This is a genomic window from Marinifilum sp. JC120, from assembly GCA_004923195.1.
Lineage (GTDB): Bacteria > Desulfobacterota > Desulfovibrionia > Desulfovibrionales > Desulfovibrionaceae > Maridesulfovibrio.
The window spans coordinates 1-115,343 of record RDSB01000012.1 but is presented as its reverse complement, the minus strand read 5'-3'; the positions used below and the strand labels follow the sequence as shown (position 1 = coordinate 115,343).

General features: G+C 47.5%; 108 protein-coding genes and 2 tRNA genes (1 of these 110 running past the window's edge). 39 read left to right on the top strand and 71 right to left on the bottom strand.

The window, feature by feature from the left end; all coding sequences use genetic code 11:
• Window positions 1–196, top strand: the 3' portion of a protein-coding gene (locus D0S45_13070) for a DUF2959 domain-containing protein (GenBank protein TIH14762.1). 455 nt of this gene lie to the left of the window's left edge; only the last 196 of its 651 coding nucleotides appear in the window; the start codon falls outside the window, past its left edge; its stop codon occupies window positions 194–196.
• Between the two features lie 75 nt (window positions 197–271).
• Here D0S45_13070 and D0S45_13065 read toward each other — a convergent pair whose 3' ends face one another.
• The 13 genes from D0S45_13065 to D0S45_13005 all read right to left on the bottom strand — a co-directional run bounded on the left by D0S45_13065 (window position 272) and on the right by D0S45_13005 (window position 12,352).
• The gene (locus tag D0S45_13065) at window positions 272–655 is read right to left on the bottom strand and encodes a hypothetical protein (protein ID TIH14736.1); all 384 of its coding nucleotides are present in this window, start codon (window positions 653–655) and stop codon (window positions 272–274) included.
• 22 nt (window positions 656–677) lie between these two features.
• Window positions 678–914, bottom strand: a complete 237-nt coding sequence (locus D0S45_13060; protein TIH14735.1) for a DNA-binding protein — start codon at window positions 912–914, stop codon at window positions 678–680.
• A gap of 285 nt (window positions 915–1,199) precedes the next feature.
• On the bottom strand, window positions 1,200–2,792 hold the full coding sequence (locus D0S45_13055; GenBank protein ID TIH14734.1) for a phospholipid carrier-dependent glycosyltransferase: 1,593 nt from the start codon (window positions 2,790–2,792) through the stop codon (window positions 1,200–1,202).
• 152 nt (window positions 2,793–2,944) lie between these two features.
• Window positions 2,945–3,214, bottom strand: coding sequence for a flagellar motor switch protein FliN (gene fliN / locus D0S45_13050; GenBank protein ID TIH14733.1), 270 nt, complete (start codon window positions 3,212–3,214; stop codon window positions 2,945–2,947).
• Between the two features lie 98 nt (window positions 3,215–3,312).
• Window positions 3,313–3,954, bottom strand: coding sequence for a hypothetical protein (locus D0S45_13045; protein ID TIH14732.1), 642 nt, complete (start codon window positions 3,952–3,954; stop codon window positions 3,313–3,315).
• 2 nt (window positions 3,955–3,956) lie between these two features.
• Window positions 3,957–4,277 (bottom strand): hypothetical protein, encoded by a 321-nt coding sequence (locus tag D0S45_13040; protein TIH14731.1) that lies wholly within the window; start codon window positions 4,275–4,277, stop codon window positions 3,957–3,959.
• Entirely contained in the window at window positions 4,264–5,217 is a 954-nt protein-coding gene (locus D0S45_13035) for a metallophosphoesterase (protein ID TIH14730.1), read from the bottom strand. The genes D0S45_13040 and D0S45_13035 overlap by 14 nt, the downstream gene beginning before the upstream one ends.
• Window positions 5,207–6,550 (bottom strand): DNA repair ATPase, encoded by a 1,344-nt coding sequence (locus D0S45_13030; protein ID TIH14729.1) that lies wholly within the window; start codon window positions 6,548–6,550, stop codon window positions 5,207–5,209. Before D0S45_13030 ends, D0S45_13035 begins: the two co-directional genes overlap by 11 nt.
• 152 nt (window positions 6,551–6,702) lie before the next feature.
• Window positions 6,703–7,428: a methyltransferase domain-containing protein gene (locus D0S45_13025; GenBank protein ID TIH14728.1), complete on the bottom strand. Its 726-nt coding sequence runs from the start codon at window positions 7,426–7,428 to the stop codon at window positions 6,703–6,705.
• A 100-nt stretch (window positions 7,429–7,528) separates the two neighbouring features.
• Window positions 7,529–9,049 carry a murein biosynthesis integral membrane protein MurJ gene (murJ, locus tag D0S45_13020; GenBank protein TIH14727.1) on the bottom strand — a complete coding sequence of 507 codons (1,521 nt, stop codon included), beginning with the start codon at window positions 9,047–9,049 and terminating at the stop codon, window positions 7,529–7,531.
• Window positions 9,050–9,055: 6 nt separating this feature from the next.
• Complete coding sequence (locus D0S45_13015) at window positions 9,056–9,880, bottom strand: bifunctional DNA-formamidopyrimidine glycosylase/DNA-(apurinic or apyrimidinic site) lyase (protein ID TIH14726.1); 825 nt, start codon at window positions 9,878–9,880, stop codon at window positions 9,056–9,058.
• A 20-nt stretch (window positions 9,881–9,900) separates the two neighbouring features.
• Window positions 9,901–11,079, bottom strand: a complete 1,179-nt coding sequence (locus tag D0S45_13010) for a PDZ domain-containing protein (GenBank protein ID TIH14725.1) — start codon at window positions 11,077–11,079, stop codon at window positions 9,901–9,903.
• Between the two features lie 7 nt (window positions 11,080–11,086).
• Window positions 11,087–12,352 (bottom strand): phenylacetate--CoA ligase family protein, encoded by a 1,266-nt coding sequence (locus D0S45_13005; protein TIH14724.1) that lies wholly within the window; start codon window positions 12,350–12,352, stop codon window positions 11,087–11,089.
• 261 nt (window positions 12,353–12,613) lie between these two features.
• On the opposite strand from D0S45_13005, the gene D0S45_13000 reads away from it, so the two are divergent.
• Both D0S45_13000 and D0S45_12995 read left to right on the top strand, forming a co-directional pair.
• Window positions 12,614–12,689 (top strand) — tRNA-Lys (locus D0S45_13000).
• 136 nt (window positions 12,690–12,825) lie between these two features.
• Window positions 12,826–12,901: transfer RNA gene (locus D0S45_12995), tRNA-Lys, on the top strand.
• 115 nt (window positions 12,902–13,016) lie between these two features.
• Here D0S45_12995 and D0S45_12990 read toward each other — a convergent pair.
• The gene (locus D0S45_12990) at window positions 13,017–14,960 is read right to left on the bottom strand and encodes a HAMP domain-containing protein (GenBank protein TIH14723.1); all 1,944 of its coding nucleotides are present in this window, start codon (window positions 14,958–14,960) and stop codon (window positions 13,017–13,019) included.
• Window positions 14,961–15,222: 262 nt separating this feature from the next.
• Here D0S45_12990 and D0S45_12985 point away from each other — a divergent pair, with 262 nt between their 5' ends.
• From D0S45_12985 to D0S45_12975, 3 genes are all read left to right on the top strand, one after another.
• Window positions 15,223–15,936: a FadR family transcriptional regulator gene (locus D0S45_12985; protein ID TIH14722.1), complete on the top strand. Its 714-nt coding sequence runs from the start codon at window positions 15,223–15,225 to the stop codon at window positions 15,934–15,936.
• A 120-nt stretch (window positions 15,937–16,056) separates the two neighbouring features.
• Complete coding sequence (locus D0S45_12980) at window positions 16,057–17,430, top strand: DUF4147 domain-containing protein (protein TIH14721.1); 1,374 nt, start codon at window positions 16,057–16,059, stop codon at window positions 17,428–17,430.
• Between the two features lie 310 nt (window positions 17,431–17,740).
• Window positions 17,741–19,843 (top strand): methyl-accepting chemotaxis protein, encoded by a 2,103-nt coding sequence (locus D0S45_12975; protein ID TIH14720.1) that lies wholly within the window; start codon window positions 17,741–17,743, stop codon window positions 19,841–19,843.
• A gap of 81 nt (window positions 19,844–19,924) precedes the next feature.
• Here the strand turns inward: D0S45_12975 and D0S45_12970 are convergent, their stop codons facing one another.
• The 3 genes from D0S45_12970 to D0S45_12960 form a co-directional block, all read right to left on the bottom strand.
• On the bottom strand, window positions 19,925–20,356 hold the full coding sequence (locus tag D0S45_12970) for a glycine zipper 2TM domain-containing protein (protein ID TIH14719.1): 432 nt from the start codon (window positions 20,354–20,356) through the stop codon (window positions 19,925–19,927).
• 20 nt (window positions 20,357–20,376) lie between these two features.
• Window positions 20,377–21,165 (bottom strand): class I SAM-dependent methyltransferase, encoded by a 789-nt coding sequence (locus tag D0S45_12965; GenBank protein TIH14718.1) that lies wholly within the window; start codon window positions 21,163–21,165, stop codon window positions 20,377–20,379.
• A 307-nt stretch (window positions 21,166–21,472) separates the two neighbouring features.
• Complete coding sequence (locus tag D0S45_12960; GenBank protein TIH14717.1) at window positions 21,473–22,105, bottom strand: peroxiredoxin; 633 nt, start codon at window positions 22,103–22,105, stop codon at window positions 21,473–21,475.
• Between the two features lie 241 nt (window positions 22,106–22,346).
• Between D0S45_12960 and D0S45_12955 the strand changes: the two genes are divergently transcribed.
• A complete protein-coding gene (locus D0S45_12955; GenBank protein ID TIH14716.1) occupies window positions 22,347–25,232 on the top strand; it encodes a peptidase M16 in 2,886 nt (961 codons plus the stop codon).
• 86 nt (window positions 25,233–25,318) lie between these two features.
• On the opposite strand, the gene D0S45_12950 is transcribed toward D0S45_12955, so the two are convergent.
• Window positions 25,319–25,987 (bottom strand): lysine transporter LysE, encoded by a 669-nt coding sequence (locus D0S45_12950; GenBank protein TIH14715.1) that lies wholly within the window; start codon window positions 25,985–25,987, stop codon window positions 25,319–25,321.
• Between the two features lie 245 nt (window positions 25,988–26,232).
• Here D0S45_12950 and D0S45_12945 point away from each other — a divergent pair, with 245 nt between their 5' ends.
• From D0S45_12945 to D0S45_12935, 3 genes are all read left to right on the top strand, one after another.
• The gene (locus D0S45_12945; GenBank protein ID TIH14714.1) at window positions 26,233–26,451 is read left to right on the top strand and encodes a flagellar biosynthesis anti-sigma factor FlgM; all 219 of its coding nucleotides are present in this window, start codon (window positions 26,233–26,235) and stop codon (window positions 26,449–26,451) included.
• A gap of 79 nt (window positions 26,452–26,530) precedes the next feature.
• Window positions 26,531–27,409 carry a ChbG/HpnK family deacetylase gene (locus D0S45_12940; protein ID TIH14713.1) on the top strand — a complete coding sequence of 293 codons (879 nt, stop codon included), beginning with the start codon at window positions 26,531–26,533 and terminating at the stop codon, window positions 27,407–27,409.
• Complete coding sequence (locus tag D0S45_12935) at window positions 27,409–28,380, top strand: glycosyltransferase (protein TIH14712.1); 972 nt, start codon at window positions 27,409–27,411, stop codon at window positions 28,378–28,380. Before D0S45_12940 ends, D0S45_12935 begins: the two co-directional genes overlap by 1 nt.
• Window positions 28,381–28,557: 177 nt before the next feature.
• On the opposite strand, the gene D0S45_12930 is transcribed toward D0S45_12935, so the two are convergent.
• From D0S45_12930 to D0S45_12920, 3 genes are read right to left on the bottom strand one after another with little or no spacing between them, the layout of a single operon-like run.
• Complete coding sequence (locus tag D0S45_12930) at window positions 28,558–29,283, bottom strand: flagellar motor protein MotB (GenBank protein TIH14711.1); 726 nt, start codon at window positions 29,281–29,283, stop codon at window positions 28,558–28,560.
• A 12-nt stretch (window positions 29,284–29,295) separates the two neighbouring features.
• On the bottom strand, window positions 29,296–30,072 hold the full coding sequence (locus D0S45_12925) for a chemotaxis protein MotA (protein ID TIH14710.1): 777 nt from the start codon (window positions 30,070–30,072) through the stop codon (window positions 29,296–29,298).
• The gene (locus D0S45_12920) at window positions 30,069–31,235 is read right to left on the bottom strand and encodes a Crp/Fnr family transcriptional regulator (protein TIH14709.1); all 1,167 of its coding nucleotides are present in this window, start codon (window positions 31,233–31,235) and stop codon (window positions 30,069–30,071) included. The genes D0S45_12925 and D0S45_12920 overlap by 4 nt, the downstream gene beginning before the upstream one ends.
• 355 nt (window positions 31,236–31,590) lie before the next feature.
• Between D0S45_12920 and D0S45_12915 the strand changes: the two genes are divergently transcribed.
• The 4 genes from D0S45_12915 (at window position 31,591) to D0S45_12900 (ending at window position 35,868) form a co-directional block, all read left to right on the top strand.
• Window positions 31,591–32,976: a cardiolipin synthase gene (locus D0S45_12915; protein TIH14708.1), complete on the top strand. Its 1,386-nt coding sequence runs from the start codon at window positions 31,591–31,593 to the stop codon at window positions 32,974–32,976.
• A 45-nt stretch (window positions 32,977–33,021) separates the two neighbouring features.
• Entirely contained in the window at window positions 33,022–33,948 is a 927-nt protein-coding gene (locus D0S45_12910; protein TIH14707.1) for a hypothetical protein, read from the top strand.
• Between the two features lie 671 nt (window positions 33,949–34,619).
• Window positions 34,620–34,871 (top strand): hypothetical protein, encoded by a 252-nt coding sequence (locus D0S45_12905; GenBank protein TIH14706.1) that lies wholly within the window; start codon window positions 34,620–34,622, stop codon window positions 34,869–34,871.
• A 361-nt stretch (window positions 34,872–35,232) separates the two neighbouring features.
• Window positions 35,233–35,868, top strand: coding sequence for a LysE family translocator (locus D0S45_12900; GenBank protein TIH14705.1), 636 nt, complete (start codon window positions 35,233–35,235; stop codon window positions 35,866–35,868).
• Window positions 35,869–35,892: 24 nt separating this feature from the next.
• On the opposite strand, the gene D0S45_12895 is transcribed toward D0S45_12900, so the two are convergent.
• Entirely contained in the window at window positions 35,893–36,186 is a 294-nt protein-coding gene (locus D0S45_12895; GenBank protein TIH14704.1) for a type II toxin-antitoxin system RelE/ParE family toxin, read from the bottom strand.
• A complete protein-coding gene (locus D0S45_12890) occupies window positions 36,173–36,415 on the bottom strand; it encodes a ribbon-helix-helix protein, CopG family (GenBank protein TIH14703.1) in 243 nt (80 codons plus the stop codon). The genes D0S45_12895 and D0S45_12890 overlap by 14 nt, the downstream gene beginning before the upstream one ends.
• A gap of 149 nt (window positions 36,416–36,564) precedes the next feature.
• Here D0S45_12890 and sppA point away from each other — a divergent pair, with 149 nt between their 5' ends.
• The 6 genes from sppA to D0S45_12860 all read left to right on the top strand — a co-directional run bounded on the left by sppA (window position 36,565) and on the right by D0S45_12860 (window position 42,994).
• Entirely contained in the window at window positions 36,565–37,533 is a 969-nt protein-coding gene (sppA, locus tag D0S45_12885) for a signal peptide peptidase SppA (GenBank protein ID TIH14702.1), read from the top strand.
• A gap of 87 nt (window positions 37,534–37,620) precedes the next feature.
• On the top strand, window positions 37,621–37,980 hold the full coding sequence (locus D0S45_12880) for a hypothetical protein (protein ID TIH14701.1): 360 nt from the start codon (window positions 37,621–37,623) through the stop codon (window positions 37,978–37,980).
• Window positions 37,981–38,021: 41 nt separating this feature from the next.
• A complete protein-coding gene (locus D0S45_12875) occupies window positions 38,022–39,176 on the top strand; it encodes an amidohydrolase (GenBank protein TIH14700.1) in 1,155 nt (384 codons plus the stop codon).
• 34 nt (window positions 39,177–39,210) lie between these two features.
• Window positions 39,211–40,134 carry an aspartate carbamoyltransferase catalytic subunit gene (locus tag D0S45_12870; GenBank protein TIH14699.1) on the top strand — a complete coding sequence of 308 codons (924 nt, stop codon included), beginning with the start codon at window positions 39,211–39,213 and terminating at the stop codon, window positions 40,132–40,134.
• Window positions 40,135–40,277: 143 nt separating this feature from the next.
• Window positions 40,278–41,549: a dihydroorotase gene (locus D0S45_12865; GenBank protein ID TIH14698.1), complete on the top strand. Its 1,272-nt coding sequence runs from the start codon at window positions 40,278–40,280 to the stop codon at window positions 41,547–41,549.
• Window positions 41,550–41,668: 119 nt separating this feature from the next.
• Window positions 41,669–42,994: an HD domain-containing protein gene (locus D0S45_12860; protein TIH14697.1), complete on the top strand. Its 1,326-nt coding sequence runs from the start codon at window positions 41,669–41,671 to the stop codon at window positions 42,992–42,994.
• A gap of 120 nt (window positions 42,995–43,114) precedes the next feature.
• Here D0S45_12860 and D0S45_12855 read toward each other — a convergent pair whose 3' ends face one another.
• Window positions 43,115–43,744, bottom strand: coding sequence for a LysE family translocator (locus D0S45_12855; GenBank protein ID TIH14696.1), 630 nt, complete (start codon window positions 43,742–43,744; stop codon window positions 43,115–43,117).
• Between the two features lie 107 nt (window positions 43,745–43,851).
• Here D0S45_12855 and D0S45_12850 point away from each other — a divergent pair, with 107 nt between their 5' ends.
• Window positions 43,852–44,730 (top strand): LysR family transcriptional regulator, encoded by an 879-nt coding sequence (locus D0S45_12850; protein ID TIH14695.1) that lies wholly within the window; start codon window positions 43,852–43,854, stop codon window positions 44,728–44,730.
• Between the two features lie 115 nt (window positions 44,731–44,845).
• Here D0S45_12850 and D0S45_12845 read toward each other — a convergent pair whose 3' ends face one another.
• The 11 genes from D0S45_12845 to D0S45_12795 all read right to left on the bottom strand — a co-directional run bounded on the left by D0S45_12845 (window position 44,846) and on the right by D0S45_12795 (window position 54,840).
• Window positions 44,846–46,183, bottom strand: coding sequence for an ATP-dependent 6-phosphofructokinase (locus D0S45_12845; GenBank protein ID TIH14694.1), 1,338 nt, complete (start codon window positions 46,181–46,183; stop codon window positions 44,846–44,848).
• Window positions 46,184–46,230: 47 nt separating this feature from the next.
• Window positions 46,231–47,604, bottom strand: a complete 1,374-nt coding sequence (locus tag D0S45_12840; protein ID TIH14693.1) for a WD40 repeat domain-containing protein — start codon at window positions 47,602–47,604, stop codon at window positions 46,231–46,233.
• The gene (locus tag D0S45_12835) at window positions 47,601–47,999 is read right to left on the bottom strand and encodes a DUF1992 domain-containing protein (protein ID TIH14692.1); all 399 of its coding nucleotides are present in this window, start codon (window positions 47,997–47,999) and stop codon (window positions 47,601–47,603) included. Before D0S45_12835 ends, D0S45_12840 begins: the two co-directional genes overlap by 4 nt.
• Entirely contained in the window at window positions 47,999–48,625 is a 627-nt protein-coding gene (locus D0S45_12830) for a hypothetical protein (protein TIH14691.1), read from the bottom strand. The genes D0S45_12835 and D0S45_12830 overlap by 1 nt, the downstream gene beginning before the upstream one ends.
• On the bottom strand, window positions 48,615–49,580 hold the full coding sequence (locus tag D0S45_12825; protein ID TIH14690.1) for an MCE family protein: 966 nt from the start codon (window positions 49,578–49,580) through the stop codon (window positions 48,615–48,617). Before D0S45_12825 ends, D0S45_12830 begins: the two co-directional genes overlap by 11 nt.
• A 16-nt stretch (window positions 49,581–49,596) precedes the next feature.
• A complete protein-coding gene (locus D0S45_12820; protein ID TIH14689.1) occupies window positions 49,597–50,400 on the bottom strand; it encodes an ATP-binding cassette domain-containing protein in 804 nt (267 codons plus the stop codon).
• A gap of 6 nt (window positions 50,401–50,406) precedes the next feature.
• Window positions 50,407–51,156: an ABC transporter permease gene (locus D0S45_12815; protein ID TIH14688.1), complete on the bottom strand. Its 750-nt coding sequence runs from the start codon at window positions 51,154–51,156 to the stop codon at window positions 50,407–50,409.
• Between the two features lie 40 nt (window positions 51,157–51,196).
• Window positions 51,197–51,505, bottom strand: a complete 309-nt coding sequence (locus D0S45_12810) for an anti-sigma factor antagonist (GenBank protein ID TIH14687.1) — start codon at window positions 51,503–51,505, stop codon at window positions 51,197–51,199.
• 36 nt (window positions 51,506–51,541) lie between these two features.
• Window positions 51,542–52,801, bottom strand: a complete 1,260-nt coding sequence (locus tag D0S45_12805) for a GAF domain-containing protein (GenBank protein TIH14686.1) — start codon at window positions 52,799–52,801, stop codon at window positions 51,542–51,544.
• 87 nt (window positions 52,802–52,888) lie between these two features.
• Window positions 52,889–53,899: a D-glycero-beta-D-manno-heptose-7-phosphate kinase gene (gene rfaE1 / locus D0S45_12800; protein ID TIH14685.1), complete on the bottom strand. Its 1,011-nt coding sequence runs from the start codon at window positions 53,897–53,899 to the stop codon at window positions 52,889–52,891.
• A 14-nt stretch (window positions 53,900–53,913) separates the two neighbouring features.
• Complete coding sequence (locus tag D0S45_12795) at window positions 53,914–54,840, bottom strand: ParB/RepB/Spo0J family partition protein (protein ID TIH14684.1); 927 nt, start codon at window positions 54,838–54,840, stop codon at window positions 53,914–53,916.
• A gap of 118 nt (window positions 54,841–54,958) precedes the next feature.
• Here D0S45_12795 and D0S45_12790 point away from each other — a divergent pair, with 118 nt between their 5' ends.
• A complete protein-coding gene (locus D0S45_12790; protein ID TIH14683.1) occupies window positions 54,959–55,384 on the top strand; it encodes a hypothetical protein in 426 nt (141 codons plus the stop codon).
• A 54-nt stretch (window positions 55,385–55,438) separates the two neighbouring features.
• On the opposite strand, the gene D0S45_12785 is transcribed toward D0S45_12790, so the two are convergent.
• The 8 genes from D0S45_12785 to D0S45_12750 all read right to left on the bottom strand — a co-directional run bounded on the left by D0S45_12785 (window position 55,439) and on the right by D0S45_12750 (window position 63,096).
• Window positions 55,439–56,221, bottom strand: a complete 783-nt coding sequence (locus D0S45_12785; GenBank protein ID TIH14682.1) for a ParA family protein — start codon at window positions 56,219–56,221, stop codon at window positions 55,439–55,441.
• A gap of 286 nt (window positions 56,222–56,507) precedes the next feature.
• A complete protein-coding gene (locus D0S45_12780) occupies window positions 56,508–57,515 on the bottom strand; it encodes an NAD-dependent epimerase (protein TIH14681.1) in 1,008 nt (335 codons plus the stop codon).
• 2 nt (window positions 57,516–57,517) lie between these two features.
• A complete protein-coding gene (locus tag D0S45_12775; protein TIH14680.1) occupies window positions 57,518–58,300 on the bottom strand; it encodes a slipin family protein in 783 nt (260 codons plus the stop codon).
• Window positions 58,301–58,326: 26 nt separating this feature from the next.
• Window positions 58,327–59,637, bottom strand: a complete 1,311-nt coding sequence (locus D0S45_12770) for a nodulation protein NfeD (GenBank protein TIH14679.1) — start codon at window positions 59,635–59,637, stop codon at window positions 58,327–58,329.
• Between the two features lie 126 nt (window positions 59,638–59,763).
• Window positions 59,764–60,570, bottom strand: a complete 807-nt coding sequence (locus tag D0S45_12765) for a hypothetical protein (GenBank protein ID TIH14678.1) — start codon at window positions 60,568–60,570, stop codon at window positions 59,764–59,766.
• A complete protein-coding gene (gene coaBC / locus D0S45_12760; protein TIH14677.1) occupies window positions 60,546–61,757 on the bottom strand; it encodes a bifunctional phosphopantothenoylcysteine decarboxylase/phosphopantothenate--cysteine ligase CoaBC in 1,212 nt (403 codons plus the stop codon). Before coaBC ends, D0S45_12765 begins: the two co-directional genes overlap by 25 nt.
• Window positions 61,757–62,248: a hypothetical protein gene (locus D0S45_12755; protein TIH14676.1), complete on the bottom strand. Its 492-nt coding sequence runs from the start codon at window positions 62,246–62,248 to the stop codon at window positions 61,757–61,759. The genes coaBC and D0S45_12755 overlap by 1 nt, the downstream gene beginning before the upstream one ends.
• 170 nt (window positions 62,249–62,418) lie before the next feature.
• Window positions 62,419–63,096, bottom strand: coding sequence for a hypothetical protein (locus tag D0S45_12750; GenBank protein ID TIH14675.1), 678 nt, complete (start codon window positions 63,094–63,096; stop codon window positions 62,419–62,421).
• Window positions 63,097–63,229: 133 nt separating this feature from the next.
• Between D0S45_12750 and queA the strand changes: the two genes are divergently transcribed.
• The 6 genes from queA to aroE all read left to right on the top strand — a co-directional run bounded on the left by queA (window position 63,230) and on the right by aroE (window position 68,277).
• Window positions 63,230–64,330, top strand: a complete 1,101-nt coding sequence (gene queA / locus D0S45_12745; protein ID TIH14674.1) for a tRNA preQ1(34) S-adenosylmethionine ribosyltransferase-isomerase QueA — start codon at window positions 63,230–63,232, stop codon at window positions 64,328–64,330.
• Window positions 64,331–64,510: 180 nt separating this feature from the next.
• Complete coding sequence (locus D0S45_12740) at window positions 64,511–64,741, top strand: 4Fe-4S dicluster domain-containing protein (GenBank protein TIH14673.1); 231 nt, start codon at window positions 64,511–64,513, stop codon at window positions 64,739–64,741.
• 1 nt (window position 64,742) lies between these two features.
• The gene (gene vorB / locus D0S45_12735; protein TIH14672.1) at window positions 64,743–65,810 is read left to right on the top strand and encodes a 3-methyl-2-oxobutanoate dehydrogenase subunit VorB; all 1,068 of its coding nucleotides are present in this window, start codon (window positions 64,743–64,745) and stop codon (window positions 65,808–65,810) included.
• 2 nt (window positions 65,811–65,812) lie between these two features.
• The gene (locus D0S45_12730) at window positions 65,813–66,571 is read left to right on the top strand and encodes a 2-oxoglutarate oxidoreductase (protein ID TIH14671.1); all 759 of its coding nucleotides are present in this window, start codon (window positions 65,813–65,815) and stop codon (window positions 66,569–66,571) included.
• 1 nt (window position 66,572) lies between these two features.
• Window positions 66,573–67,115, top strand: coding sequence for a 2-oxoacid:ferredoxin oxidoreductase subunit gamma (locus D0S45_12725; protein TIH14670.1), 543 nt, complete (start codon window positions 66,573–66,575; stop codon window positions 67,113–67,115).
• Window positions 67,116–67,458: 343 nt separating this feature from the next.
• On the top strand, window positions 67,459–68,277 hold the full coding sequence (aroE, locus tag D0S45_12720; GenBank protein ID TIH14669.1) for a shikimate dehydrogenase: 819 nt from the start codon (window positions 67,459–67,461) through the stop codon (window positions 68,275–68,277).
• 136 nt (window positions 68,278–68,413) lie between these two features.
• On the opposite strand, the gene D0S45_12715 is transcribed toward aroE, so the two are convergent.
• Together D0S45_12715 and D0S45_12710 are read right to left on the bottom strand one after the other, a co-directional pair.
• Window positions 68,414–69,778 (bottom strand): NAD-dependent succinate-semialdehyde dehydrogenase, encoded by a 1,365-nt coding sequence (locus tag D0S45_12715; GenBank protein TIH14668.1) that lies wholly within the window; start codon window positions 69,776–69,778, stop codon window positions 68,414–68,416.
• Between the two features lie 149 nt (window positions 69,779–69,927).
• Entirely contained in the window at window positions 69,928–71,550 is a 1,623-nt protein-coding gene (locus D0S45_12710) for a LysM peptidoglycan-binding domain-containing protein (protein TIH14667.1), read from the bottom strand.
• 439 nt (window positions 71,551–71,989) lie between these two features.
• Between D0S45_12710 and rlmB the strand changes: the two genes are divergently transcribed.
• Complete coding sequence (gene rlmB, locus D0S45_12705; protein ID TIH14666.1) at window positions 71,990–72,745, top strand: 23S rRNA (guanosine(2251)-2'-O)-methyltransferase RlmB; 756 nt, start codon at window positions 71,990–71,992, stop codon at window positions 72,743–72,745.
• A gap of 99 nt (window positions 72,746–72,844) precedes the next feature.
• Here rlmB and fliQ read toward each other — a convergent pair whose 3' ends face one another.
• The 13 genes from fliQ to D0S45_12640 all read right to left on the bottom strand — a co-directional run bounded on the left by fliQ (window position 72,845) and on the right by D0S45_12640 (window position 84,352).
• Window positions 72,845–73,114 carry a flagellar biosynthetic protein FliQ gene (gene fliQ, locus D0S45_12700; GenBank protein TIH14665.1) on the bottom strand — a complete coding sequence of 90 codons (270 nt, stop codon included), beginning with the start codon at window positions 73,112–73,114 and terminating at the stop codon, window positions 72,845–72,847.
• Between the two features lie 42 nt (window positions 73,115–73,156).
• A complete protein-coding gene (fliP, locus tag D0S45_12695; GenBank protein TIH14664.1) occupies window positions 73,157–73,948 on the bottom strand; it encodes a flagellar biosynthetic protein FliP in 792 nt (263 codons plus the stop codon).
• Window positions 73,881–74,219 (bottom strand): flagellar biosynthetic protein FliO, encoded by a 339-nt coding sequence (gene fliO / locus D0S45_12690; protein ID TIH14761.1) that lies wholly within the window; start codon window positions 74,217–74,219, stop codon window positions 73,881–73,883. Before fliO ends, fliP begins: the two co-directional genes overlap by 68 nt.
• A 19-nt stretch (window positions 74,220–74,238) precedes the next feature.
• The gene (gene fliN, locus D0S45_12685) at window positions 74,239–74,928 is read right to left on the bottom strand and encodes a flagellar motor switch protein FliN (protein TIH14663.1); all 690 of its coding nucleotides are present in this window, start codon (window positions 74,926–74,928) and stop codon (window positions 74,239–74,241) included.
• Between the two features lie 94 nt (window positions 74,929–75,022).
• Window positions 75,023–75,523 (bottom strand): flagellar basal body protein FliL, encoded by a 501-nt coding sequence (locus D0S45_12680; protein ID TIH14662.1) that lies wholly within the window; start codon window positions 75,521–75,523, stop codon window positions 75,023–75,025.
• A gap of 79 nt (window positions 75,524–75,602) precedes the next feature.
• Window positions 75,603–76,331: a flagellar motor protein MotB gene (locus tag D0S45_12675; protein ID TIH14661.1), complete on the bottom strand. Its 729-nt coding sequence runs from the start codon at window positions 76,329–76,331 to the stop codon at window positions 75,603–75,605.
• Between the two features lie 9 nt (window positions 76,332–76,340).
• Window positions 76,341–77,171 carry a flagellar motor protein MotB gene (locus D0S45_12670; GenBank protein ID TIH14660.1) on the bottom strand — a complete coding sequence of 277 codons (831 nt, stop codon included), beginning with the start codon at window positions 77,169–77,171 and terminating at the stop codon, window positions 76,341–76,343.
• A 58-nt stretch (window positions 77,172–77,229) separates the two neighbouring features.
• Window positions 77,230–77,991 carry a motility protein A gene (locus D0S45_12665; GenBank protein ID TIH14659.1) on the bottom strand — a complete coding sequence of 254 codons (762 nt, stop codon included), beginning with the start codon at window positions 77,989–77,991 and terminating at the stop codon, window positions 77,230–77,232.
• Between the two features lie 28 nt (window positions 77,992–78,019).
• Window positions 78,020–78,724 (bottom strand): YggS family pyridoxal phosphate-dependent enzyme, encoded by a 705-nt coding sequence (locus tag D0S45_12660; protein ID TIH14658.1) that lies wholly within the window; start codon window positions 78,722–78,724, stop codon window positions 78,020–78,022.
• Between the two features lie 105 nt (window positions 78,725–78,829).
• Window positions 78,830–79,744: a GTPase Era gene (locus tag D0S45_12655; protein TIH14657.1), complete on the bottom strand. Its 915-nt coding sequence runs from the start codon at window positions 79,742–79,744 to the stop codon at window positions 78,830–78,832.
• A 176-nt stretch (window positions 79,745–79,920) separates the two neighbouring features.
• Complete coding sequence (gene topA / locus D0S45_12650) at window positions 79,921–82,323, bottom strand: type I DNA topoisomerase (GenBank protein TIH14656.1); 2,403 nt, start codon at window positions 82,321–82,323, stop codon at window positions 79,921–79,923.
• Between the two features lie 123 nt (window positions 82,324–82,446).
• A complete protein-coding gene (locus D0S45_12645) occupies window positions 82,447–82,740 on the bottom strand; it encodes a phosphotransferase (protein ID TIH14655.1) in 294 nt (97 codons plus the stop codon).
• A 286-nt stretch (window positions 82,741–83,026) separates the two neighbouring features.
• Window positions 83,027–84,352 (bottom strand): APC family permease, encoded by a 1,326-nt coding sequence (locus tag D0S45_12640; GenBank protein TIH14654.1) that lies wholly within the window; start codon window positions 84,350–84,352, stop codon window positions 83,027–83,029.
• Window positions 84,353–84,792: 440 nt separating this feature from the next.
• Here D0S45_12640 and D0S45_12635 point away from each other — a divergent pair, with 440 nt between their 5' ends.
• Entirely contained in the window at window positions 84,793–85,254 is a 462-nt protein-coding gene (locus D0S45_12635) for a GNAT family N-acetyltransferase (GenBank protein TIH14653.1), read from the top strand.
• 27 nt (window positions 85,255–85,281) lie between these two features.
• On the opposite strand, the gene D0S45_12630 is transcribed toward D0S45_12635, so the two are convergent.
• The 6 genes from D0S45_12630 to D0S45_12605 form a co-directional block, all read right to left on the bottom strand.
• Window positions 85,282–88,446: an efflux RND transporter permease subunit gene (locus D0S45_12630; protein ID TIH14652.1), complete on the bottom strand. Its 3,165-nt coding sequence runs from the start codon at window positions 88,444–88,446 to the stop codon at window positions 85,282–85,284.
• 114 nt (window positions 88,447–88,560) lie between these two features.
• On the bottom strand, window positions 88,561–89,571 hold the full coding sequence (locus tag D0S45_12625) for an efflux RND transporter periplasmic adaptor subunit (protein TIH14651.1): 1,011 nt from the start codon (window positions 89,569–89,571) through the stop codon (window positions 88,561–88,563).
• Between the two features lie 264 nt (window positions 89,572–89,835).
• Window positions 89,836–90,894 (bottom strand): response regulator, encoded by a 1,059-nt coding sequence (locus D0S45_12620; protein ID TIH14650.1) that lies wholly within the window; start codon window positions 90,892–90,894, stop codon window positions 89,836–89,838.
• 14 nt (window positions 90,895–90,908) lie between these two features.
• Window positions 90,909–93,578: a PAS domain S-box protein gene (locus tag D0S45_12615; GenBank protein ID TIH14649.1), complete on the bottom strand. Its 2,670-nt coding sequence runs from the start codon at window positions 93,576–93,578 to the stop codon at window positions 90,909–90,911.
• 15 nt (window positions 93,579–93,593) lie between these two features.
• Window positions 93,594–94,952 (bottom strand): Na+/H+ antiporter NhaA, encoded by a 1,359-nt coding sequence (gene nhaA / locus D0S45_12610; protein TIH14648.1) that lies wholly within the window; start codon window positions 94,950–94,952, stop codon window positions 93,594–93,596.
• A gap of 159 nt (window positions 94,953–95,111) precedes the next feature.
• Entirely contained in the window at window positions 95,112–95,501 is a 390-nt protein-coding gene (locus D0S45_12605; protein ID TIH14647.1) for a hypothetical protein, read from the bottom strand.
• Between the two features lie 224 nt (window positions 95,502–95,725).
• Here D0S45_12605 and D0S45_12600 point away from each other — a divergent pair, with 224 nt between their 5' ends.
• The 3 genes from D0S45_12600 (at window position 95,726) to D0S45_12590 (ending at window position 97,578) form a co-directional block, all read left to right on the top strand.
• Window positions 95,726–96,166 (top strand): transcriptional repressor, encoded by a 441-nt coding sequence (locus D0S45_12600; protein ID TIH14646.1) that lies wholly within the window; start codon window positions 95,726–95,728, stop codon window positions 96,164–96,166.
• A gap of 162 nt (window positions 96,167–96,328) precedes the next feature.
• A complete protein-coding gene (hisI, locus tag D0S45_12595) occupies window positions 96,329–96,703 on the top strand; it encodes a phosphoribosyl-AMP cyclohydrolase (GenBank protein TIH14645.1) in 375 nt (124 codons plus the stop codon).
• Window positions 96,703–97,578 (top strand): ATP phosphoribosyltransferase, encoded by an 876-nt coding sequence (locus D0S45_12590; protein ID TIH14644.1) that lies wholly within the window; start codon window positions 96,703–96,705, stop codon window positions 97,576–97,578. The genes hisI and D0S45_12590 overlap by 1 nt, the downstream gene beginning before the upstream one ends.
• 85 nt (window positions 97,579–97,663) lie before the next feature.
• Here the strand turns inward: D0S45_12590 and D0S45_12585 are convergent, their stop codons facing one another.
• Window positions 97,664–98,056: a hypothetical protein gene (locus D0S45_12585; GenBank protein ID TIH14643.1), complete on the bottom strand. Its 393-nt coding sequence runs from the start codon at window positions 98,054–98,056 to the stop codon at window positions 97,664–97,666.
• A gap of 664 nt (window positions 98,057–98,720) precedes the next feature.
• On the opposite strand from D0S45_12585, the gene D0S45_12580 reads away from it, so the two are divergent.
• The 3 genes from D0S45_12580 to D0S45_12570 all read left to right on the top strand — a co-directional run bounded on the left by D0S45_12580 (window position 98,721) and on the right by D0S45_12570 (window position 102,511).
• Window positions 98,721–99,680 (top strand): hypothetical protein, encoded by a 960-nt coding sequence (locus tag D0S45_12580; GenBank protein TIH14642.1) that lies wholly within the window; start codon window positions 98,721–98,723, stop codon window positions 99,678–99,680.
• Window positions 99,681–99,908: 228 nt separating this feature from the next.
• Window positions 99,909–101,252 carry a glutamine synthetase gene (locus D0S45_12575; GenBank protein TIH14641.1) on the top strand — a complete coding sequence of 448 codons (1,344 nt, stop codon included), beginning with the start codon at window positions 99,909–99,911 and terminating at the stop codon, window positions 101,250–101,252.
• 155 nt (window positions 101,253–101,407) lie between these two features.
• Window positions 101,408–102,511: a hypothetical protein gene (locus tag D0S45_12570; protein TIH14640.1), complete on the top strand. Its 1,104-nt coding sequence runs from the start codon at window positions 101,408–101,410 to the stop codon at window positions 102,509–102,511.
• A gap of 55 nt (window positions 102,512–102,566) precedes the next feature.
• On the opposite strand, the gene D0S45_12565 is transcribed toward D0S45_12570, so the two are convergent.
• The gene (locus tag D0S45_12565) at window positions 102,567–102,914 is read right to left on the bottom strand and encodes a carboxymuconolactone decarboxylase family protein (protein TIH14639.1); all 348 of its coding nucleotides are present in this window, start codon (window positions 102,912–102,914) and stop codon (window positions 102,567–102,569) included.
• Window positions 102,915–102,994: 80 nt separating this feature from the next.
• On the opposite strand from D0S45_12565, the gene D0S45_12560 reads away from it, so the two are divergent.
• Entirely contained in the window at window positions 102,995–103,861 is an 867-nt protein-coding gene (locus D0S45_12560; protein TIH14638.1) for a LysR family transcriptional regulator, read from the top strand.
• Window positions 103,862–103,918: 57 nt separating this feature from the next.
• Here the strand turns inward: D0S45_12560 and D0S45_12555 are convergent, their stop codons facing one another.
• The 5 genes from D0S45_12555 to D0S45_12535 all read right to left on the bottom strand — a co-directional run bounded on the left by D0S45_12555 (window position 103,919) and on the right by D0S45_12535 (window position 112,273).
• Complete coding sequence (locus tag D0S45_12555; GenBank protein TIH14637.1) at window positions 103,919–104,707, bottom strand: hypothetical protein; 789 nt, start codon at window positions 104,705–104,707, stop codon at window positions 103,919–103,921.
• On the bottom strand, window positions 104,704–107,169 hold the full coding sequence (gyrA, locus tag D0S45_12550) for a DNA gyrase subunit A (GenBank protein TIH14636.1): 2,466 nt from the start codon (window positions 107,167–107,169) through the stop codon (window positions 104,704–104,706). Before gyrA ends, D0S45_12555 begins: the two co-directional genes overlap by 4 nt.
• Window positions 107,170–107,274: 105 nt before the next feature.
• On the bottom strand, window positions 107,275–109,671 hold the full coding sequence (gene gyrB, locus D0S45_12545) for a DNA topoisomerase (ATP-hydrolyzing) subunit B (GenBank protein TIH14635.1): 2,397 nt from the start codon (window positions 109,669–109,671) through the stop codon (window positions 107,275–107,277).
• Entirely contained in the window at window positions 109,671–110,834 is a 1,164-nt protein-coding gene (locus D0S45_12540; protein TIH14634.1) for a DNA polymerase III subunit beta, read from the bottom strand. The genes gyrB and D0S45_12540 overlap by 1 nt, the downstream gene beginning before the upstream one ends.
• A gap of 134 nt (window positions 110,835–110,968) precedes the next feature.
• Window positions 110,969–112,273, bottom strand: coding sequence for a chromosomal replication initiator DnaA (locus D0S45_12535; GenBank protein TIH14633.1), 1,305 nt, complete (start codon window positions 112,271–112,273; stop codon window positions 110,969–110,971).
• A 346-nt stretch (window positions 112,274–112,619) separates the two neighbouring features.
• On the opposite strand from D0S45_12535, the gene D0S45_12530 reads away from it, so the two are divergent.
• Both D0S45_12530 and D0S45_12525 read left to right on the top strand, forming a co-directional pair.
• Window positions 112,620–113,795: a hypothetical protein gene (locus D0S45_12530; protein TIH14632.1), complete on the top strand. Its 1,176-nt coding sequence runs from the start codon at window positions 112,620–112,622 to the stop codon at window positions 113,793–113,795.
• Between the two features lie 280 nt (window positions 113,796–114,075).
• A complete protein-coding gene (locus tag D0S45_12525; GenBank protein ID TIH14631.1) occupies window positions 114,076–114,954 on the top strand; it encodes a DMT family transporter in 879 nt (292 codons plus the stop codon).
• Window positions 114,955–115,343: the final 389 nt, after the last annotated feature.

Genomic DNA, 115,343 nt, shown 5'->3' with positions numbered 1-115,343 from the left:
AAAGAAAATCGATCCGGTGCTCAATGTTTTCCGGGATCAGGTTCTCTACCTGAAACACAACCTGAACGCGCAGGCCATTGCCTCGCTCAAGTCCGAGTTGACCACCCTTGAAGCCGATATCGGCAGGTTGATCAAGGAAATGCAGCGTTCAATCGATGAAGCCGACGCCTTTATTAAAGAATTGAAAAAGAATTAAACGAAAAAATCCCCGGCACTTTATGTACCGGGGATTTCTTTTCGCGCTTGTTAATCTAATGCAGCGAAAAACGGTCTAACCGTTAACCACATGCAGCTGTTTTTTTACAAATTCCAATTCATCTTCAGATTGACTTTCGGCCTGCTCAGCCAGAGCCTGAGCACAAAAAGTAAGCATTACATCCGTATCCAGACCCAGCAGAATGGAGCCGTTGGAAACGATACAGGTCTCGCCCTGATCTTCCATCAGGTATGCCCTTTTCTCGCGTTCCTGACCGTTTCTGGTTGCAACGGAATAGCCTGTGCGTCCTTTCTCAGTGCTGAAAATCTTTTCCGAGACCAGCTCCCCGCTGTCCTCACTGTAATTGAGGGATTCATTTTCAAGCTTTCCGACAAAGGAAATCTGGCCGCCAAAATCATTTTCCAGAGTCACCCGTTTAAGGGCAGCTGACTTTTTCATGATCCTTGTCCACCGATGTTTCTCAAATGGGCAGTTTCAGTTGCTCAGAACCTTTCTTGTCATCCTTCCCTTTCTTAGGAGCCGCCTGCAAGCCGGATTCAATGTATTCCAGCAGGGAACTTTCCGGCACACGCCACTGGCTGCCAACCTTGATACCGCGAATCTTTCCCTCCTGAACCAGCCTGTAGGCAGTTCTCGGGTGGATTCTCAGCGTGTCGGCAATCTCACGTACCGTGTATAGCGTAGGCGAGGGTGTCAAAGATTTATCCTGATTTTTCAAAATTACACTACGATGTAGACGTTATGACACTATTTGTCAAAAAATGTCAAAGAAACTCATCAAAGTCTCTTCTTTTCTGCGACAATACTCCAACAAGCATCAAATCACCCGAAATTACAGAAAATATAACGTGCAGACCGTTCTCAATTGGAATTTATCCACAACCCACTGCCGAAAAATATTTCTCTTTTTTTATTAAAAACACGCAAAAAAGCCCTTCCGGCAGAACCGAAAGGGCTTTTTTGAGTCATCGTAAAGACAGATCTAGAATCTCAACCTAGGATCACGTGGCCATTTACCGTTGTAGCCGTAACAAAGATAAACGGTAAATTTACGGGCCGGTTTCCCACGGAAAGTAGTCTGGATGTGGATGGGCGAGCTGACCCGCTCGAACATCTCCTTCATCTCTTCATTTGTATTGCTATGAAACTTTTTGATGACGTAAACACAATCCCAGCCGACCTTATCTTCAGGACCGGGCCAGAGGTCATACTGGTTCATGCGGCGGTCGATCCACGCGCAATAGGTACGCGGCTGGCCCGGCACATAAAAGGCCAGAGCAGCAGTCATATCATACTCGTCACTCATGACAAAAACCTTGGACGGGTCCTTGAACTGGGTCTTTTCCAACTCCACCACCTGCTGGCCGAGGTCGGTCCAGCCCTTGAGGCGATGAGTAGGATTAAGATGATCCGGCAGGGGTACCAGATTCTGGAAATGAAGAACCATAAAAATAACAATACTCAAGGTCATCCACAGGGAGCGAAAACGCCCTCTGCGCCCCCAGAAGCTCTCAAATGCAAACCCGGCAATCATTACGCCACTGACATAAGAGATAACCGCCCAGTTACCGAGCACCTTGGCGTGAAAACTCCAGACAAAAAAGAAAATCCAAACCGGCAGAAAGAAAACAGAAAGCAAAGCACTTTGCCGATGGTTCAGGTTCATAAGGTTGCGCCCTTTGCCTTTAAGAACAAAAAACAAAGCGGCAAATCCACCGATGAACATAAAAACCAGCCACCACGGAGTAGCCATCCCTACCTGCTCACCAAAAAACGGCAGAAAACGGTCGAAACGCAGCAGGTGTGAAGCCTTATTCCCGGAAGCTCCGATCAGGTGCAGTACATGTTTATAGCCAACGAAACTGTTCTGCATGTTCCAGATCAGGGTCGGCAAAAAGCCGAGGAAAAGTCCCCCGCCAAGCGAAAGAAACAACTTGCTCCAAAAACCGCGTGGAAGCCTTTCCCGGCGCATGAGCAGCAGCCCGTACATAACCGAAAGCCCTGCAAAGCCGAGCATGGTGTACTTGGCCAGAATGCCGACTCCGAAAAAAAGACTTATCAGAACAAAAGGCTTGGTCTGTGATTCATTGGAATCCCGCTCCAATCCCGGAGGATGCGGAATAGAGGCCTTGTACAGAGCAAAAAGAGCGCAACTCCAGCAGAGGATAAAGGGATTATCCGTGGTCATCAGGATTCCAAGAGCCAGATAGACAGGCATGGAATTGTAGATGATCAGGGTCCAGATTGCCGCGATTGGTCTTTTCCACATGCGCGCAACACCCCAGAAAAGTACAATCTGGGTCAAAAATGAGCCGACCACCGAACCGAAGCGAACCCCGAATTCAGTATTACCGAAAACAGATGTCCACAGCCCGATAATCCAGGCAATGAGCGGACCTTTAGAGTAATATGTGAGCTGCATGTGCCGGGTCCAATCCCAATACTGGGACTCATCCTGCACAAGATTGAGCTGCCCGGATCCAAGGAACCAGAGACGGGCAAAAGTACTGATAAAAATTATGGCAACAGCCCAGATTACGGGCTTGCTTTTAAACGAATTATTTAACGATGACACTTAATGTGACCTCCTTGCGAGGAAACTTCTTATCCGAGGCTGCATGAGAAGACAACAGCCCGTTTTACGGCAGATACGCCAAAAAACAAAGCCCCCGTTAGCAGGGGGCGGAAAATTCGAAAAATCTTTTCGCGGATTCCGGCTGTTCCCAGTTACAGGCCCAGCTTTTTGATCCTGTCTTCAGGCTTAATAATCTCAGTAATCCTGAACCCGAAATTCTCATTGATTACAACAAGCTCACCGCGCGCAACCAACCTACCTTCCACATACATATCCAGTGGCTCCCCGGCCAGCTTATGCAGCTCGATAACGGTACCCTGACCAAACTGGATAATTTCATTGACCAGAAGTTTGGTTCGCCCCATCTCAACCTTGACTTCAAGGGGGATGTCCAGAATGCGTTTCAGACTTTGCTCAGCCATTTATATAAACTCCACTAAAAAACTTAATTAACTGGGGGCAGGATACAGCAAAAATCCGCAAACAACCAGTAAAAGCCAAGCTCTTTAATTTCAGGCTGTTACTTAACCAGCTCCACAATCGGGCCGCCATCCTTTTGCGGTTGCAAAGCAAGAATGCCGTCCGCGCTTTCGGAAAATAGGTCCAGCGGATGATGACTAATAACCAGCACCTGAAAACCCAACCGCTCGGCAATAGTCCTGATCAGCTCCATAAATCCGGGCACAAGATCAGGACGCAGCCAGCAATCCTGCTCATCCAGCACCAGAAAAGGTCGATGCGCTTCAGGATTAAGCCTCGACAAAGCAATGAGCCGTAGTCCCACTGATAGAATATTACAGACCGAACCGCCCTGCCCGACCATAATATCTTCTTCGCCGCCCTGATTCATAATCTGGAAATCGACCTGCAATTTTTTATCGCGGATAGATGCAACCGCCTTAACTTCGCGATCCTGTCCCAAAATCTCCCTGATGGCATGAGTCAGATTGGTCTCCAGTTCGCTCAGCAGTTCGCCAAACAAAGCCGTGGAAAGCTCTTCCAGCCGCTCAGCCGCACCCGGTGCCAGCTCCAGAAATTCATCGATTTTAAGCCCGTCTTCACGCAAGGATAGCCAATCGTCCAAACGTGACGAAGCCTTAGCGCTTAAGCGGTCAGCTCTACGTTCTAAAGATTCAAGTGTAGGCAGATCGGACGACTGCACAACTAATTACCGCCCTGCTCAAGATTATCCAAACCTTCTTTAATCGACATGATATGCGCACGGTATTCAGTTACCAAACGTGCGTTTTCGGACTTTTTCTCTTCCAAGAGCTTGGACAGTTCCTGCGGATCACTAGTGCCGTACTGGGCCTTGGCTTCTTCTTCAAGAGCTGCAAGCTGACTGGTAGTACTGGCTAATTCCTGCTCAGTACGAATTTTCTTATCGTGCAACCATTTGTGCTGATCCTTAAGCAGGTTAAGTTCTTGCTCAAGACCGTTAGCGGGCTGATTTGCACCGTTATTCATTCCATTACCCATTACCATCGGTAACCTCCGTATACAATTCCCAGATGAGCGGGCTTTCCGGCTCTTCCGGGTCAATATTGTCTGTTAAAAACTGCTTCAAGCCCTCGCCTTCATGGGTCCTTTTCCATGCCAGACGCTCAAGGCCCTGTAAAAATTTTGATTCCGCTGCTTCCGCATCTTCAACTTCAGGCAAAAATTCCTGATCCGGGAAAACCTCGTAAAAATCGCGGTGTGAAATTTCCCATTTTTCAAGGTCCTCGCACTCCGGGATCCAGATTGCAGCTTGCGGCTTGCGCTCAAGGGCCAGTCGGGAAAAAACCAGCCGGGTGATGTTACCGGGGTTGGCCCACGTAGTCATACCCTTGGTGATGGATTCACGCGGGCGATGGATATGCCCGTTGATGATCCAATCGATCCCCGGCTTTTCTTTGATGGCGTGTTGTTTTTTCTCGCACTCGGGAAAAGAAATATTGTGATGGGTCACCCAGACAACGTTGAGATATTTGCCATCTTCGCGATCAAATTCCTTGGGAATGGGTGTGGAGTCCGGGGATGCGCCGATTAGCACCAATCCTTGCGGTGTTTGAAGTTCAAAAGCAGGTCCCTGCTCACTAATCAATCGGATCACCCCCGCAGCATCGAGCACGGCCATGGACACATCCGGGGTAAAGCGTGCCTGATACTTATCGTGGTTACCCACCAACACGAATGGTTTATACTGCGCGAACAGCCCTATCATATCCACTAGCAGGGAATTGCCGTTATCGCGCGGCCAGTGAAACAAATCACCGAGGATGAGCGGAACCATATCCAGCGCCGCTGCCCGCTTAAAGCAGGCTTCCAATTTATCCAGCACATCTGCCGCAAAGTCGCCCAGCCGTTGCCCCGGAGGGGTGGATGCAATATGCGGGTCCCCGATCAGGAAAAGCCCCTTAGATTCTACTTTTTCAAGACTCATGGCTGTCCCCGATCAGTTTTTGCGCATCCAAATCTCCGCCGCAAAGCGGACAATTGCCTATCTCAGCCAGACGGGCCTCGATGTTTTGCTTAAGTTCCGCTTCGGATTGTTCCAGTTCGCGCAGATTCTTTTGCGCATCAGCCTGCGCTTTTCGCATAGAAGAAAGATTGTTCATAACCTGCATAAGCGGCGATAAATCATAAAGTTCCGGTGGATCATTCAAAGAGACCAAAACATCAACCCGACGCGAAATATTATCTCGGAAAACATGGTTGCGGGTCACATTGTGGAGAGTTGTGGAAAGAGCCGAAACATCTTCAAGATCCGGAGGAGAAATAAGCTGTTCCAAGACGTTAGATCGTGCGGATTGCTGTTTTTCTGCGAAGGTCAATTGATTTTGTCGCGCAAGGATATCATCCAGCAAATGCACCGGAAAAAGTTCAGGAGCTATTTGCAATTCAGCAAGATACTCCGATCTTGATTTCAGGATCTGCCCGTGATGACGCAGGCTTTCCATGCCCGTAACCGCCCGCTCCAACGGTGCGGAAGGAAAAATTTCCGGTGCTTCCTGCAATACTGCCAGTTCTTTTTCTCTCACGCTGAGGCTGGTTTTGAATCCCTCAAGCTCACCTTTACGCTGCAAAAGAGTTTCTACCGCTGGGATCTCTTTCTCAAGCGCATCCACGCGCTCTTTGAGTTCGCGGGCAGTCTCCAGTTCCAGATTCACATCCGGCAGGGTTTGCAATTCATCCAGCTCTACGCGGATTTCATCGAGCTTCTGCTGCTGAAATTTCTTTTCACGTTTGGCAGCCCGGACCCGATTTTTAAGTTCCGTCTGCATAGCCAGCAGATGCGAAGCCTCAGATGATGACGCAAAAAACTGGGCCGCAATTGCGGGAGAACGATCTATAAGAAAAATTGGATTACGCTGATTACCAATATGGACGTCAACATCCTTCTCATTTCCCTCAACTGGAACGCCATTCAGACGTAAAATTTTCTTTACGTCTTCAGGTGTCTTTCTCCCTACCAATTTGGCGTAGACTTCCCATTCCTCTTCGCCCGGGTGCAGCACTTCATACCATGCAGTTGCTTTCTTACGAATCCAAGCCACGCGCACGCCATCGTCCATTTCTAATTCTACACGTGCTTTCTTGGCTCCATGTCTAATAAAGTGCTTAGGTGGCGGATTAGTAGCGATGCAGCGCAAAGCCTCAACAACGGATGATTTACCGCTGTTATTGGGACCGGTCAGCACGGTCATGCCTGGGCCGAGTTCTATCTCAGTTTCAGCATGGGCTAAGAAATCTTTTAAGATAATTTTTTTGATCAATATGCCTCCGGCGGCTGGGGAAGGGAAACTTTTGCAAAAGTTTCCCTTCCCCAGACCCCATCCCTTCAAAACCTTTTAGTATGCTTCGCTCTATTTATTTTGGAGCATAAGTCATTCAAAATTTGTATAGAGATTCTTTACCTGTCGATGATCTACTTGGCAACAAACGGACAATAATCAATTGCAGAATCAGTCAGCAAGTTATCTTTCCCAAATAAAACTACAGGTGCTTCCAAAATCAATCCCGGCTTGCCGCCTTTCACAGCTTCGATCATGACCACTTTTGAAGGAGAATCGACCCGCCCATGAATAAATTTCATGCGCTTGGGTTCCAGCTTATGACGGGTAAATGAATTGACCAATTCGGTCAGACGCTCGGCGAGAAAGACAAAACAGACCCTGCCCCGGTTACGGACCATTCGCGAAGCCGTAGCGACGAATGCATCAAGATCGCAATCAACTTCGAAGCGGGCCTTGTTGCGGGAATCGTCAGGGCAAGCACGGCCCCTGCCCTCGCTGCGGTAAGGCGGGTTGGAAACCACCAGATCGTAACTCCCGGCGGGTGCGAAGTCCGGCTCGCAGACATTCCCTTCCACGATGCCTATTTCATCAGCAAAACCCAGCTTCTCAACATTTTCTTCCGCAGCAGCAACCATTTCCGGATTAATTTCCAGTCCGGTGATGGTCAGCCCCTTATTCGGGTGGAGCAACATAATGCCTAATGGAATCACCCCGCTGCCAGTACCTAGATCAAGAACTCGTGCCTTGCTCGGTACAGAAGCAAAACTGCTGATCAAAAGGGAATCAGTTGAAAATCGAAAACCACTGTCTGGCTGTGTCAGTCCACGAGGAAAGTAACTACGGGCTTCTTCAAACATAAGAACAAACCAAAACTAATAAAAGGTTTTGGGATTCTTAAACCCTTTTGCAAAAGGGTTTAAGCCCCCGGAGGGACTCCCGGTAGGGCCGCTGGAGGCATCAAATCTTTCTTCGTAATGCACCAATTAACATGCGGGCATCGTCTGACTTGAGCAATAGCGAACCGAATCCATACACCGCCATCCAGATCGGGATAAGTGCGAACCATAAAATATCATGCCGTGTGGAGTACCATGCGCCTGCCCCGATCAATGCACTGAGCAATACACTCTTTGCCACGCTGACAAACGGCAAAGGAAACAGGCCCGTTCTACTCCCCATAATTATTGCGAGAAACAGGCAATTAAGCATGGATGACAGAGATACCGCCAAAGCCAAACCTACATGAGCAATATGCTGCATGAGCATGTAACCCACGCCCACGTTCACCAGCAGACAGAAAATGGCAACCTTGACCGGGGTCCGGGTATCCTCCTGCGCATAAAATGCAGACACCAGAGGCCGGGACATGGCAATGAACGGTAAACCTATTCCGTAGGCCATAAGGGCCTGCGCTGTGGCAGAAACCGCCTTAGCATCAAAGGACCCGCGCTCAAAAAGAAGACCAATAAGCGGCTCGGCAAGGGAAACCAGTCCGGCCATGGCAGGCAGGGAAATAAACAGGATCAAGCCCACACTCTGCTTGAGAGTCTGGGCGAAATCGTCATGCTGCCCATCCACATAAAGCTTTGTCAGACTGGGCAGGGCTGCTGTACCCACGGCAATCCCGAACACACCAAGCGGAAACTGAACCAGACGATCAGCATAATAAAGATAAGAGACCGATCCCACGGGCAGAAAAGAGGCAAGCAGCGTTCCGATAACCACGTTGATCTGATAGACTGCCGCCCCCAGAACAGTAGGCAGCATAAGCTTGCCCATGCGCTTCACGCCGGGATTATCAAGCTCAGCTTTGCCGCGCCAATGCAACCCGATACGTTTGAGATAGGGCTGTTGCAGCATCCATTGCAGAACCCCGCCGATAAGCACGCCCCAAGCCATGAAAAGAGCCACGCTGTTCCCGGTGAAATATCCGATCAAAGCCGAACCGATCAGGGCCACATTGAGCATGCACGGAGCCAGTGCCGGAGCCAGAAAATGTCCCATGCTGTTCAGGATGCCCATGCAAAGCGCAACACCACAAATAAAAATAACATAAGGGAAACATACTCTTACCAGATCAACCGTAAGAGACATCAATTCCGGATTATCGCCAAAGCCCGGTGCAATGAGCAGGACCAAATATTTTGCGCCCACAATTGCCAGCACGGTCAGCACGCCGAGAATAAGCAGCAGCCAAAGCATGGCCGATCTAGCCATCTCAAAGGCCGCGCCTTCGCCTTTTTCTTTGCGCACTCGGCTGAAAACAGGGACAAAAGCCATGGTCAACGATCCTTCCCCGAACAAACGGCGCAGCAGGTTGGGAATCCTGAAGGCTACGAAAAAGGCATCCGCAGGCAAGCCTGCGCCAAGAGCAAACGCAACAATAAGGTCCCTGACAAAGCCAAGGACCCTTGAAAGCAAAGTTGCCCCTGCTACAACAGAAGCATTGCGTACTATTTTGCTGGATTCAGCTGTCATAAATTACTAATCACTCATCTTCTGACAATTAGTGCAAAAAGTAGAAGTTCGTCCGGCGACTGTTGCACCTTCGAAGATTTTGCCGCAATCGGGACAGGCTTCGCCTTTCTTACCATAAACTTTAAAACTGTTCTGAAATCCCCCGGCATCTCCGCCTGCGTCTACGTAATCGCGGATCGAACTGCCGTTCTCCTGAATGGCCTGCTTGAGCACCGCTTGCAGCTCAGTGAACAGCTTGACCAGAGATTCAGTGGAAAGATCGGAAGCTTTGGCTTTGGGATGAATGTGTGAACGGAACAAAGATTCATCAGCATAAATATTACCAACCCCGGCAACCACGGACTGATTGAGCAGCAAGCCCTTGATCTGGGCCTTGCGTCCGGTGATGCGTTCGGCAAGCTCCTCAGCTGTTACTTCCAGAGGTTCGGGACCAAGATTTTTGTAAAAGTCCCACTCTTGAAGCTCTTCGTTGTTCAGGGCGCGCACCTCACCAAACTTGCGGGTATCGTGAAATTCTATTGAACCACCGTCGGTAAGCCCAAAAACGATACGGGTGTGCGGTTCAGGAGTGGTCGGACCATCATGAGCCAAAACCCGTCCGGTCATCTTGAGATGAAAGGTCACGTGCAAATCTTCGCCAAAATCCATAATCAATAACTTTGCACGGCGATGGATGCGGGTAATCTTCTCCCCGGCAACGCGGGAAGAAAAAAGATACCACGGCATTTTCACAGAACTGTGGTTGAGAATTTTAACAGATTCAATTGTCTTGCCTTCAAGAGACTTGGCAAGACCACGGGATATTACTTCTACTTCCGGCAATTCTGGCATTTTACACTTCCTGAAATATCTTATTTATCTTTCTTCATGCGGGTCAGCCTGCCCATATCAAGATCAAAGAGTTCGCCGCGACGATCAATGGTGAAGACAAGCGGTTTGTCTTTCTTATGGGCCTTGGACCCGGCCATGTGCATAGCCATAAGACTGGTTACGGGAATTCCCTGCGCTTTGGCAATGATGTCCCCGGGACGCAGACCTTTCTTATAACCCTTGCGGTCCCGCTTCACAGCAGTGATTACCGCCCGGCCCTGACGCATTTCAATGGTCATACCCATGCGACTTTCATAGGACGGTGGGCAATAAAAATAGGAATCCGCAGCTGTAGGATAAAATTCATCACCCCGCCAAGGCATGATGGTCATAACCTTGGCCTGCGGGTCAAGGACTTTGAGCCTACGGGGAATGCCCCAGCCGTGCTCAACATGCCCGCCCCCGGCAAGGATAACCACCGGATGGCCGGAACTTTTCCGCAGCTGCACGGCCTTTTCAGCCATGCCCGTATCCCAGAGGGACTGTACGAGAAAAAAACGTTCTATCTGCTTAGGATCAGAGGCATCGCGGCCCTGATGCATTGCCAGCACCTCTTTTAATCCCTCCTCCTGTTCAGGCGCGGGAGAGATAACTTCGCTCGGCAGCATGGCCCGGTCCTCCGGAGAAAGCCCTTCAAGACCTTTTTCACGGACCTCTTTGACCAGACGGAAAGGAAAATTAAGTCCGCCCACGGTCAACCTGCGTTTTTCCGCCAAATCGAAAATGGGTTTGAACATGCCGAAATCGTAACGCCAGCCATTTTTCCAATCCAGTTCCTTGGAAAGTTCTGACACCGGAATCTGTCCGAGATTAAAACGGTTCAAAATATCCTGCTTCTGAGCGGTGACCATTTCAAGACCGACGGCAACCTTTGCATGCCCGCGGGTAAGCCCCTCAATTATCTCAAACTGGGCCTTATGGTCGCAGATACTGGTGTGTCCTTCGCCGATAAGCACATAATCAGCCTTTGACGCTTCGGCCATGAGCTTACCAAACGATAAAGGATCGCCCACCGGATCAAGAAAATCTCCAGAACAGGGCAAAAAGGATACTGCCATCTCAGGTGGAACGTTTTTCTTCACACAGCCGCCAAGCACAAAAAAAAGTGCGCAAAGGACCAGAACGGTCCTTGCGCACTTGTTAACGGTATTACGAATCATACCCGGGCTAATCCCAGTTACGCTTATCTTCAATAGGTCTGATCTGCGGAGGCAAAGAGCCGGGAGTCAGGACTTTGAGGATCGGGCGCAGCTTAATCTTCTCGCGGAACATGTGCAGCAGCTCATCTTCACGCTTGAAGTTTGAGACCTCAATATTAAGGACCATCTCATCGATTCCGCCGGGGTTGGTAACTTCGATCTGCCAGCGTTTGACTTCTTCGAAATGAGCCATGACCTGTTCAACCTGATGGGGGTAAACGAACATGCCCTTAATACGTGCGGTGGTATCCACACGACCGACAATATTGCCGAGACGCGGTGTGGAACGTCCGCAAGGACAGGGACTGCGGTCGATGTAACTCAGGTCACCGGTGGCGAGCCTGATCAGCGGGTAAGTTTTGTTGAAAGCGGTAATGACGATTTCGCCAACCTCGCCGTCCTTGAGCGGGATACCGGTATCAGGATGGCAAATTTCAACAAAAGCACGGTTGGTAATGTGCAACCCGTTCTTGTGGTAGCACTCATAACCGATACAACCTACATCTGCAGTTCCATAACCCTGACGCATGATCAGATCGAATTTCTTCTCCAGATCGGAACGCATTTTCTCGGAGAATTTTTCCCCGGTAACAAACGCCACTTCAAGATACAGATCCTTACGCAGATTCAAGCCGGCTTCTTCCGCCTTCTGAGCCAGATGCATAAGGTAACTGGGGGTACCGACATAACCGGTAACACGCAGCTTCTGCATGATTTCAAGCTGGCTATTGGTGGAACCGGGACCAGCAGGAATAACCGCGCAGTTAAGGTTGCGCAGGGGCTCTTCAAACATCAGCCCGGCAGGAGCAAGATGGTAGTTGAAGGTAATCTGAGCCACGTCCCCGGAACGGAAACCGGCAGCGTAGAAACCTTCAGTCCAACCCCAATAGTCCTCGGAGCGGTCTTCGGGATCGAAGATGGGACCGGGAGACAAAAAGATACGGCGCAATTCACCGAGATCTTTGGTCAAGAGTCCGCCGAGACGGGGTCCCATGGATTGCAGAAAGATCAGTTCTTTCTTTTTTAAGATAGGTATATGTTTAAGGTCCGCAAGTTCTTTAAACTTATCGACCTGAAACTGTGCTCTGTCGAAGCGTTTTTTGACATCTTCAGAATAACGGTAGGCATAGGTCAGAAGTTCCTTGAGCTGCAAAGCGCAATATTGGCGTCTCTCACCTTCATCAAGTACTTCACGACGGCTGTAGATGCCTTCGGTACGATCTTTACGTGTCATTTATAGAATTCCTCCATAATTTATTGCTGAGCACGGAGTCGGCACCCCGCTCAACTTAAACAATATATGAAAAATAAACCTTTTTGTCAACATTATTAGTTTTTATGTATTTATTTCAACAGCTTAACTCACACCAACATCCTTCCAAGGTATATTACGGGCTCAAAATTCTAACATCAAAACAAAAAAAACAAACTTTTTTCATTTTTCTTGTTGACAGAAAGATGCTGTCTGGATAAAAGCTTCTTCGTTCGCACGGATGGGTCGTTAACTCAGTTGGTAGAGTATCTGCCTTTTAAGCAGAGAGTCGCTGGTTCGAGCCCAGCACGACCCACCAACAAACATTCCGGCGAACACACCCCGCAAAAAGCGGGACTGATCTTTCAAAACGGCGATCCATCTTAAATCATTACAAACTGCTTGACAAACATCAGGCTAACAGCTAGTTTAGATAGACGCGCTTTAAAATATATGGGTCGTTAACTCAGTTGGTAGAGTATCTGCCTTTTAAGCAGAGAGTCGCTGGTTCGAGCCCAGCACGACCCACCATTTTGAAAGAAAAGGGCATTTCATCGTCAGATGAAATGCCCTTTTTCTGTTTACGATTAGACCCAAAAAAGGCGCACCCTTATGGATGCGCCTTTTCATTTAATTTCGCCCCCCCCTAAAACCGATCAAACCCATCATCTTCAGATGACCTTCCTGCTGGAAGCATGGGAGTCGGGTGACTGCTTAACTTAAAGAAAGACATGGCCTGCTGCAAAAGCTGCCCTTGACGGGAAAGCTCTTCAGAGGTGGAAGCCATTTCTTCAGAAGCCGAAGCATTCTGCTGGATGACCGTATCAAGCTGCTGGATAGCCTTGTTGATCTGGCCGACACCGGTATTCTGCTCATTACTGGCAGCAGCGATCTCCTGCACCAGTTCGGCAGTTCTGCTGATACTGGGAACCAACTCCTGAAGCATATTCCCGGCCTTTTCCGCTACCACAACAGAAGACGAGGAAAGGTCGCTTATTTCAGCAGCGGCAATCCCACTACGCTCAGCAAGCTTGCGGACCTCAGCAGCCACGACTGCAAAGCCCTTGCCGTGCTCCCCTGCCCTTGCTGCCTCGATGGCGGCATTTAGTGCCAGCAGATTGGTCTGGCGGGCAATCTCTTCAATAATCATGATCTTCTCGGCAATGCTCTTCATGGCCTGCACAGCCTCACCCACAGCGTCTGCACTCTGAGAAGCCTGAGACTGGGATTTTTCAGCAACGCCTTCGGTTTGGACGGCATTTTCAGCATTCTGCTTAATATTGGCTGCCATCTCTTCCATGGAAGATGAAACCTCTTCAATAGAGGCAGCCTGCTCGGTTGCACCCTGCGAGAGACTTTCTGCTGAAGCTGAAAGCTCTTCGCTGCCGCTGGCTACGCTGTCTGAAGCATTATTCACATCACCGACAACATTACGCAACCTGTTAACCATATTGCGCATGCCGTCTGCAAGTTTACCAAGCTCATCCTTACGCTGTAGATCCACATCTGCGGAGAGATCTCCTTCGCTGACCTCAGCCACAAATACCAGTCCCTTATTCAGGGGACCAAGAATTCCTTGGGCGATAATCCAGGCCATAAGAATGCCGATAATGAAAGCGATCGCGCTGACTATAATGATGATCTGCCTAGTAGCTGCTGCTGCATCAAGCATTTCCTGATCGGTCATAATGTTGTCGGCTACTACTCCGCGCACTTCAGTTAGAATACCCTGCACCGCAACAAGTGCGGGAGCTGTTACTGTGGCATAAATATTTGTTGCTTCAGCAAGAAGTTTAAGTTCGTTTTCATGCCACTCAATTAAAGAATCAATTCTACCCAAAGTTTCATTAGCGTATTTTTCCACATTTTCCGAAAAATATCTTTGAGCCCCTTCGCGGTCCCCGCGCGCAAGATACGAATTAAGAACCTTAACCGTATCGTGCAGCTTGGTGTGCGGCTCATAAACTTTATTTAATAGAGCCCCGAATTCAGGATGCTGCTTGCCCATATCCTTGATTTTTGCGGAGTAAAGCCATTTACCAAGACCACACTTATGAGGATTAGCCTGAACTGTTATTGCCTTGGATTGCGGATCCATGAGCTGCTTAAGTGCGCTGATCATCCAATTAAGGTGATCAGCCTTCTTTTCCCGTAAAAAACTACCCAACCCAGGATCAACATCTTCATACTTTTCCTCAATCTCAATGGCTGACTTGTGTAATTTGTTATGATGAACCTCTATTTTAGCCAACAGAGGTTTAATTTCAGGAACGAGTTTTTCGGCTTTTTTACGGTCCTCACTGTAGTACCATTTGCCGAAGCCGCATTTATGCGGATCAACCTGAATATCAATTTCATGAACATCTTTATCAGTCAGCAACCTGTTGACTTCACTGGCCCAGTTAAGATGATCCACTATCTTCTGTACAAAATCACCACGGAGTTTGTTACCTGCGATAACTTCTTCCGCATCCCCTACAATTGTGCCAATTCCGGATATGGACCACCCCCCAAGCAGAACCAGCAGCAACAAAACAGAACCGAAGCCTACTGCAAATTTATAGGCCAGCCTTAAATTCTTCCAGCTCATAATACACTCTCCTCAAAAAATACTATCAATCACACCCCGAAGTAAACGCTTACCCCCTCTATTCTTCTAAAGCTAACACAGTGAACTATCTAAAGGAATACAAAAAAATATTTTTTTACCTGTTTCCTGCTCTTGAACCTCGGCTTTACTTGACTATTTCCCTTCTCAGTTATACTGGTAGGACCAGTAGACAATAAGACGTCAGACCATCCAAAAAAAGGAATCCCGGCCTCAACAACTCATAAGCGGCCAGAATCATTCTATGTGCGCAAAAATGTTTAAACCCATTAAGAAAGTCAGAGTTTCGGAAACAGCAGCCAAACAATTGGAAGAGCTGATTCAGAACAAGACTTTTACTGAAGGCGAACCTCTTCCTTCCGAGCGACAGCTCATGAAAGAATTGCAGGTGGGCCGGGGATCTATCCGTGAAGCACTCAGAATTCTGGAAATTAAAGGATTCATTGAAACACAGCCCGGTATCGGAGCTTTTGTTAAGAGCTACGAAGGGGATATTTTCAGCCCCCTTTCTACATGGCTGACAGATAATTACGAAGCTCTACGCCATTTTTTCGAAGTCCGTTCCCTGCTGGAACCCAGCACGGCACGCATGGCTTCAGAACGGATTTCCGATGAAGACTTTGAAGAGCTTTTAAAGACTCATGAAGAGTTCAAAAAAACCGTTGAAGAAGAGGACCTGCCCCGGTCAATCATGGTAGATGCCGAGTTTCATAGACTGATCGGCAAGGCCACAGGCAACAAGGTTCTCTCATCCATTATGGATGCACTTTACAAGTCGATGATCGAAGGCTGGAAAGCTCCCCTGAAAATTCCGGGGCAGCCGAGTAAAAGCCTAAAAGAGCATGAAGAAATTCTAGCCGCGATCAAAAACAAAGATGGCGAACTGGCGGCCCGGCTCATGGCTTCTCACTTGAGTGAGGCGTTAAAAGCTCTGGGTGATGCCGGTTTGAATAAATAGGCAATGCGCGCTTAGCGGGCATTCTCTGCCGGAAGGTGTTGCAACCCTGCATGCGGCAAGGTTGTATAAGGCGGGGACACGCATTGCCTTTTCGCAAATAACGAAACTGAGGAACAAATTATGATGACCAACGAACAGGAACATCTCCGGCAGATTTTTGCCGAAGCACTGGACCGCGTTGATCCATATAAAATCATCACCAACAGGGTTTCCCTTAAGGGAGAAATCCTGACCGTTGCTATGGACGAAGGTGATGTAGCTGTTGATCTTCAGGAATTCGAACGCATCGTGGTTATCGGCGCAGGCAAAGCCACCGCTAAAATGGCCCTTGCCATTGAAGAAATTTTAGGATCGCGCATTGAGTCTGGACTGATATCCGTAAAATACGGACACACCGAAGAACTCAAATATATCAGAACAATTGAGGCTGCCCACCCGGTACCGGACGACAACAGCGTTCGTGCGGCCCGGGAAATTGAAGAACTAGCCTGCTCCACTACAGATAAAACGCTGGTTATCAACCTTGTTTCAGGTGGCGGTTCCGCCCTGCTCTCCAGCCCCATGCACGCCGAAGTAGACGGGGAAAAGATCGAAGTAACCCTTGAGGACAAACAGAACACCACTAAGGCCCTATTAGCCTGCGGTGCTGACATCAGCGAGATCAACTGTATCCGCAAACATCTTTCATCCCTCAAAGGCGGACGGCTTCTGCGCTGTCTGCGTCCGGCCCGCAGCCTGAACTTCATTCTCTCAGACGTTGTCGGCGACAACCTTGATACCATCGCCTCCGGCCTGACCAGCTATGATCGCAGTACTTATTGTGATGCCATGTCTATCATTGATAATTACGAACTGCGGAATAAAATCCCGGCCAATGTGGTTCATGCCCTTGAACTGGGCAATACTGGAAAGCTGCTGGAAACCTTAAAAAAGGACGAATTCAACGAGATTCAGGCTGAGAATATTCTCATCGGCACCAACCGCATAGCCCTACTCGGCGCAAACGATAAGGCCATCGAGCTGGGTTACAATGTACGCATGCTGACCTCCCGTCTTCAAGGAGAAGCAGCGGACGCAGCCGATATGCTCTGGGCAGTGGCTCAGGATGAGCGGGAATGGGAACTACTGGAAAAGAAACCGGCCTGTATTATCGTAGGCGGTGAAACAGTGGTGACTTTGAAAGGTGACGGCAAGGGCGGCCGTAATCAGGAAATGGCCCTGCAATTTCTTATGCGACTGGGACAGGATGAGTTGAACGGCGAATCCATACACTTCCTTGCCGCATCAACCGACGGTAATGACGGCCCCACTGACGCGGCCGGAGGATTTGCCGACGCTGCGGTTCTGGAAAAATCCCGCGAAATGGGACTTTCCATTGCCGACTATTTAAAAAACAACGACTCCTACCACTTCCTTCAAATGGTAGGAGCCTTGTATAAAACAGGCCCCACCAACACTAACGTCTGCGACGTCCAATTGCTGATCGTCAAGTAGTTGGCGGGATTCCGCTGAAAAGAAGGCCACTTCCATTCTTCCACTTCCCCAGGGAGTGGTCTTCTTTCCAACTGATAGGAGCAAGCACTTCCTTTAGCTTCCATTGAAGGTTAGTGCAACCTATTCTATTAATTATAATCAGCACTCACTCTCCCTCTTTGCACTCATCTACTCATCACCAGCGAAACGACAATTGCAACAATAGAACAACTTAACATGTTCATATTTGTTGTTTTAAGATAGTATTCAATATATTGACCCTTTTTTTGTTACTAAAAGGATAGAACAGAAACCAGACAGGGAGAATATTATGAATATCTTAGGCAACTTGAGAGTAAGTTTTCGCATCGGCTTACTAGCTGCAATTCTATTGTTAATGATGATTACTTCTGTGATCCTCGGACTAAAATTAACCCAGAATACTAATTCCGGCTTACAAACAGTTTACCTTGACCGAGTTATTCCGCTGAAACAGCTAAAAATTATTTCAGACGAATATGCGGTTAACATTGTGGACACATCGCATAAAGTCCGCAGTAAAGCTTTAAGCAGTAATCAGGGAATTGAAAATCTCGACACCGCTCAAAAAAACATAAAGAAAGAATTAGATGCCTATCTGGGAACAGAACTTGTTCCGGATGAAGAAAAACTAGTCAATGAACTAAAGCCCAAGATAGCCCATGCAGACCTGTCAATTGCCAAGCTTCGCTCAATTTTCCAATCAAAAGACGAACAGCAGTTGATTAACTACATCCAAAACAAACTCTACCCAGCCATCGACCCGGTTACTGAAGTTATTTCCAAACTGATTGATGTTCAACTTGTGGTCGCAGAAGCGGTATACCATCAAGTAGAATCAGATTTTATAGCCGGACAAAGAACAATGATTGCGATCATCTTTGTCGCAATCTTCATTTCAATCGCAATTACCATACTAATTGGCCGTTCCCTCATGGCTCAGTTAGGAGGGGAACCGAATACAATACAACAAATCGCTAGTCGTATTGCCGCCGGTGACCTCGATGCTGCCAACGAAATTGAACGTACTAAAGCCAAAGGTGTCAGTCTGGCCATGCTGGAAATCAATGACAGTCTGACATCAATTTCAGCAGAACTTGAAGAGACTGTAGAGAAAATCAGGCTTGGAGACCTGCGCTTCCGAGCAGATGCAAGCACCCTTTCCGGCTTCTACGCTGGCATCATGAACAACGCCAACACACTTGCGGATTCACTTGTGAATTACCTTGACGACATTGCCAACCCCATCTCCTGCATTAGTAGAAACCATAACTCTATCTTCAGCAACAAGGCCGCAGGATCTGCCGGACTCACACCATCTATTGAAACCAGACAAAAATGCATAGATCAACTAAGCAAAAAATCTCAAAGTAGCCATTATGAAAAGATATTAGCTGCGGACTCCCTTGATCTTAATGCAGAATCTAGTCCTGATACAACAGTTGCTTACACCGGTATCCCCATAACAGACAACAACGGCAGCTTGACCGGGGTATTTGAAATCATAGTAGACCAGACGGAAGTAATCGGCATGCAGCGAAAGGTTGCCGGACTGGCCGAACAGGCCTCAACAATATCCGAAAGACTTTCCAGCTCCGCCGAGTCATTGAATAGACAGGTAAATGAAGCCAGCCGCGGAGCTGCTACACAGAGTGAGCGCACCGCTGAAACTGCCACGGCTATGGAAGAAATGAATGCCACGGTAGTAGAAGTAGCCCGTAATGCCGGGGAAGCAGCAGATAACACCGGGCTTACCCGCGAAAAAGCCTCCAGTGGAGCTGATGTTGTCGGCAAGGTAGTTAAAGCCATTGAAGACATTCAGAGACAAGCCGAAACCCTGCGTACCGACACCATTGAGATGGGCCATCAGGCAGAAGGAATAAGCAGCATCATTGAAGTGATCAGTGACATTGCCGACCAGACCAATCTGCTGGCACTTAACGCTGCCATTGAAGCGGCCCGGGCTGGGGAAGCCGGACGCGGTTTCGCGGTTGTTGCCGACGAAGTACGCAAACTGGCTGAAAAAACCATGACCGCCACTACGGAAGTAAACGAAGCCATCACCGCCATCCAGAACTCCAGCCACAAGAACATAAATTCATCAGAAGCTGCGGTTTCCGCAGTAGCAACAAGCACTGAACTAGCCGACAAAGCCGGGGCCGTACTTGGGGAAATCGTCACCTATTCCGATGATTCCTCTGAACGGGTCCACTCAATAGCAACTGCATCTGAGGAACAGTCTGCAACTGCTGAGCAGATAACCAAGTCCAGTGAGGAAGTTGACAGAATCTCTCAGGAAACAAGCATCGCCATGCGCGAAGCCGCCAGCTCTGTTGATGAAATAGCGGAAATGACCAGGGAACTGGACAAGCTGATTCAGGCTATGGTTTCATAAATATGAAAATTAATACAAGAACCAAAAAAGAGCGCGAATCCCACTGGGTTCGCGCTCTTTTTTTTCGTCAAAATCCAAAAACTACTCTTGCAGTCTCCAAACCCCATCTTCACCGCGGCAGGCCTTGGCCAGAATCTTTTCTCCACCGTCTTCAGTGATGGTCACATCACGACACACTTTGCCCTGATTAACATAAGCCGGGGAAGGAGTGGCACTGTAGGATTTTCCGGTATCAGGATTGGTCCAGTTTGAAGTTTGTCCGGAATGGTTGGCTTCCAAAGTTTTTGAAACCTGTTTTTCATCAGATTTATCCCACTCGTTGCCGACCACATAACCCATAAGTGCGCCGATCCCGGCACCAATGGCCGCCCCGGAAGCCTTGTTTTTAAAGGTAAGGGCACCGATTGTCGCTCCGGCCAACGCTCCGATACCTGCTCCGGACTGGGCTTTATTAGCACAGCCGGAAGCTACGAAAAGAATACAGACAATAAGCAATGGAACCAATTTTTTCATCTGAAATCTCCTTGGCGAATTTACTTTAAACCCCTGAAGCACTCCGGTTTCAGGGTTTTTCTCTTAGTGGAAGTCGCTGCTGAGGGCATGTTCTTCCATGCATGCAACGGATTCATGGGCCTACGGTTGTGAAAATCAACGCGACATCCGGTGAAGGCCCCGAAATACGGAGGATAAACCATCCCGTTCAACTGCTTTAACGGAGTCCTGTTCATCCAGCTCCACATGGGACCGGGCAGCACGGACCGGGTCATTGCCGGACTGTACCCGCAGGCATCCTTAACACTCCTGCGCATTTCAGAAGGTGAATACCAATGCGCATTACGCAGGGTTGAAGAAGAAGCCCAAGGCCACATCCTGCCATGGGTGAAAAAATAAATTGAATGGCGATTGAGAAATCCGATCAACAATCCACCAGCGGAAACCCTTGCAGCCTCACGCAGCATTTCTTCTGGATTGGAACAAAACTCCAAAACAGTCCAGAGTACGGTGAAGTCGAATTCATTGTCGGTAAAAGGAAGATGTTCCCCATTGCAGAGATAGAGGGAAGCACGGTTGCCCAGCCGCTTGTGGGCTGCATCCAGCATCACCGGAGAACGGTCCACACCGCTGATATCAAAACCGCAACGATAAAGATGATCGAGAAAAAGCCCGGTGCCGCAACCTACTTCCAGCAGCTTCCTTTTGCGCCGCGGCCAGCCGGAAATAAGATGGTCCATAAGCCCGACTTCCTGCTCAAGTGCAAACTGCCCGGCAGGAGTTTTAAACCATGTTTCAAATTTTTCCGCGTCAAAGCCGTCCCAAATCATGCTTACCTCAACTTTAATCGAACAATTCTACCATGCCTTTCAGGATAAACTGCTAGGGAGGTCCGGTCAAACTTTTCCGAGCAGCAACGCACCCATCAAATTCATCACAACTAATTTGATACAAATAGTGTTTTCATGTTTTATCAGAGCACCAAAACAAGTACGCCCGGATCATGGGGGAATCCGGACGCACTGCTGTAGTTATAGGAAACTAGGTGTGGTGTTTTATATGAGGCTAACCTGAGGTAGACTGTAATTGGTTAACTTTGCTTATCCATAGAGAGCGGACAACTAGGAAAGTCCCTTTCTATTCACCATTTAATTCTTCGTAGACCTTACCGACCAGCTTCTCACTGGGAGTCAGGGTCTTTGCACCGGGAGTCCACTTTGCGGGGCAGGCTTCTTCCGGATGATCCTTGAGATATACGTTGGCTTCGATCTTACGCAGCAATTCTTCTGCGTTACGGCCCACATTATAGAAGTTGATTTCAGAGGAAACCAGCATGCCGTCTGGGTTGATGACAAAAGTTCCGCGCAGGGCCAGACCGGTATTATGGTCATACACTCCGAAGAAATCAGAGACTTCTCCGGTAGGATCTGCTGCCATCTTGAACTTCACATTCTGGAGCAACCTTTCATCATTTTTCCATGCCAGATGGGTAAACTTTGTATCGGTTGAAACGGAGACCACTTCGCAACCCAGCTTTTCCAGCTCAGCATGCTTATCCGCGAGGTCGGCAAGTTCTGTGGGGCAGACAAAAGTAAAGTCAGCCGGGTAAAAGAAAAGCACCAGCCACTTGCCAGCTTTGCGTACTTCTTCAAATTTCACCTCGGTAAAACCGCAATCCTCGGGATCATATGCTTCCATGGTAAAGTCAGGAACAGTTTCGCCGATGGATGCTGTGCTTATGACTTCTTCAAAAACTTCTGTGCAGCTCATTTTCTATCTCCTATGTAGGTTAAATTCAGAATCAGTATTTTGATAACATTTTTTTCTCATCTGTTGAAAGCAGAGTATGAAAATCTTTTTCTACTGTCAACAGTAATCGTAATCTTTATTGTTTAGTTTTCAACGGACTGATTTCATGTACTCATCGCTCTTTAAAAACAATGTTTAGTTCGTTGCCAAGGGAAAAGTTTTTAGGTAATTTCCGTTGATCATCAAACTTATGGAGATATAAATGACCAATTCACATGGCTTCAGAGAAATATCACGCGAATATCTTAATGAACTTAACGGCGAGGCCGTTATCTACGAACATGAAAAAACCGGCGGGCGGGTTCTGTCCGTAATAAATAATGATGAAAACAAGACCTTCGGTATCAGCTTCCGCACTCCCCCGGAGAATAGCACCGGGTTGCCGCACATTCTAGAACATTCCGTACTTTGCGGATCAAAAAAATATCCCGTTAAGGAACCTTTTGTTGAGCTTTTGAAATGCTCCTTGCAGACCTTCCTCAATGCCATGACCTATCCGGACAAGACAGTTTATCCGGTAGCCAGCCCCAATGAGCAGGATTTCCGCAACCTTGTGGGAGTTTATCTTGATGCGGTTTTCTTCCCTAACCTGACCCCCAACACTCTCATGCAGGAAGGCTGGCATTACGTGCCTGAAGAAGACGGCACCCTGAGCTACAAGGGAGTAGTATTTAATGAAATGAAAGGGGCCTATTCTTCCCCGGACAGCCTGCTTTACGAGGCCACTCAGCACTCCCTGTTCCCGGATATCACTTACGGTCTTGATTCCGGCGGTAACCCGGAAGTGATCCCCGATCTTACCTTTGACGAGTTCATGGATTTTCACGATAAGTACTACCATCCCTCTAACGCTTACGCTTTTTTCTACGGAGATGATGATCCGCAGCACCGTCTGGCCATGCTGGACGAATACTTTTGCCAGTTTAATAAGATTGATCCCAAATCTGAGGTCGGAGTGCAGACTCCTTTCGAAGTCCCGGTTGTAGTTGAAAAGCAATACGCTGCTTCCGATGACGGCAACCAGAAAGCCATGTTCACTCTCAACTTCGGTATCAGCCGGGGCCGTGATTCCATGGCCGACCTTGAATTGAGCGTACTGGAACAGATCCTTATCGGACTGCCCTCCTCTCCTCTACGCAAAGCCCTCAATGATTCCGGGCTTGGTGAAGATATGGCCGGGGTCGGGCTGGAAAACGAACTACGTCAGCTCTACTTCTCCACCGGACTCAAAGGCATTGAAGCTGAAGATGCACCCAAGGTTGAAGAACTGGTCTTCAGCACTCTGAAAGACCTCGCTGCAAAAGGCATTGCCCGTGAAGACATTGATGCAGCCCTGAACACCATTGAATTTCAGCTGCGTGAGAACAACACCGGTTCCTACCCGCGCGGCCTTTCAGTGATGATCACTTCCCTTACTTCGTGGCTTTATGATGAACACCCTCTTGAATATGTACGTTACGAACAGCCGCTGGCTGATCTCAAAGCCCGCATTGAAAAAGGGGAAAAGATTTTCGAACCGATCATGGAAGAGATTTTCCTGAACAATAATTACCGTTCATCCGTACTGCTCACCCCGGACAGCAAAGTAGGACCCGAACGCGAGGAAAGAGAAAAAGACAAGCTCGCCGCTGCCCGCGCAGATATGGACGAGACCGAATACAAAGCCGTGGTCGCCAAGGCCGAAGAACTCCAGAAGGAGCAGGAAGCCCATGACGCTCCTGAAGCACTGGACACCATCCCCCGGCTCAAGGTTTCCGATCTCGATAAAGAAGGTAAGGAAATCGTCAGCGAAGAAAAAGGCGAAATGCTTTTCCACGATCTGGACACCAACGGAATTGTCTACCTTGACCTCGCCTTTGATTTTGCAGGACTGGAAGACAGGCTGCTTCCTTACCTGCCGCTGTTCGGACGGGCATTGGTCCAGACCGGAACAAAATCCACCGACTTTGTGACCATGACCAGACGCATGGCTGCCAAGACCGGCGGAGTTTCCCCCTCCTCCATCGTCAACTCCAAGCATGGCATGGACGAAAGTTACACCCGCTTTGTACTGCGCGGTAAGGCCACAGCCGAGCGCAGTGCCGACCTGCTTTCCATCATGGGTGAACTGCTGCGCGAAGCATCCCTCGACAACAAGGAACGCATCCGCCAGTTGGTACTTGAATCCAAGGCCCGCAAGGAGCAGGCTCTTGTTCCATCCGGGCACATTATGGCTGCCACGCGCATGAAAGCCCGCTTCAACGAAGCCGGATACATCAACGAGCTTATGAACGGTATTTCCGGGCTTGAGTTCCTGCGTGAACTGGTCCAGCGTATGGATAATGATTTTGATTCCGTGGTTGCTGATCTTGAAGAAATCCGCGCCACCATCCTCAATCAGGCCAACCTGCTCACCAACGTGACTCTTGACGGCAAGACCTTCGGTTCCGTTGAAAATTCCATTGCGGATATGCTTGGAACCCTACCTGCTGGCAACAAAACCGTTGCCCAGCGCCAACGCAGTTCTTTTTCAAAAGCTGAAGGTTTGTGCATTCCCGCGCAGGTCAACTATGTTGCCAAGGGTGCTAATGTTTATGAGCATGGCTATGAATATTCCGGCGCGGCGCACGTAATCAGCCGTTATTTGCGTACCGGATATCTCTGGGATAAGGTCCGCGTACAGGGCGGGGCTTACGGCTCTTTCTCCATGTTTGACCGTTCTTCCGGCAGCCTGAGTTTTGTTTCCTACCGTGACCCCAATCTGACCCGTACTCTCGACACCTATGACGGGGTTGCCGAGTATCTGAACACTCTCGAAGTGAACAGTGATGAGCTGGAAAAAGCTGTACTCGGCGGGATCGGGGAAATCGACAACTACATGCTTCCCGATGCCAAGGGCTTCACCTCCATGGTGCGCCACCTCAGCGGTGAAGATGCTGCTTTCAGGCAGACTATTCGTGATCAGGTGCTCGGTTGCAGTGAACAGGATTTCCGCAATTTCGGAGCAGCAGCCAAGTCAGTAGCCGATAACGGCGATGTAGTGGTGATCGGCAGCAAAAAAGCCATGGAAGAATCCGGTCTTGATCTGGATCTGGTGGATGTATTGTAAGATGGCTATAACCTAATTTATAAGAAATGCGGCGGTACCGTATAATTACGGTACCGCCGCTTTATTTATTTCTAAGCAGCCGGGAATCAGGATGTAAAAAAATTATACCCGTCCCGAATCAGGAAGGCAGCAAAAACCAAAAGAGCCAATCCGAGGAAACGCATGACAATCAGGTAGCCTCGACTGGAAAGCAGGGATTTAAACTTCCCGGCAAGACAAGCAATCACAATTTTAGCCCCTATTATACATCCGTAAAAACCTCCCAAAAACAAAATCGGACCTGAAACTCCATACTTACCGGCTCCAAGGACCGTTGGAGCCCCCACAGTGGCCCAGAATATATATACGTGGGGATTCATGTAGTTGGTCAGTATGCCTTTCTTCAGCGAACCGGGATTGACCTCAATTCCCGGCAGGGTAATCGCCTTTGTCTTGAAACAATCGATTCCGAAAAGTGTAACGACAACCGCTCCGGCAAATGAAATTACCCCCATAAACATAGGATGGGTGTTTATCCATGACATTGCCAGCAAGCAGACACAAAGAATAGGCAGGTCTGTAAGCAAAGGGGCAAAAGCCACCTTGATCCCCTCTTTTGATCCGTGGGCCATGGTCTGACTCAAAACAAGGGTTAACAAAGGTCCGGGAGTCATTCCTGCACCGAGCCCCAAGGCAGCCCCGGCAGCAAAATATCCTAATATATCAGCATTCATTTTCTGGAAAGTGTTTAGAAGATTAGTACAGGCTGTGCCCATGAAGAGAGATAATTTTACGCAGTGGGACCAGACTAAATTAAATCAAAACTTACAGCAACTTTGCTAAAAAGCAGGTTTGGACACCAAAGAAAACACCTAACATTACAAGATGTTACATAAACACAGTTTAAAACACATATTTAACAGTTCAACACTAAATTTCTACCGCAAACGGACGATAGGATTATTAACCACACACAGAAACCATAGACAGTATAAGTTGGAAAACCACTCCGGGAGGGGAGATGACTTTCGACAAGACTGATATAGACAGCCTCATGCTGTCCTGCACGCTTACGCCTGAAGAGCAGGCTGCTTCTTTCAATGAAGAAGACTCTACTGAACGGCAGGAAAAGCTCACCAAACTCCGCGACCAGATCCGGGCCGGTACCTATCGCCCTACCATCGGTGAAATCGCCATTAATCTAATCCGCTCCGAAGCCAAAATCAGCGGTTTCGGCTGATCTCGCGCATTGCCGCACCATTTTACTTTACCTTCGTGCCACATGCATTTAAACTGCCGGGTCTGAAACCGGAGGTATGATGCTAGTTGTAATTAATGTGGATGATCTCGGGCTGCATCCGGCTGTGCGCCGGGCAGTGGACCAGCTTGCCCAATCTAAAGACGGACACGGGGTTGTGACCTCGTCCACCACCCTTGCCAACGGGCCGGATTTATCTGAGTCCGTGCTTTTGCAAGACAAGCACGAAGGACTGGGACTTGGTGCGCACCTGAATTTGCTGCGCGGCAAACCCATCTCCAACCCGGACCACATCCCCAGCCTTGTGGATGATGACGGGCTGCTTTTCGGCAACTACACATCCCTGCTGCTGCGTTACGTAACCGGACGCATCAAGCTTTCCGAGGTGGAAAAAGAATGGTCCGCACAGGTGGAATACCTGCTCGACCACAAAATCCGCTTGACCCATTTTGACAGCGAAAAGCATATCCACGCTTGGCCCGGACTATACAATCTGGCAGGCAGAATTGCGCGCAAGTACGGGATCAAATGGATACGCCGTCCATTCGAGCACACTCCCCCCAGCCGCTTTGATAAGGGCATGCTGCGTACCCGTTTTTTACAGCTCTGCCTTGGTGCAAGCTTTCCCGGCAAAGAGCCGCGTTCGGCTGATTGCGTCTGGGGAATTGGTGACCAGAAGGAAAATTTGGACCCGCATCTTTTTAAGAAATATGTCGAACTATATCGGCCTGAAATAGTAGAAATTGTCTGCCATCCCGGTCTTCCGCAGGAAGGAGACGGCCCCCTGCCGTCCGAATTCGGTCCTATGCGGGTTGAAACGCAGTGGAAGGAAGAATCTGAGTCCCTGTTGCACAAGGAATGGCTTAATATATTTAAAGAACTGGGGGCTACCCCCGTGAACTACGGGCAGATTGATCCCCGTAGCGGAGAGATTAAATAATGCTAGAAGCTGAAGAATGTAAAAGAGAGATAGAAGTCAGCATCGTCACTCCTATGCACAACGAAGAAGGCTGCGTGCGTGAATTCCATAAGCGTATTAGCGCAGCATTGCAGGGAATGAATACCACCTACGAAATCCTGCTGGTTAATGACGGCTCCACCGACAGCACAGAATCCATTATCCGTGAGCTTGCCGCAGATGACCCCAATCTTAAGGGCATCATGCTGGCCCGCAACCGTGGGCAATGTACCGCAATCTACGCTGGAGTACAGGAAAGCAAAGGATGCTACGTAGTTATCATGGATGGAGACCTTCAGCACAAGCCTGAAGAAGTTCCGTCTCTAATTGAAGAGATTCGCAAAGGTTACGACCTTGTCTCCGGTTGCCGCACCAATCGCGGCGAATCCATGATCAAACGCAAACTGCCCAGTAAAATTGCCAACTACCTCATGCGCGCAACCAGCGGCTGTCAGGTTAAGGATATGGGCGGTCTTTCCGTACTCAAAGGCAAGCTGGCCCGATCCATGACCCTGCGTGAAGGTCAGCACAGGCTCGTTCCAGCACTGGTTTACGGCATGGGCGGTTCAGTTTCTGAAGTACCTATTTCCGCGCCCCCGCGCTTTGCCGGGGAAAGCCACTACGGTCTGGCCCGGTCCATCGATGTGCTTTTCGACATCGTCATGCTCTGGTTTCAGTCCTCATTCAAGCAGCGCCCCATCTATCTTTTCGGACGCATCAGCCTGCTCATGTTCATGCTCGCCTCGCTGGTAATGGTCTGGCTGCTCTACGAAAAAGTTTTCTTCGGGGTCCACATGGGAACCCGCCCGCCATTCATGGGCTGCATCCTGCTCTACCTCAGTTCGCTAGGCTTCATGTCTACAGGGTTCATCCTTGAATCGCTTGCAAACACCTATGACGCCGTAATGGGGACCAAGACTTACCAGATACGGGAAGTTGTGGAGAAAGAGTAAAGAGACAAAATACCTTGGATATTAAAAAACGGGTCAGTTGATTTCAACTGACCCGTTTTTTTGTGTGAATTACAAAACATAAATTCTGAAATTGAACACGGCTCATTTCACCCAAATCAACTTAAATCAACGCCTCATCATGGGGGGGAGACTTAGGGGGTAACTTGAGGGGTGGCCCTACTTCTTCTTAGCAGGATAAACCAACAACACCACGCGGCGGTTACGCTTCTGGTTGGCAGGGATAGCTTTGCCGTTTTTATCTATGTTGGGATAAGCGGGTGCGGTATCAGCCATACCCAGCACTTTGATGCGGGACTTGCTGAACCCGTTGTTAAGCAGATAGCGGGCAACTGCACTGGCACGGGCGGAGGAAAGCTCCCAGTTGGAAGGGAACTGTCTTGATTTCATAGGGATATTGTCTGAATGCCCCTCAATAACCACATCATAGGGCGATTTGGCGAGGGAAGGTGCTATTTTGGAAAGAACCCTTTTGGCACCCTTGGTCAGATCAGCTTTGCCGCTGGGAAAAAAGAAACCGCCCTTGAGCACGATGGCTACGGAATCGGGCCGCATCTTGATTTTCAGGGCATCTGATTCACGGCCCACCAGTCGGGCCATTTCAAGCTGCATTTCAAAAATATTGCGTTGATGATCACTGATCACCCTACGGGCAACCGGGGCACCTTCAAAAGTATCCGCCTCTCCTTTCGGAGGCACAGGCACGCCCATGGCTGAAGCCAGCGAATCTGAAACATCTTTGTATTTGTTCTGATCAACATCGGCGATAGCCAGCAAAAGCACAAAGAAGCAGAGCAGCAGAGTCATCATATCTGCAAGAGTCAGGGCCCAACCACCCTCTTCTCCGCCCTGTGCAGGCTTTTTCAGGCTGAAATCATCCGACATAATTTAAACCGCCTACTTCTTAGCCTTAACTGTGGCCCACTTGCGCGGGGGCAGGTAGCCCTTAAGCTTATCCATGACGATAGCGGACGGGGTCTTGTCCTTGATGAACAGAATACCGTCACGGATAACCCGCATAAGCAGAGTAATCTCGTCAATTCTCTTTTCCACTTTAATGGCGATGGGCATAAAAAGCATATTGGCGAAAAGCGCGCCGTAAAGAGTGGTTGTCAGGGCTGTAGCCATGGCCGGACCAATGGCCGCAATATCTGCGCCCATACCCTGCATCATGGCGATGAGACCGATCAGGGTCCCGATAATACCGAAGGCCGGAGACAAGGTGGACATGGTCCGGTAAATTCCGGCGGCACTGTATTCCTGTTCGTGATACTGCTGAATGCGGTTATCGAGAATCTCTTTGATCTCCTCTTTGGAATAACCATCCACAAGCATCTGCAACCCTTCGCGCAAGAAATCGTTTTCAATATTCTTAAGGCTGCCTTCGAGGTGTTCCTCGCCTTTGGAGGATACATCCTTGGAAAGGTTGACGATAACATTGATGTAGTTTTCAAGAGGCAGTTCGTCAGCACCCATGGCCATCATGAAAACACCGAGCACGCGCATTACTTCGCGCAACGGGTAACAGATAAAGGTGGAGGCGATGGTGCCTCCGCCTACAATGGCAATACCGGGAATATTGATAAACACGCCCACGGAATCGGTGGAGGTGTAGGTAGCAACCATGAGGATGGCAATACCGAAGAATATACCGATTATGGTGGCTATATTCACTTCTTATCCCCTCCTTTGATATCACGCACCATTTCGAAAAGTTCGGTGAGCACGTCTTCAGCCTCAGTCTCATCCACATTATCGCGGATTTCGTCCTGCACGATCTTAGCGATCTTCTTGGCAAGGTTGGCCAGAATCTTCTTGCGGGCATCATCCTCGGCAATGCTCATCAAAACGCCCAGCTTATGATAGCCCAGACGGGTGAACACTTCCTTGAGTGTCGCATTGTCCACGTAGACGATGTCTTCAATGTCTTCCAGCTCTTCAATGGCCTTCTTCTTTTTCTTGACTTTGCTGAAGTAGTCCGGCTCTTTTTCTGAAGCCCAGTCACTGACCTTGTTACGGTCGAACATGAACATGGTTTCCGGAAAATCTTCCTGTGCGATTTTTTTGTAGATGATCTTGGGATCGCTCTCCAACATCTGGGAAATTTCGTAAATATCCACAATCTGTAATTCAGATGTGGGGGTATAGGCATTCTGCTGCAATTCCCTGAACAAATTATTGGCAACCTCTAAAAAGCTATCCGGGTCTGAAAGCTGAATAAAACGGTCGGGAAAAGCCTTGCCTGTACGCAAATCAATGGCGTCAATGATCTTCAGGCTCTTAAGCTTGTTGATAACCGCATCGATTTCACTCTGGGAAACAAGGATGATGCTGCGGATGGTCTTGCAGAGTTTGGTGTAATCAAGGCCCAGATCATGATTGCGTTCTTTTCTGGCCTGCTCCCGGTCCATACTGGCGTGGGTGCGGTAGGCAAGATCGAGGATATTGCAGATACTTGTAAAATTGCTGCGGTGTCCCTTGGAAGAAATCATCTCCCCGGTACGATGCAGCCGCTTGACCAGCAGACGGGTCATGTACTGGACAGTACGTGGACATTGATCCAAAAGCTTGAGAATAATCTGGTCAGTAAGAATGACGAGGTCACAGTACTCGGCGGCTTCGGCATTTGCGGAACGGGCACCTTTGGAAATGATACCCATTTCACCGAAAATTTCGCCCTCTCCCAGACGGGCAAGGATGATCTTTTCATTATTCTGGACTTTGTAGATGTTTACCGCACCCTTTTTGATCATATAGGCTACGGAACTCTCCTGCCCTTCCTTGAAAATTTCCTGCCCCTTGTAAAAGGACTTGATATTAGGACTGCTGGACCCCATTAAAAAAACTCCCTCGATATTACCCTTTTTCCGGGCGAGAAATATAAACTCACAAACAACAGCTCTGAAACTGACCTCAAAGCATCCGACAAATCAACTTCCTGCACAGTAACAAAAATCAGCGGCTACAGTAATTATCATATATTAGATCATTATAAAGAACAATACGCCAAGGATTTATCTTAAGAATACCAAAAAGAAAGCGTTAAGGGCATAAACTTTTGAACATACAGTAACGATTATTTTTCCAATGCCATTTAAATCCCTTACGTCACATCTCAAATACTGCTAAGCTGGCTTCGGGCTAGGACAAGGCCCGATAATCAATGATCAAACCAGCACTTCAGGAACAGACATGGAATGGAATCTCTTATTCGGGCACCTCGCGGTCGTAGGCGGCTTTTTACTGGCTGCAATTCTGGTAATGTCCATCCTGCGCAAACAGCGCACCTCATCAGCGGCCTTTGCCTGGTTGCTGGCAATTTTCTTTGTGCCCTATGTGGGGGTACCCTTTTACCTCATATTCGGGGGACGCAAACTAAAACGTGATGCCCATACCAAAGCGGACATCCATCTGGAAGTACAGGAAACCATCCCGCAGGAAGAAGCCGACCCCATTGATACCATGCTCCGCGAATACGGTATCCCCGGAGCAACTAGCGGCAACAAGGTCCGTCTCTGCCCCACAGGCATCGATATTTACAATGAACTGGTCAAGCTCATTGAAAATGCCGAACACCAGATCCTGATCACCACCTTCATCCTTTCACGGGATGAAGTAGGCAAGGATATTGTGGCAAGACTGGCCCGTAAGGCCGCTTCAGGAGTAACCGTACGCTTGCTGCTGGACGACATCGGCTCCTTGTTTACCTCCCGCCGCTTCCTGAAAAAACTGCTCGATAACGGCGGCAAGGTGGCCTACTTCATGCCTCTGCTCCGTGCCCCTTTTCATGGCAACAGCAACCTGCGCAACCACCGCAAAATAGCCATTGCCGACCAGACCTATGTGCTGGCAGGCGGAACTAATATTGCCAATGAATACATCGGCCCCGACCCTTGCCCGGAACGCTGGACCGACCTTTCCTTTGTGCTGCAAGGACCTGCGGTGCGCCACTATATTGAAGTTTTCCAATCGGACTGGCTCTTTGCCTCCGGCGAAAAGGTAAACATCATCCCGCCCTGCACCAAGGGTTCTGCCGTAAGCGGAGACGGAGTCATGCAGGTTGTTCCTTCAGGACCTGACGTGCCCCGCGACCCGGTCCATGACGCCCTGCTCACCGCTGCATTTACCGCGGAAAAAAGGCTCTGGATTGTCACTCCCTACTATGTACCGGATGAAGCTTTGGCACAGGCCCTGCGTCTGGCAGCCCTGCGCGGGGTGGACCTACGGGTTGTAGTCCCGGCAAAATCCAATCATAAACTGGCCGACCTTGCCCGCGGAACCCATCTGCGAGAACTGGAGCAATGCGGTGGGCGGGTGGTCAAATACCCGCACATGGTCCATGCCAAGGTCATTGTTGTTGATGACAGGCTGGCGGTTGTGGGTTCTGCAAACATGGATATGCGCAGCTTGTTCCTTAACTATGAAATCGTCATGTTCTCATACTCTGAAGCGGACATAAAACCCGTAAACGACTGGGTTCAAGGACTTATCGATATAAGCACCGAAGGGACAGTTCCAGTGGGAATGGTCCGCGATACTGTGGAAGGAGCCGCAAGACTGGTGGCTCCGCTACTTTAAACGGAATGCATTGACCTCACACAGAGCGGGGCTTATTTTATAGGTATGGTAAAAGTTATTAAAATTTTATTCTTCACCGTTCTTCTGGTACTCGGCTTTGCAGCAACCTGCTTTGCATGGGGTCCGGGAGTGCATATGGCCATCGGCAACGCGGTACTTTCCAATACCGGGATGCTTCCTGATATGATGGCTAAACTACTGCTCTCAAATTCAGCTATATACCTATACGGCTGTCTGAGTGCGGATATCTTCATCGGTAAGGGCAGTAAAGCCAAGCGGCTGCACAGCCACAACTGGCAGACCGGATTCAACCTGCTCGACGAATCTGACGACGAACACCTGAAAGCGTACTCGCTGGGTTACCTCTCCCATCTGGCAGCGGACATCATCGCCCACAACTACTACGTACCAAACCTTATGCAACAGGCTCGGTCCGGGGGCAGGCTCAGCCATGTATATATAGAAATGCTGGCTGACGATCAGGTAGCATGGTCCGCGCAGGAAGCCGCCCGTCTTTTCCGCACGGCCAATCTCGATGCTGACTTCAACCTGCGCAAACACATGGACGCAAAGAAATACAGCTTCCTGTTCAAGAAAAAGGTCTTCCACCAAACCATCGCCCTGCTGGAATACAAAGCTGTGAGCAAATCCCTGAATATTTCTAAAAAGGTAGTCCCGGCCTTCCGCCAAGCCTATCTGCGCTCCATCATCGACTATTCATACAGGGTCGTGATGGACATGCTTAGTTCCCCGCAAAATGCTGTCGCTCTTGATTTTGACCCCATCGGGGCCACTAACATCGGCCTTGCTAAGGAAGACAACAACTGGAAAAATGCCCTTAAAAAGTCTGTTCCCTTCTCGCCCCGCTTTGAAATGGATGAGAGGATTACCGGACTGCCAAAACTGGCCGGGGTTGAGGGAATGTTTAGATCAAAGACAACCATAAATGATCCTACTGCGCTTAATATTTAAACAAGAATAAGATATCTTCGAAAAAACACCTGAATTTTATTCAGCACAATCTAGTTTCACCTATCTAAAAATCGGCCTTTTATTTAAAAACATGAATTTCATTCGACAAAATCAGTTTCATCTTTTAGCGAAAGCAGCTCTTGTGTATCTTTAATGCAACTTTCCAATAATCAATGTTGCATATATCAATACAACATCATCAACACATCATAACTGCATTAGCATCTATATCTTTACATTAAAACAAACAGTGCAGGATAATCGTTTTCCCCTTTTCCCGGCTATTCGCCAGCTTGTCCGAGATTTTACAAAATTGACATTTTTTTGCTTATTTTAAAAATTAGTTATTATATTTCAATTATATACCAATTCAACACTTGTTCCGTTTTTGTAAAAGCGTGTACCCACAGGACATGCTTGGGAAATTTTTCACCAACGCATTGATTTTAAAATCAACGCTGTCTGAATCCCGACACTTCACCCTCCAGAGCTTGTCTAAACAAACACAAAACACTGTTTTTTAAGTATTATTAATCCGCAAAAGATGGTGAACATTATTTGCTATGTATTTTTAAGTTTTACATTGCCAACTGTTGACTTGCTGTGGGGGCGGGCATAGGTGGGAATTGTGAACAACGCAATTGAACCAAATTTTTTTGGAGGAATATAAAATGTACGCAATCGGAACCATCAAGGCTTGGGCAGCTACCCGCGCAGCACGTAATAGCGGCGAAGTAAACCACAGCATGCACGCTGTGCTGACCATCGCAACTCTCGGTCTCTGGCTCCCGGTCTGGACCGTGGCAGCTATCCGCGAAACCAACCGCGCACAGATGAGAAGTTCTCTTGTGGACCTGCGCCACATTGAACGTCTTGAAATCTCCCCTGAATACCGCAGACAGCTTGCACGCATGTCTCGCTAGAGTTGCGCACATCAAATTCATTAATATGAATTTGTTTCTCAAAATAGATATGGATTTATTTTGAGGGTGTAATGGTAGTATTCGGGTATACATCTTTTGCCGCTTCGCCAAAAGTGAAGCGGCAGCCTTTTCAAACCCGGTCCCTTGTTTAAGTTGCGAGTGGACCGGGTTTTCTCCAAATGAGAATCGCATTCTGCCATTTGCTTTTCTTTACGGTTGGAAATATAATCAGCCTTCCTTTCAGCTGTTTCACCTGAAACAGCAATCCTGTTTCCCGCGCCAAAACAGAACCTTGATCAAAGCTACACGTCACATTTTTGTGCCGTGCTTTTCTGCATTTCTAACTTACCGAGGTTCAACCATGTTTGAATACGATCTTGCCCATTGGACAACCTTTCTTTTAGCCGCCCTGCTCCTCAACATTGCACCGGGACCGGACATGGCCTTCATTCTCAGCCATACCGTGACCGGAGGAAAAAAAGCCGGATTTGCCGCCATGTTCGGAATCTGGTCCGGAGCCTTTGTCCACGTACTACTGGCCGCACTTGGACTATCCGCCATTGTGGCAGCATCAGCCACCGCTTTCGGAGTAGTGAAATGGGTTGGGGTAATTTATCTATTCTGGCTGGCAATCGATGCCTTCCGTTCAAAAGGAAGTACACTTGATATCCAAAAAAAATCCACACAACTCAGCTCTGCCGCCATCTTCAAGCAAGGTATGTTCATCGACATCCTCAATCCCAAGGTTGCCACATTCTTTCTGGCCTTCCTGCCGCAGTTTATAGTGGAGGGAGCCGGTCCGGTCTGGGCTCAGCTCATGTTTCACGGCACCCTGATCATAGTAATGGCCGCACTCATTGAGCCGCCCCTGATCTATGCCGGGGACCGCATTACCGGAAGATTGCGTGAAAGCAGAAAACTACAGGTCTGGCTGGACCGCGCACTGGGGTCGGTATTTGTGGCTTTCGGGATTAAACTGGCGATGTATGAGCGGTAAAATTAAAGGGTGTGAAAGCACCCTTTATTTCAAAACCCCGGTCCAAAGCTTCGAGGTGTGCATGACCCTCAAAATTTCAACTTTGTCGGGAAAAATACGGTAAACAAGAAAATAAGGAATATGAGGAATTACAAGCTCTCGTGCACCTTTCAAAATACTTTGCCGTCCAGCTTGCGGAAAAGTTGCTAGAATCTTTGTTGAACCATATATTTTCCCAACCAACATCCTCCCCACATCCGGTTCCAGCTTCTGGTCAAAATAAGCCATAAGTTCAAACAGGTCATCTTCTGCTGGCTCCGTCCATTTAATCAAGCTCAACGCCGAACTCCTTCAACTTCTCTCCTAACTCCTCGTGTGAAATAACCTTGCCTGCATCCGCAGCATCAATGCCCTTCTGCACTTCTGCTGAATACCAAGTAATATATTCAAGATAATGTCTGACCGCATCCTTGATCACGCCGGAACGGCTATTTCCAAGGACTCCAGCGGCCTCATCAAGTCGCTCTAAGGTCGCGTCGTCAAAACGGGTACTTACTAAAGATGGCATATATCCTCCTATGTATAACATAATGTAATACACGCGATTTGACTTGTCTAGATATAAGCCATTGATATTAAGATACGGAAAGTGGCCGCCACGCACCCTTTATTTAAACCACCCCATCTGCTACTTTCCGCCTAACAAGGAGCTTCGCCATGAAAAAAATATTACTGACCTTATTCATACTCGGTTCAATCGCCCTTTGCGGTTGCCAGCCTAAGATGAACCTTTTCCCGGATGGCACTGATCCCCTGCTTGAAAAAAAATTGCAGGGCGAAGGAGAGTATAAGGTTCTCGTGATCTCCATTGACGGAACCATTTCCGATGAAGGCAAACGTGGGCTGCTGGGCAGTTCACCCAGTCTGGTGCAGGAAGTATCCTCACGGCTCAGACTTGCTGCCGAGGACGACGACATCAAAGCTCTTGTGCTTAAGGTGAATTCTCCCGGCGGATCAGTTACTGCCAGCGACATCCTCTACAATGAAATCCTGCGCTTCAAAGAAAAAACCGGAGCCAAGGTTGTCGTGAACATGATGGATGTGGCTGCTTCCGGCGGCTACTACGTAAGCCTTCCTGCTGATCACATCATGGCCCATCCGACCACTCTGACCGGGTCCATCGGGGTTATCTTCATCCGTCCGAAAGTGGACGGACTCATGGATAAAATCGGCGTAACAGTTGAAGTCTCCAAGTCCGGCCGCAACAAAGATATGGGCTTCCCCTTCAAACCGGACACCCCGGAGCAGAAGAAAATCATCGATGAGATCATAAAAGATTACGCAGACCGCTTTCAGGGGTTGGTCAAGAAACACCGCTCCATATCTGATGAAAAATTACAAACAATCTTTACCGCACAGGTCTTCAGTGCCAAGGGCGCAAAGAAAGCCGGACTGGTGGACAGCCTCGGCTATCTTCCTGACGCTGTAAAAGAAGCCTGCAAGCTGGCCGGGATTGATGAAGATTCACGGGTAATTACTTATAAACGCAAAAGCTACCCCAACGACACGCTCTACAACTCTGCATCATCACAGGCTTTCTCTCCGGCCCTGATTAATATTGATGCCGGAAACCTCATGCCGCCCAAAGCCGGATTCCATTATTTGTGGCTTCCGGCAGCAGAATGATTACAGTCGCACTGCTTTGCTTTCTTGAAAAAAACATGTATGAATTGCACGTTTGACCTGATTACAGCAACCCCCTCGGAGGACCAAATGAAAAAGAACAGCCTGATCCTTACATTCATCCTGCTTTTTTCTCTCGCTGTCTTCAGCGCATGCACTCAGGAAACCCAGAACCGCATTGGTCGTTCCCTCCAGAACTGGACCGGGGTAGACGGGGTTCTTGAAATTTATTCCGGCGGCAAGCTGATCAAACGATTCATTAAAATTGATAAGCTTTCCACTGCTTCCGGCACCAAGGAAAGAGCTCAGCGACCATACCGATTCGGTTACGGCATTCTTGATGCCAACCTGAACGGCAAAGCAGACCCCGGTGAAAATAAAGTCTACTTTGAATTCAGCGACTACTCTACAAATTACGTCTTCTTTGAAGATCCCAACGCTAAAAAATAAATATCCTTACCGGACCTTGATGGTCCGGTATTTTTTTGCCCATGAAAAAATGCATAAGAGCGGCGAGAGCCCTAACAATGGCCCCCGATGAAAATTCGATTATCGAAGATTTCGGACTTATTCATGACGGAAACCGGATTCTGGAAACAGGAACATGGTCTGCGCTTAAAGACGATTTTTCCGGTGAAGTGCCCCTGGAAGTTGAAGACCTCGGCGATGTCACCATAGTCCCCGGCCTGATCAATGCACATGTCCACCTTGAACTTTCCCACTTGAAAGGCAAGACTGTGCAAGGACAGGGTTTCACCAATTGGATCAAATCCCTGCTTTCCAATCCCCTCTACGATCTTGATACTGAGGCGGTCCGCAATGCGGTTAAGCAAATGCGTGCAGAGGGAACGGGCTTTTGCGTGGACATCTCCACCCGCAACTGCGCGCAGGTCGCCGGAATTATGGATGAGCTGGGCATGGGCTTTTACGCTTGCTGCGAAGCCATAGGAGTGCAAACTCCCAAAGAAAAAGCTAAATTCTTCCCGCAAAAGAGATTCCAGTACGGACGCGCTGCCGGGTCCGGGCATTCCCTCTACTCTACCGGGGCTGAACTTTTGCAAGCCGTAAAGAAAGCCAACGACGCAGCCGGACTGCCCTTCCCCATCCACCTTGCGGAGAATGAGGAAGAAGATGAAATTGTGGCCCATGGCAGCGGAGAATTCGCAGGAATGCTCAAAGGGGCTGGACTTCTGGCCGATTGCGGTAACAAGGGACTGCGACCCGTTGAGTATGCGGATTCCCTTGGACTGCTGGATGAATCGACCCTTGCGGTCCATTGTGTTCGGGTTGCGGATAACGATATCAGCACTCTTCGCGACCGCAAAGTTAATGTCTGCCTCTGCCCCCGGTCCAATTCATACATAGGCGAAGGCCGTGCACCGTGGGAAAAGATTCTGAAATCTGGTATAAACACTTGTCTGGGTACGGACAGCATTGCTTCCAATTATGATTTATCCATGTGGAACGAGCTGGAATACCTGCTGAAAAACACTGAAATTTCCATGTCCCCGGCTGAAGCGCTCGCACTTGTGACCAGCAACAGCGCGCAAGCCTTAAAAATAGATGACTCATACGGATCTTTAGAAAAGGGTAAGCGAGCCGTTTACACAGCGGTTCCCGCCCATCTTGAAGATCTTTTGTTTTAATACTTTTTCGCACCACAACTTAAGAGGAACACTTATGGAATGGCGACATAAGGATTTGCTGGATGTTACCCAGCTCAGCAAAGAGGAAGTGCAGCATGTTTTTGAAACTGCCACTTACTTTCAGGAAATCAACTCCCGTCCGGTAAAAAAGGTACCTACTTTAAAAGGCCATAGTGTGGTCCTTTTTTTTGCCGAACCGAGCACAAGAACCAAAACCTCCTTTGATATGGCCGGGAAACGTCTCTCCTGCGACACCTTCTCCCTTGCCAAAAGCTCCAGCAGTCTGACCAAAGGCGAAACTCTCAAGGATACCGCCCTGACCCTACAGGCAATGAACCCGGATGGCATCGTTCTGCGCCACTGGGCCAGCGGAGCGGCGCAATTTTTGGCCGAGCGTCTCGATTGCAGCATCATCAATGCCGGGGACGGCCGTCATGCCCACCCCACTCAGGCTTTGCTGGACGGTTTCACCCTTTATCAGGAATGGGGTTCACTTGAAGGCAAGACCGTGCTCATCCTTGGAGATATCGCCCACAGCCGGGTGGCCCGTTCCAACCTCACCTTACTGAATAAAATGGGCGCGAAAGTCCGCTTCTGCGGTCCACGCACCCTGCTGCCGCCATACATCAAAAACTGGGACGCAGAGGTCTACACAGACATCAACGAAGCCTGCAAAGGAGTTGATGCGGTCATGTGTCTTCGTTTGCAGCTGGAACGCCAGCAGGATGGTCTGCTGCCTGATCTGCGCGAATATTCAAATTACTTCGGTCTCGGACACAAGCAGATTGAACTTGCTAATCCGGACGTAAAGATCATGCATCCCGGTCCCATGAACCGCGGGGTTGAAATCAACTCTGAGCTGGCCGACTGCGAAGCCAGCCTCGTGCTCGATCAGGTCGCAAGTGGTGTCGCCACCCGCATGGCACTTTTATATTTGTATCTGACCCGGAAGAAGTAGTTGATGCGCTTCGCGCTTTTAAGAATAAGTTAATTTGCCTCCGGCGGCTTAAACCCTTTGAAAAGGGTTTAAGAATCCCAAACTTTTTTAATAGGGCTTCGCCGCTTTGAATATAAAATTTCTGTTTTTTAGGAGACTACAATATGTCCCATCCAGAACTTGTCATTCGTAAGGCAGTTTGGAAAGGCGAAGAGGTCGACCTCCTCGTTGCAGACGGTAAAATTTTAGATGTAATCCCCTCTTCCGATGCTATGTATGAAGGCGCGGAAGTAGTTGCCGCCCGCGGGTTGCTGCTCATGCCCAGCTTCACTGACGTGCATACCCATTTGCGCGAACCCGGCTTTGAATACAAGGAAGATATCGCGTCCGGCCTGAAAGCTGCCGTGCACGGCGGTTTCTCCAACATCATGTGCATGGCTAACACTGATCCGGTCAACGACAACGCCGTGGTTACCGACGAGATGCTGCGTAGAGCCAAGACCGCTTTTCCTGAAGGCGGACCAAGGCTCTTTCCCATCGGCGCGCTAACTAAAGGGCTGGCCGGAGAAGAACTCTCGCCTATGCATGAAATGGCTGAAGCCGGATGCGCTGCCTTTTCCAACGACGGCCTCCCAATCAAGAACAGCGAACTTTTCCGCCGAGCCATGGAATACGGCTCTGATACCGGAAAGCCAATCATAGACCATTGCGAAGACCCTTATCTTGCTCCGGCCGTAGGGGTGAACGAAGGTGAAGTATCCTCCGTGCTGGGACTTGGAGCACAGCCGGATGTAGCCGAGGCCGCACAGGTAGCCCGTGACCTGCTCATGGCAGAATATCTGGATATGCATATCCATCTGGCCCATATCTCCTGCCGCAAGTCTGTGGATTTGATTGCCTGGGCCAAGAAGCGCAGAGTAAAAGTTACCGCTGAAACCTGCCCCCATTACCTGCTGCTTACTGAAGAAGCTCTGCACGGCTACAACTCGGACACCAAGGTTAACCCGCCCCTGCGCACAGCCGACGATGTAGAAGCCCTGCTGGCAGGTATCAAGGACGGCACCATCGACATGTTCGCCACCGACCATGCGCCCCACGCGGCCCATGAAAAGGAAGTGGAATTCATGAACGCGCCCTGCGGCATTTCCGGGCTTGATTCAGCTTTATCTTTGACATGGTCACTGGTCGCTGACGGTAAGATTACCTTTGAAACATTTGTCCGCATGTGGACCACCGCCCCCTGCGAGACATTCGATCTGCCCTTGAACAGCTTCAAAAAAGGTGATCCGGCTGACTTCTTCCTCTTTGATCCCAGTGACGAATGGGTGCTTAACTCTAAGAACATGCATTCCAAGGGAAAAAACACTCCATTCCGTGGACAAACCTTGAAAGGACGGGTCATAAGCCATTTCCTTAGTGGCAAAAAAATAGTATGACCTCTTTAACAGACAGTGAATAAGTCTGTAGAGACAAGGTAAAAACTAATAAATTTATATAGTTGATCCACATCTGTTGCCAAGGTGACAGGCTGTTTATTTTTGATAAGGAGATTTTAATGAGCGAACCTTTCAAGGACGCGGTGGGAATTTGTAAAACCATCATGCGTAATGGCTATGATGCTTACATTATTAATGAAAGACTTCAGAAACTGACCATCGAAGATAAAGGTGAAGAAATCGAATTGGATATTTCCACCGATCTTGATTTCAAAAGACTGGTCAAACTTTTTCCCAATATTCAGACAATAGAGCAACAGGGTGTCACCGCTGTGCTGAAAGAAGGTGGCAACACCTTTTATTTCTACACTTCTGAAACCAGCAACTCTTCCCATCCTGAAGAGTGCGTTTCACGCATGACTCCGAGACTGCTCAAGGCTCTGGAAAAACAGCACCAGATCCCCATGTCCGCGGCCTGCCCTTACATTCCCAAGGCCGCAGATCCCTATGAAGGATTTGCTGAACTGAGCAGCGGTGAAGTCCGTTTGCTGGGCATCCCGGACCAGACCCTTAAAAAAGATTACCTCATGGGCATCAGAGCGTTGCGTTTTGCAGCCAACTACAACCTGCCCATTGAAACCAACACAAAAATCGCGATTATCCGCTCCTGCAAGCGTATTCTTGATTACGTACCCGTACCGGAAATCATGGACGAATGGCGCAAGGTTGAAGCTGAAAACATGTACGTTTTCGTTTCCCTGCTTTTCGAAACCATGCTCCTGCACGGTCTGATTCCCGAACTTGCCGCTCTCTCACGCCTCACTCAGGTAAAGAACAGCAAGACCGGTGAAACCGAAGATGTATTCACCCACACCCTTGATGTTATGCGCCTCTACCCCGAAGAACTGCCTTACGACTGGTTCGGCGTGGTAGCCTGCATGTTCCACGATGTGGGTAAACTCTACACTGCGGAAGAAGTGGACGGAAACTGGCAGTTCCTGCAACATCATCGCGTGGGCGCAAAAGTGACCAGAAAGATCCTGACTCGTCTCAACTTCCCGCAGGAAGATGTGGACCTGATCTGCGATCTGGTACGCCACCACATGCGTTTCCACTTCATGCTCACCGACAAGGGTATCCGTAAGTTCAAAGCGTTGGATGAATATCCCCGCCTCATTGAGATGGTTCGCGCAGACATCAAAGCCCGCGACACCACCTACAAGGAATTCAACCACAACGTTAAAATGCTTGAACGTGCCGACATTCCAGAAGAAGCTCTTGATCCGTTCCTCAACGGTAACGAAATCATGCAGCACACCGGACTTAAACCCGGTCCCGGCGTCGGTATCATTCGCGAATCTCTGCTCAAAGCACAGATCTCCGGCGATGTATCCAATATGGACGAAGCTATTGAGTATGTTATTGATCAGGCTAAGATGGCTTAAGTAATTTAGTTCCCAGAATATAAAAAAGTCCCCGGTTCAGCATTGCTGAGCCGGGGACTTTTTTTTGATCCTGCACCGTTCAGGTGAAGATCTGTCCAGCATACGGGAAATTTGTTTCCATCAACTGCCAAAGGCAATTTTGGCACCCAACCCCAGCATGCATACTCCAACAGCTTTCTCTATTCCCTGCTTACAGCGGTTAAAAAGCTTCAGCGGACCGGGAGCAGTCAACACGAAGACTACAAATGAAAACCACAACAAGTGAGTTAACGAAACGAACACACCGATGCCAATCTGAACCGAGATTGGTGTTTCCGGATTTATAACCTGTGTGAACAAAGCCATAAAAAAGCATATTGTTTTTGGATTCAACACGTTGCATATGAAGCCATTTCGAAATGCCGTGAGTGTTGAACATGCTGCATTGTTTTGCTCATCATTCAGTTCCTCAACTTTATCTGAGGGAAGAAAAGATGAGATTCCCAGCCATATCAAATATGCAGCACCAGCGTACCTTATAGCCTCCAGAACCCAGCTGAAAGTATCCACAACATAGCCTAGTCCCAATAGAATATATGTCGTATGCACAATCACACCGCAGGCTATCCCACTCGCGGTCGCCAATCCCAACTTCCGCCCGAAGCGAAGTCCGTTCCTAACGATAATCGCAAAATCAGGTCCCGGACTGATCACAGCCAAAACAGTAACCATCCCTACCAACAATAAATTTGAATCGATAAAATAATTCATACTAAGCCCTCTCCTGAATCAATTTAAATATTGTAGTAGATTATTTTTCATGAAATAAATAACGAATAGTTTTCAACTTAATTGTGAATTAAATTCACAGGAATAACATGAAACAGCTTCCGCCGTTAGGCCCACTCGTCAGTTTTAGGGCTGCAGCTGCCTGCTTGAGTTTTACGAAGGCAGCCAGAGAACTTAACCTGACCCATGGCGCGGTCAGCAAAGCAGTTAAACAGCTTGAAGAATATTACGGCCTGCACCTTTTCCACAGACGAAACCGGGCAATATTTCTGACTGCCAAAGGACGGTTTCTATTTCAGCATGTAGACAGGCTATTGAACGAACTTGAGGAGGTAAGCGAACAGATGAGCATTGCCGAGAACGGACAGAGAATCTCCGTGTCGTGTGAGCCTTCTTTAAGCATGCGCTGGCTGATGCCGCGGCTGGAGCAATTCCACGAGTCCTTCCCCGAAACTGAAATTCACATATCTACTGCCGGAGGCCCCATTGATCTCACTTCCGAAAGTGTGCATCTAGCCATACGCCGTTCTGATTTTTCGTGGCCCACGAACTATCATGCACACACCCTTGGCAGGGAACGCATAGGACCTGTTTGCAGTCCATCCTATTGGGAAAAAAACAAACACAAACCCAAAAAAATTCTACATACCAGAACCCGTAGAGAAGCTTGGACGAATTGGGGACAATATTCAGGCAAAACCGTTGAAGCCGACTCCGAGCAATTTTACGACCACTTTTACTTCAGTCTTCAAGCTGCTGTTGCCGGACTTGGGCTAGCCATGGGACCTGAACCTTTGGTTGCAGATGACCTTGAACGAGGACTGCTCGTTGCCCCGTTTGGTTTTGTGGAAACACCGATTTCATATGTGATATTATCTCTGAATCCCATTGGCCAAAACAAGAAGCTTAATAATTTTGTTTGCTGGGTAAGAGAACATATTGCTTTGGATAAAAGTGAATACAAATAAAGCCCCAGCGACCTGTAATTGTCAGAAATAGCTGCAAACCAAAAGCCCCCGGAAGATATCAAAATCTTGCTGGGGGCTTCTATATTTTATCAAAAATGCCTAGAATTTCATCTGATCACATCTCACAAATATCCTTCTCCATGTCATTGCGCAGATGGCCCTGACCGGTGGATTCGAGAACCGCACGCCAGTAGTCGGACTTAATATTCAACTTCTTGCGCTTGATGGTGACCACATCGAGCGGCAGGTGCACGTAGCGGGCCTGCAAGCGACTGACGACCATTCCGGTCTTTCCGGCCATGGCCGCGTGAACAGCGTGCTGACCTAAGAAACCGCAATATACGCAGTCGTTGGCATTGGCCGGTACTGAGCGGATAATGTAACTGGGGTCGATAAACTTGAGAGTGATATCTTTCCCCGTATCCTTAAAATAATCCTTAATGCGGCGGATGATCAGGGTGCAAACATCACAAAGAACCGGGTTGCCGGAAGCGTCTTTTTCCCCGGTATATTCGCATTGCTCCTGCCCTGCTCCCTCTGCGCAGACAATAACCGCGTGCTGGCGTTCATCCAGACGCTTTTCAAGAGAACGGAGCAGTCCGTACTCCCCGTCAAATTCAAAGGGATGCTCAGGCACAAGCACGAAATTCACGTCTTTAAGAGCCAATGTGGCCTGAGCGGCGATAAAACCGGATTCGCGCCCCATAAGCTTGACCAGTCCGATGCCGTTTACCACGCCTACGGATTCCACGTGCGCGGACTGGATCGCCTCGGTAGCCTTGTCTACTGCGGTATCAAAACCAAAAGACTTGGTTACAAAGCTGATGTCATTATCAATGGTCTTGGGGACCCCGATAATGGAAATTCTGATCCGCCGTTTCTCAATTTCTTCCACAATCTTCTGAGCCGCACGCATAGTGCCGTCGCCGCCGATCATGAACAACACTGAAATATTCATACGTTCGAGTGCATCCACAACCTCTTCAGGGTCCTGCGGACCGCGAGATGAACCGAGGATGGTGCCGCCGAACTGATGGATGTTGGCAACCTTATCAGCAGTGAGTTCCACAACATCATGACCATATTTGGGAATAAATCCCTGCAAGCCAAATTTAATACCCAGCACGGAAGGAACTTTGTAGAGATAATGAGCTTCCAGAACGATGGAACGGATAACGTCGTTCAGACCGGGGCAAAGACCGCCGCAGGTTACAACCGCACATTTGGTCTTGGAAGGATCGAAATATGTGAATGCCCGAGGTCCGGCCTTCTCGAATTCCTGATATACGTCGTTGTCAGCAGAAGAATCCATTTCCTCTTCAGCAAGGTTAACAAGAGTCCTTTCTTTATCTTCAATAAAGACACACCGTTTCAGCGGAGAAGGAATTTTGGCCTTACCCAGCACCGGAATTTCAGTATTGATCTGCTGTGTTTTGTCAGCTTTTTTAACCATTTCAAACCTCCTGCGAAACACTTAAGTCCCGCCAGTGTGAATAGCAGTTATCTTACTTCACCTTCGATAAGGGGGACCCAGAGAGCCGGACTGTCTGCCAGAACGGATTCCCGGATCGGCAATTCCATGGGATGAGGGTTAATGCGGGTCACGCTACCTACATTTTCCCACCAAAGATAAAAGCCCTTATCCCCAATATGCCTGCCGTAAAGACGCATTGTCCCTCTCTGGCAGACAAGATCATATAGACGAAATAACTTATCTCCAACCTTGTATACACCTTTACTTGGTGAAATCAATTTCCAATCATCGGCTTCAGATCCGGCAATCTCCTTGCCATCCAAAACACTATAGTAACGGGTTTCACGGTCAAGGTCACGAACCCTGAGCAACTTTTCAGCGGCAGAATAGGAAACAATGAACATGGGCATGCCCAGATGTTCAGTAATCTTCCAGCGGTCCACCCCGGTTGAATAAACAAGTCCCCCGTTACGTTTATAAATCCAGGCCGGTTCCTGCGCCAAGGCCTCTGACTTCTCTACCGTAGCTCTCTTGCGCAAATCCCAATAAACTTCGCTTCCGTTATCACGAGTCAGGCAGACCACGTATCCGGCCATTCTGGCATCCACAAACGGACCGCCGGGAACTTCATCGGAATCCATGCGGGTCTGGGTCTTCATCCCCTGCTTGAAAATTCTACCTGAAGCCTCCACGGCCACCAGAACGCCCTGCCCCGGTGTGTAGCCAAGATAAAGGGGGGTTCCTTCGAGAATTGAAATTTCCTGAAGCGGACCGGAAGCAGGACCGCAGAGCAATGCGTTGAAACTGTCGATAACACCGAGCCATTCCCCGGTTCTGGAAAGGGCCATCATCTTGACCGGACCATGCTCAACCGGAATTTCTCCCGGAATCCTTGAACACTCTTCAAGATTGAAAACATAAAGCTGGTTCCCGTCACGTCCGGTAGCTGCAAGGGTCGGGCTGCCGGGACCGTATCCTGTATGCATGGCACCGCCACCTCCGGGAAGACGAACCTTACGGCATTTATATCTGCTCCAGACACGTACCGTTCCGTCATAAAGAGCTGCGGCCAGACCTTCTTCATTTCCGGCATAGGAGGAGACCCCTCCGGCAATAATCGGCAGTGCCGTTTCCCTTTTCACAGAAATATAAAGCTTATCCTCAAGGCCTGCGAACGGCGGCTCATAGAGCTTTTTTGCGCTTACATATTTTTTATTCAGCAATTGGGAAACATAGCCCTTCAGGGATTTGGCGGTCCCTTTCCGCAACTGGGAAGGCACATCAATATAGGACTGGCCCACCCTTTCCCTGGACGCGGTATTTCCGTGGGCGGGCATGCCGGCTATAACTACCAATAAAGCCATGCCCGCAAGGCCGACTTTGAAATTTTTAGAAATCATCCCTCGTTTTCCTTGATTTTCCTGCTCTGCAAGGTGATGCGCTCAACTATGCTTTTGTAGTATTCATCTTCTTCGTCAATGGCTATTCCCTTTCCACGCGTGTTCTTAATGCGCTCAAAGAGCAGATTAACCTTCTGCATCTGGGTATAGCGTTCCTTTTCATCTTCCATATATTCAAGCAAATCAAGAGCAGAATGAATATCTTTTCTGAGCTGCATCTCGGGCGGCAGGTAGCCGCCATTTTTAAGAGCCTTGTAGGCCATGCGCAATTCAGGCGGGATCATGGAGTCATCATCCAGTTCAAGGGGTTTGCCCTTTCCCGGTAAATCCTTGAACTCCCCCTTGCGCTCAGCTTCTTTAATCCGCGATTCGGCAATGGCCGCAATAAAAAACATTAACGCCCCATATTTCGGGAAAACATCTCCCCTCCCAATCCATCTATCCAGATAACCGTCTTTTTCATGACCTCTTCAACAGCCTGCTGCGCCGCATCAGCAATGGATTCGCCACGCAATGCTTTGACCGGAGCATCCGCTTCAACCATCTTCCGGGCCAACAGATTCTTTCCTCTGCTGTCCCAAAGGGAATAACGCACGGCGACCTTAAAAGCATCCCCTCCATTGCGCTGGAGTTCAAATGCGGTAATCACGCCGGAAAGGACCAGATCCTTATTAATTCCGGGACGGTACGGACTGACTACCTCGTAACTGTTCATGCAGTTCAGGGAAGGAGCAGCAATAAGATCCAAAATCTCTGCCGGTGTGCCTTCCCAGCTCCAACGGTAATCAGGTTTCATGACCTGCCCTTTGGCAATGACCACTGTCTCCCGGTCAAGAGCAGGCAGGCTGGTGAACCGTTTTAAAGCTAAGCGGGGCATATCCGGGTTTACCTTTTCACACCCTCCGGCATAGCCATTGTCGCCCAATCGCAAATATGAGGATTCCACGGATTTACCGCCGATGCATCCAGCTGAAGACAAGACAAAAACCAGAATTGCAATGGGAAAAATTCTATTGATCATTTTCTGCTCCCTGCGGAGGATTTAAAACCTGCCACGGACGTTCGCGCAGTGACCGGGCCAACCGATTCATTTCACGGGATAGACGATTGATATTCACAAGAATGATTTCCAACTCTTCCTGATCATATTCCACATTACGCCGCAGATCGGCGGTCAACCCATCTATGCCGTCCACCGCACGACTGACATCTCCGCTGACACTATTCAGGGTCGTGCTCATATCTCCTTGTACGGCAGCAAGAACAGACTCAACTTTCTGCAAGGTATCGATAAGTTCGTTAGTCAGCACAGTAATATTTTTGGAACCGTTGTTCATAGCCCCGGCACCGGACCGGGCTAGTTTCTTCCACTCATCCCTGAAGGTGACCAGGGTAGCGTTGGTTTCCGCAAGCACCTCTGGAGCCATTTTCAAACTTTTTCCGATGTTGGACATGTTCTCAGGGGAAAAAAGCATCTCGAAGGCATTTACGGCCCTTTCTAGCTGTGGAGTAAGGGAAGCGACGGATCGACCCATTTCAGCAGCCACTTCGTTCATACTCATTTTGACAGTCGAAGGAATTAAGTCCCCATCAGACAATTTTGTCCCGGCATCTCCCCGCAATTCCAGCAGGATGTAATTATCGCCCACCAGCCCTTTCTGGGTAACCATAGCCGTTGTGCCCCGGTAAAGAGGAAAATCGCGATCCACATTGATGACCACGGAAATACGTCCAGGATTTTCTGCATCAACAGTAATGGAATCAACCTTACCCACGCTAAGGCCCGCGTACTTGACCGGACGGCCGGAAGTAAGATCCTTCACATTGCGAAAAAGAATCTTGTACTGCGAGTAGTCAGAAAAGAAATCATGCCCGCCCAGAAAAACAATGAACATCCCGAGCACGGCCAGCCCAGCCAGAGCGGCCAATGCGGCCTTGATCATATCAGCAGCCGAGCTGCGCGGATTGAGTACCATCACATATCTCCCGTAATCAGACCCTGCTTCTAAACTTCACGGCCCGTTCCATGCTGTGGTCAATTTCCGTGGGCCTGCGTTCCAGAAAGTCGATTATATATTCGTTGTCGGACTGTTGCAGCCCTTCCACATCGCCCTGATAAAGGCAGCTTCCCCTATGCAAGACCACCACGTGATCGGCAATGTTGAACAGACTGTCCAGATCATGAGTAACCACCACGGTGGTGACGTGAAATGTTTCCTTGAGCTTGAGGATCAACTGATCAAGATCTGCGGCAGTGATGGGGTCCAGCCCTGATGACGGTTCATCGCAAAGCAGGGTTGTGGGGTCCATGACCATGGCCCTTGCCAGCCCCGCTCTTTTGCGCATGCCCCCGGAAAGCTGGTTGGGGAAATAGTGCATAAAATCACCCAGCCCGACCATCCGCAGTTTCATCTGCACCACTTCCTCAATAATGGAATCGGGCAACTCAGTATGTTCCTGCATGGGCAAAGCCACATTTTCACCAAGGGTTAGCGAACCGAGCATGGCCCCATCCTGAAAAAGAACGCCCATGCGGGTGCGGATCTGCTTATATTCTTCTCCACTGTCCAAGGAGGTCAAATTGGTCTCGCCCAAAAAGATCTCCCCGGAAACAGGGGTGTTCAACCCGAGAATGTGACGCAGCAAAGTTGATTTCCCACACCCGGAGCCACCAAGAATAACACTGATCTTTCCGGCAGGCAGCACAGCATTCAGGTCCTCCATAAGCACCTTGCCCGGATAACCGAGACTGAGCTTCTTGAGCGTAATATCTTGTGCAACTCTTGATAACTTCATGATCTTTTACCGGAAAAGAAAGTTGAGTGCCGTAAAAAACAGGTCCAGCAATATTATCACAAAGATAGAGATAACAACAGAATTGGTTGTCTTGCGACCCACATCAGCAGCTCCTTCACGGGCGAGAAAACCCTGCCAGCAACCGATTATGGTGATCGCCACGGCAAAGCCCCCGGCCTTGACCAGACCGGCCAGCACATCGTGAAGTTTTAAAAACTCTACTGAATTATTGAAATAGGTGACTTTATTGATGCCCAGAGCAATGGCGGAAAAGGCCCCGCCGGAAAAGATGCCCACAAAATCGGCCCAGACTGTCAAACAGGGAACCATGATCAACATGGCAATCATTTTGGGAAGGACAAGAAAACGGACCGGCTCAATACCCATGACTTCAAGAGCGTCGATTTCCTCGGAAATCTGCATGGTTGCAATTTCCGCAGTAAAGGCCGCTCCGGAACGCCCGGTAACGATGATGGCGGTGAGCAATGGACCAAGCTCACGAATGATGGTCACGCCCACAAGGTTGGCCACATAACTGATGGCCCCTACCTTTTCTAATTGCTGGGCGGATTGTAAGGCGAGAATAATGCCTGTACAGGCGGAAATAACACTGACGATGGGAATGGAATCCGCCCCTACCGAGGCAAGATCACGGAGTAATCTTTTGCGATAAAAGGATTTCTTCTTTGCGGGCTTCAGACGCAGGCAACCGAGGAGTCTGGAAACCATCCAAGCGAGAACCTGCAATCCATTCATCCCGAACAACTCCCTTTTCAGCGCAGCCCGAAAGATCTGATCAGGTTAAACCGAACAACGATTTGACCTGCGTAAGATTTAAAAGTCTATCCACCTGATCCGTGACAGCTACAATCTTCACTGTACGGCTATCTTTGACCAGCATTCTGCGCAGCTCGATCAATGAAGCCAACCCGGAGCTGTCCAGATATTCAAGTTCAGATAGATCCACCCGAACTTCCCCGGAAGTCTCCTTTACGAAATGATGCATTTTATCCCTGAGTTCAGGAGTCCCGGTAAAATCAACTTCACCGCTGATCTTGATCAGGACCTCTTCCACCGAGGATTCCATTTTCCAGCCTGCACCCATTATATCTCCTTACTGCTCCGCTTGAACAGCCTGTTCTTAAGCCCTGTATATTTCGACCACAGTGGTATCGTCATTGGGAGGGGTCTCTCCTCTCCAATCTGCTACAGCCTTGAGGAGTTTTTCCCCGGCCAATGGAGCTCCGCCCTGCCTGAGAGTTTCTTCCATCCGCTCTTCACCGAAGAATTCTCCATCCCCGGCGCGGGCCTCATCCACTCCATCTGTGACAATTATCAGCGACTGCCCCTTTCCAAGCGTAAACTCGCTGGTCCCGAAATCGCCCTCATCAAGAATTCCCACAGGCAATCCGAAAGGTCTTTCCAGAGGTTCAGCTTTACCTTCATCAATCAGCAGAGGGGAAGGATGCCCGGCAACAGCATATTCACACTTTCCGGTCTCCGGTGTATAACGCATCAGAACCATCGTGGCGAAGACTTCACCGTTCATAAATTCATACGCACCTACATTGACCGCCTTAAGCATTTCGCCGGGAGTCCTTTCGGCCAGTGCTTCAGCCCTGATTCGAGTCCACAAAGCGGACATGATCAATGCTGCGGGAAGTCCCTTTCCAGAAACATCAGCCACATAAATATACCAGCTTCCGTCAGAATTGGGTATAAAATCGTACAAATCTCCACCAACAAACTGGGCCGGGACAGAACTGCCCCAGATCAGATTATCACCTTCCAGCTCAGGTTGCCGGGGATTAAACTGTCTCTGAATTCGTGAAGCTGCTTCCAACTGGGTTTCGAACTTTTGCTGATTTAACCGCTGCAACATAAGTTCAGAACGGATCAAAGCCACCCCGGCCAGATGACCAAAACTTTCAAGCAGCTCCTCATCTTCCTTGCCGAAACATTCCTTTTCAGCTGAATTCAATACCTGAACAACACCCAGCAACTTATCCTGATGAACAATGGGGGTGCAGAGAATGCATCTGGTCGTAAACCCTGTCTTCTTGTCAGCTTCCTTGGAAAAGCGATCATCATTTTGGGCATCAAGCACATTCAGGGCTTCCCGATGTTCAGCCACCCAACCGGCAACCCCCTTACCCATAGGCAGTTCAAAGCCGGTCTTCAAATCCTTCATAGCTTCATCACCGAGAACATCGTTCATGGCCCATGCAAAATTAAGAACGTTTTTATCTTCGTTGTACAGCATAATTGAGGAAGCTTCGGCACCGGTCACATCTTGCGCCAGCCTTAACAGCTGAGGCAATAAATCCACCAGAGACTCAATGCTGGCCAAGACCTGATTGGCCTGAATCAACTTCTTTAACCTGTTAGCCTGTGTGTTCAAAACTCCCCCTCGGATCATTCACTATACAACATATACCCAGACAAGACTGAGTACACTATTTTAATTTTTTTTGAAATTATTCAACTCTTATTCATTCCAGACATTAATTTCCGGCTTGGGCCAGTTACGCACTGCTTCGGCCAGCTCATCTACAGATGCCGTGGCCGCGCCTACCTGACTCACAACGATTCCGGCAGCGTAATTCGCCAGCACAGCAGAAGTAAGCGGGTCAAGTCCCGCCGCAAGACCAAGACCAAGGGTTGCGATAACAGTATCTCCGGCGCCGGTCACATCAAAGACCTTACGGGCGAATGTGGGTACATGCTTGACCACATCCCGTGATTCAAACAGGGCCATACCGTCCCCGCCAAGGGTGATCAAAAGATGAGTGGGGTCGATACGGTCAAAAAGCCTGCGCCCGGCCTCAAGCACATCTTCCCGGGTCTTGACCTGCATATTGGCACCCTCTCCCGCTTCTTTGGAGTTGGGAGTGAGCATGCTTACTGATTTGTAACGGTCATAGTTCACAGTCTTGGGATCGACCAGTATATGCGGCTTATGCTGCTTTTCTTCAAGAAGATTCCAGAACCGCTCAAAAAAGGAATCAGAGAGAAGGCCCTTTCCATAATCGGACAGGATGACCACTTTATAATCGCAGATCTCACGTTCCAGAAAAACAAACAATTTATCCATTATAGAATCAGCAAAGTCCTCGGTCTTTTCGCGATCCACCCTGACCATCTGCTGATTATGAGCCATGACCCGAGTTTTCTTGGTGGTCGGACGATCATCAGCTTCGTACAGAGAACATGGAATCCCGGAATCTGAACAAAGCCGCTCAAAGACCTCTCCCTCACCATCATGCCCGACAAATCCGGTCAAATGAGGTTCACCGCCAAGAGCTGAAATGTTTCGGGCAACGTTCCCGGCCCCGCCGAGCAGGTATTTTTCTTCAGTAACCTGAACCACAGGCACCGGGGCTTCCGGGGAAATGCGTTCCACAGATCCGATCACATAATGATCAAGCATCACATCACCGATGATGAGCACCTTGCGGTCCTTCAACTCCGGGAGGACGCTTAAAATTTTATTATCCATTCCTTTCTTTTCCTTTAAGAACGAAGTTCAAGGATAGCCACCAGACGCTCGAGTTCTTCCTCGTTGGCGTAACTGATAGTCATTTTACCTTTATCATGAGAGCCGTTGAAAGATATTTTGGTTTCAAGTGCGGACTCAAGACGATCTTTGATACGCTCAAGGTTTTCATCAACCTTTTTCGGCTCTTTTTTCTTGGCTCTTGTAGACTTGGACTTGGCAACGACCTCACCTTCAGGCAGTTCTCCATGCTCTTTAAAAAAAGTCGCCGCGCCTTCACACTGACGAACAGACATTCCGCTGTTCATGAGCCTACTGAAGAGTTCCTCACGCGCATCATCGTCTGCGACAGCCATAAGTGCACGACCATGGCCTGCGGAGATTTTTCCATTGCCAATGGCATCCTGCACCGGCTCGGCCAGAGTCAGCAGACGCATGGAGTTGGAAAGCGCGGAACGACTTTTCCCCACCTGGCCGGATAATTGATCCTGACTGAGACCGAACTTTGTGATTAGCTCCTGATAACCCTTGGCTTCTTCAATGGGGTTTAGGTCTTCGCGCTGCAAGTTCTCGATCAAGGCAATGGCCATGCTTTCAAGGTCGGTCATCTCTTTGACCAAAGCAGGAATTTCCCCAAGCCCAGCCAGCTTGGATGCCCGTAGACGCCGCTCACCCGCAACCAGCTCAAAACGATCTTTGCGCCCGGGAATGGGGCGGACAAGAATAGGTTGTAGCACCCCTTTTGCGCGAATGGACTCGGAAAGATCCTTCAAAGCATCAGGAGAAAACTCCTTACGAGGCTGATTCGGATTGGCAACAATCATATCTATATCTATCTGCCGGGCATCTATTGAAACCTCGGAAGATGATTTTTCGTCCACACCTTTGCCGCCACCTAGAAGAGCATCTAGTCCTCTTCCTAAACCGCCAGTGACACCTGCCATGGATTTCTCCTTATGTTTACGGACCTGTAAAAACGGGCCGGATAATATTTCCTTTGACTTGATCAAAACCGTGATTATTGTATCCCGAACTCATCATATAACTGACGTCGGAGGCTACATGTCTAAACACGATGATAATCTTACAGAGCTTTTTGATAAAAACGGAAACCTGATCGGTGCCCTGCTCACTGCTGATCTCTGGGCCAAAGTAAAACCCTTGATCAAGGATCTGCTTCCCAAGGAAGCTCCGCCGGAACGTCCAGAACCCATCGGCGAATGGGAAACTTTGAAAGAGTACTGGGACTTTCCCTACCCAGTAGATACTGATGTTCACTGTGAGCTTTGCGGAAACAAGACTGAGGATTGGGAAAAAGATGATCCTCGAAAGTTCAGACTCATGTCCTGCAACCTCGGCGGACTGGTTTCATTTAAATGTTCCCAGTGCCAAGCACGCATTGTTAAAAAACATTTCAAAGATGAAATTACTGTTGAATGTACACCCTATATTGATAAAAAAGATACCAACTACGAAGCTCGTTACTAAGTACAACAACACTGATTTTGCACATTCCAAGGCCGACAGAGATGTCGGCCTTTTTTATTTCCCTTCCTGCTCTGCTTCGTGCCTTTTAACAACTTCCTGAGCCAGACTTAGATAAGCCATGGCACCGTTTGATTTCGCATCATATGAAATTGCAGGTTTACCGAAACTTGGAGCCTCCGAAAGACGCACATTTCGCGGAACTATTGTCTCAAAAAGACTGTCCGGAAAAGCTTTACGTACTTCATTTTTTACCTGACGGGCAAGTCTGTTACGCTTGTCGTACATGGTTAGAACCACACCAAGAACAGAAAGATCCGGGTTCAATCTTTTTTTGACCAATTCAAAAGTCATCAAAAGCTGAGCAACACCCTCAAGGGCATAATACTCAGTCTGAAGCGGAACCAACAACTCTTTTGCCGCGCACAGGGCGTTTACAGTCAGCATACCAAGCGAAGGAGGACAATCGAAAATGATATAATCATATTCATCGTCCACGGTCTCAACGAGATCCTTCAAGTAGTATTCACGACCCATCTTATCGATCAACTCAATCTCCGCCCCGACCAAGTCCTGACTTGCGGGCATGAGTGAAAGATAAGGAATGTCTGTTTGATATATCGCTTCCTTTGCTCTTTCCGGCTGAAAAAGCACAGAGTAAATATTTTCTCTGGAATCACCGGGATAAAAACCAAGTCCACTTGAACCGTTACCCTGCGGATCGCAGTCAACGAGAAGAACCTTCTTTTCCATCACAGCTAGGGAAGCTGAAAGATTGATGGAAGTAGTTGTTTTACCTACCCCACCTTTCTGATTAGCTACAACAATTCTCTTTGCCACTTGAAACCACCTTATCCATGAGATTTCAATTTTTCATGTTTCACGTGAAACATATAAATCAAGTTAACACAAAAACAACATCGCCAAACTAGTCTGAAAATAACTTTAAATCAAGAAAAGCAACGGAGAAAATGAGTAGTTAAAACAAAAATATCAGCAGATAATCACCATTAAAAAACCATTAAAAGAATAATTTCAAGACATTAAAAAAAATCACATATTAATGATCATCACATAAAAAAAGGCCGCTAAAAGCGGCCTCATAGAAAACAATATGAATAGAAGATTAAACTTTATAGTAGCCTCTGTACCACTCAACAAACTTGGCGATACCCTCTTCGACAGTTGTTTCAGGCTTAAAATCAACATCACGAACAAGATCATCAACATTTGCATAAGTAGAAGGAACATCGCCAGCCTGCAAAGGCATCATGTTCTTCTCAGCCTTCTTGCCGATGCACTCTTCAAGAACTTCGATGTAGCGCATCAATTTTGTGGGCTGGTTGTTACCGATGTTGTAGATACGAAAAGGCGCGGGACTTGTTCCCGGATCAGGAGCATCGCCGGACCAATCAGGATTAGGTGTGGCGGTGTTCTTCATGACCCTGACCACACCTTCAACGATGTCATCAATGTAGGTAAAGTCACGCAGCATCTTTCCGTGGTTGAACACGTTGATGGGCTTATCTTCAAAGATAGCCTTAGTAAAGAGGAACAGAGCCATATCAGGTCTGCCCCAAGGTCCGTATACGGTGAAGAAACGAAGACCAGTAGTGGGGATGTTGAAAAGGTGGCTGTAAGAATGAGCCATGAGCTCGTTGGATTTCTTAGTAGCCGCATACATGCTGATGGGATGGTCCACGTTGTCATGAATGCTAAAAGGCATGTTAGTGTTCAGACCGTAAACAGAGCTGGAAGAAGCATATACAAGGTGCTCAACTCCGTTATGGCGGCAACCCTCAAGAATATTCATGTAACCTACAACATTGGAATCGATGTAGGCTTGAGGATTTTCCAAGGAATAACGAACACCAGCCTGCGCTGCGAGGTTGACCACATGGGTAAACTTCTCTTCTGCAAAAAGTTTTGCCATGGCTTCACGGTCAGCCATATCCATGTAGGCAAAAGTGAACTTCTCGTGATCCTCAATCTGCTTGAGGCGGTTCTTCTTAACATTTACATCGTAGTAATCATTAAGAATATCAAGGCCGACAACTTCATGGCCTTCAGCAAGAAGACGTTTGGAAAGGTGAAAGCCGATAAATCCGGCTGCTCCTGTAACAAGGACTTTCATTATTAATCGCTCTCTTGGTCTTTTTTATCCATTGCCTCCCCCCTGCCGGTAAACGGCGCCAACATCTTTAATAAATCAAGAGGAAGAGGAATTATGGTGGAAGATTTTCCTTCAGCAGACATCTCTCTCAAGGTCTGCAAATATCTCAATTGTAAAGCTTCAGGATGAGCTGAAATAATCTCAGCGGCTGCGGACAGCTTATCAGCGGCCTGAAACTCACCCTGAGCATTGATAACCTTGGCCCGACGCTCACGCTCTGCCTCGGCCTGCTTGGCCATGGCTCTCTGCATTTCCTGCGGAAGGTCAATATACTTAAGCTCAACAGTACTTACTTTTATTCCCCACGGATCAGTATGGGTATCAAGAATTTCCTGAATTTCACCGTTAACTTTTTCACGCTTGGAAAGTATTTCGTCAAGTTCAACGCCTCCACATACGCTACGCAAGGTGGTTTGTGCAAGCTGAGAAGTGGCGAACATAAAATCCTCAACCTCTAAAATTGCCTTGATCGGGTCAGTCACACGGAAATACACAACAGCATTAACCTTGATACTAACATTATCCTTAGTGATAACATCCTGATTAGGCACATCCAAAGTCATGATCCTTAAAGAAACTCGAACCATACGATCAACCACAGGGATCAGGATTATCAGCCCGGGACCTTTGGCATTTATCACCCTGCCTAATCTGAAAATCACTCCACGCTCATACTCGTTCAAGACTTTCAAGGCTGTGATCAGAAAAAAAACAGCAAATAAAACTGCGGGGATCAAATAAGTCATGTTTACCTCCCAAATAATTACGCTGATCAGCTTTTCTTTACGACTATCAGGGTCAGACCACGGGCCTGAACAACCTCAATCACTGTACCGGGATCAAAAACTGTTCCGTCCTCAACCACGGCGTTCCAGATTTCTCCACGAACGCGAACCTTCATACGCCCGTTTTTAACTTCAAGGACTTCCCCTTTTAATCCGAGCATGCTCTCCATGCCCACACCGGATTTTGAAAGCTGAGCCTTGGTCACCAAGTAAATAATTATTCCGACAAAAAACGAAAAAGTAAGCACAGTCCCAAGAATAGTTCCAAGCGGTATACCGGGTGTTCCTTCCCTGAAGAGAACAAGGGAACCCACAAAAAGACTGAGCACTGCCCCAAGACTGAGCAGTCCATAACTAATGATAAAAACTTCGAGGAGAAACAGGACAGCCCCAAGCAAAAGCAAAAGCAACCCTGCGGCATTAGTGGGTAGGATAGACATAGCATAAAGACCGGTAACAAGACAGAATGCACCTATAACACCGGGTAAAATCGATCCGGGATGAGAAAGCTCGAAAAAAACACCCAGTATTCCGCCCAAAAGAAGAAAGTAGGCCACCTGCGGATCAAGTAACCATGAAAGAACAGCGTACCTGAAGCCGGGAACAAATTTAATTACGCTAATCTCTTTCTTTGCAAACTTAACTTTCTGTCCGCCTAAAAGCACTCCTCTCGCACCAAGCTGCTCTAGAAAATCGTCAACTGATAAGGCCATAAAATTCACAATATTCAGGGTCACGGCATCCTGCGCATCAACGCTGACACCTTCTTGAACAGACTTGACGTACCAATCAATATTGCGCCCCCGCTTACGGGCAATGCCTTTGATCAGACTAACCATATCCCCGGTAACTTTCTTGCTTATGGTTTCGGGAAGTTCTTCTCCTGAAGATGAAACAGGACTGGCCGCACCGATGGAAGTTCCGGGAGCCATGGCTGCCACCTGTGCAGCGGCAGTAATAAATGTTCCAGCGGACGCAGCATGTGCTCCTTCCGGCCCAACCCAGACGCAAACCGGAATTTTGCTGTTCATGATGATCTTGACCATCTCACGCATGGAAGTACCTAAACCGCCCGGGGTATCAAGCCGCAGCAACAAAAGATCATGATCGTCATCACCTGCTTGCTCAAGAGCATCTTCAAGAAGATGAACCTGAGCGGGGCTTATACCACCCTGCAATTCAAGTAACATTACGCTGACATTCTCAGCCAATACAGAACGAGCGACAGCGGCGGTAATAAACATTGAAATAACGATCAAACAAAAAATATAACTTGAACGCTTCTTCAGACTATGCATGGCAACTCCAACTGAAAAGACTATTTATAATTCATAATGCCAAATTGTGGGAGATAAAGAAACAGTGGAAAAAGAAAACCCCGCCTTATTAAGACGGGGTCGATAATTTCAAAAAAGAAATGATTCTTAAAAAAGAGGTAATCGCAAAAGCGAAATACAAAGCAACTGCTGCTCATCAGGTGGCAGATTCTTGAGGAAGTCCGGGTCCTGAAGCATGAGCATCTGCACTCCGTTAGTATGGACAGATGCAGAACTTGGGGGGGCATCAGGAGCGACAATTGAACGGGTCTGGTCCCCAAAGCAAGCTACAAACTTAACCCCGTAGGACTCTACCCCTTTCCAAAAGATATCACTCTTGTTTTCAAAGTCATTGCCGTTCCAAGCAGTACAAGGCCAGAACGAAATAGCTCCCTTGGGCAGCCCCATATAACCGATCAGAGATTGGAAAAGCTTGCGCCGCGCAGTATCGGCCTGACCAGACAAATCCTGACCAAGCTGGGCATAAGTCCAGAAAATCTGCACACGCGGACTAATGCGTCCTGCCAGAGTCGACCATGGAGCGGGCCAAGACTGAGGATCAGGAAAATTTACCTTAGGCTGAACTGAAGGCTTACGTTTCTCAGGCATGCGCGAAGGCTTTGCCGGAGGGGTGCGATCAAAGGAAGGTCGCTGTGTTTGCTGGGGAGCATGCTGAGCCGGAACGGACTGTTGCCGAGGAGCAGGTTGCTGGACCGGAGGCTGTTGCTGAGTCATCTGCTGCGGCCTGCGCGGAGCCTGCTGCCGAGGGGGTGCGGACACAGCGGAACGCTGCCGCGCCGGTTTTTCGAGTTCCTCGATACCGGGCAGTGCATCCTTGAAAACATATTGCAGGCCGTTTTGATACCACGGCCTGACGCTTTCAAGTACATTTAATTCTGCGGAAGGAGATCCCATATACGCCACGCTATTTCGCTTTTGGGGAGGTCAGGCCATTCTTCGGACCGCCCTGTTCTGTCCAAAACATAAACAGAATTGGTGGAAGACTCAAATCCCGCTCCGGGTTTGTTGATGGGGTTGGCAACAATCAGATCCAGATTCTTGCGCTCAAGCTTGCCCTTGGCTGCTTCCTGAATGTTGGAAGTCTCGGCGGCAAAACCGATCAACTGCTGGTCATCCTTTTTCATGGTGCCGACGGTCTTAAGAATATCCGGGTTGGTATCAAAATCAACCCGAAGAGCATCATTGCCAGCTTTCTTAAATTTGCCCTCACCATGGGGAATAGGCTTGAAGTCAGCCACAGCAGCAGTGAAACATCCGGTGGTGCAACTGGGCCAGACCTCAGTGGCAGCATCGAACATCTGCTGCGCAGAATCAACCTTGATCACATCGATATCTTCAGGAAACCACCAGTTCACCGGACCGGAAACAATAGTGACCTTAGCACCGCGAAGCCATGCTGCCATGGCAATACAGGCTCCCATCAATCCTGACGAAGGATTAGACCAAAAACGGACCGCATCCCATTTCTCACGGGTAGGCCCCAGAGTAATCAGCACATGCTTACCGCTCATATCCTTTGGGGCAACCGCACGTAAGCCGTGGGCATAAATGGATTCAAGGGAAGCAAGACGCCCACGTCCATGATCACCGCAGGCAACATCGCCGCAATCAGGACCGATGAATTCAACTCCCCTTTCAGCCAACACACGGCAATTATCCTGAGTGGCAAGCGCATCCCACATGGCCGGGTTCATGGCCGGGGCCACAAGCTTAGGACCATTGAAAGCCAAGGCCTGACAGGAAAGCATATCGTCGGCTAAACCGTGGGTCATGCGGGCCAGCACTGAAGCTGTTGCCGGAGCAATAAGCATGGCATCGGCAGCCTGACCGGGTTCAAGGTGACCGAAAGTATCATCCAAAGTCGGGTACATCTTCTCCCAGACCTTGAAAGCACCAAGGGCCTCATAACTGAGGCCCTTGATAAATTCCTGCGCACCGGAAGTGAGCGTAACACTGACTTCGATCCCGGCCTTACGAAACATACGCAGTAAGTCCAGAGACTTATATGCTGCGATGGAACCGCTGACGCCGAGATGGATGCGTTTTCCTAAAAAGCAGTCAAAATTAAGATGTTCATTCATTATTGTATAGTCTGTTCCTGAACTCCACCGGAAATAGGTGCAGCGTCGGACTTCATTTCAACGGCGTAGATTTCGACCTCAGTGTTGTAAGATCCGTCAAAAATCCTCACTGTGCAGCTCTTGTAAGGCTTGGTAAAAGAAAGAGTTGAAACAGTTGAAGTGATGGATCTTTCCTTGGTCCAGTTATCTTTTGCCATCTGGTTTACAAAGAAATCAACGAGGGACTGGTTTTCAACACGTCCCTTGAGAACGATTTTTCCATACTTAAAAGACTGATCTTCTGCAACATAGGACTGATCAGGAACCCTGCTCAGCTCGTTGGGAACTGCAATATCATCAAATTCAGTGTAAGGAACAAATTCCTCATAACTTTCAGTAGCCCCGGAAGTTGCAATTACGGGTTCATCAGAAGTCTTGTTGGTTCCGGCCAGACAACCGGTGAGTCCCACAAAGATCATGGAAATGAGAAGCATTTTAATAAAAGTACGCATAGTTAATCCTCCGATTTTAATGTCGACGCATATTGAAATTCAGACCAGCTGGGCTGGACATAATTTATAACTCTAAACAGACACAGCCCCAGTCAATAATAATTAGCGCCCCATCTTCTAGACTTTTTCTACAGCCATGAGAACAAAAAATCAATTCCGCAGGCAGGAAATCAACCGTTCATGCGCTTGATCTTATCCATAAAATAATTTTCCATTTCCCGGCGGTCCTTGCGCAAACGAACCAATTCCGATTCCATAACCTCAAGCTTATGCTTCAAGTTAGTGTTTTCCTGAGCTAATTCAGTGGTCGCCTCTTCAAGTTCCACGTCTTTCTGCTCGAGAGCATTGGTTCGTACGTCATACTCTTCAGTCATGGATTTAATATCCAGCTGCGGCAAAGCCTTGATTTTTTTCTGGCTGCGGGCAAGAAGAACAAAAGCTTTTTTGAGCTTGTAAATATCTTCGCGCTGCTCTTCAATGATTGACTTCTGATCGGCAATCACTTCAAGTGACTTGCTCATCTTGTCCATCATCTCGGCAAAAGCGCCGCTCAGTTCAGCCTGAATATTCATGGCCGGCTGCGCAGGAAGGCCACGCTCGGAGGGACTTATCTCAATTGTGCGGGGAAATTCGGAACGGAGCTGCTGCTCAATTTCCGTGGTAACCATCCCTTCATTATATAAATTGACGATGCGCTTGAAGATTTCCACAGCGGATTCCGGGTACTTGGTAACCCGGCCCATTTTTTTACTGGAAAGAAAATCCTTAAACAGCGAAGCATAACGCCTTGCTGTGGGAGCAGGGATCATCGTAATCTTGGATATTTCAGCTACTGACAACCATTTCATAATCTAATCCGGATTTGGTGATCAACGTGACAATCAAACAGACTTGTTTGACCGGGCAATCAAAGGACAAACACAGCATTCATAGACCTTGAAGGTCTCTGCTGTAAAGATTCTTACCAGATTATCATCAATAATGAAAACCGAAAAAATGAACATAAATACAGAAGACTTTTTCCTTAAAAGCTACGACTTTGAATTACCGGAAGGACAGATAGCCCAATGCCCAGCAGTAATGAGGCACGGCTCCAAGCTCTTGGTGCTTGATCAGAAGAGCGGTGAAACCGAAATCAAAAATTTCACCGACATTGTGGACCTGCTTCCGGAAGGCGCACTGCTGGTGGCCAACAACTCAAAAGTTGTTCCGGCCCGAATATTCGGTAAAAAACCTACCGGGGGACGGGTGGAATTCCTGTTACTGACCCCTCTCCCTCTCATCGAAGCCGAAGAAGTTCCCGGTGGTTTCAAGGCGCAGGCCCGTGGCTTACTCCGTGCTTCCAAGGGTCCCAAAACTGGTAATGAAATTTTCTTTGAGGGCGGCCTGAAGCTGACCGTGCTGGGCAAAGGCAGATTCGGACTTTCAAAAGTTGAACTTGAATGGAACGGGGATCTGAAAAAGATTTTCGAGGAGTGCGGTAAGATTCCTCTCCCTCCATACATCCGCCGTGCTGCTGATGAAACAGACAATGAACGATACCAGACCATATACGCCTGTGATGAAAAGGCCGGATCAGTAGCCGCGCCCACAGCCGGGCTACATTTTTCCGAAGAAATCAATGAAAAAATGAAAGCCAAAAACATCGAACGGGCCGAAGTAACATTATATGTAGGTTACGGAACTTTCAGTCCGGTACGCGCCGAAGATATCCGTGATCATGAAATGCACCACGAATACATCGAAATCCCCGAAGAGACAGCTGCCGCAGTGATCAAAGCCAAACAGGAAGGCCGTCCGGTGATCGCGGTAGGCACAACCTCAGCCCGCACTCTGGAAGGAGCTTTCCAGCAAGCCGGTGAAATTTGTGAATTCAAGGGTGAAACCAATATTTTCATATACCCCGGCTATGAATTCAAAGTGGTTGACCGTATGATTACCAATTTCCATTTGCCAGAATCATCCCTTGTCATTATGATTTCCGCTCTTGCCGGTAGGAAAAATGTTTTGAACGCGTATTCCAAAGCAGTTGATAACGAATTCAGGTTCTTCTCATACGGCGATTCAATGTATATAAAGTAAGGTACAAATAACGTCTGACCGTAGTTTCGACGGAAAAATTTGCACCGCAGCGCAAATAATTATACGTTGCTTTCCAACAGTCACATTTTCATAGTGTGCTGCCCACAAGCAAATAAAGACTCTAATGGTCCCAGCCCGTTAATATAACGGGCTTTTCTGTCACAGTAACAGGAGAATAGGATGTCACGAGTAGAATTTTTGGACGAACGGTGCAAGGGCTGTCTGCTCTGTACCACCGTCTGTCCAAAGGAAATCATAAGGCAATCCGACCGATTCAACCAGCACGGTTACAAAGTTGCTGAAGTCGCGGCTGAGGATATGGAAAAGTGTACCGGATGTACTTCCTGTGCGCTGATCTGTCCAGATATTGCTATCCGGGTATACAGAACCAAAAAGGCCAAAGGAGAATAGGATGACGAAAAAAGGCGAAAAGCTTTTCATCAAAGGCAACGAGGCCATCTCCCGCGGCGCAATCGCAGCCGGTCTTAAATGCTATTTCGGTTACCCCATCACCCCCCAGAACGATATTCCGGAATACATGTCCGCAGCACTGCCCGCAGTCGGCGGTGAATTCGTTCAGGCTGAAAGTGAAGTTGCAGCAGCAAACATGCTAATCGGCGCAGCTGCCGCAGGCGCACGCTGCATGACTTCTTCCTCCAGCCCCGGTGTATCCCTTAAGCAGGAAGCAATCTCCTACCTCGCAGGTAGTCAGCTTCCCGCGGTCATCGTAAACATGAACCGTGGTGGGCCGGGTCTCGGCGACATCGGCCCAAGTCAGGGTGACTATTTTCAGGCCACCAAAGGCGGCGGACACGGTGATTACCGTACTCTCGTCCTCGCTCCCGGTACCTGTCAGGAATGCTACGACCTCGTAATCGAAGCATTTGACCTCGCTTTCAAATACCGCAACCCGGTCATGATCCTCGGTGATGCCATCGTCGGTCAGATGAAAGAGCCTGTCATCACAAGAGCTCTCGAAGAAAGAAACGAGGAAGAAGGAACCGAGTGGCGCATTGAAGGTGCCAAGGACCGTGATCACCGCATCATCAAGTCCCTGTTTCTCACCGAAGGTTCACTTGCAGGCCACAACCTGGCATTGCAGGCCAAGTATGACGAGATGGCCAAGAACACCAAACAGGAGCTTTTCGAAACCGAAGATGCCGAACTCATCGTAGTTGCCTACGGTTCCATCGGACGTATCGTAAAGAGCACAGTCAGAAAACTGCGCGCACAGGGTCACAAGGTAGGTCTATTCCGTCCTATCACCCTCTACCCCTTCCCCTCTGAAGAGCTGAACAAGCTTGCCAAGCAGGGTAAGAAGTTCCTGACTATTGAACATAACCTAGGTCAGATGGTTGAAGATGTACGTCTTTCCATCCGCACCATTACCGACAGTGATTTCTTCGGCTTCATGCCCGGAAACCTGCCCACCCCCGACGATTTCGAGGAACCCATCCTCAAAAGCCTTGGAGGGAAATAGATATGAGCGAACAAGAAATTCTCGCCTTTGATAAGGCTGACGCTATTGTAGACGTTCCCACCCATTACTGTCCCGGCTGCCAGCACGGCGTAGCCCAAAGACTTGCGGGTGAACTGCTCAGCGAAATGGGATTGACCGAGAACACCCTTTTGGTCACCTCCATCGGTTGTTCCGTATTCCTCTACAATTACCTTCATGTAGACAGTGTGGAAGCACCGCACGGCCGCGCACCGGCAGTTGCAACGGGCGTTAAACGCGCACGCACCGACAAGTTCGTCCTCTCCTACCAGGGTGATGGCGACCTCGCATCCATCGGTATGGCTGAGATCATGCACTGCGCAAACCGTGGTGAAAACATCTCAATCATCTTCGTAAACAACACTGTTTACGGAATGACCGGCGGACAGATGGCTCCCACAACCCTTATTGGACAGAAAACCACGACTTCACCTGCCGGACGTAATGCTTCCAAAGAAGGGTTACCCATCCGCATGGCCGAAATTATCGGTTCTCTTGGTGGTGTTGCATATTCCGCACGCGTTGCCTTGAACAATGTTAAAAACATTCGCAAGGCCAAAAAAGCCATGAAAAAAGCTTTTGAGGTACAGCAGAAAGAACTCGGTTTCGGTTTCATCGAACTGCTGGCAACCTGCCCCACCAACTGGAGAATGACTCCCATTCAGGCGAACGAAAGGATCGAAAATGAAATGATCCCCTACTTCCCGCTGGGTGTATATAAAGACGTAACCGCGGAGGACTAAGATGAGCAAATACCTCGACAGCATCATTGCCGGATTCGGCGGACAGGGCGTTATGCTCATCGGTAACCTGCTGGCCTATTCAGGCATGAACGCCGGACTCAATGTAACCTACATTCCGGTTTACGGCCCTGAAATGCGCGGCGGTACCGCGAACTGCACTGTCGTCCTTTCCGACGACGAGATCGGTTCCCCGATCATCCGCAGCCCGCACAGCCTGATCATCATGAACCGTCCTTCGCTGGATAAATTCCAGCCCATGCTCATGGATGACGGTATTCAGATCGTCAACTCATCTCTCATTGATGAAGAGCTGGTTGATACCGATCGCATTGAATCATACCTCGTGCCCTGCAACGATATTGCTGACAAACTCGGCAATGCCCGCTTGGCAAACATGGTAGCCCTCGGTGCCTTCATCAAGGCAACCGGAATCATGGAAATGCAGGCAGTCATCGACTCCCTCGAAAACGTGATCTCCGCTCACTACCATCACCTGATCCCCAAAAACGCAGAAGCCCTTCAAGCAGGCGCTGACGCTATTTAAGTTACTACTAAATGGTCCGTGCGAACTAAGTTCGCACGGACCATTTTCATTTTATTGCCTCCGGCGGCCAAAGGAGAGGGGAAAACCCTTTGCTAGCGCCAAAAGTGTTTTCCCCTCTCCTCTGGACTCCTCTCCCTTTTCCCAAACGCGCTTTAATCAAGCTTCGCTATTTAGAGCATTAAAAATTGCCTAATTTGCAAATTGTACTGAATTCGTTCAGACTGATTAAACACAAACATCTGCCTTAAAAATTTTCCTGAATTTTATCATTACTTTTAAGCATCTTAATTCAAAAAAACGATCTGACATTACGAAAGACCACAAAGGTCTTCAGGAGCGAAATATGGAAGTATTTAAGCCTGAAAAGCTTTTTGGAATAATTGGACACCCTCTTGGACATACCATGAGTCCTTTGCTGCACAATTGGGGATTTTCCGAACACAAAATCCCGGCAGTTTACATGGCTTGGCCCACTGAGCCTGAAAAGGTGGAAAGTTTCATGCAGACTTTCAGAAACCTGCCCATTTCCGGGGCCAGCGTGACCATTCCGCACAAGCTTTCCGTAATGGACTACATTGATCAGCTGACTGAACGCGCAAAGTCCGTCGGGGCGGTAAATACCCTCTATTGGAAAGGTGATAAAATCGTGGGCGACAATACTGACGCCGCCGGAGTGTCCGAGCCGTTACGCCCCTATTCTGATCAGATAGAAACGGCCCTGTTGATCGGTGCTGGCGGTGCTGCTCGCGCTGCGATCACCGGACTTCAATCATTGGGGATCAAAGAAATCTTCATCACCAACCGCACCAAGTCCAAAGCAGATGATCTCGCTGCTGAATTCAAAATATCAATTCTTGATTGGGACGCTCGTGGCGATCAGCACTTTGATCTTATCGTGAATTCCACCTCGCTGGGCATGTCTGGAAAATTTCAAGAGATCAACCCCATGATCATGGACAATCAAGACTCGAGCACCATAGTCTTCGACTTGGTCTACAATCCCATGGAGACTGTTCTCGTCAAGGATGCAAAATCCAAAAGTTGCACCATAATTCACGGAATTGAGATGTTCGTGCATCAGGGGCTAGAGCAATTTCGTTTATGGACGGGAAAAAGTTTGGATGAGCTGAAAGCGCGAGAGCTGTTGCTGAAAAATTTATAGACGCAAAAAAACTGGAAACAACAAATCCCGCAATATCAAACAAGATATTGCGGGATTTGTTACAAAAGTAGCTTTACCACGCTGTATGCGAAGCAAACTAAAAAGTTTTCTCTTCCCCAGCCGCCAGAGGCAAAATTTATCCAATACAAACAGATTTTACGTTGGTAAATTCGCGGATACCGTAGGTGGAAAGCTCGCGGCCGTAGCCGGAGTTCTTAACCCCTCCAAATGGGAGCGGCGGACGACTGCTAACCCGTCCATTCAGGTAGACAAGGCCTGCCTCGATCTGGCGGGCAAGTTTAAGTCCTTTCTCCTCATCACGAGTCCAGACCGAACCACCTAGCCCGAAACAGCTGTCATTAGCCATTTCCATAGCCTGCTCTTCGCTCTCAGCGCGGAAAACAAGGGCAACGGGTCCGAAAATTTCATCACGCCCTGCTTTGCTGTCGAAAGAAACATCAGTAATAATTGTCGACGGATAAAAAGCACCTTCACCTTCAGGTATAGAGCCGCCAATTACCAATTTCCCGCCCACTTTGAGACAATTATCAACCTGCATTTGCAGATCGTTGCGAAACTGATGTGAGGCCATGGGACCCATAACTGTATCTTCGTCCAGAGGACTGCCCATAACTACTGATTCCATACATTCTTTCAGCTTCTGCACAAATGAATCATAAACATCGTTGTGAACAATGAATCGTTTAGCGGCAATGCAGGCCTGCCCGGCATTGGAACAGCGAGACTCAGCACCGATAGTTGCAGCCTTGTCCAGATCCGCATCAGCAAGGACGACAAAAGCATCACTTCCGCCCAGCTCCATAACTGATTTCTTGAGATTTGCCCCGGCTGCTGCGGCAACCTTGCGGCCCGCTCCTTCACTCCCAGTGAGACAAACGCCAACAACAGAATCATGGGCAAGGACATCCGCAACTTGGCCGGCCCCAATAAGTAAGGTGCGGAAAACATTCTCAGGAAAGATGGATTCGCGGAAAACCTCTTCAAGAGCCAATGCGCACTGAGGCACGTTTGAAGCGTGTTTTAAGACCATTGTATTCCCGGCCATAAGCGAGGGTACGGCAATGCGTAAAACCTGCCATACGGGGTAATTCCAAGGCATAACAGCCAACACAGTTCCCATAGGAGCATAGTCAACGTAGCACTGCATGCCGTCCACAGTCTTAGGCTCACTGGCCAGCATGGCTGCGCCGTTATCAGCGTAGAAATCGCAGACCGTTGCAGACTTGAGCACTTCGGCCCTGCCGGACTTGAGCGGCTTGCCCATTTCCGCAGCCATAAGTTCGGCAAAACTGTCCGCACGTTCGCGGAGAAGCGCAGCCAGATTTCTGAGACAATCTGCACGTTGCTCAAAGGAGCTGAGTTTCCAAGTGGAAAATGCATCCGCAACTGAAGATAAAATAGTCGTGGTCTGTGCGGAGCTTGATTCGGTAAATTTTTTTTCGACCTTTCCGGTCATGGGATTGGTACTCTGAATAGCCATCTGGGCAATACCTTGTTTTATATGATTCTTCTCGAATGAGATGTGATTTTGATCACTGCGTGGAAAGGCTACTTAACAAGAATGCCTGAAAAGAAAAAGGCGGCTACCCTTGGATAACCGCCTTTATTTTGCTTTTAACTATGATCGAATTACTGAACGTAAACCTTGATTCTATCGCCGGGACGAAGAATTGATTTTGAATTCAGGCTGTTCCATTTCATGAGCGAAGAAACTTTCACTCCAAAACGACGGGCGATTTTCCAAAGATTGTCGCCACGACGCACGCGGTATTTAACCATTTGCTGTTTTACGTTCTCAGCCTTGGCAACGGAACGCGCGGAACTACGAGCATTATTGTCCGGGATGTAAAGCTTCTGACCGATCTTCAGCTTGGAAGAATAGATCCCGTTGGCGCGCTTGAGTGTTGTTACGCTCACATTATAGCGGCTGGCGATATCCCAGAGAGTGTCGCCCTTGCGAACCCGGTAGTTAGCACGGCTCTGAGCAGTACGACGGGTCTTGCTAGTCTTGGATGCGTAGAGAGCTTTGGAAGCACCTTTACCCGGGATCATAATGTACTGACCGGGCTTAATCAGGTTGGATCTGCGATTATTCACCGACTTGAGTACTGCCACGGGCATGCCGTAACGACGGGCAATTCGGTACCAGGAATCACCCTTGCGGATTTTGTAACGCTTGTACCCGGCAAAAGGACGGGAATTGGGTGATTCAAGATAATCCGCAGCATTAGCCATGACTCTTTCAGGCAGATAAGCATTGGTTACTGTGTTGGGCGGGCTGACCTGTCTACGGAAATGAGGGTTGAGCTTATGAAACTCACTCCATTTCATACCGCAGGCTTTGGCAAGGGCCAACAGATCGGTTCCACCGGGAACCTTTACTGTTTCAACCTGAATGCCGTTATTCCAGTTGATATTCTCGAATCCAAGCTCTTCAAGGTTTTTAAAAATCTTGGAAATAGCAATGAACTTGGGAACGTAGTTCTTTGTTTCTTTGCGTAATCTGTAGCGATAGCTCAGCTTATAATTCTTTTTGGTAAGATCAAAAAAATCTTGTGCTCCGGTCTTACGGAGTGCGCGCCCGATCTTTCCTTCACCGGCATTATAAGCTGCCAGGGCAAGATACCAGTCTCCAAACATGCCATGAAGAACATTCAGATACTTTGCAGCTGCAACGGTTGACTTGTACGGATCTCTACGTTCATCAATCCACCAGTCGACACGGAGGCCGTAAAGACGACCTGTATAAGGCATAAACTGCCACAGGCCACCGGCACCGACACGTGAATATGCCCAGGCATTGTATCCACTTTCGGCAAACGGCAACATTGCAATATCTTCGGGAATACCATTCTCCTTCAGTACCTGACGTACGTAAGGAAGAAATGGCTCGGAACGTTTCAACCACCGAGTAAAAGTCTTACGGGCTTTGTGAGTAAAAAAACCGAAATATTGCTGAACTTCCTTGGTGTCGTGTTCATCGAGGTTGAAGTAGATACCGTTGCTGGACTGGAGGACTTTTTCTTCCTCCGGGGTAAGTATCTCCTCTTCCTGCGGTGCTGCTTCAAGCTCAGGGTCAAGAGGCTCAACGCCGGAATCAGTAACCTCAGACTCAACTGAAGCTTCACTTTTAAGAGCGGCTGTGGTCTGAGCATCAAGCTCTACCTCATTAACCGGAGCAGTCTTGGCAGAACATCCGGCAAAGAATGCAAATAAAGCCAGAAGAGCAATTAACCGGAACGATTTAAGCATCTTCGACTCCTTGTCACTGTGGACGTCATATGTATTGATTTTATCCATAATTTATCTAGAAAAACTATAAATTTTACCCGGTTAGGCACTGAAAAATAAGCTCAAGAGTTTAAAAACAATGGATTTTCAGAGCAAATTATTGAGTTGTTCAAACATAAGTAGAGCTATACTAAAGCGCGAGGGTTTGCAATAGTAAAACGAAAGGTATAGGTTGCCCAAACCGTTCAGGCGCAAGGGTTTTAGCCCAGTACGAACTGTTATTTTTTGAATTCGGTGTTAACAAAATGATAATCGTATTCACGGTAACAAAGCATTTTAATTAACCAATTAGCAATCTGTCAGTGAGCCGTATTCATATCGTGTAAAAAAGTTGATATGATAAAAATAATGCGCGCCCTGTGCTGATTTTTATATTTTTAATAAGAAAGGTAGATTTTTAATGAAAAAAAAGACCAAAGAAGACGACAACACTATCATAGCAGGCCGTAAACCGGTTCAGGAAATGCTTTTAGACGCTCCAGATAGGATTGACCTGCTTTACCTGCAAAAAGGGCGTCAGGACAAAAATTTTGAACGCACCATCCAACGCTGCAAAAAACACGGCATCAAATACAAGATAGCAGACAAGACTGAGCTGGGCCGGATTTACACCGGCAACCACCAAGGAATCATCGCAAGAGTGGCCGCCATGTCTTATGCCGACTACGACGATATGCTGGAAAACCTTGCTAGTTCCCCTCTGCCGTTACTCATCGTGCTTGATCAGGTACAGGACCCCGGCAATATCGGAGTACTGGCCCGTTCACTGTACGCATTGGGAGGAGCCGGAATTGTGACCGCCAAGCACGGCGGGGCATTCCTAGGACCTGGGGCTGTCAGAGCAAGTGCCGGAGCACTGACCAAACTTCCAGTAGCGCGGGTTAGCAACATTTCCCAAGCTCTGGATAAAGCCATCGACATGGGAATCAATATCTACGGAGCCGGGCTGGACGAGGATTCTTCCTCCGCATACACAGCTGAAATCAATACTCCGGCCATACTGGTGCTCGGCAACGAAGAAAAAGGCATTCGCTTCAACGTTGAAAAACGTTGTCAGAAACTGATCCACATCCCCTTCCGCCGTGATTTCGATTCCTTAAACGTGGCTCAGGCCGGAGCCATGCTCATCAGTGAATTTGCAAGACGTCTGGGCTAAATTTTTAAACAAATACATGCTCAATTAGACACAAAGTAAGCCCCCTGAAGATTACACTTTCTTCAGAGGGCTTTTTTATAAAAAAACACTAGAAAAACTCTACTTAATATAGTTGGGCAAATTGAGAAAAATATTGCGTGTAAAATCAATCATTTTTTCCATGATCCATGGAAACGCAAAAAGTAGCGCGATGAACATGGATACAATCTTAGGCACAAAGGTCAGAGTCATTTCCTGAATCTGGGTAGCGGCCTGAATAACGGATACGAAAACACCCACCAGCAGCCCGACCATAAGCATGGGCAAAGCCAGCGTAAGGGCCAGTTCAATGGACTGTTTAGCAAATCCAATAACAAATTCTGGGGTCATTTTTTTATGCCTCCGCTTAAAAAAGACGCACTACTGCCCGGGTCACTGAAAAGTGTTGACGATGGAGCCCGTCAAAAGCGACCAACCGTCAACCATGATAAACAGCAATATCTTAAAGGGCAATGAAACCATTGCCGGGGGCAGCATCATCATACCCATGGCCAACAAAATACTGGCAATAACCATATCGAGAATCAAAAAGGGCACATAAATGAGGAAGCCGATGGTAAATCCGGTCTTTAACTCACTGATGGTGTAGGCCGCAATAAGGAGCATGGTATTTACATCCTCTTTGGTTTCAGGCCGTTCTTCCCCGGTGATAGAATAAAAAATGGAGAGATCTTTCTCTCTGGTATGCTTGAATAAAAAAGTCCTGATGGGAACCTGTGCCCGATCTAAGGCCTCTTTAAACCCGATTTCCTCATTGAGGTAGGGTTGCAAAGCTGCATCGTTAACAGCCTTCCCGGTGGGCATCATAATGACGACAGTCATAAAGATCGCAAGTGAAGCAAGAATCTGGTTGGGTGGCATCTGCTGCGTACCCATAGCCTGACGCAGAAAGTGAAAAACAATAATAATCCGGGTAAATGAAGTCATGGTCAGGAGAATGGACGGAGCCATGCCCAGAATGGTGAGCAAAAACAGGATTTCCAGCATCTTGGCTACTTGCTCAGGCTCTTCCTGACCTGCCGCAAGATTAAGCGTCATGGTCGGAATGGTCTCCTGAGCAAAGGCCGCTGCCGGAATTACCAGCAGAAGAATTGCGCTAAGAGTTAGAAGAGCCGGAGCTTTCTTTTTCAAGATACCCGGCAAAGTCAGAATCAATCTTTGCATGCCCTTCATCCCTTGCATGAAGCAGAGTAATATTATCCTGAGTAACACCGACCACCATTTCACGGTCGCGATATCTGACCACTGTAATATTCTGACGCGGACCAAGGGGAAGTCGATCCACGATTTCCAGGGCACCCTTTCTGGTACCAGGAAAAGCACCGCCGACATTAAAGCGGCGCAACAAATAATAAGCCAGAAACAGCATTGCCAGAATAAAAAAAAGTGCTGCCGACATTTTGAGCACAGAGCCCACCCCGGAATCCGGGGCCATAAGAACAACGGCAGTTGCGTTAGGCAAGATGCTTCACCCTTTCGATAGGACTGATAATATCAGTCAGCCTGATACCGAACTTCTCGTTAATGACAACAGCCTCGCCGCGCGCGACAAGTTTGCCGTTAACATAAATTTCAAGGGGTTCACCGGCCAGCTTAGTCAATTCAACAACAGATCCGGTTCCGAGTTGCAACAACTCATTGATGAGCATCCTTGACCGACCCAGCTCCGCAGAAACATCCAGCGGAATATCGAGAATAAAATCAAGGTCACGCCTTGAACCGTCGTGACGTGGATTCTTGGCTTCATTGGTCAAATCTTTGAAATCAGCATCACGGGTCTGGGTGCGCAGAAATTCCTGTTCCTTTTCCTTACGGATGTCGTCACCGGTATCTTCGGCCAGCGCAGCCGCCCACTCGTCAGCAAGTCCTTCATCTCCGCCGCCACCGCCGCTGAGATCCAGCTCATCGCCACCTTCATCACCCTGCTCACCGAGGGCTGCCGCCCATTCGCCAGCAAGAGCATCGTCATCGGTTGCGCCACCGTCATCCTGGTCGGCCAGAGCCGCAGCCCATTCATCGGCTAGAGCTTCATCATTGCCGTCACCGGGATCATCGCCCAGAGGGTCACCACCATCGGAATCGTCAGTGAGTGCATCCGCCCACTCCTGCGCGAGTTTATCCTGATCAAGATCATCTGACATCATAGCAGCCTACCTCCGGATTATTCATTGGCATCCCGTAAAACGGTCCTGCCGACATAAAATCGACACACCATCAAGGGGTTAAGCAAAAACCGTGCTACTGGATAACCATATCCGTAAAATATACCTGTAAAACCTTGGAGCCGCCCATAATTTGATTCAGACGATCCACAATTTCCTTCTTCAGGAGAATCTTGCTCTCCATGGTGGAAAGATCCTGATAAGTCTTGCTGGAAAGCAGCAGGATAAGAGTATCCTTGACCATAGGTTCTTTCTTGGAAAGCTCAGCCACAGCTTCTTCGCTGACCACTTCCACATCAATTCCGAGCTTAAGGTACCTGCGACCGAGCGGGTCAGCAAGGTTGACCACAAAAGTAGGCAGGGTAATAGTAAACCCGTCACCGGGAAGTGTCCCCGGATCTTCACCCTCAGCTGCCTGCTCATCCTTTGATTCCTCTACAGCATCATCAGGCTGGGCGGCAAAGAATTTCTTGTAGGCAAAAAAACCACCGCCACCAAGTATAGCCAAAAGCAGGATAAGAATTATCCACTTCAGCATTCCGCCTTTCTTTTTCGGTTCCTGACCATCGTCAGCCATGCTTCACCCTCTTGAGCTTAATATTGTGCCCATTAAATTCATCAACATGAACTTAAAAAACTTATTTATAGGACGTTCACTAATATCCCCCCATGGGAGGAGTCGTCTTTATCAATATTTCAACCCGCCTGTTCTGTGCACGTCCTTCCGGTGTTGTATTGCTGTACAACGGAAAGGTCGGCCCGCAGGCGGAAACTGTCAAACGGTCATTTTTTATACCCTGCTCTACAAAATAAGTAAGCACGGCCATGGCCCGTCCCCCGGATAACTGAAAGTTAGCCGGGTTCATGCCACCGACGTTATCTGTATACCCGGCAATGTTCACATCGGCCGCTCCCAGATAATCTAGTACCGGAACCAATTGGTAAAGCAGTATTTTCGCTCGCTCGTCAAGTTCCGACTTACCAAGAGGAAACATAAGTTTATCCGTAAGCACCAGAGCGACCCCTTCAGGTTTAGCAAGAACCTTCAGGTTTTCATCAAGGGTAGCCCGGTCCATGTCCGGGGGAAGTACATCGTCAGGAAAAAGCAGGTCCTTGATCCGGTTCTGTTTTTCCAGCACTTCCCAAGGTCTTTCAAGAAATTCACTGACAAGCTTTACCTTGGCTGTAACCCGCCCGGAACCGCGCTTATCCAAAAAGCCCAATTCCGCTGGCATAATGGTTACCCGGGTAATAAAACTCTGGTCCATTGAAGCCATACTTAGCAAGAGCACAAAAAAAGTCAAAAGCAGGGTCACCAAATCAGAGAATGTGACCAGCCAAGCCCCGCCCGGATCCGGGAACTTTTTTTCTTTTTTACGCCCCATAGATCACCATCACTGCCTGTTGCCCGGTTTCTCAGCTTCACCAATGGGAAAGACAAAATCATCAACCTTAAATTTATCATCTTTCTTGCGCGGAGGCTGATATTCCTTAATTTCCTTGGAAACCGCCGCGCTACGCGTATCAAGTACAAGGTCCACCCTGCGGTTCATCTTGCGTCCTTCAGGTGTGGAGTTGGGATGGCGGGGCCGAAATTTACCGAATGCCTCCAGCTTCAACATTTCCGGATTCATACCGTTACGGATCAGGTAGTTATATACTGCAAGTGACCTGTTCAGGGAAAGCTTCCATGAAATATCAGGGGTCAAATCCCGATCTTCAACCCGGTAATCCTCACCCAGTTCATCACGCAGGATTGAGGTGTGCCCAGCCACCAGAACAGGATGCTTGACCCGTTTGAGCACCGGGAGAACAGTATCAAGAATGCGCGCTCCCTCAAGTGAAACGCTGGTACTGTCCGGGGTGAAAAGAACATCTGCACCAATGGAAAGAATCTGCACGAACCTGTTGGATTCAAAGCGCAAATCTTCTTCAGCAAATTCCCAGAGCAGCGGTTTAATGGGCTCAAGTCCTTCCTGAAGCTCCATGGGACCGACCTGAACAGTTTTGCGGGACTGAGTATCGGAAAGAACATCGAATCCCTTGGACCCGAACCCGAACGTACCGATAATGGAGCCGAGAACGACCATCTTACGGCGTTCATCAACAACCGACATACTCACCAAAAGTACAAAAAAGGTGAGCATCAGGGTCATCAGATCACTGAAGGTAATCAGCCATAAAGGCTGACCTTCAGGCTCTTTCGGCTTTTTATTCCTACCCATCAATCCCCCGTTCAAACATTTGCTGAACCGGCCCGGTACGTAATAAAATTATGCCCCGCTAATCGGTAATCTTGCGGATTTTCGGTGGCAGGAAGCTATTCAGCTTTTCCTCAATGATCTTGGGGTTCTCACCTTTTGAGATCGAAATGATACCTTCCATGACCATTTCCCGAAGCAGGATTTCTTCCTTGCTGCGGGTTTTGAGCTTTCCTGACATGGGCGTAAAAACAAGGTTGGCCAGAATCGCACCATAAAGAGTGGTCAACAGCGCAACCGCCATTGCCGGCCCGATTGTACTGGGATCACTCATGGTCTGGAGCATCTGCACCAGCCCGATAACAGTACCGATCATACCCATGGCCGGAGCAAAGTCGGCAAAAATTTTCAGGATCTCAGCCCCGGTTTCATGCCTGTTCTCAAGGTACTGGATTTCAGTTTCCAGAATTTCCTGAATGACCTGCGGCTCAAGGCCGTCAACAGTAAGTTGCAGCCCCTTGCGCAGAAAGTCGTCTTCAATGGATTTCAAGGCAGGTTCAAGGGAAAGGATGCCTTCGCGGCGGGCGCGGTTGGCAAAATCCATGAACTTATCAATGATCTCACCCGGGGATTCAAGACTGGAAAAAAAAGTCTTTTTAATAACCCCGACAACGCCCAAGACATGGCCCATGGGATAGTTAACCAGCGAAGCCCCGATGGTTCCGCCGATAACGATCAATACGGAGGGAACGGAAATAAAAATACCCAAGGGACTCCCGACAAGAATAGCCGAAAGAACAAGCCCGAAAGAAAGAACTATCCCTATGACTGTACCCAGATCCATTAAATCCGCCTATGGGTTGTTTAAATTTTTAGTAACCCGGCCTAGTGCCAAAAATTCTGGTCCCGACCCTGATCATGGTAGAACCTTCCTCGATGGCTACTCGGAAATCACCCGTCATACCCATGGAAAGTTCCGGCAACTTGATTCCGAAAAGTTTTTCCATACCTTCGGCGAGCATACGCAGCCTTGCAAAGTAAGGTCTTGCCCCTTCCGGATCACCGAAAAAAGGTGGTAAACACATCAGCCCGATCAGCTTGAGATTGGAATAACCCTGAATTTCTTCAATCAGAGCCGGAAGTGTTTCTTCGGTAACACCGCACTTCTGTTCCTCGCAAGCAGTATTGACCTGAATGAGGATATTCTGGACCACATCCAGAGACTCAGCCTTTTTATTAAGCAACCCGGCCAGCTTGGAAGAATCCACACTGTGCACAGCGCAGAACTTACCGGCCACAAGTTTGGCCTTCTTGGACTGCAAACCGCCGATAAAATGCCAGTCTATATCCAAACCGGACAACTCTTCCTGCTTGGTTAATGCTTCCTGTACGTAGGATTCACCAAAGCAGCGATGTCCGGCATTGCACAAAATTTCAATATCAGAGGCTGCGTGAAGTTTGGAAACCGCCATGACAGTGACTTCCTCTGGTTTACGCCCAGCCCTTAAGCAGGCCTGAGCCACTTCTTCCTTAACCTCTGAAATATTCTCAACAAGTTCTTTTTCTCTGTTACTCATCGTCAAATTGCCGTTTTTAGTGAGCGGCATACATTAAAAATCGGTTGATTATATAAATTTCTTTAATAAAAAGAAAACAAAAGGACAAGAATTCTTCGCGCCGGACTACTCACCAAGTCCAAGGGAACGCAAAAAGCCGACATCTTCAGTCCAGCCCTCACGGACTTTGACCCAGATTTCAAGCATAACCTTCATCTCCAGCATTTCTTCCAGTTCTTTTCTAGCCTGAGTTCCGATTTTCTTCAGGTTCTGTCCACCCTTACCAATGATCATACCTTTGTGGTTCTTCTTGGTAGTGTAAATAATGGCCCCGATATTGACCAGATTACGATCAGTTTCTTCGGTCCAGAATTCAATTTCCACTGCTGTGGAATAAGGCAATTCCTGCTGCAAGCTCATAAACAGCTTTTCGCGCACGGTTTCGGCAGCCATGAAGCGCATGGGTACAGTTGAAACCTGATCTTCAGGGAACATGGGCGGACCTTCAGGCAGAGTATCAATAACCTTTTCCAGCAGAACATCTGCGCCATCGCCTTTTAGAGCGGAAACAGGAATGAATTCAGCTTCAGGCCAGAGTTCCTGAGCCTTTTCCATTACCGGAAGCAATCTGGCCTTATCTTTAACCTTATCGATTTTGTTAACTGCCACGAACAGCTTTTTATTGGACTGGTTGACCGGCTTAACCACCGGGGCCAACTCCTGTTCCATGAGATGAGGCTTAGCAGCGTAAAGAGCAGCATCAAAAAGAACCACAATAGCATTGGCACTTCCAAGCGCTTCCCAAGCAGACTCAAGCAGGAAGCGGTTCATCTTACCGCGCATGCGGTGGATGCCGGGAGTGTCCAGAAAGACAACCTGTGAATTTTCATTACTCAGGATACCGCTGATGCGGTTACGGGTGGTCTGGGGTTTAGGTGAAACAATTGCCACCTTCTGGCCCAGATAGTGGTTCATGAGAGTGGACTTACCAGCGTTGGGGGGACCGATCAAAGCGACCCAGCCAAATTTATATTCAGACATTTTTTGTTACCTCAAAAAAAAGTTTATTCAGTCTTTGGCGCTCAAAGTACACGAAAAAACAAAGACACGCCAATTGGAAAAACCCTTCCCAATTATTGATCAGGAAGGGTTATATTGATCTAATGTTTATCTAGAGTTTTGCTAGAATTATTTTAGTTTCACGTGAAACCAAACAGTTAGCCTTCTTCCTCACCCTGAACATAGCCGCAGCCTTTTTCAGGGCAGGCGATGTGCTCGCCCTTGGCCCGGGTGGTCTTTTTAACCAGCACCGGATGTCCGCACTTGGGACAGGGGCCGTCAATGGGTGGATACCAGACTGCGTAATCGCAATCCGGGTACTGATCGCAAGAGTAAAAAAGTTTTCCGCGACGGGAGCTTTTTTCCACCAAATCACCCTTGCACCCTTCACGAGGACATTTGACCCCGGTGGAGAATGGTTTGGCGTGCTTGCAGTCCGGATAATTGGAACAGGCAATAAAGCGGCTTCCGGTACGGGCATGCTTAATGACCAGATCCCCATCCTTACAATCGGGGCATTTGCCGACTATCAAGGCTGAGGGTGTTTCCACAACCTTAATTTTGCCGTCATCATCACGTTCAAAGTTCTTGATATTGCGGCAATCAGGATATCCGGTACAACCGAGGAATTCTCCGCGACTGGAACGTTTGATAGCCATGGGGTTGCCGCATTTTTCACAGGTAACCCCGGTCTCTTCCGGCGGTTCTTCTTCCAGAACTACAATCTTACCCTTCTCATCACGGGTGAAGTTGACGATGCTTTTGCAGTCCGGGTAGTTGGAGCAGCCGAGAAATTCCCCGGTACGTCCAAACTTTATAACCATGGGTGAACCGCATTTTTCGCATACAATTCCGGTATCCTCTCCGCCGCGCTTCATTTCCTTGGATGCGGTTTCAAGGGTAGGATAAAATCCGTCCACGAAATTTTTCATCAAAAAGGTCCACTCGATCTTGCCTTCAGCAACATCATCAAGCTGCTTTTCCATGGCAGCGGTGAACCCTACATCCATAAGCTCCTTAAAGTGCTCGGAAAGCTGGTCACTGACCACAAAACCGAGTTCCGTAGGAATAAATTTCTTTTCCTCAAGATTCACGTAACTGCGATCCTGAATGGTGGAAATAATGGATGCGTAGGTGGACGGTCGACCGATACCTTTCTCCTCCAACTCGCGGACGAGGGAAGCTTCGGAATAACGGGCCGGGGGCTGAGTGAATTTCTGCTCACTGTCAATCTTGTCAACCTTGAGAACTTCGCCCTTTTCCAGCTTGGGCAACTCAATGAGCTTTTCATCACCGGTCTTTCCGGTAACACGCATGAAACCGGGAAAGAGCAATCTTTCGCCCTTGGAACGCCAGATGGTGTTCTTGGCCTGAATGGTGACTACAGTATCCCAGAAACGGGCCGGGGCCATCTGGGAGGCGATGAAGCGGTTCCAGATAAGCTTGTAGACTTTGAATTGGTCAGCCGGAAGAAAAGGCTTCACATCTTCAGGCATAATTGTCGCGTCAACCGGGCGGATCGCTTCGTGAGCATCCTGTGCCCCGCCTTTTGACTTATAGACCCGAGGTTTGGCCGGGTAAAACTCATCCCCGTATTTATCGAGGATAACCTTCTTGGCGGTATCACGCGCTTCATCGGCAATACGTACAGAGTCAGTACGCATATAGGTAATCAGTGCTGTTGTGCCCTTATCACCAAGCTCAACACCTTCATAGAGACGCTGGGAAAGGGTCATGGTCCGCTTGGCGGAATAACCGAGTCTGCGGTTAGCGTCCTGTTGCAAAGTGGAGGTAATGTAGGGCGGCAGAGGATTACGCTTACGTTCCTTTTCAGTAAGGTCGGTAATCTCAAAAGGTACACCCTTTACGTTACTCTGGAGAGCTTCCGCTTCATCAGCAGAACCTATCTCAGCCTTTTTTCCGTCCACTTTCCAGAGATCAGCCACAAATGGCGGCGGGTTCTTGCCTTCCACATGGGCCTTGAAGAGCCAGTATTCTTCAGGAATAAAAGCACGTCGGGCCTTTTCCCGCTCTACTACGAGCTTGAGCGCAACGGATTGTACGCGCCCTGCGGAAATACCTCTTTTAACTTTTTTCCAAAGAATGGGAGAAATTTTGTAACCCACCAGACGGTCCAGAATACGACGTGCCTGCTGTGAATCAAAAAGCTGTTCATTGAGCGGCTTCGGATGTTCAAGGGCTTCTTTTACAGCCCTAGCGGTAATTTCGTTGAACTGGATACGACTGACGTTCTCGTTCACTTCCTTGATAATGGCCGCAACGTGCCAACCAATAGCTTCCCCTTCGCGGTCGGGGTCAGGTGCCAGGAAGACATGATCGGCTTTAGCCGCTGCCTTCTTAAGCTTATTGACCACATCTTCCTTACCGGGAATGACCTGATACTGGGGGGTAAAATCACCATCTTCTTCGACTCCAAGCTTGTTCTTGGGCAGATCACGCACGTGACCGACGGATGCGGCCACTTGGTAATTCTTGCCAAGAAACTTACTGATAGTCTTCACCTTTGCCGGGGACTCAACAACAATCAAATCTTTGCTCATAGTTTGCAGCCTATAACCATCAAGTTGACACTATGCAACCATAAAAAACGGTCATCCAAAGCTTTTCAGCTTATGTGAATGGTGTATCCTTTAACTAAAACTTATTTTTAACCAACCAAAAAATCAGGAAGAAATACATTTTTTCAACGCTGATAACTTTTCATGTAAAATTTTTGTGTCATTGCCATCACGAGCGGAAAGTTCCAGCTCCTTGGCTTTGACTGTAACTTCGGGCAATCCGAAAGTACGCGCCGAACCTGCCACAGCATGGGCATTTTTGTATAGCTTTTCCAGATCAGCAGAAAATCCGCCGCTTTCATAAGCTAAAAGATAACCTTCCAGCTCTGCAACACGCCCACCAAGAGCTGCTGCATATCTCTTATTAAGCTCAGCAAGCTTTTCGTCAAGTGTAGCCATATTAATGCCTCCGGCGGCTCTCCGAGGGCCCTGCCGGGGGCCTTAAACCCTTTTGCAAAAGGGTTTAAGAATCCCAAAACCATTTCTTAGGGCTTCGCCGCTTACTTTTTTAAAAATGTACGTATATTTTTGAAATTTATTCAAGTTTTAAATTTAAAAGAGCGAAGCTTATTAAAAGGTTCTGAAGGGGATGGGGTCTGGGGAAGGGGAAACCCTTGCAAGAGTTTCCCCTTCCCCAGCCGTCGGAGACATCAAAAAAAAGCCCGCGTAGTGCGGGCTTTTTAAATTAGCGTTTGGAGCTGTTCATTAACATGGCCCCTGCTGCTTGAATCAGCAAGAAGACAATCAGGAAGTGGATGAACATATCCTTCTGGATGGCACCCCAGATGATGTACACGGAACCGCATCCTGCCAGTACCGGGCAGAGAAAGCGGCTTAATGGTCCGAGATCAGTAAAAGTCTTCATCACCCAGATATAGATGGAGATGTAGATCACGTACAGGAACGCGATGGGCAGTTCGGAAACATCCATGAACTGGCCCCACCAGCCGTGGAAGTTACCGTACCAGACTACCAGCCAGAAGCAGGACAGGAAGTAACCGATGATTGCGGACCAGCTGGTGCTGTTGGTAACCGGGTTGACCTGCTTGAAAAGATCAGCACGGGGACCGAGATTACGAGAAGCAATGGAAAACATACCGCGTGCGGAACCCATGATCAGACCGTTAAGGGTACCGAGGCAGGAAATGATAACAAACACGGTCAGCAGGGTGCCGCCCACGTTGCCGAAAATCATTTCAATAACACGTACAGGTGCGGCGTCGCCTTCAGCAAGTACCTGTTCGTTGGTCAGTACGCCGGAAATACCCAGATAGTAGAGCATGTAGATGGTCATTACCGCGATGGTACCGACAACCAGTGCGCGGGGCAGGGTCTTTTTAGCGTCTTTAAGTTCGGCGTTGATAACGGTAGCGATGATCCAGCCTTCATAAGCAAAGGCAGTAGAAAGAGTCGCCACAGCAAGACCGCCTCCGCTACCGGAAATATGCTCTGCGGTCTGCATGAAGTTCTGCATAGTCTGCCCACTGGAAAGACCGGCAAGACCACCGACAACAGCAACAAGACCGAGCGGGATCAGCTTGATTACAGTGGAGGAAACCTGCCACTTACCGGCCAGAACCGGAGAATAATAATTGAGCAGGAAAAATACGGTCAGATAAATAAAGGACAGGGGCCAAAGCATATCCTTCATTCCCATGAGTCCCACGGAATAGTTGGCGGAAACCCAAGCCAGAACAGCTACGAGAGTGGGATAATAAATGAAGGTCATGAACCAGCCGACCATATAACCGGCCTTCTCACCGTAAGCCTCTTCAAAATAGTCAACCAGACCGTTAACCTTCTCGATACGGGTCGCGATCTTTGAAAAAACATATGCGGTAACAACCATGATGGAACCACCGATCAGCCATGCAAGCAATGCAGTGGGAAGATCGCCACCCGCAGCCTTAAGAACGTCATCGGCTTTAAAGAAAACCCCTGAGCCGATTACAATCCCCACAACCATAGCGGTTGCAGTCCAGAAACCGTATTTCTTCTGTAAATTATCCATTTTTAACAATCACCCCTTTTACACTTCTTCCAAACGTCTTTCCCCTGATCCAAAAAGCAACAGACAATCTGGAAAATCAAATTCAGGAAAGCAACCTTTCGCGCAATAAAAATATCAATGGTCTGTAGCCGTACACAATCCCTGCTGGAGATACATAAAACTTGTGCACAGCTACTTAACACAAGATACAAACAGTTTTACTTGCGCGGATAATGTGGTTCTGTCCAGATTTTTTTGCGTTTTTTAGCAAAAAAAACTAGTTTTTATACGTTATATATCAGAATTACACTATTTTATCCGAATAAGAACAGCAGAGTTCAAGACCCCACAGGTATGTGGGTAATACCCCGTCATAAACAACCGAATTAACTATTGAATTTTACCACTAAAACAATTATCAGCAACAACTGAGCAAAACAATATAATCAGGAAGTAAAATAATGACCTCAATAAATTCTGCAATTTATTCAGATTTTGACAAATGGATTGAATTGGCAAGAGAAGTGGAGCACTTATTTGGCCCCATGGCGGATGAACCAGGATTCCACGAGGGATTAAAACAAGCAATAGAAAAGGGTACTGCCTTTTCTATTAAAGATAAGCAAAATCAGACCTTAGAGTTACTTGGAGGAATTGTTATAGTCCCAGAACTTAACGAAATTGCTTGGTTTGCTGTAGCTAAAAAAGCCAGAGGCAAAGGAATAGGCAACGAACTACTGGACTACGCTATAAAGAAATTGAGCAACGAACGGCCCATTACAGTCACCACCTTTGCTCCTGAAATAAAATCCGGGACACCGGCAGTAAAGCTTTACAAAAAATTAGGTTTCAAACAAACCAAGCAAGGCCCCGTAAATCCTGCGGGATTTAAAACTGTAGTCATGGAAAAGGCCCCGAACTGAATTCAGTTCAGGGCCAATTAGCCAGTATTAGTTTGCACTTTGCATTTTTCTTTTTTCACGCCACTCCATAAAACCCATTAATAAATCCCATTCAATGGGGATAATGAACAAAGTCAGGAAAGTAGCGGTACAAAGTCCGGTCACAAATGTTGAAGCCATGGCTCCCCAGACGAGTGAATAGGAGGGAAAGCCCACCGCCATTGGCAGCAGTCCCAACGTGGTGGTCAGGGTAGTTAAAAGAATAGGCCGCAAGCGGATACGGACGCCCTCGCGCATGGCATCTTTACGGCTCATGCCCGATTTATAAAGCTTGTTCATAAAATCCAACAGCACCAGCGAATCGTTGACCACAACCCCGGTTACCCCCACTGTGGCAATAAAACTGTTCACCGTAAAAATAGTCTGGGAAAAAAATGTTCCCAAAATCACCCCGGTCAGGGAAAAGATCACAGCAGAAAGAATGATCACCGGCTGGGCATAAGACTGGAACTGGGTAGCCAGAATCAGGTAGATGATCAGGATAGCTGTCATGAAGGCGTAAATCAGCGAAGTGTAAGACTTGCGGGTGGATTCATATTCACCGGAGAAGTTCACGGTGGCACCGGGAAAATCATCGCGCACGGAATCATAGAATTCACTGACTATATTCACCGCTGCCGGAGATGAAAGACGCGATCCGGATTTAATATTGGCGGTGATGGTCACTGCCCGCTGACTCATAAAGCGGTTAAACTGCCCCGGTTCCATATATATGGATACATCGCAGATATCGCCGATCCTGACCGGGCTTTCATTATGTTCCAGCACGGGTACGGAAAGGGCATCCTCCGGGTTATTTAGGTAGCGGGGATCAATCTTAAGGCGCAGGTCTACATCTTCATCGGAAAGCCTGAATTCACCCACAAAGCGACCATCCAGCACAGAACCTGAGAGGCTGGCCACCTGTTTCGGGGTCAGCCCGTATTCAGCAACCCGTTCATTAATGGGTTTAAATCTGAAAATACGGTTTGGCGTACCATCGTCAGTGGCAAGGTTGACCAGATGTGGACCAAGCTTATCATTCTCCTTGATAAATTTCATAATCTCCGCAGTAAGCCCTTTCACAGAAGCATGATCTGCACCCAAAACCCTGATATTAAGGTCCTTGCCTGCGGGAGGCCCGTCCTTTTCAGGTCGAACTCTGAAAGTCCAGCCCGGCTGGGCAAATTTTTCAAGTTCATTACGCATGTATTCCAGATGCGCACCCGGATCATTTTCCGGCTCATCCGCAAAAGACTGCTTATCCTTGGCCGGAAGCTCCACCACTATATTACCGAGGTTGGACCCATGGACCATTTCATAATCCTCATTCTGGTAAAACCCGGCAAAGGCGGTGGCGGACTTTGCCATGCCCGGACCCATTTTTTCCACAAACACGGAAATGCGCTTCAACTTATCCGAAGTAACCTCAATGGGTGTAGCCTCCGGGCCATCCAATTCAATGTAATATAGAGAATAGTCGTCCGGGAAAAATTTGATTTTGATCAGTGGAAGTTTCCCGGAAACGGAAACCCCAAGAATAAAAATAGCTGCAACAAAAGCCCCGAAAACAACGCCCAGCGAAATAAACCTGAACCGGGCGACCACAGAAAGGAATTTATCGGTCCATCTGCGCAGCGGACGCATGAAAGCAGGCTCGCGGGTATGCTTTTCCCTGTTTTTCATCAGCCCCTTGGCACCGGGCCAATCCAGAAAATGCGCAGGCAGAATCAGCAGACACTCAATTAATGAGGCGATAAGCGCGAAAGTTACCGCCTTGGGGACCTGCGCGAAGAATTCACCTGTAGATCCGGTCATAATCAGCATGGGCAGAAAAGCGGCCACGGTGGTGGCTGTAGCTGAAAGAACAGGCAGAAAAACTTCAGAAGCACCATCCACTACCGCTTCCTCTAAAGATTTGCCTTCCTGCACATGGCGAAAAATATTTTCCACCACCACAATGGCGTCATCCACTATGATCCCGCTGACCAGCACAAAGGAAAAAAGGGTAATTTGGTTAAGCGAATTCCCGGTCAGCTTCATAATGATCATGGTCACCAAAAAGGCAAAGGGCACCCCGATGGTGGTCAGCATGGCATTCCTGAAACCCATAACCAGATAGATAACCACAAAGACAAGCACAATCCCCACCAAAAGGTTCAGACCCAGCGTACTGATGGCATCTTCAATGTGCAGACGCTGGTCACTGGTCAGGATTAGTTCTACCCCTTCTTTCTCCAGAGCCCCCTTAAACGTATCAACAATCTTCTCCACTTCCTCAGCAATGGTCACCGCGTTACCATCCAAGGATTTCACTACTTTGAGTGTAACTGCACTGCGACCATTAATGGAAGTGATCACTTGCGGATCACGGTAGGAAACCCGCGCATCACTCAGCACATCACCCACAGTTACGAATGATCCGTCGCCATCCATACGCACGATTGTATCGGCGATCTCCTCGCGGGTACGGAACCGCTCATCCACAACAATCACATACTCGCCGCCTGCTGCGGAAAAATCACCTGCCGGAATGGAAATATTGGCATCGGCCAAAGCACGAGCCACATCATCAAACGTCAACTTGAAGCGCACTAGCTTGTGTGGGTCGAGATTCACATGGAATTCACGGGTATATTCCCCTTCCACTTCAACTTCATTTACGCCCTGAATTTTACGCAGCTGAATTTTCATCTCATCAGCCATCATGGACAAAGCCCTGTTGGCGCGGTCTCCCACAAGGCAGACCCTGATTACCGGTAGCCATTCGCTGACATTAATCTCCGTGAAAGTTGGCGGGTCCATTTCACGGGGCAGGTCGTTCTGGATGGAAAGCACCCGGAAACGCAATTCATCATAACCTTTGGCGTAGTCGGTATCATCGAGAAACTTGACCATGATGCTGGTCCGTTCCCGGAACGATCTTGAGCGGATGTATTCCACATTTTCAAGGTCATCCAAGGCATCCTCGATTTTCTTGGTCACCAGAGCTTCCACGTCCGAAGGGGATGCACCGGGAAGGAAACCGGAAATAACCACCTTGCCCATATGAACGTTGGGGTAACGCTCAACAGGCAAATCAGCCATGCTGAAGACTCCAACAATCATCAACAAGATGAAAATGACGTTGATAAAAACCGTCTGCTTAAGTGTAAAACGCATTAATTTTTTCATGATGTGGGATGCCTCCGGCGGCCCTTCGGGGACCAAAGAACCCTTTTGAAAAAGGGTTCTCTGGACTCTCCTAAAACTTTTATCGAGCTTCGCTGCTGGTAAATATAGATATTGCTATGGCTTAGCTAAAAATTCTTCGCCTGCTTTTACAGCCCGTGATGAGACCCTGACTTTTCCATCTTCAGTATCACCAAGCACGAGAACTTTTACCCGCACACCATCCGGGCGAACGATAAAAGTATCATCATAGGCTTTAAGTAGTGCGGACTTGGGAACCACTACAGCCCCGCCGGGATCGGGCATTTCAATATCCAGTTCGGTTCTTAAGCCCCCTCGGAATTCAAACTTGCCCTTGCTAATTTCAAAATCCACTTCCACTTTGCGGGTTTCAGGGTCAAAATCCGGAGAGATGCGTTCCAGTTTGGCAGGAACTTTAATGGAAAGGTCAGGCAGCTTGAGAGTTATATTACTTGATTTACGGATCTTCTTGAGTTCTGGAATAGTCAGAGCGTAGGGCACAAGGAGAGTTTTAAAATTACCCAGCTCGGCTACTTTCTCACCATTGTTAACCCATTCTCCCGGTTCAATATAACGCTTGATCACCCGCCATCCAGCAGGTCCGCGCAGGGTATAGCGACGCAAATGTTCGCGATCCACATTCAACTTGAGCTGAGTGGAACGGAGCAGTGATTCCGCTGATTCAAAATTACGAATATGAAGATCCAGCTCAGATTGAGCAGCTGTATTTCTCTTAACCAACTTGGTATAGCGCTTGGCTTCCTTATCATAATAATTCAAATCAGAACGGAGTCGCTTAAAATCAGCCTGTAATTGCGCTATCTCAAGCTTGATAAAGGTGGGGTCTAGTTCGGCAAAACGTCCGCTCTTTCCCATTGTATCACCTACATCGGAGTACACCTTGGTACACACGGCAGACTCTTCACTGACAAGAGTCATGGCAACCCTCGGACGGGTAAACCCGGTCAGGGTGATTACCCTTGAAGCCTGTGAGGCCTTGAAGGTCTTACCACTCGCCGCTAATGCTTCCGATGCAGATGGACCAACCCATCCAGCTTGAATAAGCAATATATAAATAACCGCTGTTCTAATCATAATATGTTTCATTAATCTATCCTCTATCTAGCCGAATTCATCAATAAGCGAAAAGCACATGCTACCCGCCCCAAAACATCCCGAGGGTTATTATCATCATAACTAAATGTTGCCAAACGCTATGGTCATAGTAAATCAGATTCAACAGCTCTGGTATTTAATTCACTGAATTTTTAACTAAGCACAAAAGACAAGACCGACCATGCATTTTTGATCAAATGCAATGGCCGGTCTCAGGGTATTTGTTATAAAAGACTAAAAATCTGGTCTGGATACTCAGTCAGCACAACTCTCTTTAATGGCGAGTATCTCATCAAGATTAGCAAAAAAAATATCAATCAGATTAGGATCAAAATGCACCCCACGTCCTTGCTTCATAATCTCGAGGGATTTCTCAACAGAAAAGGCTTCCTTATACGGGCGGCGGCTGGTCAAAGCGTCAAAAACATCCGCAACAGCGCAAATCCTTCCCGGGATAGGAATATCATCCCCGGACAAACCGGAAGGATACCCGGAACCGTCCCATTTCTCATGATGACTCAAGGCGATAACTGCCCCCATATCAATATATTCGGAGCTGCCCATGGAAAGAATACTTCCCCCAATAACGGCGTGACTTTTCATAACATCCCACTCTTTGGGCGTAAGTTTGGCGGGCTTAAGTAAAATACGATCCGGAATACCTATCTTACCGATATCATGCATGGGACTGCTGGTATGGATTAATTGAACGGTTTCTTTATCAAGGCCGCTCTTTTCAGCAAGAATGCGACTATATTCAGCCATTCTGATTAAATGATTAGCTGTTTCCTCATCTTTATACTCAGCTGCCGCACAAAGATGATGAATAGTCTCAACATGTGCTTCATCAAGCTTGGACAGGGCTTCGCGTAATTCAAGGGTCCGGCTTTCCACCATTTCATGTAAATCAAACTGAAAAGCAGCGATTTCATCCTGCTGCGCTTTCTGGCGCAACATAGATTCGGTACGCACTTTAAGTTCTACAATATCGATGGGTTTGGTGATAAAATCGTTGGCTCCCACCTCAACCGCTTTGAGCCGGTCACCTTTTTGAGAAAGGGTTGTGACCATTATTACCGGTATGTTTTGAGTTTCGGTATTTCCCCGGATTTTTGCCACAAATTCAAAGCCGTTCATGACCGGCATCATCACGTCACTGAGCACAAGATCGAAGGATCGATCCAGCTTTTCAAGGGCCACAATAGCATTTTCAGCTCCGACCACGTCGTGACCAAGTTTGCTCAAAATACCTTCAAGCAACATAATGTTATGCGGCTCGTCATCTACAACTAGTATTTTTCTTTTGCACTCCATGAAAACCATCCCGTTTATTCAGGCCTTTCTTCAGGAATCGTTATGACTACCACTGTTTCGTTACGCTCATCAAAAGTCGTCATTTCAATTTCATATTGCATGGCATCAGCCATAAGCTTTGCTGAATAAGTACCAAGTCCGGTACCGCTATCTTTACCATAGGTCACATATTTTTGGAAAAAAACATCTCTTATCTGCTCAGGCACAACCCCGGTATTGCGAAAAGAAATTTTGCTGTTTCCGTTACGCATAAATTCGATAACTACTTTTTCCCCGGAAGGCGAGGCTTCAATGGCGTTGGTCAGCAAACCGGAAATAAGAGAATAAATCAATCTTTCCTCACCCCAGACAATAAGCGACCCGCCATCGCTATCTCCTGAACTCAGCATTTCAACTGTAACTTTCTGGGCGGATATCTTTGATCTGCAATGATCAACAACCTGCCTTGCCACACTCATTACGTCCACTTGCAAAGGATAATAATCATATTTCCCAGTTTCCATTTTGAACATATCCAGCGACATATCAATCATGTGCAACATGCTCTTACCGGAATTTTCAATAGTCTTGAGAAGTTCGTGCTGCTGTTCTGTCAGGTTATCATCCATGCACAACAATCCCGGCAGGCCGATAATACCGTTTAACGGAGTTTTCAAATCATGGCGCATAATGAGGTCAACATCAGCCTTAAGCCGTTCAAGCTCTTTCTGATCGCTGATATCTTCCTTTACCGCAACGTAACTGACCAATTCATTTTTTTCATTATATACAGGAGAGATAGAAGCAGATTCCCAGTATAACGAATCATCCTTCTTCCTGTTAACAATGTTACCGCGCCAAGTCTGCCCTCTTACAATAGTGTCCCACATCTCTTTGTAGAACACTTCGTCATGCTTACCGGATTTGAGGACCCTTGGATTCTCACCCAGAGCTTCTTCTTTTGAATAACCTGTTTCTTTGCAGAAATAAGGATTCACATATGTTATATCACCTTCAGTATCAGTAATTACAACAGAGACCGGGGCGTTTTCAATAGCCCGGGTAAGAATTTTCAGCCTTTCCTCGCGTTCCTTGCGCTCAGTAATATCAATGGCGACACCTTCAAAGACATTCTCATCCCGCTCAAAATCATAAGCCATATAACCGAACACAGACATGCAACGTTCGTTACCGTCCGGGGTTGTAAACTCAAGCTCATACTCCACGGTATCAGATTTACCGGATATCACCTGTTCATTCATCTCCATGGCTTTAGTCAAAGAATCTGGTGCAAAATCAACCAAATCAATCCACCGTTTACCTATCCCACTTTCTGCCGAACCATACCCTAAATGGACAAAACCTTCACTTAAACGCAGAAATTCTCCATAAATTGTATGCGAGAAAAAAATAAACTTCCTGCTGAGCTTATTGGTAACGTGATCAAAACGGACTTTGCTTTCCCTGAGTTCAGTTTCCATCAACTGCCGTTCAGTGATATCATGGATAGTTCCATAAGAACGGATCGGCTCACCTTCTGCGTTGTAATTGAACCTGCCTCGCTCTGAAACATATCTTACTTCCCCATCAGGCCTCACAATCCTGTGGTCCAAAGAATACGACTCCCCACTCTCCATTGATTGAAGATAAGCATCACTGACAAGCTTTCGATCCTTGTGATAAACCAGCTTGGAAAAGAAACCTCTTTTAGACGGAGTATATTCTCCCTTGACCACACCGAAGATTTGGTAGGTCTCGTTTGACCACCATATTTTACCGCTTAAAAGATCCATGGACCAATTTCCCAGATGGGCAATTGACTGTGCTTCACTGAGACTGGTTTTGACCATTTCAACTTCAGCATTTTTGGTGATGGTCTTGTAGATGAAAAAAGAAATACTCAAAGCAAATAAGAACAATACCGCATGCAGGATAAGCGATCCGGGAGGAATTACCCCCCACCCGCCATCAGGCATGACTGCAAGCTGCCACGAGCCGTTTGAAAGGGAAACCTGCGTCAGTACAGCTCTTTTTCCAGGATCAAACAATTCGGGATCTCCGTAAAAAACAGACCCGTCAGCTCCCTTGCCATCCACCCCGCGTACAGCAATATTTAAATTATGAGTGCTGGATAAATCGGCACGAACAAAAAGTTCATCCAAATCAATAACCGCCGAAACTATCCCCCAAAAATATTCATTGGAACGCACAAAAACTGGAACCCTGCCTACAAAACCCTTACCGCCCTGAACCAGATCAATCGGCCCGGCCACAATCATTTTTCCAGTATCATGAACCTGTTTTACCTGCTCCCACTGATCAGGATGAAATCTGTAATCCATTCCAAGAACGGCCTCATTACCTTCAAGTGGATAGACATAATCAACAATGTAGTCAGGTGCTACGCCGATATTCTTGATCAGTTTCGACTTGAAAATCATTCCCTGGCAGTAACTTTCCAGTTCACTCGTGCGCAATTCAGGATGGTATGAGACATAGTCAGCCAATCCTTGAATCAGTAAAAGATTACTATTCACTTCCTTTTCAAGTTGAGCTCGAATTGCCGCAGTCTGGTGATAAACAGAAAATTTCTGATCATTTCTGTAACGCTGGTAAAGCTGATACTGGATGAACACATCCAGTATCAGAAATAAACAGGCCACAACTGCCATATATTTAAAAATAGTAATCTTTGTTTCGCGCATAATTAATAAATAGGCCTACCCGTCGCACTTAGTGGATAACGAGCAACCTCTCAAAACAATGAATCCCAAAATTCCGGCAACAATCGATGCCGCTAGAATACTGAATTTGGCTTCCACAATAAACGGAGAGGAAGCATCCCAGGCAAGCGTGGTGATAAAAATGGACATGGTAAAACCGATACCAGCCAACAATGCTGCTCCAAGGAAGTGCCCGGGAACAAGGGTTTTGGGCATTTCGGCAATTCCGCTCTTAACCGCTATCCAACTGGCAAAACATATTCCAATGACTTTACCCACAATTAAACCGGAGAAAATACCAAGACTTACCGGGTGAAAAATATCCAATCCGCCGCCTTCACCACTAAAATTTATTCCCGCATTAGCAAGAGCAAAAATAGGCATAATCCCGAAAGCCACTAAATGGTGGAGGTTATGCTCAATCCTTTTCAACGGAGGACTGGCCATCAAAACATCCCGGTTCATATTTCCGAGAGCAGAAAGCATCTGTTTATTGGAAAGAGTAACTCTGTTTTTATCCCCGCCCATTTCGTATTCCATGAGGTGGTTACGCATGGGAATCAAAAAATCAGTACAGCAAATACGGGTGGAAGCGGGAATGGTCATGGCCGCAAGCACACCGGCCACAGTGGCATGAACTCCACTCTTAAGAAAGGCTAGCCACATCAGGCAACCGAAAAACAGATATGGAAGAGGATGTCGCACACCCAGTCTATTAAGAACAATCATGCACACAAAACAGAGCATGCCCAGTCCGATAATCCAGAGTGATATACCAGATGAATAAAAAATTGCGATAACAAGGATAGCCCCGATATCATCAACAATGGCTACTGCGGTAAGAAAGACCTTCAGGCTCAGCGGAACCCGGTCACCGAGCATGGATAATACGCCCAGTGAAAAAGCAATATCCGTAGCCATTGGAATTCCCCAGCCGTCTGCCGAAGGGGTTCCGTTATTAAAAAATGCATAAGCAAGGGCCGGGACAACCATACCGCCCACAGCCGCGAAAATCGGAAGTGAAGCCTGCCTGAAAGAATTCAGTTCGCCGACCAGAATCTCGCGCTTGATCTCAAGGCCGACCAGAAAAAAGAAAACAGCCATCAACCCGTCATTAATCCACAAAAGAACAGGCTTAGAGAGAATAAAATCCCCTGCCCCCATGGTAAGCGGCATATTTTTAAAAGCTTCGTAAAAATGTGCCCACGGGGAGTTGGCCCAGATCAAGGCAACAATAGTTGCGATAATCAGTACCAGACCTCCAGATGATTCAATCTTAACAAACTCATAAAATGGCTGGAGCATTTTATCAATTTTTGGCTCACTGTTCTTTGTCAAAACTTGTGCTTTGCCCATAGGAACTCCCTGAATATACTACTTATGGATGGTACCCTTTTTTGTTAACACACCCTAACAGGAATGTATGTTGATGGAAATTCTTAAAAGAAAATAATAACAGAAAAAAGCGGGCCCCAGCAACACTGGAACCCGCTACTTGCAATGTGATTGATAGTTCTACTGATTTGAATGCGCTTCCCTGATTCTTGCCGCAATGTATTCCTTGGGCTGGGCATCGTCTGCATCAAAGCAATTGGCATCCTGACCAAGAAGACCTTCCGGGACAAAATCAGCCATTTCATCAGGGTCTGTAATGCAGTCACCGTAAAAGCATACGGAAAGCCAGCGGTTGGCGGGATCATCATCAATAACATCCACCATCACAAAAAGGGGCCATTTATCCTGCCCTTTTTTCACTCCGCGCAAAGAATAGGTAACCCCTGGACGGGCGTGGAACTCAATTTCTGTATTATCAAGAGATTCCAGAATCTGCTTGAATTCAACAAAAACATCTTTCACACCAGCAGGATCTTCAGTCCATTCGGAAATAAAATTTTCCAGCTCCATTTTGCAAAACTCCTTGGTTGAGTATTATCACTTCCCGGAACGGGTAAAACGAATACGACCTGAAAAAGACAAGAACTCACGATCAGGACATAATTTCGTCACTTTTTTGCGATATTCATACTCCTATGAAGAAATATGGGCAATGACCAATTGACAGAGGTCTTTGATTCAATGTAAGTGAACTGTATTCCTCAAGGTAATCATAAAATTTTGGATACAGTTTAATGAAATCAGCACAGGATATATTTACTGAATATCTGACCCGTCAGAGACTTAAGATGACCCCCCAGCGTAGGACAATTCTGGAAGTGTTCCTTGCCGAGGAAGGCCATATCTCTTCAGAAGAACTGTACAATCTTGTTCGTACAGAAGATTCGTCCATCGGGCAGGCTACTGTTTACCGTACCCTGAAACTGCTTGCCGATTCCGGCATTGCCAAAGCTGTCGACTTCAACGACGGCGTCATCCGCTATGAGCATAAGTACGGTCATGAGCATCATGACCATCTTGTCTGCGAACGTTGCGGTAAGACTATCGAGGCTGTGGATAACGAAATTGAACATCTACAGGAAGAACTCGCCAAGAAATATGGCTTTGAACTTACCCATCATGAGATGTATCTTTTCGGCGTCTGCAAGGAGTGCCAGGGAAAAAGCGATAAATAACGCATAAAATTTCCTTACACACACTTAAAAACGCCGCCTGAAATCAGACGGCGTTTTTTTTTGCATCACTAAAATATTTAATCACGGCAATTGGCGGGATTTCATAATCCCATTTCATCTTAATAACACAAGGCTGCAAAGCCCCGCTAAACAGAGGATTGTATGATCAAGCCCGACTTTGAAAAAATGAACGGTCTGGTACCGGCCATTGCTCAGGATGCCGAAACCGGTGAGATCCTGATGATGGCTTACATGAACGAAGAAGCATGGAATAAGACGCTTGAAACCGGCGATGCCCATTATTGGAGCAGAAGCCGCAACACCCTCTGGCATAAAGGCGGAACATCCGGTCATGTACAAAAAATCAAATCCATAAAGATTGATTGTGACGAGGACACCCTCGTATTGCTCGTGGACCAGATCGGCGGTGCAGCCTGCCACAAAGGATACAGAAGCTGTTTTTATCGTGAACTTAAGGAAGGCGAAGTAATTAAATGTTCGCCCATGGTTTTTGACCCTAAGGAGGTATACAAATAATGTCTAAGCAACTGAAAATCGGATTGCCCAAAGGTTCTTTGCAGGATGCAACAATCAAACTATTTGCCAAATCCGGCTGGAAAGTAAACCTGCACCACAGAAACTATTTTCCCGATGTAAACGATGATGAGCTGAACATTTCCATGTGCCGTGTTCAGGAAATTTCCCGCTATATCGAAGATGGTGTTCTGGACTGCGGTCTTGCCGGAAGAGACTGGGTTCTGGAAAACAAATCCGATGTTCTTGAAGTATCAAGCCTTGTGTACTCAAAAGTCAGCAACCGTCCGGCACGCTGGATTCTGGCTGTAGCAGGTGACTCTCCCTACAAGAAACCAGAAGACCTTGCTGGAAAAAAAATTGCTACTGAGCTGCTCGGTGCCACCAAAGAATACTTTGAGTCCAGAAATATTGATGTAGACGTTTTCTACTCCTGGGGTGCCACTGAGGCAAAAGTAGTTGAAGGCCTTTGCGATGCCATTGTCGAAGTTACCGAAACCGGCACCACCATTAAAGCCCATGGCCTGCGCATTATTGACGAGGTTATGTCCACTAACACCGTACTCATCGTTAACAAGGACGCCTGGAATGATCCTTGGAAACGTAAAAAGATTGAAAATATCAACCTGCTGCTCCAAGGCGCGCTGCGGGCTGAAAAAATGGTCGGCCTGAAAATGAACATGCCCAAGGCTTCACTTGAAAGAGCCATGGAAGTAATGCCAAGCTTAAATTCACCCACCGTATCCGATCTTTCTGATCCTGAATGGGTATCAGTGGAAATTATGGTCGAGGAAGTGGTTGTGCGTGAGCTCATCCCCGAACTCATCGACATGGGTGCGGAAGGAATTATTGAGTATCCGCTTAATAAAGTTATCTAGCTTTCAAATACCCACATAAAAATGGGACGGTGGAGATTATCCGCCGTCCCATTTTTTTATTAGACTGAATAACCCTTACGAAAATTTATTGCGAAACAATCCTTACACACATAGGAACCTGCTTATCACCCAGCTGAATCACGATCTGCTGCTGCCCGGCAGGACACGAATTACTATTAGTATAGCTGATTCTCGCACAGCGCACTTTGGGATCACCTTGAATATAGTACGGAAAAGTACCCGAAGGACAGGAAGTATTTATCCCTATGCGGGGAGGCTGATTGCCAAACAATTCTCTCTTAACCCCGGCAACACACGCTGATAGATATTCATCTCCAAGACCTTCAGCAGCCAAAGATTTCCTGCATTCCTGCTCAATAAGGGTATCAAAATCAGAGGCCTGAACAGGTAATATCAGCAAAGTGACCAGCAGGGCACAGCATGTAACAACTGTAGAAATAATTTTAGTTCCGTTCATCTTATTACTCCTGAATTTGTTAAAAAAGATAGCAGCACCATATACGAAATTTCATCTGACAGCCACTTTGCTTTTTTTTAAAAGACGATTTATTAAATCTTACTCATGTTCAAACTTCTTCTCTTCATAGCAATCCTGATCCTGATATTCGGGTACCGCAAAAAGCAGAAAATCAAAGGCGGCATCAATATCAATACCATCCTGATGGCCGCTTTGGTGGTCCTTTTCATCATTTCCCTGCTGACCAGATTCCAAAACTAACCCCTCTTTAAACAGGAACCTATCGATAATTCAAAAACATATTAAATGTTATAAATCAAAATCTTAAAAGTTAACTAAAAATATTTTAACACTTGATTTGAATTTTAACATTGAAATTCAATCCCCAGCGGGAGTATAATGACCCTACTCAGGAATTAAAACTCCACCCAATCAATACCTGAGTCAGGTTATCTCATGACCTCTGTTGTTAGAACGGCTGCTTCAACCATGACGGCAGCCGTTCTTTTTTTATGCCTGTTGACCCCACCGACGATTAAAGTTATCGATAAGCAATATTCTTTGTTATTCATTTAATATACTACATAAATTATTCAAAAATCAGCAAGCAAACATGGTTCAGATTAAAGTTGGACCACTGAAAAAGCATACAGGATTATTAAAAATGACAACTGAAACATTTACTCACCGTGAACTTTCCACCATTACCGGAGTCTCAGTCACCACCGTCAAGAGTTATCGTAAAAAATTTCCAGAATTCTTTTTTATTGTCGGACACGGCAAACCTTTGCGGTTCAGAAAAGGAGCGGATAAACTCTGCCTGCGCATACGTGACCTCTTTAATAAAAATCTATCGGTAAAGCAGATTCGTGACAAACTTTTAACAGAATTTGAATCAGTTAAAGACAATCATCAGTTATCGGAAAGTACAAATAATTCCGAAAATTCACAGGTAAACAGTGAAGAATTCGAAAAGCTGGTCAAGACTACCGGCCAAATGATGAACGGACTTGCCGCGCTGGTAACCTCACAGGCCAAGGCAGAACAACGCCTTGGGCGTATGGAAAAATCATTGAAAGAGCTGGTTCAGGCCCAATCCGAACCACCAGCAGACAGCAATGAACTATTGCAGGAAATCAAAAATATACTAGTCAATTCAGGCGGATTGCAGCAACCGGAAAGGATCACTGCCAAGAAAGTAGTCACTATTAAAAAGGATGACGGTCAGGCGGAATCATATTCCTTTGATGCAGAGACATCAGCCATTGAGCCGGAAGCAGAATTTATGGAACTCCCAGTGGTTATCCATTCTGATAGCGGTGAATTTTTAGGCCTGCCGGGCAAACCGGGACACCCTTTCACTCTACAAGAACTGGTTTATCTGGTCAGCAGCCAAAAAGAAGCAAATACCTCAAAAGTATGGCACAAACAGGGAAGAGACTGGGTACTAGCCGTCAAATCCCCCGAAGGTCCTCTTTATGAACTATATTTCGGCATGACCAAGACGCCAAAAGGAAATATTGTATCTTTTTTCAATCGGTTGGATATTAACTCAGAACCAAGAAATCATGCAGAAATCCTTAACTTCTTCAAGGAAATGCGGGATTTGGTTGATTCAATCTAATTTATGGAAAATTGTGCGGATACAGTTTGCATAAAGAATCCATAATCAGCTATTATCAGCTCGATATTCAATAATTAACCACAATTTAAACTCATTATATCAAATGCTTGATTTTTAGGCAGTGGACGGACACTGTCTGGATTTTTTGAATGTATACCGTACCTGTCCTGCTGCGGAAATAATACCGCCGGGCTGGGAGTAACTTCTTATTTCAAGGAGGAAACAACTGTGGCTGCGCCAATTTTCAACTGCAAAAACGCTGACGATGTCCTGAAAGCTGTACGTGATTACAATATCAGCTTTGTACAGTTCTGGTTTGTAGATATTCTCGGAACCCTTAAAAGTTTCCAGATCACCCCCAAGGAACTTGAAGCTTCCTTTGAGGAAGGTATGGGCTTTGACGGTTCTTCCATTCTAGGCTTCACTCGCATCGAAGAATCGGACATGATCGCCATTCCCGATCCAACCACCTTCCAGCTCTGCTCATGGCGGCCCACAGATAGACCTGTTGCCCGCATGTTCTGCGATATTCAGAACCCTGACGGAACACCTTATGAAGGAGACAGCCGCTGGGTACTCAAAAAGACCCTCGATAAGGCAGCTGAACGCGGTTACACCTACTATGTAGGTCCCGAACTTGAATTTTTCCTTTTTAAAGATGAGAAAGGCACCAAAATCATCGACCGTGGCGGTTACTTTGACGCCCCGCCGCTGGATCTCGGTAACGATGTCCGCCGGGACATTATTTTCTCCCTTGAGCAAATGGGTTACGATGTAGAATACAGCCATCACGAGGTAGCCCCCAGTCAGCATGAAATCGACCTGCGTTATGCCGAGGGCATGCGCATGGCCGATACCGCCATGACCTACCGGGTTATTGTTAAGGAAATGGCCCGCAAACACGGCATTTATGCCACCTTCATGCCCAAACCGATTTTCGGTGAAAACGGTTCCGGCATGCATGTACACCAATCCCTGTTCAAAAACGGCCGCAACGTCTTTTTCGATGCCAACGATGAGTTTCATCTCAGTCCGGAAGGCAAAAGCTACATTGCCGGTATCCTAAAGCATGCCCCGGAAATGACCTGCGTAACCAACCAGTGGGTTAACTCTTATAAACGTCTGGTTCCCGGCTATGAAGCACCTGTATACGTTTCATGGGCTCGTAAAAACCGCTCCACACTGGTCAGGGTGCCCATGTATAAGCCCGGTAAAGAAAACGCTACCAGAATGGAACTGCGCTGCCCGGACCCGGCCGCCAACCCCTATCTCTGTTTTGCGGTAATGCTGCAAGCCGGACTTAAGGGAATTGACGAGGCCTATGAACTGCCCGCCCCCATCGAAGAAAATATCTTTGCCATGGACGGACCCACTCTCGCAGAGCACGGCATAACCGCCCTGCCCGGCAACCTTTACGAAGCTGCCGTGGCCATGAAAAACGGTGAAGTTGTCAAAGAATGCCTCGGCGAGCATATTCACAGCAATCTCTACAGGAACAAAATCAAGGAATGGGATAAATACCGTACTCAGGTAACTGAGTATGAAATCTCAACCTATCTGCCTGTACTTTAAATGTTAAATGTAAGCCCGGTCCATATATTGACCGGGCTTACATTTTTATACCTCCGGTGGCCCTTCGGGGACCAAAGAAACTTTTTAAAAAAAGTTTCTCTGGACTCTTCAAAAAATTTTAGTTCGCTTCGCGGATTTATACGTACAGGTGTTATATGGCTGAAATTTCAGTTCTAAATGAACAATACAAATTAGATTCACTCGGCTTACTGCCGGATTTCTGTTTGCAGGAAATCTTCAGCCGAAAAATCAGCAATGCCGCTGTGGCAAAAATAATTATTCTTCTTTCTGAGGATACACGCCAGAAGTTGCTGGATAATTTTAATATGGTCCGCTCAGCGCGGATCAAAAAAATTATCGATAATTATGAAAGCGGGGAACTGGATATTTCGTTTTCACGCTTTGAAAAGACCTGCGAAGACCTTATGGACCGGGTTCAAAAACTGAAGGAAGAGGGAAAAATTCAAGTCCCTTCAGTCAGTCTTGATGAATCCTTTTTTAATTCCTCAAATGAATTAACTACATTTTCCGACAACCTTCCCCGCTTTAATTTTTATCACAATGATGTTCATGATTTAATTTCATGGTGGAATCTGGCCGCCAAAAATATCAAATCCATTTTCGGCAAAAGAGCAGAAACAGAAAATATTATCCTTGAGAGATTAGATGATGAGTTCAGTGCAAAAATTTTTGCTTACGGCATTGATGATATAAGTAAAAATGAATTTAATGACAAAGCTGCTGAGCTTCGCACTTCTATTTTTAAGGAATATGAACTGCGCCTGAATCTTATTGAAGAATTTCTACTGGAACTGGTAAAACAAAAAAATGACCGTGATTTCGCTGCAAGGCTGGCAAGTCATTTTCCTGAAGATGATACAATGAAGGACAGACTGCTTAAAAATGGTCCCTTATTACTCATCCCTGCGGTAAAAGATGAACTACCTGCCGATGATATTGCCATGAGCCTTTTTAAACTTAAACTGATTCACGATGAATTTGAAATGCATGGTATCGAAAAGCTAGTTCGTAATTCAAACAATTATTTCTTCACAAAAGGGTTATCGATAACCTCATCAAATATGAACCCTGAATATGCACAAAGAATCATCAATGAACGCATGAAATCTGCTCTTACTGAGTTTGAAATTAAACTGCGAATGATCATTGATGCTGCCACCTGCATTCGGGAAAATACCAGCACCTACGTTATGCTCGAATTAATGAGTAGTTACACGGTTTATGATTTTGAAGAATAAATAGCAAAGTCGGCTCCAAGCGGAGCCGACTTTGCTATTTATTTAATGTTCAAAACTAATCTATTCTGCCAATTTCCTTTAGTAATCCCATAATGTGTGTTGTTTCACCTGCGGCCATTGTTCCGCCAAGGGAAATTGCCACAGCGCAGCTCTCAAGGACTTCATCCACACTTGCGCCCAGATTCAAAGCTTCCTCAGTCTGATAAAGCATACAGGCCCTACATCCACTGACCAGCGCCCCAACCAAAGCCATCAGTCTTTTATCTTTGGCTTTAACAGATCCGTCCTTATAAATTTCCCCATGAAACTGATCATAGAGATCGCCGACTTCAGGCATAAGTTTATTGTAGGTTTCCCAGTTCACGCCAATTGTTTTCTTAAGTTCGATTTGTGTTTCAGCCATTTTTTAGCTCCTTGTTTTGGAAGATAATGGCTGACTCACACACATTAGACAAACTAATATTTCTTATCTAGGATATAAAAATGATTGATATCACAAAAACAGCTCAACTGACCCCGGATCTGCTCCGTTCCTTTTTAGTAGCCGCTGATACCGGAAGCTTTACCCGCACTGCATCCCTTGTTCACAGGACACAGGCAGCAGTAAGCATGCAGATGAAAAAACTGGAAGATGACCTGAAATGCGTGCTTTTTAAGCGCGACGGCAGAGGAGTCAGTCTTACATCCGAAGGTGAAATACTTTATCGCTACTCAGCCAAAATTCTGAATCTTCATGATGAAGCACTAACCGCTGTGTCCGGGCCTAAATTAAACGGCAAGATAAGCCTTGGTGTTCCTGTTGACTACGCTATGAAACATCTTCCCGGAATTATGCGAGAATTCGCCGTAAACCATCCTCAAGTCCAAGTTAATGTATTTTGTGATGACACCCCTAGTCTGAGTAAGATGCTGGATAGCGGACAACTCGACCTAGTCATAACAACTGACAACATACAGACAGAATACTCCACCACACTGCAACTAAGCTGGTTTCTGCCTGAAAGAATGGACCCATCAGAAATGGAAGAATTGCCGCTGGCTCTATTCCACCCGGTCTGCTGTTATCGCGAGAATGGCTTGAAAGCTCTGGAAAAAGCAGGACGCAAATACCGTATTGCCTACGGCAGCCCCAGTATGGCTGGCTTGCTGGCAGCGGTTCAGGGAGGATTGGCCATAGCAGTGGTGACAAAGGAAACAACAGCAAAAGGATGCAGGCACGCCCTTCCTTCAGACGACCTGCCACCCATAAAATCGGTTTATATTGACTTGAGATTCCAGCCCGGAAACTGTTCAGAAGTGGTTTCGGTATTTGGAGGGTTTATTGCGAAGGGGTTGGGAATTATGATTTAGCAGTTATTCGGAATTTCCGAATAACTGCCCATTTAGCCGACTATTTATATACAAATATCAAAACCGCTTCTTCAAATAATCCAGCTTATACCTGACTGCGTAAGGATTCGGATAAGTATCAACAATCTTTTCCAGCAATTCAGCTGCGCGGCGATACTCATGACGATCTTCATAGATATCAGCTAGCACGAAAGCAGCTTCAGCGTGGAGATCTTCTGGAATTCCTTCCATTTTTAACAGCTTTTCAAGCTCAGATTCTGCCCTTTCCCAAGCTTGAATCAAAGTCAGGGTGTGGGCCATTTCAAAAAGAGCACGAGCTTTTGTTGTCTTATTATCAGTACTTTTGGCTATGTCGTTATAGGTATAAATAGCGAGGTCATAATTTCTTAATTTGCGGAAAGTCTCAGCCAGTAAAGTCCGGGTTGAATCAAGCTGCTCCTGCGATTGATCAGAATATTCAAGACTTTTCTCTAGCGCCTCAACTGCCGGCTTATACTGCCCGGTACGGATATACATTTCCGCCAACTGAAGCTTCAGCTGTGAAGCAAGTTCCGGTTTATGTCCGAACTCAAGATACATGGCTTCAAGGATCGCAGCCCCGCGGTCACTGTCATGACGAACTTCAGAGGCAATTTTTACCAGATAATTCCAAGCTTCAAGACGGTCTTCCCCCTGCGGGTTATCCTGCAAATATCTTTCAAAGCCTTTTTCGGAATCTACGTAAAAGCCGCTAATAAAATTTGACCGAGCATTATCGATAACTTCTGATCTGTTATCACTCGGTTTATCACATCCCTGCGCCATAAGCAGCAGGGATGTGATTATTATGATCAAACATCTTTTCATGATGTGGATTCTTCACCTTCAGATTCAGAAGCAATTTCTTCAATTTCTTCAGTTGCTTCTTGAACAAGGTCAAAACCAACAACATGGTCGCCGTCATCCATGCGTACCAATCTCACACCCTGAGTAGCACGACCCACAAGGGAGACATCCTTCACGCCCATGCGGATGATCTTGTTACCGGAAGTGAGCAGAACAACTTCATCATCAGGTGAAACCATAATTGAACCGAGCACCTTGCCGGTCTTAGTGGTCACTCTCATGCTGATGATTCCCTTACCGCCACGAGTCTGTAAGCGATGCTGTTCGATGTCGGTACGCTTACCGTAACCGCCTTCAGAGATAGTCAGCAGCTGGACGCGCTCTTCATCACCGGTAACAACGCCGGAAACAACTTCATCACCGGGACGCAGGGCAATCCCCTTAACACCACTGGCCACACGACCCATGGAACGGGCATCCTGGCAGCTAAAGCGAATAGAAGTACCGTTTCTGGTGACCAGTACAGCTTCTGAATCTGCATTAACTTCTTTTACGGTAATCAGTTCATCGCCTTCCTTCAGGGCTACCGCACGAATACCGGACTGACGGCAATTGCGGTAGAGGGCTATTGAAGAACGTTTGACCATACCGTTCTTGGTTACGAACAGGAAGAAATCCTCTTCCTCGAACTCACGCATGGTCATCGCAGTGGCGATGGTTTCGTCCTTTTCAAGAGGCAGCAGGTTGGCGATATGCGCGCCACGGGCGATGCGGCTTGCTTCGGGAACCTGATGAACCTTGATTTTGAACATCTTACCCTTGGAAGTAAACAGCAGCAGGAACTGGTGATTGGAGGTGGTCAGGAAGGTGTGGATAAAATCTCCATCCTTGGTCTGAACACCGGCAATACCTTTACCGCCGCGCTTTTGCTTCTGGTAATTGGAAAGCGGAGTACGCTTGATGTAACCACGTCTGGAAAGAGTGATAACCGCATCGTCATCGGGGATCAGGTCTTCGATGTCGATGTCATCGGGGTTGTGATCCATAAGCACGGTCTTACGCTCGGTGGCGTAATTCTCTTTGATCTCAACCAGTTCGTCGCGGATAACGCCTTTGAGTACTTCTTCGTTTTCAAGAATGGACTTGAAGTATTCAATTTTCTTGAGAATTTCAGCGTATTCTTCAAGCAGTTTTTCCTGCTCAAGGTTAGTAAGACGCTGCAATCTCATATCCAGAATTGCCTGTGCCTGCACTCTGGAAAGTTCAAATCTATCCATGAGTCCGGTGCGGGCTTCATCGCCGTTACTGGAAGCGCGAATGATTTTGACCACTTCGTCGATGTTATCCAACGCAATGCGCAGACCTTCGAGAATGTGAGCGCGTTTTTCGCACTTATCAAGATCAAACCTTGTGCGGCGAATGATTACTTCGCGACGGTGTTCAAGGAATGCCTCCAGAATCTGTTTAATATTCATCAGCTGCGGACGGTTGGCGTTAACGGCCATCATGTTGATGCCGAAACTCTGCTCAAGCTGGGTGAACTTATACAGGGAGTTGATGATGATATCTGCAATTGCGCCTTTTTTCAGGTCAACAACAACGCGGATACCCTTACGGTCAGATTCATCACGCAGGTCGGAAACGCCTTCGATTTTACCTTCACCAACCAGCTGGGCGATCTTCTCAACCATGCTGGATTTGTTCAGGGCATAAGGAATTTCGGTGATGACAATTGACTGACGACCGTTCTTTTTCTCTTCAATATTCACAACACCGCGAATTTTGATGGAACCGCGACCGGTCAGATAAGCCTCACGCAGCCCCTTTCCGCCGAAGCAGAGTGCTCCGGTAGGGAAGTCAGGACCTTTGATGTGGACCATGAGGTCTTCAATTTCACACTCGGGGGTATCGAGCAGATGCACAGTACCGTTAATCAACTCGCCGAGGTTATGGGGCGGAATATTGGTAGCCATACCGACCGCAATACCGGAAGTACCGTTCAGCAGCAGGTTGGGAACCTTGGTGGGCAGGACAGAAGGTTCCTGCAAGGAGTTATCGTAGTTGTCACGAAAATCGACAGTCTTCTTCTCAAGGTCGGCCAGGAACTCGGAACTGAGTTTGGACATTCTTGCTTCGGTGTAACGCATGGCAGCTGCGGCGTCGCCGTCAATGGAACCGAAGTTACCCTGACCGTCCACAAGAGGATCGCGCATGGAAAATTCCTGCGCCATACGAACCAAGGCATCGTAAACAGCGGAGTCACCGTGCGGGTGATATTTACCGATTACGTCACCGACAACACGGGCAGATTTCTTGTAAGACCTGTTGTAACTGTTGCCCAGCTCGTGCATGGCGTAAAGAATACGCCTGTGCACAGGCTTAAGACCATCCCTTACATCCGGGATGGCGCGGCCTATGATAACGCTCAAGGAGTACTCTAGGTACGATTTCTTAAGCTCTTCTTCAATCGTGATTTGAGACATTTTTTCTCCAAATTTGCCTTCGGCAACACCCTGCCGGGGGCCTTAAACCCTTTGAAAAGGGTTTAAGAATCCCAAACTTTTTTAATAGGGCTTCGCCGCTTCGTATTAAATATCTAACTCTTGAACTGCTAGAGCATTTTTCTCGATAAATTCACGGCGAGGTTCAACATTGTCACCCATAAGATCTTCAAAGATTTCATTAGCTCCTGAAGCATCTTCAATGGTCACCTGCAACATGGTTCTTTTTTCAGGATCCATGGTGGTTTCCCAGAGCTGTTCAGGGTTCATTTCGCCCAGACCTTTGTAGCGCTGGAGATTGATACCCTTGTAGGCCTCTTCCATTACGCCATCGAGCAACTTGAAAATACCTCTGACTTCGGTTTCATTTTCTCCGCGCACGATGATGAAATCAATTCCATCACAATCATCAACAATCTTGCGGTTACGGTCATAAGTATTTCTGAACAGTTTGGAGTTGAAGAATTCAACTGCCAATCTGTTACGGTGCCCGTTTTCATTTTCAAAAATAACGTAAACGCGGGCTTCGCCTTCTGTTTCAGTCTCTTCGCGCTCAACGATAACCTTGTATCCCGATTCTTCCATTTTGGAGACAAAAGATTGCGGATCACTGTCAGCAAACATTTCAGGAGTCATCTTTTCATCAAGGCTGACCAGATTGGCAAACAAGGCATCTGAAATACCCATATTGGCAGCTTCACCGATTTTGCTCTTGATAAAGCGAATATCATTCAGCAGCTCAACAAGAGATTCGTGATGGTATTCCTGTCCGCACTTGGTTTTGATGGCAATATCTTTAGCCACCCTTTCGATGAGCAGTGAATAAAGTTCAGGGTCATCCTTGATGAATTTCTCATACTTACCCTTGGCTATGCGGTACAGCGGAGGCTGGGCAATATAGAGATGTCCGCGCTGGATAAGCTCTTCATACTGACGGAAGAAAAAGGTCAGCAGCAGGGTTCTGATGTGGGAGCCGTCAACATCCGCATCAGTCATGATAACGACCTTATGGTAACGCAGCTTGTCGAAATCCTTCTCCCCTTCTTCCTGACCGATTCCGATACCCATGGCGGTTATCAGAGCCCGGATTTCCTTGTTACCGAGCATCTTGTCAAAACGGGTCTTTTCCACATTCAGAATCTTACCGCGCAGAGGCAGGATAGCCTGATGCTTGGGGTTACGGCCCTGCTTCGCAGAACCGCCCGCAGAGTCACCCTCAACAATGAAGAGTTCACTTTCGGAAGGATCTTTAGACTGGCAGTCAGCAAGCTTACCGGGCAATGAATGGTCAGAAAGAGCACCTTTACGGCGTACCAGATCGCGGGCCTTGCGGGCTGCTTCTCTGGCTCTTGCTGCATCAACTACTTTTTCGATGATGCATTTGGCGTCTTTTGGGTTTTCCTGAAAATAAGATGAAAGCTTGTCGTAAACCATGCCGGAAACAATACCGACCATTTCGGAGTTACCGAGTTTGGTCTTGGTCTGCCCTTCAAACTGCGGTTCAGGCAATTTCACACTGATTACAGCGGTCAAACCTTCACGAACATCATCACCGGACATCTTGTGCTTAAGTTTCTTAGGCAGATCCGAATTCTGGATATAAGTATTAATTGCGCGGGTCAGCGCGCCCTTAAAACCGGCAAGGTGAGTACCACCCTCAATAGTGCGGATGTTGTTGGCAAAGGTGTGGGTGTTTTCCTTGAACGCTGTATTGTACTGGATAGCCAGTTCAGTAATTACGTTTTCGGTTTCAGACTCAGCGTAAATAATGTCACTTACTGTGGTCTGACCTTTGTTCAAATCTTCGACAAATGAAACAATACCGCCGTCAGCTTTAAAATTAGCCTTTTCATTGGTTCTTTCATCCACAAATTCAATTTCAAGACCTTTATTCAGGTAAGCCAACTCACGGAAACGCTTTTTAAGAACGCTGAAATCAAACTGGTTGGTTTCGAAAATTTCCTCGTCAGGACGGAAGCGGACGGTAGTTCCGGTGGTCACCGCATCACCAATACACTCCACAGGACCCTGAGGCACCCCTCTGACGTAAGTTTGACGATACATCTTGCCCCCGCGTCGAACAGTGGCCTCAAGATGCTCAGAGAGGGCATTTACGCAAGAAACACCAACTCCGTGCAATCCGCCGGAAACTTTATAGGCATCATTATCGAATTTACCGCCGGCGTGCAGTACAGTCATAACGATTTCAAGAGCAGGTTTTTTTTCTTTTGGATGAATATCAACGGGGATACCGCGTCCGTTATCGGAAACAGTAACGCTGTTATCCATGTGCAGAGTAACTTTGAACTTATCGCAATATCCGCCCATGGCTTCATCGATGGAGTTGTCGACCACCTCGTAAACAAGGTGGTGCAAGCCCCTGATATCGGTGGAACCGATATACATGGCGGGTCTTTTTCTAACCGCAGCCAGACCCTCTAGGACGGTAATCGATTCCGCGCTGTAATCTTGATTAGAAGCCATTAAACGTCTTCCTCGCTGTAGTAGGTCTCTTCCTGAACCTTCATGGGCATGACGATGACGAGATACTCGTTGTCATCATTTCCGGTTACGCCGCAAGGTGCTTCGGATCCGGTCAGGGTGAAATTAATTTTATCGGACTGGAAGTGTCCAAGGATCTCAATGAGATTCTTGGTGGGGAAAGCAATGCGTTCCATTTCACCTGCAAACTCGATCTCCATGGACTCTGTTGCGGTACCCACTTCCTGCCCCTGAGAGAAAAGTACCAGCTCACCGGGATTGAACAAGAAAGAAGCACAACGGTTGGAATCGGTATTGAAGATAGAAATACGATCCAGAGCCATGGAAAGCTCGGACTTTTCTACTGTCATACGGGAAACATCATCATCACCCAGCTTGGCCAGGAAGTTTTTGTAGTTGGGATACTGGTAGTAGCTGAGCGGCAGGCTGAAAGTTTCTTTACCATCAGCAGTCTTAAAGAAAAGACGCTTTTCACTGAGACTGAGTTCAATCTCATCCTCAGTGAGCCATTTCTTCAGTTCAACCAGATATTTCTTCTGAATGAGGATTCCTTCTTCAGGAAGAATAGAATGAATGTCATCATTGATGAATTTAAGGCGTGCGAACTGATGTCCGTTAAGGCCGCATACTTCCACAAACTTACCATTCTCATCAGCAGAAGGGATAATGTTCATGCAGGCAATGGCTTCCATGCTGTCTTCATCACTGATGCAGAAGGCGATTCTTTCGATCATCTCCAACAGGAAATCACCTGACCAGAATACAGCTCCCTCTGAAGGGAAGTCGGAGAATTTCTGAAACCAGGTGGGATCATTCACCGGCAACTTGTATTTTCTGGAACCCTGCTCCACCAGAATGGAAGAACCGTCAGCATCGTTCTTGATGGTCAGTTCACCGGAAGGCAGCTTGCGGACCAGATCATAGAATGCACGTCCCTGCACACCAGCAAGACCCTCTTCTACGATCTCAGCCGGATATGTTCCGCAGAATTCCAGGTTGGAATCAGTGGACATGATGCGCAGATTTCCACTTTCGCTTTTCAGCCATATGGTGCGCAGATATGCGGCACCTGTCTTGGCGGGAATGATGCTGGCAGACTTCTGCAATCCTTCGATCACTTCATCCCTATTCACCTTTAAATACATATATATTCTCCTTGTATTTTTAATAAGGGCGGTTCGTATGTTTCTTTTTCAGATAACTATTTGAAATTAATGGTATTTTTATGCACAATCAATGTTGCATTTAAGTGACATATAGACACTCAATTTGAACTTTCCTAGTTTGAGACACGTAAAAGACACTTATTCTTCAAGTCTATCAACAGTCTTTTCAAAACCTTATCATCTCTTTGTAATTCTTGAATTTTTTTAACAGAATAAAGAACAGTCGAGTGGTCTTTTCCTCCAAATGTCCGGCCTAGAGCGGGGTAGGATATCCCTAAAAGTTCCCTGCAAAGGTACATGGCCACCTGCCGTGCATGGGCGGTCATCTTGTGCCTTTTGCTCCCGGTAAGGTCGGAAGGTTTGAGGTTGAAATGAGAAGCCACGCACTCGATCACGTATTCAGGTGTAAGAGTCTCGTCGGCTTTTTCTTCCGTGTTGCTGAGGATATGTTCAAAATCCCGGTCATCCATGTTCTTGCGTACAAGTTCACGGAATGCAGAAAGTTTGATGATGATACCTTGAAGGTATCTAAAATCCTGAAATCTTTGAGAAAGGGTAAGGATCTGGTCCTTACTCAGGGGTAGTTTTTTCAGTTTACATTGCTTCTGAACATATTTGGCCCTGATCTCGAGGTCCGGTCTTTTCAGGGTGACGATAAGTCCCCATTCCAGTCTTGATTTTAGGTTCTTGTTCAAAAAGTCGTAGGAAGCCAGTTTATCCGTACAGCTGAAGACCATCTGTTTTCCATTTTCATAAAAGTTGTTGAAAATGGAGATTAGTTCCTGCTGTAGGTGTTCGTATTTTTTGATCTGCTTAAGGTCATCAAGGAAGAAGTATTCAAAATCAAAGAAATAATTCCTCGCACGTATGATGTCGCCGCCAAAACGAACAGAGTAGATGTTTTGTACGTCATCAACGTTTCCGAGGAACACTTTTTCCCGTTCGACATTTTTACAGACTTCGTTGGCAATGGCTTTCAAAAGATGTGATTTACCGGAACCGCTCTTGCCGCAGATGACAAAAGGGTTGAAGGAGATGTTATCTACACGGGTCACTTCTCTGGCTGAGGCAAGGGGGAAGTAGTTCTTCTTGCTGATCAGGAAGTTTTCAAAGGTAAAGTTATGCCCGAATGGAAAGTCAATCTTCTTGATGCTGACGGGCTGCTCTTGAACCGAAGTCTGGCTTGAACCGTTATTGGAGTAGGATACGGAGAATCCGCTACCCAGAAACTGGCCCAGCTGTTCTTCAAAACGGTCCTGAATACTTGATTTGAACCACTGCCCGAAAAAAGCGTGTGGAAAAGTAACTACAACCTCTCCGCTCTTGTCGGAAATGTCGATATTTATGGGGTCAAACCAGCGTGTCAGCTCGGAATCAGAGCATGAATTCAAAAGGTGATTTCTAAGTGCTTCTTTCACGTGAATAATTTATTTTTTAGGGGTGTTTTAAGTTATTGAAATTAAAGTAAAAAAAATCTTAAAAAATCCGAATATTCTCTACCCCCGCGACCACAGGTTCTTATACATTATTATATAGCTTAAGCCAAGGCATATTCGCCTCTAAAACGTTTTTGTCACGCGAAATAATATCTACCCCTTTAAAAAAATAAAATTGCAATCAGAGGCTATTTAAGCCACAATCTCTGCTCGTCTGACTTTGTATTCAAATGCACGGGGCGGTTCAGCCCGGATAATCCTTTTGAACGTAATGTGGAAAACTTGAGTCAGGCTAGCCAGTAACCAAATTTCAAACGGAGTCTTTCCAATGGCCACTACCTTTGAAGTCAACAAGACAATCAGTGAAATAAATGAACGAATCAAGAAAGGTAAGGCTGTAGTCGTCAATGCTGAAGAAATGGTCGAAATCGTCCGTTCCAAAGGCAAGGTTGAAGCAGCCAAAGAGATAGATGTAGTAACCACCGGGACCTTTTCTCCCATGTGCTCCTCCGGCATGTTTTTCAATATCGGGCAGGTTCCGCCGCTTATCAAGACTTCAGAGGTCTGGCTGAACAATGTTCCCTGTTACGCCGGAGTCGCAGCTGTAGACTCATTTATCGGCGTTACCGAGCCTTCTGAGGACGATCCCTTGAATAAGGTTCATCCCGGTCGTTTCGCTTACGGCGGCGGTCATGTCATCGAAGATCTGATTGCCGGTAAAACAGTGCGTCTCAAGGCCAAGTCCTATGGTACTGACTGTTACCCGCGCCGGGAGATTGAAAAAGATGTATCCCTCAAGGATCTTAATAACCTGACCATGCTCAATCCGCGCAACTGCTACCAGAATTACAATGCCGCGGTGAACATGACCAGCAGGACCGTCTACACCTACATGGGACCGCTCAAGCCCAATCAGCGCAATGTCAACTTTGCCACTGCCGGGCAGCTTTCCCCGCTTTTCAACGATCCTTATCTGCGTACTATCGGCATGGGTACACGTATTTTCCTTGCCGGAGCCAAAGGTTACGTCATCGGGGCCGGTACTCAGCATGTGAAGAGTCCGCAGCGTAACGAGCGCGGTATTCCTTTGACTCCCTCTGGAACACTCATGCTCAAGAGTGACAATGTAACTGAAATGGATTCCCGTTATTTCCGTGGACTCAGTTTTCCCGGTTACGGTTGTACCGCATCAGTTGGTGTGGGTATTCCCATTCCTATCCTGAACGAGGAAATGGCCTGGTTTACAGGTGTATCCGATGCTGACATCCAGATGCCTGTCAAGGATTACGGGTATGACTATCCCAACGGTGTAGGTAACATCCTCGCCCATGTGACCCTTGAAGAACTCAAGTCCGGCTCAATCAACCTGAACGGTAAGGATATTCCCACCGTTCCGTTGACCAGTCATTCAATTTCCCTTGAAATTGCAGACAAGCTCAAAAGCTGGATCGAAAAAGGCGATTTCCTGCTCACAGAACCAGTAGAAGAAATCGAATCTGAATAAGTTTTGATGCCTCCGGCGGCTGGGGAAGGGAAAACTTTTGTAAAAGTTTTCCCTTCCCCAGACCCCATCCCTTTCAAAACCTTTCAGTATGCTTCGCACTTAGCGCAGCAAATATATTTTCAAATTTTGAACCGCACTATCTTTGCAGATAGTGCGGTTTTAATTACTAGCAAAATTCAAATTATCACAACGGCGAAGCCCTACTAAAAGTTTTTGAAGAGTCCAGAGAAACTTTTTACAAAAAGTTTCTCTGGTCCCCGAAGGGCCGCCGGAGGCATACATGAGTACAAAGAGTTTTAAGGCCGATATTTTATTGCTTATCACTGCCATTATCTGGGGTGCTGCATTTGTGGCCCAGCGGGTGGGGATGGATTACATGGGTCCGCTTACTTTCAATGCGGTCCGTTTTGCTTTGGGTGCTGCTGCTCTGCTACCACTCATTCAGCGCATAGACCGCGAAAAGAAGAAAGACGGTACTTATCAGGAAGTGGATAAGGGAAGTTTTTTTAAAGGCAGTCTGGTTGCGGGCGGGGCATTATTTTTAGGGGCGACTTTTCAGCAATGGGGACTAGTTTATACCACGGCCGGCAATGCAGGATTTATCACCGGATTGTACGTGGTTTTTGTTCCTATTATGGGATTATTTTTTAAGCAGAAAACCGGGCTTCCTACTTGGGTCGGCGCAGTGCTGGCCGTTATCGGTATGTATTTGCTTTCTGTTAACGAGAGTTTTCATATTGAGATGGGTGACCTGTTGGTACTCTGTTGTGCGGTCTTTTTTGCCGGGCATGTTGTAGTGATTTCCCTGCTGGCAACCAAGGTCGATCCGGTTAAGTTTGCAGCAGGGCAGTTTGTAGTATGTTCTGTATTTAGTTTTATCGGTGCATTTGCATTGGAAACCATGACATTTGCAGGTATTTGGGCCGGGATTGTACCTATTCTTTACGGCGGGCTTATGTCTGTCGGTGTAGCCTATACTTTGCAGGTGGTGGCCCAGCAGGAAGCAAAGCCTGCACACGCGGCAATTATTCTCAGTCTGGAGTCAGTTTTTGCGGCTCTCGCCGGGTGGTTGATGCTCGGTGAATTGTTGACTACGCAGGGCTTGATCGGGTGTGGGTTGATGCTTTGCGGTATGTTATTATCGCAGATTAAATCATGATGTCTCCGGCGACTGGGGAAGGGGAAACTCTTGCAAGAGTTTCCCCTTCCCCAGACCCCATCCCCTTCAGAATCATTTAGTAAGCTTCGCATATAGCTTTTAGAGGCTACTTTCAAAAAATAAAGCGCACTATCTTTGTAGATAGTGCGCTTTAATTGTAAGTAATATTTTTTAAACTACAGCGGCGAAGCCCTATTAAAAGTTTTTGGGATTCTTAAACCCTTTTTTCAAAAAGGGTTTAAGCTGATGGGATGGTCCCGCCCCTTAAAAAGGGGTATATTTCAAGTTCACCACAACTTCGAAATGGAGGACCATCCCAATGAAAGTAGCTACCATAATCGGAATTGATTTGGCAAAGTCCAGCATCCAGCTTTATGGAGTTGATTCAC

What these genes read in the sequence shown, in the direction of transcription:
- D0S45_12975 (TIH14720.1), top strand. Translation starts at nt 17,741, where the DNA reads ATGAATATCTTAGGCAACTTGAGAGTAAGTTTTCGCATCGGCTTACTA.
- queA (TIH14674.1), top strand. Translation starts at nt 63,230, where the DNA reads ATGAAAACCGAAAAAATGAACATAAATACAGAAGACTTTTTCCTTAAA.
- D0S45_12710 (TIH14667.1), bottom strand. Translation starts at nt 71,550, where the DNA reads ATGCTTAAATCGTTCCGGTTAATTGCTCTTCTGGCTTTATTTGCATTC.
- D0S45_12970 (TIH14719.1), bottom strand. Translation starts at nt 20,356, where the DNA reads ATGAAAAAATTGGTTCCATTGCTTATTGTCTGTATTCTTTTCGTAGCT.
- D0S45_12795 (TIH14684.1), bottom strand. Translation starts at nt 54,840, where the DNA reads ATGGCAGGTGTCACTGGCGGTTTAGGAAGAGGACTAGATGCTCTTCTA.
- D0S45_12590 (TIH14644.1), top strand. Translation starts at nt 96,703, where the DNA reads ATGTCTAAGCAACTGAAAATCGGATTGCCCAAAGGTTCTTTGCAGGAT.
- D0S45_12870 (TIH14699.1), top strand. Translation starts at nt 39,211, where the DNA reads ATGGAATGGCGACATAAGGATTTGCTGGATGTTACCCAGCTCAGCAAA.
- D0S45_12905 (TIH14706.1), top strand. Translation starts at nt 34,620, where the DNA reads ATGTACGCAATCGGAACCATCAAGGCTTGGGCAGCTACCCGCGCAGCA.
- D0S45_12965 (TIH14718.1), bottom strand. Translation starts at nt 21,165, where the DNA reads ATGATTTGGGACGGCTTTGACGCGGAAAAATTTGAAACATGGTTTAAA.
- D0S45_12825 (TIH14690.1), bottom strand. Translation starts at nt 49,580, where the DNA reads ATGGTACTCAATCCGCGCAGCTCGGCTGCTGATATGATCAAGGCCGCA.
- D0S45_12645 (TIH14655.1), bottom strand. Translation starts at nt 82,740, where the DNA reads ATGGCTACACTTGACGAAAAGCTTGCTGAGCTTAATAAGAGATATGCA.
- D0S45_12990 (TIH14723.1), bottom strand. Translation starts at nt 14,960, where the DNA reads ATGAGCTGGAAGAATTTAAGGCTGGCCTATAAATTTGCAGTAGGCTTC.
- D0S45_12655 (TIH14657.1), bottom strand. Translation starts at nt 79,744, where the DNA reads ATGTCTGAATATAAATTTGGCTGGGTCGCTTTGATCGGTCCCCCCAAC.
- D0S45_12930 (TIH14711.1), bottom strand. Translation starts at nt 29,283, where the DNA reads ATGTCGGATGATTTCAGCCTGAAAAAGCCTGCACAGGGCGGAGAAGAG.
- D0S45_12585 (TIH14643.1), bottom strand. Translation starts at nt 98,056, where the DNA reads ATGAACGGAACTAAAATTATTTCTACAGTTGTTACATGCTGTGCCCTG.
- sppA (TIH14702.1), top strand. Translation starts at nt 36,565, where the DNA reads ATGAAAAAAATATTACTGACCTTATTCATACTCGGTTCAATCGCCCTT.
- D0S45_12845 (TIH14694.1), bottom strand. Translation starts at nt 46,183, where the DNA reads ATGGTTAAAAAAGCTGACAAAACACAGCAGATCAATACTGAAATTCCG.
- D0S45_12565 (TIH14639.1), bottom strand. Translation starts at nt 102,914, where the DNA reads ATGGCTGAAACACAAATCGAACTTAAGAAAACAATTGGCGTGAACTGG.
- D0S45_12615 (TIH14649.1), bottom strand. Translation starts at nt 93,578, where the DNA reads ATGCGCGAAACAAAGATTACTATTTTTAAATATATGGCAGTTGTGGCC.
- D0S45_12660 (TIH14658.1), bottom strand. Translation starts at nt 78,724, where the DNA reads ATGAGTAACAGAGAAAAAGAACTTGTTGAGAATATTTCAGAGGTTAAG.
- rfaE1 (TIH14685.1), bottom strand. Translation starts at nt 53,899, where the DNA reads ATGGATAATAAAATTTTAAGCGTCCTCCCGGAGTTGAAGGACCGCAAG.
- D0S45_12900 (TIH14705.1), top strand. Translation starts at nt 35,233, where the DNA reads ATGTTTGAATACGATCTTGCCCATTGGACAACCTTTCTTTTAGCCGCC.
- D0S45_12815 (TIH14688.1), bottom strand. Translation starts at nt 51,156, where the DNA reads ATGAATGGATTGCAGGTTCTCGCTTGGATGGTTTCCAGACTCCTCGGT.
- D0S45_12715 (TIH14668.1), bottom strand. Translation starts at nt 69,778, where the DNA reads ATGGCTATTCAGAGTACCAATCCCATGACCGGAAAGGTCGAAAAAAAA.
- D0S45_12630 (TIH14652.1), bottom strand. Translation starts at nt 88,446, where the DNA reads ATGAAAAAATTAATGCGTTTTACACTTAAGCAGACGGTTTTTATCAAC.
- fliN (TIH14733.1), bottom strand. Translation starts at nt 3,214, where the DNA reads ATGGCTGAGCAAAGTCTGAAACGCATTCTGGACATCCCCCTTGAAGTC.
- D0S45_12600 (TIH14646.1), top strand. Translation starts at nt 95,726, where the DNA reads ATGAAATCAGCACAGGATATATTTACTGAATATCTGACCCGTCAGAGA.
- D0S45_12840 (TIH14693.1), bottom strand. Translation starts at nt 47,604, where the DNA reads ATGATTTCTAAAAATTTCAAAGTCGGCCTTGCGGGCATGGCTTTATTG.
- D0S45_12525 (TIH14631.1), top strand. Translation starts at nt 114,076, where the DNA reads ATGAGTACAAAGAGTTTTAAGGCCGATATTTTATTGCTTATCACTGCC.
- D0S45_12790 (TIH14683.1), top strand. Translation starts at nt 54,959, where the DNA reads ATGTCTAAACACGATGATAATCTTACAGAGCTTTTTGATAAAAACGGA.
- nhaA (TIH14648.1), bottom strand. Translation starts at nt 94,952, where the DNA reads ATGGGCAAAGCACAAGTTTTGACAAAGAACAGTGAGCCAAAAATTGAT.
- D0S45_13035 (TIH14730.1), bottom strand. Translation starts at nt 5,217, where the DNA reads ATGAGTCTTGAAAAAGTAGAATCTAAGGGGCTTTTCCTGATCGGGGAC.
- coaBC (TIH14677.1), bottom strand. Translation starts at nt 61,757, where the DNA reads ATGAATGAACATCTTAATTTTGACTGCTTTTTAGGAAAACGCATCCAT.
- D0S45_12555 (TIH14637.1), bottom strand. Translation starts at nt 104,707, where the DNA reads ATGAAAAGATGTTTGATCATAATAATCACATCCCTGCTGCTTATGGCG.
- topA (TIH14656.1), bottom strand. Translation starts at nt 82,323, where the DNA reads ATGAGCAAAGATTTGATTGTTGTTGAGTCCCCGGCAAAGGTGAAGACT.
- D0S45_12920 (TIH14709.1), bottom strand. Translation starts at nt 31,235, where the DNA reads ATGGGGTCCAGCAGTCCTAATATCAAGTCCTTTTACAAGGGGCAGGAA.
- D0S45_12960 (TIH14717.1), bottom strand. Translation starts at nt 22,105, where the DNA reads ATGAGCTGCACAGAAGTTTTTGAAGAAGTCATAAGCACAGCATCCATC.
- D0S45_12855 (TIH14696.1), bottom strand. Translation starts at nt 43,744, where the DNA reads ATGAATTATTTTATCGATTCAAATTTATTGTTGGTAGGGATGGTTACT.
- D0S45_12835 (TIH14692.1), bottom strand. Translation starts at nt 47,999, where the DNA reads ATGTTTTTTATTGCGGCCATTGCCGAATCGCGGATTAAAGAAGCTGAG.
- D0S45_12860 (TIH14697.1), top strand. Translation starts at nt 41,669, where the DNA reads ATGAGCGAACCTTTCAAGGACGCGGTGGGAATTTGTAAAACCATCATG.
- D0S45_12725 (TIH14670.1), top strand. Translation starts at nt 66,573, where the DNA reads ATGAGCAAATACCTCGACAGCATCATTGCCGGATTCGGCGGACAGGGC.
- D0S45_12605 (TIH14647.1), bottom strand. Translation starts at nt 95,501, where the DNA reads ATGGAGCTGGAAAATTTTATTTCCGAATGGACTGAAGATCCTGCTGGT.
- gyrB (TIH14635.1), bottom strand. Translation starts at nt 109,671, where the DNA reads ATGGCTTCTAATCAAGATTACAGCGCGGAATCGATTACCGTCCTAGAG.
- D0S45_12780 (TIH14681.1), bottom strand. Translation starts at nt 57,515, where the DNA reads ATGAAAGTCCTTGTTACAGGAGCAGCCGGATTTATCGGCTTTCACCTT.
- D0S45_12755 (TIH14676.1), bottom strand. Translation starts at nt 62,248, where the DNA reads ATGCGTACTTTTATTAAAATGCTTCTCATTTCCATGATCTTTGTGGGA.
- D0S45_12915 (TIH14708.1), top strand. Translation starts at nt 31,591, where the DNA reads ATGGAATGGAATCTCTTATTCGGGCACCTCGCGGTCGTAGGCGGCTTT.
- D0S45_13010 (TIH14725.1), bottom strand. Translation starts at nt 11,079, where the DNA reads ATGATTCGTAATACCGTTAACAAGTGCGCAAGGACCGTTCTGGTCCTT.
- D0S45_12850 (TIH14695.1), top strand. Translation starts at nt 43,852, where the DNA reads ATGAAACAGCTTCCGCCGTTAGGCCCACTCGTCAGTTTTAGGGCTGCA.
- D0S45_12980 (TIH14721.1), top strand. Translation starts at nt 16,057, where the DNA reads ATGATGACCAACGAACAGGAACATCTCCGGCAGATTTTTGCCGAAGCA.
- D0S45_12940 (TIH14713.1), top strand. Translation starts at nt 26,531, where the DNA reads ATGCTAGTTGTAATTAATGTGGATGATCTCGGGCTGCATCCGGCTGTG.
- D0S45_12775 (TIH14680.1), bottom strand. Translation starts at nt 58,300, where the DNA reads ATGACTTATTTGATCCCCGCAGTTTTATTTGCTGTTTTTTTTCTGATC.
- hisI (TIH14645.1), top strand. Translation starts at nt 96,329, where the DNA reads ATGATCAAGCCCGACTTTGAAAAAATGAACGGTCTGGTACCGGCCATT.
- D0S45_12820 (TIH14689.1), bottom strand. Translation starts at nt 50,400, where the DNA reads ATGAAGTTATCAAGAGTTGCACAAGATATTACGCTCAAGAAGCTCAGT.
- D0S45_12670 (TIH14660.1), bottom strand. Translation starts at nt 77,171, where the DNA reads ATGGGTAGGAATAAAAAGCCGAAAGAGCCTGAAGGTCAGCCTTTATGG.
- D0S45_12955 (TIH14716.1), top strand. Translation starts at nt 22,347, where the DNA reads ATGACCAATTCACATGGCTTCAGAGAAATATCACGCGAATATCTTAAT.
- D0S45_12875 (TIH14700.1), top strand. Translation starts at nt 38,022, where the DNA reads ATGAAAAAATGCATAAGAGCGGCGAGAGCCCTAACAATGGCCCCCGAT.
- D0S45_13040 (TIH14731.1), bottom strand. Translation starts at nt 4,277, where the DNA reads ATGGTAATGGGTAATGGAATGAATAACGGTGCAAATCAGCCCGCTAAC.
- D0S45_13015 (TIH14726.1), bottom strand. Translation starts at nt 9,880, where the DNA reads ATGCCAGAATTGCCGGAAGTAGAAGTAATATCCCGTGGTCTTGCCAAG.
- murJ (TIH14727.1), bottom strand. Translation starts at nt 9,049, where the DNA reads ATGACAGCTGAATCCAGCAAAATAGTACGCAATGCTTCTGTTGTAGCA.
- D0S45_13065 (TIH14736.1), bottom strand. Translation starts at nt 655, where the DNA reads ATGAAAAAGTCAGCTGCCCTTAAACGGGTGACTCTGGAAAATGATTTT.
- D0S45_12560 (TIH14638.1), top strand. Translation starts at nt 102,995, where the DNA reads ATGATTGATATCACAAAAACAGCTCAACTGACCCCGGATCTGCTCCGT.
- D0S45_12910 (TIH14707.1), top strand. Translation starts at nt 33,022, where the DNA reads ATGGTAAAAGTTATTAAAATTTTATTCTTCACCGTTCTTCTGGTACTC.
- D0S45_12625 (TIH14651.1), bottom strand. Translation starts at nt 89,571, where the DNA reads ATGAAACATATTATGATTAGAACAGCGGTTATTTATATATTGCTTATT.
- fliP (TIH14664.1), bottom strand. Translation starts at nt 73,948, where the DNA reads ATGCAAAGATTGATTCTGACTTTGCCGGGTATCTTGAAAAAGAAAGCT.
- D0S45_12540 (TIH14634.1), bottom strand. Translation starts at nt 110,834, where the DNA reads ATGTATTTAAAGGTGAATAGGGATGAAGTGATCGAAGGATTGCAGAAG.
- fliN (TIH14663.1), bottom strand. Translation starts at nt 74,928, where the DNA reads ATGATGTCAGATGATCTTGATCAGGATAAACTCGCGCAGGAGTGGGCG.
- D0S45_12570 (TIH14640.1), top strand. Translation starts at nt 101,408, where the DNA reads ATGGCTGAAATTTCAGTTCTAAATGAACAATACAAATTAGATTCACTC.
- D0S45_12580 (TIH14642.1), top strand. Translation starts at nt 98,721, where the DNA reads ATGACAACTGAAACATTTACTCACCGTGAACTTTCCACCATTACCGGA.
- D0S45_12830 (TIH14691.1), bottom strand. Translation starts at nt 48,625, where the DNA reads ATGATCAATAGAATTTTTCCCATTGCAATTCTGGTTTTTGTCTTGTCT.
- D0S45_12675 (TIH14661.1), bottom strand. Translation starts at nt 76,331, where the DNA reads ATGGGGCGTAAAAAAGAAAAAAAGTTCCCGGATCCGGGCGGGGCTTGG.
- D0S45_12620 (TIH14650.1), bottom strand. Translation starts at nt 90,894, where the DNA reads ATGGAGTGCAAAAGAAAAATACTAGTTGTAGATGACGAGCCGCATAAC.
- D0S45_12740 (TIH14673.1), top strand. Translation starts at nt 64,511, where the DNA reads ATGTCACGAGTAGAATTTTTGGACGAACGGTGCAAGGGCTGTCTGCTC.
- D0S45_12935 (TIH14712.1), top strand. Translation starts at nt 27,409, where the DNA reads ATGCTAGAAGCTGAAGAATGTAAAAGAGAGATAGAAGTCAGCATCGTC.
- D0S45_12770 (TIH14679.1), bottom strand. Translation starts at nt 59,637, where the DNA reads ATGCATAGTCTGAAGAAGCGTTCAAGTTATATTTTTTGTTTGATCGTT.
- D0S45_13005 (TIH14724.1), bottom strand. Translation starts at nt 12,352, where the DNA reads ATGACACGTAAAGATCGTACCGAAGGCATCTACAGCCGTCGTGAAGTA.
- D0S45_12765 (TIH14678.1), bottom strand. Translation starts at nt 60,570, where the DNA reads ATGGGATCTCCTTCCGCAGAATTAAATGTACTTGAAAGCGTCAGGCCG.
- D0S45_12635 (TIH14653.1), top strand. Translation starts at nt 84,793, where the DNA reads ATGACCTCAATAAATTCTGCAATTTATTCAGATTTTGACAAATGGATT.
- D0S45_12665 (TIH14659.1), bottom strand. Translation starts at nt 77,991, where the DNA reads ATGGATCTGGGTACAGTCATAGGGATAGTTCTTTCTTTCGGGCTTGTT.
- D0S45_13025 (TIH14728.1), bottom strand. Translation starts at nt 7,428, where the DNA reads ATGTTTGAAGAAGCCCGTAGTTACTTTCCTCGTGGACTGACACAGCCA.
- D0S45_12865 (TIH14698.1), top strand. Translation starts at nt 40,278, where the DNA reads ATGTCCCATCCAGAACTTGTCATTCGTAAGGCAGTTTGGAAAGGCGAA.
- D0S45_12945 (TIH14714.1), top strand. Translation starts at nt 26,233, where the DNA reads ATGACTTTCGACAAGACTGATATAGACAGCCTCATGCTGTCCTGCACG.
- D0S45_12750 (TIH14675.1), bottom strand. Translation starts at nt 63,096, where the DNA reads ATGAAATGGTTGTCAGTAGCTGAAATATCCAAGATTACGATGATCCCT.
- fliQ (TIH14665.1), bottom strand. Translation starts at nt 73,114, where the DNA reads ATGACCCCAGAATTTGTTATTGGATTTGCTAAACAGTCCATTGAACTG.
- D0S45_12985 (TIH14722.1), top strand. Translation starts at nt 15,223, where the DNA reads ATGTGCGCAAAAATGTTTAAACCCATTAAGAAAGTCAGAGTTTCGGAA.
- rlmB (TIH14666.1), top strand. Translation starts at nt 71,990, where the DNA reads ATGAAAAAAAAGACCAAAGAAGACGACAACACTATCATAGCAGGCCGT.
- D0S45_12810 (TIH14687.1), bottom strand. Translation starts at nt 51,505, where the DNA reads ATGGGTGCAGGCTGGAAAATGGAATCCTCGGTGGAAGAGGTCCTGATC.
- D0S45_12640 (TIH14654.1), bottom strand. Translation starts at nt 84,352, where the DNA reads ATGGATAATTTACAGAAGAAATACGGTTTCTGGACTGCAACCGCTATG.
- vorB (TIH14672.1), top strand. Translation starts at nt 64,743, where the DNA reads ATGACGAAAAAAGGCGAAAAGCTTTTCATCAAAGGCAACGAGGCCATC.
- D0S45_12880 (TIH14701.1), top strand. Translation starts at nt 37,621, where the DNA reads ATGAAAAAGAACAGCCTGATCCTTACATTCATCCTGCTTTTTTCTCTC.
- D0S45_12530 (TIH14632.1), top strand. Translation starts at nt 112,620, where the DNA reads ATGGCCACTACCTTTGAAGTCAACAAGACAATCAGTGAAATAAATGAA.
- D0S45_12680 (TIH14662.1), bottom strand. Translation starts at nt 75,523, where the DNA reads ATGGCTGACGATGGTCAGGAACCGAAAAAGAAAGGCGGAATGCTGAAG.
- D0S45_12730 (TIH14671.1), top strand. Translation starts at nt 65,813, where the DNA reads ATGAGCGAACAAGAAATTCTCGCCTTTGATAAGGCTGACGCTATTGTA.
- gyrA (TIH14636.1), bottom strand. Translation starts at nt 107,169, where the DNA reads ATGTCTCAAATCACGATTGAAGAAGAGCTTAAGAAATCGTACCTAGAG.
- fliO (TIH14761.1), bottom strand. Translation starts at nt 74,219, where the DNA reads ATGGCCCCGGATTCCGGGGTGGGCTCTGTGCTCAAAATGTCGGCAGCA.
- aroE (TIH14669.1), top strand. Translation starts at nt 67,459, where the DNA reads ATGGAAGTATTTAAGCCTGAAAAGCTTTTTGGAATAATTGGACACCCT.
- D0S45_12950 (TIH14715.1), bottom strand. Translation starts at nt 25,987, where the DNA reads ATGGGCACAGCCTGTACTAATCTTCTAAACACTTTCCAGAAAATGAAT.
- D0S45_12890 (TIH14703.1), bottom strand. Translation starts at nt 36,415, where the DNA reads ATGCCATCTTTAGTAAGTACCCGTTTTGACGACGCGACCTTAGAGCGA.